The organism is Carboxylicivirga mesophila (assembly GCF_018271975.1).
GTDB lineage: Bacteria > Bacteroidota > Bacteroidia > Bacteroidales > Marinilabiliaceae > Carboxylicivirga > Carboxylicivirga mesophila.
In genome coordinates this window covers 1-115,343 of sequence record NZ_JAGUCN010000017.1, presented here as the reverse complement: position 1 = coordinate 115,343, position 115,343 = coordinate 1, and the positions used below count along the sequence as shown (strand labels likewise).

74 protein-coding genes and 2 pseudogenes (1 of these 76 running past the window's edge) are annotated in these 115,343 nt (G+C 39.5%); 57 read left to right on the top strand and 19 right to left on the bottom strand.

Annotated elements, in window-relative coordinates; all coding sequences use genetic code 11:
* The 20 genes from KEM09_RS14860 to KEM09_RS14765 form a co-directional block, all read left to right on the top strand.
* Positions 1–538: the final stretch of a hypothetical protein gene (locus KEM09_RS14860; protein ID WP_212229478.1), read on the top strand. The gene continues 2,330 nt to the left of window position 1, outside the view; the window shows 538 of its 2,868 coding nt (coding positions 2,331–2,868); the start codon falls outside the window, past its left edge; its stop codon occupies positions 536–538.
* A 402-nt stretch (positions 539–940) separates the two neighbouring features.
* Positions 941–1,951 carry a hypothetical protein gene (locus KEM09_RS14855; protein WP_212229477.1) on the top strand — a complete coding sequence of 337 codons (1,011 nt, stop codon included), beginning with the start codon at positions 941–943 and terminating at the stop codon, positions 1,949–1,951.
* Positions 1,948–4,248, top strand: coding sequence for a glycosyl hydrolase family 95 catalytic domain-containing protein (locus KEM09_RS14850; protein ID WP_212229475.1), 2,301 nt, complete (start codon positions 1,948–1,950; stop codon positions 4,246–4,248). Before KEM09_RS14855 ends, KEM09_RS14850 begins: the two co-directional genes overlap by 4 nt.
* Before the next feature lie 251 nt (positions 4,249–4,499).
* A complete protein-coding gene (locus KEM09_RS14845) occupies positions 4,500–6,578 on the top strand; it encodes a glycoside hydrolase family 5 protein (RefSeq protein WP_212229473.1) in 2,079 nt (692 codons plus the stop codon).
* Positions 6,579–6,612: 34 nt separating this feature from the next.
* Complete coding sequence (locus KEM09_RS14840; protein ID WP_212229471.1) at positions 6,613–8,787, top strand: alpha-N-acetylglucosaminidase; 2,175 nt, start codon at positions 6,613–6,615, stop codon at positions 8,785–8,787.
* Positions 8,788–8,842: 55 nt separating this feature from the next.
* Complete coding sequence (locus KEM09_RS14835; protein WP_212229469.1) at positions 8,843–10,411, top strand: beta-N-acetylhexosaminidase; 1,569 nt, start codon at positions 8,843–8,845, stop codon at positions 10,409–10,411.
* A gap of 102 nt (positions 10,412–10,513) precedes the next feature.
* Entirely contained in the window at positions 10,514–13,672 is a 3,159-nt protein-coding gene (locus KEM09_RS14830; RefSeq protein ID WP_212229467.1) for a glycoside hydrolase family 2 TIM barrel-domain containing protein, read from the top strand.
* Positions 13,673–13,738: 66 nt separating this feature from the next.
* The gene (locus tag KEM09_RS14825) at positions 13,739–15,400 is read left to right on the top strand and encodes a glycoside hydrolase family protein (protein ID WP_212229466.1); all 1,662 of its coding nucleotides are present in this window, start codon (positions 13,739–13,741) and stop codon (positions 15,398–15,400) included.
* A 112-nt stretch (positions 15,401–15,512) separates the two neighbouring features.
* Positions 15,513–18,479 carry a glycoside hydrolase domain-containing protein gene (locus KEM09_RS14820; protein WP_212229465.1) on the top strand — a complete coding sequence of 989 codons (2,967 nt, stop codon included), beginning with the start codon at positions 15,513–15,515 and terminating at the stop codon, positions 18,477–18,479.
* 27 nt (positions 18,480–18,506) lie between these two features.
* The gene (locus KEM09_RS14815; RefSeq protein ID WP_212229464.1) at positions 18,507–20,849 is read left to right on the top strand and encodes a glycoside hydrolase family 95 protein; all 2,343 of its coding nucleotides are present in this window, start codon (positions 18,507–18,509) and stop codon (positions 20,847–20,849) included.
* A 273-nt stretch (positions 20,850–21,122) separates the two neighbouring features.
* A complete protein-coding gene (locus KEM09_RS14810; protein WP_212229463.1) occupies positions 21,123–21,941 on the top strand; it encodes a LytR/AlgR family response regulator transcription factor in 819 nt (272 codons plus the stop codon).
* Between the two features lie 159 nt (positions 21,942–22,100).
* Complete coding sequence (locus KEM09_RS14805) at positions 22,101–22,466, top strand: hypothetical protein (RefSeq protein WP_212229462.1); 366 nt, start codon at positions 22,101–22,103, stop codon at positions 22,464–22,466.
* 272 nt (positions 22,467–22,738) lie between these two features.
* Positions 22,739–23,605 (top strand): alkaline phosphatase family protein, encoded by an 867-nt coding sequence (locus KEM09_RS14800; protein ID WP_212229461.1) that lies wholly within the window; start codon positions 22,739–22,741, stop codon positions 23,603–23,605.
* A 129-nt stretch (positions 23,606–23,734) separates the two neighbouring features.
* Positions 23,735–24,949, top strand: a complete 1,215-nt coding sequence (locus KEM09_RS14795) for an ROK family transcriptional regulator (protein ID WP_212229460.1) — start codon at positions 23,735–23,737, stop codon at positions 24,947–24,949.
* Between the two features lie 50 nt (positions 24,950–24,999).
* The gene (gene fucU / locus KEM09_RS14790) at positions 25,000–25,431 is read left to right on the top strand and encodes an L-fucose mutarotase (protein WP_212229459.1); all 432 of its coding nucleotides are present in this window, start codon (positions 25,000–25,002) and stop codon (positions 25,429–25,431) included.
* Positions 25,432–25,548: 117 nt separating this feature from the next.
* On the top strand, positions 25,549–26,610 hold the full coding sequence (locus KEM09_RS14785) for a zinc-dependent alcohol dehydrogenase family protein (protein ID WP_212229458.1): 1,062 nt from the start codon (positions 25,549–25,551) through the stop codon (positions 26,608–26,610).
* 32 nt (positions 26,611–26,642) lie between these two features.
* Complete coding sequence (locus tag KEM09_RS14780; protein ID WP_212229457.1) at positions 26,643–27,173, top strand: DUF4867 family protein; 531 nt, start codon at positions 26,643–26,645, stop codon at positions 27,171–27,173.
* A 26-nt stretch (positions 27,174–27,199) separates the two neighbouring features.
* Positions 27,200–28,225, top strand: a complete 1,026-nt coding sequence (locus tag KEM09_RS14775; RefSeq protein WP_244825039.1) for an aldo/keto reductase family protein — start codon at positions 27,200–27,202, stop codon at positions 28,223–28,225.
* Positions 28,226–28,384: 159 nt separating this feature from the next.
* A complete protein-coding gene (locus KEM09_RS14770; RefSeq protein WP_212229456.1) occupies positions 28,385–30,004 on the top strand; it encodes a cellulase family glycosylhydrolase in 1,620 nt (539 codons plus the stop codon).
* Positions 30,005–30,219: 215 nt separating this feature from the next.
* Complete coding sequence (locus KEM09_RS14765; RefSeq protein ID WP_212229454.1) at positions 30,220–32,646, top strand: outer membrane protein assembly factor BamB family protein; 2,427 nt, start codon at positions 30,220–30,222, stop codon at positions 32,644–32,646.
* A 1-nt stretch (position 32,647) separates the two neighbouring features.
* Here the strand turns inward: KEM09_RS14765 and KEM09_RS14760 are convergent, their stop codons facing one another.
* Positions 32,648–33,538: an AraC family transcriptional regulator gene (locus tag KEM09_RS14760; protein ID WP_212229453.1), complete on the bottom strand. Its 891-nt coding sequence runs from the start codon at positions 33,536–33,538 to the stop codon at positions 32,648–32,650.
* A 90-nt stretch (positions 33,539–33,628) separates the two neighbouring features.
* Between KEM09_RS14760 and KEM09_RS14755 the strand changes: the two genes are divergently transcribed.
* The 27 genes and pseudogenes from KEM09_RS14755 to KEM09_RS14625 all read left to right on the top strand — a co-directional run bounded on the left by KEM09_RS14755 (position 33,629) and on the right by KEM09_RS14625 (position 71,799).
* A complete protein-coding gene (locus KEM09_RS14755) occupies positions 33,629–34,387 on the top strand; it encodes a sugar isomerase domain-containing protein (RefSeq protein ID WP_212229452.1) in 759 nt (252 codons plus the stop codon).
* Positions 34,388–34,397: 10 nt separating this feature from the next.
* On the top strand, positions 34,398–35,426 hold the full coding sequence (locus tag KEM09_RS14750; protein ID WP_212229451.1) for a hypothetical protein: 1,029 nt from the start codon (positions 34,398–34,400) through the stop codon (positions 35,424–35,426).
* A gap of 119 nt (positions 35,427–35,545) precedes the next feature.
* Positions 35,546–36,889, top strand: a pseudogene (locus tag KEM09_RS14745) (sugar porter family MFS transporter); the annotation flags it as partial.
* Positions 36,890–36,926: 37 nt separating this feature from the next.
* Positions 36,927–38,330, top strand: coding sequence for a Gfo/Idh/MocA family protein (locus KEM09_RS14740; RefSeq protein ID WP_212229449.1), 1,404 nt, complete (start codon positions 36,927–36,929; stop codon positions 38,328–38,330).
* Positions 38,331–38,473: 143 nt separating this feature from the next.
* Positions 38,474–39,061, top strand: a complete 588-nt coding sequence (locus KEM09_RS14735; RefSeq protein ID WP_212229448.1) for an RNA polymerase sigma factor — start codon at positions 38,474–38,476, stop codon at positions 39,059–39,061.
* A 67-nt stretch (positions 39,062–39,128) separates the two neighbouring features.
* Positions 39,129–40,103 (top strand): FecR family protein, encoded by a 975-nt coding sequence (locus KEM09_RS14730; protein WP_212229446.1) that lies wholly within the window; start codon positions 39,129–39,131, stop codon positions 40,101–40,103.
* Positions 40,104–40,381: 278 nt separating this feature from the next.
* Positions 40,382–43,525 carry a TonB-dependent receptor gene (locus KEM09_RS14725; protein ID WP_212229444.1) on the top strand — a complete coding sequence of 1,048 codons (3,144 nt, stop codon included), beginning with the start codon at positions 40,382–40,384 and terminating at the stop codon, positions 43,523–43,525.
* A gap of 11 nt (positions 43,526–43,536) precedes the next feature.
* Entirely contained in the window at positions 43,537–45,078 is a 1,542-nt protein-coding gene (locus KEM09_RS14720) for a RagB/SusD family nutrient uptake outer membrane protein (protein WP_212229442.1), read from the top strand.
* A gap of 177 nt (positions 45,079–45,255) precedes the next feature.
* Positions 45,256–47,406, top strand: a complete 2,151-nt coding sequence (locus KEM09_RS14715) for an alpha-N-acetylglucosaminidase (RefSeq protein ID WP_212229441.1) — start codon at positions 45,256–45,258, stop codon at positions 47,404–47,406.
* A 224-nt stretch (positions 47,407–47,630) separates the two neighbouring features.
* Complete coding sequence (locus KEM09_RS14710; protein ID WP_212229440.1) at positions 47,631–49,889, top strand: alpha-N-acetylglucosaminidase; 2,259 nt, start codon at positions 47,631–47,633, stop codon at positions 49,887–49,889.
* Positions 49,890–49,913: 24 nt separating this feature from the next.
* Positions 49,914–51,587, top strand: a complete 1,674-nt coding sequence (locus KEM09_RS14705; protein ID WP_212229439.1) for an alpha-L-fucosidase — start codon at positions 49,914–49,916, stop codon at positions 51,585–51,587.
* Positions 51,588–51,743: 156 nt separating this feature from the next.
* Positions 51,744–53,279 (top strand): beta-N-acetylhexosaminidase, encoded by a 1,536-nt coding sequence (locus KEM09_RS14700; RefSeq protein ID WP_212229438.1) that lies wholly within the window; start codon positions 51,744–51,746, stop codon positions 53,277–53,279.
* A gap of 232 nt (positions 53,280–53,511) precedes the next feature.
* Positions 53,512–55,917 (top strand): glycosyl hydrolase family 95 catalytic domain-containing protein, encoded by a 2,406-nt coding sequence (locus KEM09_RS14695; RefSeq protein ID WP_212229437.1) that lies wholly within the window; start codon positions 53,512–53,514, stop codon positions 55,915–55,917.
* Between the two features lie 126 nt (positions 55,918–56,043).
* A complete protein-coding gene (locus KEM09_RS14690) occupies positions 56,044–58,557 on the top strand; it encodes a glycosyl hydrolase family 95 catalytic domain-containing protein (RefSeq protein WP_212229436.1) in 2,514 nt (837 codons plus the stop codon).
* A 152-nt stretch (positions 58,558–58,709) separates the two neighbouring features.
* Positions 58,710–59,090: an HYC_CC_PP family protein gene (locus KEM09_RS14685; protein WP_212229434.1), complete on the top strand. Its 381-nt coding sequence runs from the start codon at positions 58,710–58,712 to the stop codon at positions 59,088–59,090.
* A 99-nt stretch (positions 59,091–59,189) separates the two neighbouring features.
* Entirely contained in the window at positions 59,190–62,993 is a 3,804-nt protein-coding gene (locus tag KEM09_RS14680; RefSeq protein ID WP_212229432.1) for an efflux RND transporter permease subunit, read from the top strand.
* A 3-nt stretch (positions 62,994–62,996) separates the two neighbouring features.
* Positions 62,997–64,229, top strand: coding sequence for a TolC family protein (locus tag KEM09_RS14675; protein ID WP_212229431.1), 1,233 nt, complete (start codon positions 62,997–62,999; stop codon positions 64,227–64,229).
* 92 nt (positions 64,230–64,321) lie between these two features.
* Positions 64,322–66,154, top strand: coding sequence for an efflux RND transporter periplasmic adaptor subunit (locus KEM09_RS14670; RefSeq protein ID WP_212229430.1), 1,833 nt, complete (start codon positions 64,322–64,324; stop codon positions 66,152–66,154).
* A gap of 49 nt (positions 66,155–66,203) precedes the next feature.
* On the top strand, positions 66,204–67,007 hold the full coding sequence (locus KEM09_RS14665; RefSeq protein ID WP_212229429.1) for an AlbA family DNA-binding domain-containing protein: 804 nt from the start codon (positions 66,204–66,206) through the stop codon (positions 67,005–67,007).
* Positions 67,008–67,018: 11 nt separating this feature from the next.
* Positions 67,019–67,543: a hypothetical protein gene (locus tag KEM09_RS14660; RefSeq protein WP_212229428.1), complete on the top strand. Its 525-nt coding sequence runs from the start codon at positions 67,019–67,021 to the stop codon at positions 67,541–67,543.
* A 35-nt stretch (positions 67,544–67,578) separates the two neighbouring features.
* Positions 67,579–68,097 (top strand): hypothetical protein, encoded by a 519-nt coding sequence (locus tag KEM09_RS14655; protein WP_212229427.1) that lies wholly within the window; start codon positions 67,579–67,581, stop codon positions 68,095–68,097.
* Between the two features lie 463 nt (positions 68,098–68,560).
* A complete protein-coding gene (locus tag KEM09_RS14650) occupies positions 68,561–68,887 on the top strand; it encodes a hypothetical protein (protein WP_212229426.1) in 327 nt (108 codons plus the stop codon).
* Positions 68,884–69,348, top strand: coding sequence for a hypothetical protein (locus KEM09_RS14645; protein WP_212229424.1), 465 nt, complete (start codon positions 68,884–68,886; stop codon positions 69,346–69,348). Before KEM09_RS14650 ends, KEM09_RS14645 begins: the two co-directional genes overlap by 4 nt.
* Positions 69,349–69,350: 2 nt before the next feature.
* Positions 69,351–69,785 (top strand): heavy-metal-associated domain-containing protein, encoded by a 435-nt coding sequence (locus tag KEM09_RS14640; protein ID WP_212229422.1) that lies wholly within the window; start codon positions 69,351–69,353, stop codon positions 69,783–69,785.
* Positions 69,786–69,787: 2 nt separating this feature from the next.
* Positions 69,788–70,222, top strand: coding sequence for a heavy-metal-associated domain-containing protein (locus KEM09_RS14635; protein WP_212229420.1), 435 nt, complete (start codon positions 69,788–69,790; stop codon positions 70,220–70,222).
* Positions 70,223–70,264: 42 nt separating this feature from the next.
* Positions 70,265–70,636 carry a heavy-metal-associated domain-containing protein gene (locus KEM09_RS14630; protein ID WP_212229418.1) on the top strand — a complete coding sequence of 124 codons (372 nt, stop codon included), beginning with the start codon at positions 70,265–70,267 and terminating at the stop codon, positions 70,634–70,636.
* Positions 70,637–71,037: 401 nt separating this feature from the next.
* Positions 71,038–71,799: a cyclase family protein gene (locus KEM09_RS14625; RefSeq protein ID WP_212229416.1), complete on the top strand. Its 762-nt coding sequence runs from the start codon at positions 71,038–71,040 to the stop codon at positions 71,797–71,799.
* Between the two features lie 419 nt (positions 71,800–72,218).
* Here the strand turns inward: KEM09_RS14625 and lacZ are convergent, their stop codons facing one another.
* Entirely contained in the window at positions 72,219–75,329 is a 3,111-nt protein-coding gene (lacZ, locus tag KEM09_RS14620) for a beta-galactosidase, LacZ type (protein ID WP_212229414.1), read from the bottom strand.
* A gap of 369 nt (positions 75,330–75,698) precedes the next feature.
* Between lacZ and KEM09_RS14615 the strand changes: the two genes are divergently transcribed.
* The 10 genes from KEM09_RS14615 (at position 75,699) to KEM09_RS14570 (ending at position 95,033) form a co-directional block, all read left to right on the top strand.
* Positions 75,699–79,793: a hybrid sensor histidine kinase/response regulator transcription factor gene (locus KEM09_RS14615; RefSeq protein ID WP_212229412.1), complete on the top strand. Its 4,095-nt coding sequence runs from the start codon at positions 75,699–75,701 to the stop codon at positions 79,791–79,793.
* Positions 79,794–79,856: 63 nt separating this feature from the next.
* Positions 79,857–80,408, top strand: a complete 552-nt coding sequence (locus KEM09_RS14610; RefSeq protein WP_212229410.1) for an RNA polymerase sigma-70 factor — start codon at positions 79,857–79,859, stop codon at positions 80,406–80,408.
* A gap of 680 nt (positions 80,409–81,088) precedes the next feature.
* Positions 81,089–82,240, top strand: coding sequence for a FecR family protein (locus KEM09_RS14605; protein ID WP_212229408.1), 1,152 nt, complete (start codon positions 81,089–81,091; stop codon positions 82,238–82,240).
* 122 nt (positions 82,241–82,362) lie between these two features.
* Entirely contained in the window at positions 82,363–85,944 is a 3,582-nt protein-coding gene (locus KEM09_RS14600) for a SusC/RagA family TonB-linked outer membrane protein (RefSeq protein ID WP_212229406.1), read from the top strand.
* Between the two features lie 14 nt (positions 85,945–85,958).
* Positions 85,959–87,410, top strand: coding sequence for a RagB/SusD family nutrient uptake outer membrane protein (locus KEM09_RS14595; RefSeq protein ID WP_212229404.1), 1,452 nt, complete (start codon positions 85,959–85,961; stop codon positions 87,408–87,410).
* Between the two features lie 112 nt (positions 87,411–87,522).
* Complete coding sequence (locus KEM09_RS14590) at positions 87,523–88,488, top strand: hypothetical protein (protein ID WP_212229403.1); 966 nt, start codon at positions 87,523–87,525, stop codon at positions 88,486–88,488.
* 157 nt (positions 88,489–88,645) lie between these two features.
* Complete coding sequence (locus KEM09_RS14585) at positions 88,646–89,803, top strand: TlpA family protein disulfide reductase (protein ID WP_212229402.1); 1,158 nt, start codon at positions 88,646–88,648, stop codon at positions 89,801–89,803.
* An 18-nt stretch (positions 89,804–89,821) separates the two neighbouring features.
* A complete protein-coding gene (locus KEM09_RS14580; RefSeq protein WP_212229401.1) occupies positions 89,822–91,198 on the top strand; it encodes a TlpA family protein disulfide reductase in 1,377 nt (458 codons plus the stop codon).
* Positions 91,199–92,344: 1,146 nt separating this feature from the next.
* A complete protein-coding gene (locus KEM09_RS14575; protein ID WP_212229400.1) occupies positions 92,345–94,114 on the top strand; it encodes a T9SS type A sorting domain-containing protein in 1,770 nt (589 codons plus the stop codon).
* A gap of 208 nt (positions 94,115–94,322) precedes the next feature.
* A complete protein-coding gene (locus tag KEM09_RS14570; protein WP_212229399.1) occupies positions 94,323–95,033 on the top strand; it encodes a DUF4397 domain-containing protein in 711 nt (236 codons plus the stop codon).
* Positions 95,034–95,127: 94 nt separating this feature from the next.
* Here KEM09_RS14570 and KEM09_RS14565 read toward each other — a convergent pair whose 3' ends face one another.
* From KEM09_RS14565 to KEM09_RS22145, 17 genes and pseudogenes are all read right to left on the bottom strand, one after another.
* Entirely contained in the window at positions 95,128–96,639 is a 1,512-nt protein-coding gene (locus KEM09_RS14565; protein ID WP_212229398.1) for an alpha-L-fucosidase, read from the bottom strand.
* A 448-nt stretch (positions 96,640–97,087) separates the two neighbouring features.
* On the bottom strand, positions 97,088–98,023 hold the full coding sequence (locus KEM09_RS14560) for a PKD domain-containing protein (RefSeq protein ID WP_212229397.1): 936 nt from the start codon (positions 98,021–98,023) through the stop codon (positions 97,088–97,090).
* Positions 98,024–98,069: 46 nt separating this feature from the next.
* Positions 98,070–99,551: a SusD/RagB family nutrient-binding outer membrane lipoprotein gene (locus KEM09_RS14555; protein WP_212229396.1), complete on the bottom strand. Its 1,482-nt coding sequence runs from the start codon at positions 99,549–99,551 to the stop codon at positions 98,070–98,072.
* 19 nt (positions 99,552–99,570) lie between these two features.
* The gene (locus KEM09_RS14550) at positions 99,571–102,984 is read right to left on the bottom strand and encodes a SusC/RagA family TonB-linked outer membrane protein (protein ID WP_212229395.1); all 3,414 of its coding nucleotides are present in this window, start codon (positions 102,982–102,984) and stop codon (positions 99,571–99,573) included.
* 10 nt (positions 102,985–102,994) lie between these two features.
* Positions 102,995–104,053, bottom strand: a complete 1,059-nt coding sequence (locus KEM09_RS14545; protein WP_212229394.1) for a FecR family protein — start codon at positions 104,051–104,053, stop codon at positions 102,995–102,997.
* Positions 104,054–104,097: 44 nt separating this feature from the next.
* Complete coding sequence (locus KEM09_RS14540) at positions 104,098–104,628, bottom strand: RNA polymerase sigma-70 factor (RefSeq protein WP_212229393.1); 531 nt, start codon at positions 104,626–104,628, stop codon at positions 104,098–104,100.
* Positions 104,629–105,053: 425 nt separating this feature from the next.
* The gene (locus KEM09_RS14535) at positions 105,054–105,497 is read right to left on the bottom strand and encodes a phosphatase PAP2 family protein (protein ID WP_212229392.1); all 444 of its coding nucleotides are present in this window, start codon (positions 105,495–105,497) and stop codon (positions 105,054–105,056) included.
* Positions 105,498–105,781: 284 nt separating this feature from the next.
* Entirely contained in the window at positions 105,782–106,666 is an 885-nt protein-coding gene (locus tag KEM09_RS14530; protein ID WP_212229391.1) for a cation diffusion facilitator family transporter, read from the bottom strand.
* 11 nt (positions 106,667–106,677) lie between these two features.
* Complete coding sequence (locus KEM09_RS14525) at positions 106,678–107,037, bottom strand: alkaline phosphatase family protein (RefSeq protein WP_212229390.1); 360 nt, start codon at positions 107,035–107,037, stop codon at positions 106,678–106,680.
* A gap of 20 nt (positions 107,038–107,057) precedes the next feature.
* Positions 107,058–107,492 (bottom strand): annotated as a pseudogene (locus KEM09_RS14520) (AlbA family DNA-binding domain-containing protein); the annotation flags it as partial.
* Between the two features lie 15 nt (positions 107,493–107,507).
* Complete coding sequence (locus tag KEM09_RS14515; protein WP_212229389.1) at positions 107,508–107,813, bottom strand: hypothetical protein; 306 nt, start codon at positions 107,811–107,813, stop codon at positions 107,508–107,510.
* A 132-nt stretch (positions 107,814–107,945) separates the two neighbouring features.
* On the bottom strand, positions 107,946–109,253 hold the full coding sequence (locus tag KEM09_RS14510; RefSeq protein WP_212229388.1) for an efflux RND transporter periplasmic adaptor subunit: 1,308 nt from the start codon (positions 109,251–109,253) through the stop codon (positions 107,946–107,948).
* Between the two features lie 66 nt (positions 109,254–109,319).
* Complete coding sequence (locus KEM09_RS14505) at positions 109,320–113,660, bottom strand: CusA/CzcA family heavy metal efflux RND transporter (RefSeq protein WP_212229387.1); 4,341 nt, start codon at positions 113,658–113,660, stop codon at positions 109,320–109,322.
* 5 nt (positions 113,661–113,665) lie between these two features.
* Entirely contained in the window at positions 113,666–114,142 is a 477-nt protein-coding gene (locus tag KEM09_RS14500; protein WP_212229385.1) for a hypothetical protein, read from the bottom strand.
* A gap of 73 nt (positions 114,143–114,215) precedes the next feature.
* Positions 114,216–114,617, bottom strand: coding sequence for a hypothetical protein (locus KEM09_RS14495; RefSeq protein ID WP_212229383.1), 402 nt, complete (start codon positions 114,615–114,617; stop codon positions 114,216–114,218).
* 56 nt (positions 114,618–114,673) lie between these two features.
* Positions 114,674–115,087 carry a Fur family transcriptional regulator gene (locus KEM09_RS14490; RefSeq protein ID WP_212229381.1) on the bottom strand — a complete coding sequence of 138 codons (414 nt, stop codon included), beginning with the start codon at positions 115,085–115,087 and terminating at the stop codon, positions 114,674–114,676.
* Between the two features lie 91 nt (positions 115,088–115,178).
* Entirely contained in the window at positions 115,179–115,340 is a 162-nt protein-coding gene (locus KEM09_RS22145) for a T9SS type A sorting domain-containing protein (protein ID WP_212229506.1), read from the bottom strand.
* Positions 115,341–115,343 lie beyond the last annotated feature (3 nt).

Sequence of the window (115,343 nt, the reverse complement as noted above, 5' to 3'; positions counted from 1 at the left end):
TTCCGAAGCAATTAAGAATGAGTTGCTTGGTAATGCTCAACTAGCACTTGAATATGAATCGGGCTTTAAAGTATTTGTGAATTTTGCAGATACAGATTGGACTCTTGAAGCTGAAGGCAAACAATACATATTACCAAAATTTGGTTTTATGGCCTATCAGCCACAAAACAATGTAATTTCAGTCTTTGGAAAGGTAAGTGATTGGAAGTCAAATGGAAATGCTGAGTTTAATATGACTGACAACCAAATCTATATAGATTCTCATGGAACCGAATTCGAGACTGATGATTTTAAATGCAATGGCAGGGTGTATTTTAAAAACGAGAATTTTGGTTGGGAAATCATTCCAGCGAACGACTTCGAATACATAGCTTTTAATCCGGCTGTTATTGGTTGCACAACAAAGGTATTAATTCAAGGGCTTGATATTAATGACAGGCCAATGGGGAATGTACCTTTTCAAATAGTACATGGCAAGATTCAATTGGAGCATCATAATAAATCAATCCTTAAGTATAGAATTGTACAAGTACAGTAGGAAGTAACTTGGAAGGTTTATTATAACTGATATGAATCAGTTCCGGGGTACTTCCTATTGTCACTTACTTTCAGATGATTAAAAAGTTTTACCGCCTAAACCTAGGGTTTTTCTTATTTTTTGTGTCTTTAAAGTTATACAAAGTCATTTCCTAACGGGGCATTAGCTAAAACTTTTGTTGCACAGGCAGTTCATGATACATATTGAATATTTATAAGTTGACAGGTGTTGGTGCTAAAATTAATTGCCAGGGTATTTGGATGAATTGCAGTAGTGCTTATCCGGGTCGTAAATGGATTTAATCTGAAAGGAACGTGTTACCCCATTAGGATTTTATAAGCATAAGATTGTGATATGCTGATGATAAGTGAATGGTAAGTTGTGGTGACTAAAGTTTTAATAATGCATCGAATTGTATCAATAGTATTCATAGTAGTTTGTGTGATTTCAGGTTTTTTGTTGCTTGCTTCTGAGCAAGTCGTAAAGCACGATTACCCCGTTTCTGTTATTCAAAATGATTCAATACGTGTTACCGTACTCATGCCCGACGAACTTAATGGCTATTACAGAAGTACACGTTTTGATTGGTCAGGTATGATTGCACAAATCAATTATGGGGACCATGAATTTCTACAGGCTTGGGAGATGTATGATGGAACGGTGCATGGAGGGGTGCATGACCCGTTGACGCCAGGGACAGGAACAGGAACAGCCGAAGAATTTCGTAATCCTCTGGGGTATGAGGAAGCAAATGTGGGGGAGCCTTTTGTGAAGATTGGTGTAGGTGTTTTACAAAGAGCAAGTCAAGACCCGTATTTCTGGGATTATCCATATAAAATCATTCAATCTGGTAAATGGGATATACAAATTAATAAGAGTTCAATTGTATTTAAGCAAAGTATGGTAACCGATTTTGGGTATGCATATGACTATGAAAAACAAATCAGACTAATTGATAATAAAGCAGAATTGGAAATTATACATATGCTGAAAAATTGTGGCGCTAAACCGATTTTTGCCAACCCATATTGTCATAATTTCTTCAGTTTCGATAACTACCCCGGTGGGCAGAATTATAAAATGGTTTTTCCAAATGATGTATGCCCTGTTGATCAATTTGATTCAAGAATAACCTTCGAAGGCAATGAAATTAAAATTAATGAGGATGATTTACGTAACGATTGGATAGGAGGCCATATCAATGCCGGAACCTCCAAAGAGTACACAGTGATTAACTCCAAAACCAGAACCTCAATTAAAGTTATTGAAGATAAGGATTTAGGTCCGTTTTACATTTATATGTCCAGGACATCTGTGTGTGCAGAACCAATGGTCGAGTTTAGTATCGACAATGGACAATCTTTTACATGGAAACGAACATATCAGTTTAATAAAAATCTAAGAATAAAATGAAAAGATTAAGAAGTATTGTTTTAATGTTACTGATACCCATTGGTGTGCTTATCTCATGCCGTGTAACGGATAAATCAGCACCTAATAGTTATACGAAGCACGGACTTGAGTTTGATGAGCTGGCCACTGTTTGGGATGAAGCAATCCCTTTGGGCAATGCTACTGTTGGTAACCTGGTTTGGCAAAAAAAAGGACGATTAAGATTTTCATTGGATAGGGCTGATCTTTGGGATTTGCGACCAATGGAAAATATTGATTTTAATAAATGGACGTTTAAAGATGTCTATGATCACTGGAAAGCGGGTACCTATAAAAAAGTTCAGGAAGCATTTGATGTGCCGTATGATCAGTTACCAGCACCATCAAAAATTCCGGCAGGGGCTTTAGAGTTTAACATCGACGCTTTGGGTGAAGTTAAAAAGGTGGATCTGGATGTAGCGACTGCTATTTGTACTGTTGAGTGGATAAACGGAGCTAAATTAACAACTTTTGTACATGCCAGTGAGCCTGTAGGGTGGTATCGCTTTGAAAATGTACCTCAGGAACTACCTATCGAACTGATTGCACCTTCGTACGATCGCCCTAATGAAGAAGGATATACCAGTCAGGCAAAAACGGATCTTAACCAATTGGGTTATGGACAAGGAACCATTACAAAAGGAGATGAGAATATTTGTTATAACCAAAATGGCTGGAAAGATTTCAAATATCAGATTTTTACACAATGGTATCGAGAAGAGCAGTCCCTTACTGGATGCTGGTCTGTCTCATCGGAGAAAGTTGCCTCCGATAACAGCGTAAAGGCCGAAGCCTTTGTATCGAATGCATTGGCTAATGGATATCAGACAGCTATCGAAGGCCATCTGCAATGGTGGCACAACCACTGGATGCAGTCTTCCATCAGTATTCCGGATAAACTGCTGGAAAGGCAGTATTATTTAGAAATGTACAAATTTGGTTCAGCTGCACGTGCCGATGCGCCTCCAATTTCGTTGCAGGCAGTATGGACGGCTGACCACGGCAAGCTACCGCCCTGGAAAGGTGATTTTCACCATGATTTAAATACACAATTGAGTTACTGGCCGGCTTATACGGGTAACTATCTAAACCTGGAAGAAGGTTTTATTAACTGGTTGTGGAAGAACCGTGAAGTATTCAAAAAGTACACTCAAGATTATTTTAATGTGAATGGCATGAATGTGCCTGGTGTTAGCACATTGGATGGAGAGCCCATGGGTGGTTGGATTCAATATTCATTTGGACAGACTGTTGCAGCATGGCTTGGGCATCATTTTTATTTACATTGGAAGTATTCAATGGACCGTAATTTTCTGGAGGAAAAAGCATATCCCTGGTTGAAGGATGTATCTGTTTATCTGGACGAAATTTCAGTGAAGGATGAAACAGGTAAAAGGAAGTTGTTAATTAGTTCTAGTCCTGAAATATATAATAACTCTGCAAAAGCCTGGTTTTCGCAAACAACAAACTTTGAACTGGCTCTGATTCGCTGGAATTATGAGAAAGCTGCAGAACTGGCCACAGAGCTTGGGTTGAAAGAAGATGCATTAAAATGGACACAGATTCTATCAGAATGGCCAGAATTGGCTATAGACGGAGAGACAGGGCTGATGTTTGCTCCTGAAATGCCTTATAATGAATCGCATCGACATTTTTCACATTTACTGGGCTTTCACCCGCTTGGCTTGCTTGATGTGTCGAACGGCCTTGAAGAACAGCAGGTGATAAAGAATACGCTTAGTAACCTGGAGGCACAAGGCACTGGTGGTTGGACGGGCTATTCATTTAGCTGGCAGGGAAATTTGTATGCGCGTGCATTTGATGGCGATAATGCTGCCCGTGTACTTCGCATTTTTGCAGAATGTTTCTGTTTGAAGAACTCATTTCATGTCAATGGCGATCAGTGTAAAGCAGGACACTCAAATATGACGTATCGTCCATTTACCTTGGAAGGAAATTTTGCATTTGCGTCTGCCATTCAGGATATGCTTATACAAAGCCATACAGGTATTGTAAAACTTTTTCCAGCCTTGCCCGCCGATTGGACCGATGCCAGTTTTAATAAGTTAAGAACCTATGGCGCATTTTTAGTTTCGGCAAGAATGGAGATGGGAAATGTGACAACTGTTGAGGTATTGGCCAATGCTGATGGTGTTATTCAATTGGAAAATCCTTTTGGTGGTACTGGTTTTAAATGCAACCATGAATTCACTACCCAGGATGGCATCTTAAGCTTTAAGATGAACAAAGGGGATGTTATTTTACTAACAAATAATTAATGTATTCTAACGCTCAAATTCGAATTTTATCTACTGCTTGTTTAAGGAGGAAAACTTACAAAATAGGTTTAGTGACTTTTATTGGTATGGTAAAAATTGAATTTGAGCGTTCGTTGTCTCTTCAAGCTAAAAATGGTGTTTCGTTAAGATGCCATTCATCCCATTATATGGCTATATATACCGGACACAATATACAGTAACTGACAAACAATATTTTTGAACAACGAAAACAATAATAAATCAAGTGAAAAATGAAGGTTCGATTGAGTATTAAGTTATTTGTTGGTATTGTGATGTTAGCCACAGGTATTTTGTATTGGTACATATTTACGGGCGGAGATAACAAAAAGGCAAAAGATGTTTCGGGTTTACTCTTAACAGCATCTGATAATATACCTGAATATTTAGCAGCAGATACGGTAGATGTTGCAGGTAAAAATATTCTAGTCAAAAATGGTAATTTTTGTTCCAACGATGGAAGAAGCCTTTTTTTAAGGGGCATCAATTTAGGTGGAAGCAGTAAGGTGCCATTTACGCCCAATATGGGCAGCCATGTTAAAGATGGTTTTTATAATGGTAAAGATATCTCTTTTGTAGGAAGGCCTTTCCCACTTTCTGAAGCTGATATGCATTTTGAGAGGTTGAAAAAATGGGGATTTCATTTTATTCGATTCATAGTTACTTGGGAGGCCATTGAGCATGATGGACCGGGGATGTATGATAAGGAATACGTTCAATATGTAAGAGATATCATTAAAAAGGCAGCTGAGTATGATATCAATGTGTTTATTGATCCGCACCAGGATCTATGGAGTAGGTTTAGTGGTGGAGATGGTGCTCCTTTATGGACATTTGAAGCAGCTGGTTTTAATGTGGAGAATTTTTTAGAAACTGACGCTGCCTTTGTTCATAATGCATTTGGCGATCCGTATCCTCAGATGGTTTGGTTTTCAAACTATTATAAATTGGCTTCCTGTACAATGTTCACGTTATTTTTTGCAGGTAATGATTTTGCACCTCAGGTAATGGTGAATGATTCCATTCCTATTCAGGACTTTTTACAAAGCCATTATATCCAGTCCATGGTGTACCTGGCCAATGAGCTTAAGGATTTGCCTAACGTTGTTGGTTTTGAATTAATGAATGAACCATCTTCTGGTTATGTGGGCATTGCAGATTTATCATCTCCCTTTCCGACCAGTATTGTTGGTCTGGCACCAACACCTTATCAGGGCATGTTATTGGGACAAGGAATACCTCAGGAGGTGCAGAAGAATGAACTGGGTAAAGCATCGTTAAAGGATGCAGGCGTGGTATTGGTTAACGGCGAAGGTAAATCAGCCTGGAGTAGAGCAGAAGGCTGTGTCTGGAAGGAGGCTGGTGTCTGGGAGCGAAACGACATGGGACAGTCTCGGTTGTTGAAACCCGATTATTTTAATAAGGTTAAAGGTAAAACCGTTGATTTTAATGAAGATTATTATATCCCTTTTATCAAGGCTTACCACCAGGCGATACAAGCTGTTGATTCGGCTTGGTTTTTATGCGTTGATAATGTATTGTTTCCGGTGCCACATAAGCTGCCTGATTTACGGGGACTGGGCATTGATTATTTAGTCGATGGCTCGCATTGGTATGATGATGCAACATTGGTAACTAAAAGATATTGGCCATGGATTGGTTTGCTGGATGATGAAATTATACTAGGTAAACGGCAAGTGTACAAAGCATTTGTTGAATTCTTACGGGAGATGCAAGAAGGTACCAAAGAACGCTATGGAAAAGAAGCTGTAACCTTGCTGGGTGAGTTTGGGATACCTTTTGACATGAATGATCGGAAAGCTTTTGAAACGGGTGATTTTACTATTCAGAACCGTGCGCTGGAACGTTGCTTTTCGGCTATTGAAGAAAACCTGTTACACTATACCTTATGGAACTACACTGCTGACAATACAAACGAGAGGGGCGATCAATGGAATGGAGAGGATTTATCGGTATTTAGCCTGTCTCAGGTAAATAATAGCCATGATCTTAATTCAGGAGGTCGTGCGCTTGATGCTGCAGTACGTCCTTATCCATATCGCGTCAGCGGTCAGATTACCAAATACTCCTTTTCGAGTGAAATTGGTGAAATGGAGCTTGAGTTTATTCCTGATAGCACCAATGTATTGCCTACAGAAGTGTTTTTACCGGAGTGGCATTATCAAAATGGATTTGAAGTATACGCTACGGGGGGAACACTCATGTTTAATGACAATGCTGATATGTTGTACTATACCCCAAATAATAAATCACAAGCACAACGTATTGTGATTCGAAAAAATCAGGAATGAGATTATTTAATAATGACATAACAATGATAGTATCATGAAAAAATTATTCATAGCTGTTTTAATGACGCTGAGCATTCATCCTGTTTTATCAAGTGAAGTAGATGCCGCATATGCTTTATTAAAGCGATTAATGCCGGAACGGACAGAGGAGTTCGAATTTCAAATAATTCCGGATGATAATGGGAAAGATGTTTTTGAATTGCAAACAGTAAATGAGAAGCTGGTTGTAAGAGGGAATTCAGCCCTTGTAATGGCCTATGGCTTGCATTATTATTTAAGACATTTCTGTAACTCAAGCTTTTCGTGGAACGGGCATCAGTTGCAGCAGTCTGGTGAACCATTGCCTGTTATTGAGCAAAAGGTTAGGAAGATAGCAACCTTTGATCAGCGTTATTATTTAAACTATTGTACATTTAATTACTCGATGTCTTTTTGGGATTGGCAGCGTTGGGAAAAGGAAATTGACTGGATGGCGTTGCATGGTATTAATCTGCCACTGGCATTAGTTGGTCAGGAGGCAGTGTGGCAGAATACGTTAAGGCGTTTGAATTATACAGAAGACGAAATCACCGCTTTTTTACCAGGACCATCGTACACCGGTTGGTGGTTATTAGGTAATCTGGAAAGCTGGGGTGGCCCGGTATCACAAGAATGGATTGATAAGCAATGTGAGTTGCAAAAGAAGATTGTAAGTAGAATGAAAGAGTTGGGTATGCAGCCTGTTTTTCAAGGTTTTTATGGAATGGTACCTAACTCGTTAAAGATAAAACACCCTACGGCTAAAATTCATAATCCTGGTAAATGGTTAAACTTCAATCGTCCTGGTTTTTTATTGCCGGAGGATCCTCTATTTAATGAGGTAGCAGCCATTTATTACGAAGAACAAAGGTTACTGTATGGTATCTCTGATTATTATCAGGGTGACCCTTTTCATGAAGGGGGAACCTCAGAGGGAGTTAATGTAACAAATGCCGCTAAAGGGATTTATGAAGCAATGAAAGCTAATAACCCTAAAAGCACGTGGGTGTTGCAGGCCTGGGGTGAAAATCCAACCAGGAAGTTGCTTAAAGGAATACCTAAGGGTAAAGCGCTAGTGGTTGATTTGTACGCTGAAGCACTGCCTCAATGGGGAGGCAAAGCATCGGAATGGGCTCGCGAAAGCAGTTTTGAAGGCCATAACTGGGTTTGGAGTGAGATTCCAAATTTTGGTGGACAAACCGGGATGACAGCAAAGTTAGATCAGACAAACTCAGATGTGATGCAGGCACTAAAGCACCCCAAGGGCATTAAGATGAAGGGTTTGGGTGCCACGCCAGAGGGGATTGAGCAGGATGCTGTTATCTATGATCTGTTATTTGATCTGGTATGGGAAAACGATACTGTTGATATGGATGATTGGCTAGAGATGTATGTAAGCAGCCGCTATGGAAAAGCCAATAGTGATGTATTAGAGGCATGGCAAATCATGAGAAAGACAGTGTACAACTCAAAATACAGGCATGCCAGTGGTGATCATGGTAGCCCACCATTCGAGTCGGTATTATGTGCTCGTCCGGCATGGAATGTAACAAAGGTATCAACCTGGGGGTATGGCGACCTCGATTATTCTCCAGAGAAATTGTTGCTTGCCTGGAAAATGTTTTTCAAAAACAGGCATGAGTTTGCTGAATCTGATTGTTTTCGTTTTGATCTGGTTAATCTAACCCGTCAGGTTATGGCAAATCATGGAAGGGAAGTGTACCAGAACCTTCAGTCTGCATTCGAAAATAAGGACGTTGATCAATTCAATATATTGGCTAACAATATGCTCGACTTAATTTCTGATATGGACTTATTGATGAGCTCAAGAAAAGAATTTTTACTTGGTACGTGGTTGAATGAAGCCAAGAAAAGAGCACCCTCCCAGAGTGAGATGAAGAATTTCGAAGAAAATGCACGTCGATTGATAACTGTTTGGACCAACGAAAAACATGTTGTTAATGACTATGCTTACAGAGAATATTCGGGTCTGCTGAACGATTATTACAAAGAGCGTTGGCACATGTTTATTGAATATGCACGGGGCATTCTTGAAGGTAAGGAACCGAATGCTCCTGATTTTTATAGTTTCGAGGAGCAGTGGGTGTTGAGTAACGATGAATACCCTAATGAAACACAGGAATGTGAACTTGATGTTGTGTACTATTTAGGTATGAAATACTTTAATTAATGCGTGATAATCTAATGGTTGCCATTATATTAACTATATTCTTAATACAAGGTCTATGAAAAAATTATCATTGCTTACCTTCATTCTTATTTCGGTTAGCATTTTTGCACAGCAGCATAAAATTATCCCTGAACCTTCTGAGGTTCGTGCAATGAATGATGTTTTTGATATCTCATCTCCAACCATCTCATTTGCGCCTCAGGATAGTGTGGATTTTGAAGCTGCTTATTTGTTAGCGATGCTTAATAATGATTTTGGTTTATCGGCAGCCATTGTACCAAATGCGATGACTGAACATACCATCGACCTGGTACTGGATAGTAAACTACCTGATGCAGAAGCTTATGCTCTGACCATCACTGGTCAAAAGGTTGAAATAAAAGGGGGGAGTGCTGCTGGCATTTTTTATGGAATTCAAAGTCTGCAGCAATGGATGTGGGAACATTTTGATGCGCACAAAGGTGTAGTACAAGCTGTTGCCATTGATGATAGTCCACAGTATGAATACCGGGCTCTGATGCTTGACCCTGCACGTCACTTTTTGCCCATCGAAGGCTTAAAGCAATATGTGGATGTAATGGCAAAATATAAGTTTAACAGGTTACACTTGCATTTAAGCGATGATCAGGGATGGCGGATTGAGATTCAGAAATATCCCTTATTAACAGAAGTGGGTTCAGTTAGAAAAGAAACGAAAGGAGACGGGCAACCTCATTCTGGCTTTTATTCCCAGCAGCAGATGAAAGACCTGGTTGTCTATGCTGCACAAAGACACGTATCCATCATACCAGAGATTGACGTGCCAGGACATAGTGTAGCCGCCATTGTGGCTTACCCTGAGTTGACATGTTTCAATGAGGCATTGGAAGTTAGGACTACACCAGGTGTTTCTAAAAATCTGTTGTGTGCTGGTAACGATGATGTTTTTACCTTTCTGGATGATGTTATTGGTGAAATGGCTGAAGTGTTTCCAGGGAATGAATTTCACATTGGTGGGGATGAAGCGCCGCTTGACCATTGGATAGAATGTCCGAAGTGTCAGGGAAGGCTAAAAGAACTTAAAAAGGATACGCCTCAGGATTTAATGAGTTATTTTTTTAAGCGGGTAAACCAATCACTTCAAAAGCATAATAAGCAACCATTGATATGGTATGAACTGGATGTGCCGCAATATCCCCAAAATAGTACCATGTATACATGGCGAATGGGTTTATCATCAAAAGTGATTAAAAAATCTGCCCAATTAGGCTATAAGTTAATTTCTTGTCCCGGTGAGCACGCCTATTTTGACTATCCACAGTTTAAAGGAGAAGAGACCTGTGACTGGATGCCTGTTCTTACATTGGAACAGGTGTATAAGTTTGATCCGGCAATGGGAGAAAAAAAGAGGGAACACATTATTGGTGTGGAGGCTACCTTATGGGGTGAATATATCAAAGATATTGATCGGGCATTTTATATGACATGGCCAAGAGGAATGGCTTTGTCCGAGGCAGGTTGGGCAGGAGAGAATAAGAAGAATTGGGGAACTTTTACGAACAAATTGGATGTGCACTTTAACTACTTCGATAGTAAGAGTGTAGCATACCGTCTACCGGTTGAACTTCATCAATTTAAAAAGTAAGGATGTTTTAAAAAATGCCAATGCATTTACTTCTTTAGGTGAAAAGACAAAATAATCAGAGGTTGTCCAGTATTAGTTTTATGAATGAAAGCACATAAAAAAATGAGAATTATTGTCATTATACTATCATTAGTCATTACGAATTATTATTTGTTAGCTCAGGTGCCCGACTGGGAGAATCCTCAGGTTATTGATATAAATAAAGAAGCAGTTTACGCAACTTATTTGCCTTATGGTACTATCGAAGCAGCGCTTCAGAATAGTGAATGTACCAATGAGTTAATGCTCAATGGGCGGTGGTTGTTTAACTGGTCACCAGATCCTCAGAGCCGTCCTGAAGATTTTTATAAATCCGATGAATGTACAAAAGACTGGAACAAGATTGAAGTGCCAGGTAATTGGCAAACGCAGGGATACGGCATCCCCATATACACCAATATTGTTTATCCGTTTAAAAGGAATTTGCCAAAGGTAACGGAGGCACCTGATGAGAAGTTTAGTGCATTTAAAATGAGAAATCCGGTTGGTTCCTACAAGCATTTTTTTGAATACCAGGAGGCCTGGGATGATAAGCGATTATTGCTGAATTTTGAAGGAGTTAAATCGGCTTTCTACGTATGGATTAATGGACAACGGGTAGGTTATAGTCAGGGTAGTTTTACTCCCGCTGTTTTTGATATAACAGAATATGTACATACAGGTCGTAACAGTATTGCTGTTGAAGTGTACAGATGGTCCGACGGTAGTTACCTCGAAGACCAGGATATGTGGCGCCTGAGTGGGATTTTCAGAGATGTTAAAATAATTGCGCGCTCAAAAGTCCATGTGCGGGATGTTAAGGTAACCAGCAAATTGGTCGATAATTACTCAAAAGCTATACTTGAGGTAGGTGCTGAACTCATTAATAAAGGTGAATATACCGCAAAGAAGGGCTCTCTGAACGTCTCGGTTTACAATACAGAAGGCAATTTGGTTGGTAGTTGTGCAGGCCAGCAAATAAACGCAATTCAAAAGGACAAGGTGAGCCGTGAAACATTGACGTTAGCCATTGAATCGCCCAATTTATGGAGTGCCGAATCACCCTATTTGTATACTCTTTTAATTGAATATGTGAATGCAAATGGGCAAATCGAAGAAGTAATTCCTTTCAAAGTTGGGGTGCGCGAAGTAAAGATTGTGGATGGTATTTTTAAAATTAATGGCAAGGCAGTGAAGCTTAAAGGTGTCAATCGCCATGAGCACCATCCTCGCACAGGTCGTTATGTGGATGAGGCAACTATGCGCCGTGATATTGAATTAATCAAGCAATGTAATATCAATATGGTTCGCACCAGTCACTATCCAAATGCTCCTTTGTATCATCAGTTGTGCGATGAGTATGGCCTTTATCTGATGAATGAAGCCAATCAGGAATCACATGGTTTTAATATAGGCAATTTGGAACTAGGCAATAGTCCTGATTGGACCAAGGCACATGTCAATAGAGCCGCAGCAATGGTCCAGCGCGATAAAAATCACCCTTCAGTAATAATCTGGTCATTGGGCAATGAAGGCGGGAAAGGACAAAACCTGAAGGCCATGGCAGATACGATACATAAGGTGTTGCCTGATGCCATTGTCTTTTGCGATAGTGATTTGGATGTGTCTGATATGTTGGATGTTTCCTATGTGCATCCCGATAAGGTGAGAAGTATAGCCATGAAAAAGAAGGATCGCCCGATATTTATGAGAGAATATGCCCACGCAATGGGCAACTCATTGGGCAACTTTTCAAAATATTGGCAGGTAATAGACGACTTTGAGCATATGACAGGTGGGGCAATCTGGGATTGGGTTGATCAGGGAATTGCCCGAAAGCAGGACGGGAGTGCGCTTAGATACTTACCGGTACCTTCTCAACTGTCGCTTAATGAGGATGAATATTGGGCCATTGGAGGTGATTTTGGAGATTACCCGAACGATAAGGAGTTTTGTATAAACGGGCTGGTTGGCCCGGACAGGGTGCCCAATCCGCATTACTTCGAGGCTCAGAAAGTGCATCAATATATTAGGTTTGATCTCAACGCTATTCGGGAGAAAACCATTACCATAATCAATAATTATCACTTTACCAATCTTGAAGATCTTAGTTTTTATCAGCTGCTGTTCCGCAATGGCCAATTGGCAGATAAAAGGTTGCTTGAGAATGTTACGGCTTCGCCTGGTACACAATGGGAAGGTGCTTTTGAATGGCCCGATATTGAGGACGATAAGGCTGAATATACGGTGGTATTTCAGGCCGCATTAAAGGCCGATAATGCCTGGGCACCAAAGGGGTTTGTGGTTGCTAAAGAACAGTATGTCTTGCATCCATATCCGTTTGCAGATGAACTGAATGAAGGGAGCGAAGGACAGTTGAAATTGCACCAGGAAGCAGGGCGAATTGTTATTGCAGGATCACATTTCAATTGTGTGATAAGTAGGCTAAATGGCTCGGTTAATAGTTTAGTTGTTGATAATCAGCAATTATTAGTGCGGCCACTGGAACCATATTTTTGGAAACCTCCCAATGATAATCAGCAACGCAATAATTATGAACGGCGGATGGCCGAATGGAAAGAGTTGATGGAGGGTGCTGAAGTAGTAAATGAACAAATACTGACGGATAGTGATAAGCGAAAAGTGACCATTAATTATACCCTTGATCCCCATAAAGTCGATGTGCGAATTAAACTTTCATATGTGCTTAATTCACATGGTGATTTGCAAGTCAATATGCATTACCTGCCAAAGGGGAAACAAAGTAGCATGCCAAAAATTGGCTTCCGCATGGCGATTCCCAGAACATACAAACAAATGGAATGGTATGGCTGTGGGCCACACGAGAATTATCCCGATAGGAAAGAAAGCGCTTTCATTGGCTTATACGAAATGGATGTAAAGGACTATTGGGTTTCTTACATTTCGCCACAGGATAACAGCAACCGGTGTGATGTGAGGTGGATGTGTTTTAATGATGATGTTAAAGGTTCAGCATTGAAAATTAGTGGTTTGCAACCCTTGAATGTTAGAGCATGGACCTGCCTGGAAGAAGATATTGAAGGCGTTGAGCATCATTTTGAAGTAAAGGAACGGGATTTTATTAATGTTAATATCGATTATAAGATACATGGAGTAGGTGGAGATGACTCGTGGGGAGCAAGAACTCATAAAGAATTTTGGGTCGATGGAAATCAGGAATATCAATTTGGGTTTATCATTAAATCCGGTGCAAATGATTGATTGTAAATAGTTAAACTGATGTTGAGCTATTTGTATGATAATAAAAATATTAAACAGAGAGATAAAATGATGGCATTTAAAAGAAATTGGTGGATACCGCTATTGTTTACTTTGGTTGGATTAGCCGTTGATGCACAGATAATTGAACGAACACGACCTGTTGAATGGAACGGGCTGGTAAAAGGAGGTCGTTTTATGGATCGGTTCTTGCCTATCCCTGTAAATGGGCCACTGACATCCGATACCTGGGGAGCTAAAGAAGTTATCCCCCGCTATATAGATAATGGATTGGAGGATAATGAATGGTCCTATTGGGGGGGGAATGCGATAAAAGATAATAAGGGCATCTACCATTTATTTGTTTGCCGTTGGCCCGAAAGTGCCGAAAAAGGTCATATGGCATGGCCTGATTCGGAAGTGGTTCATGCTACAGCCACCAACTCATTAGGCCCCTACACTGTGCAGCAAACAATTGGGAAAGGTCATAATCCTGAATTGTTTAAGCTAAATGATGGACGTTACGTTATATATGTCTATAAAGGGTATTACATCTCTGATTCCATAAACGGACCATGGGTATTTAGCCGGTTTAAGTTTGACCGTCGCGGCAGGAATGTACATGACGGATTATCTAATTTAACATTCGCGAAGCGGGAAAATGGCTCTTACCTGATGATTTGCAGAGGAGGAGGTGTTTGGGTAAGTCAAACGGGTCTATCTCCGTGGTACCAAATCACTCAAAATAGTGCTTATCCTCCTGTCGAAGGGCGATTTGAAGACCCTGTTGTATGGAAAACAAATGTGCAATACCATATGATTGTTAATGACTGGTATGGCAGGATTGCCTACTACCTTCGTTCAAAGGATGGGATTAATTGGAAGGTAGAACCAGGAGAAGCTTATATGCCAGGTATTGTGAAGTACACCGATGGAACTAAAGAGGATTGGTTTAAATATGAACGCATCAAAATGCTACAGGATGAGTACGGGAGAGCTACGCAGGCACATTTTGCGGTGATAGATACCATCAAATGGAATGATTTGGCCAATGATAACCATAGTTCAAAGCATATTTGTATCCCTTTAACCGTAGGTCGTTTGATGACGGTCGTGGATAACAGTAAGATTAATGATTATACCAAAACAATACAGGTAAAGATCAAAGGCGAGGATGGGTTTAATCCTCATACTGACATAAAATTGGAAAGCCTGCGTTTAGGGGCTGCAGAAAAAGTTAATTATGGGGGCGGGAGCCAGTTAATCGACTCTCGCATCGATGGTGATGATTTGATCCTAACTTTTGATGCTCAGGATAATGGAATTACAGAAGATAATTTTGCGATTAAGCTTTTGGGTGAGACCACCCGGGGGGATCTGTTATTTGCCTATGCTCGGTTACCTTGGGTTAATTATCTGCCATCTGCTTTGTCAGCCCGCATGCCCCAGGTAAATATGAATAATGGTAAAGTAAGTTTATCGGTAGAAGTGCAAAATTTTGGACAACAAAGGTCATGTGAAGCAAAACTGGTAGTTCTTGAAGACAGCAAGAGTGGATCCGTGGAACTTGCTTCAGGAATAATTAACCCTATGGAACCTTATGAGAAAATTGTCATTGATCTCCCGGTAGATAATAAAATAGACAATGGGATAAGACACCTAACGGTACAGATTAAAAACGGTAATGAAACGGTAGAAGTAATTAAAGGAGAGGTACTGGTAAGTAAATAGGGTGAACTATCTGAGTTCGACCTGAAATTTTGAACGCCTCAAGCTTACAAATAGTAAGTTTCAAGTGTATATCGACAAAGAATGAAGTTATAGTAAATATAAAATAAACAAAATGAGACAACTAATTTTATTGATATCATTGATTGTACTGACACAATGTACAATCTCTAGTCAGGTGGATGAGCTTACGTATTCTGTGCCTGAAACTCCCTGGCCCGATTTTTATGGGCATCATCGTGCTGTTATACAAGTGGATGCCCCGGCTGATGTTGTAAAGCTCGATTTATTATGGCGTCGGCATGATACTGCTCCTGAGAAGAAACTGTTTGTGATTGTGAACGCTGAAACAGGCGATACTATTAAAAATATTCACAGAATAGAGGTTAATAATGAGCATTGTAAGCTAGCATTCGGGCCCGTTCAAACCGGCACCTACTATTTTTACTATGCTCCATTTAAGATTCAAGAGGAATACGGGTTTTATAACAAGGGCTACCTGAGACCTGAGAAAGCTTCTTCGGACTGGGTACAAAACTATAAGCTTACGGATGAGAGCGTGCTTCAACAGCTGCCGCATGCCAAAGCAAAAGCCATTCAATCTCGCACTCAGTTTGATAGTTTCTATCCGATGGAACTTATCCCTACTCAAGAAGAGAAATCAAAATTTCTGGCGGAAAAGAGTGGTGACTTTCTTATTTTTTCTGAAGACCGAAAAGATCCGATCAGAATGCGGGATGAGATACCTGTAAAATGGATCATTGAAGATAAAGGGAAAGACTTTGAAGGAAAAGCGATGCGCAATGAGTATTATGCTTTTCAACTTGGTGTATATGCATCGGCTAAGGATGTACAAAACATACAGGTACAATTCTCTGATCTGAAAAATGGTAAGTATAGTTTGAGTAAAGAGCAGTTAACCTGTTTTAATACCGGAGGTATTGATCCTTTTGGAAAACCATTTACCAAAAAGGTAGATGTTGAAGCAGGAAAGGTTCAACCCTTATGGATTGGTGTTGATATACCCGAAAGCGCAAAAGCTGGTGTTTACAAAGGTGAAGTGATTATTACTGCCGACAATTCTGCACCTCAGGTAGCAAAGGTTAAACTAAAGGTTGAGGATAAAGTAATTGCCGATAGAGGTGATAGTGAGCCATGGAGACATTCAAGGTTAAGATGGCTTAATTCAACTTTAGGTATCGATGATGAGCCTACTGCTGGTTACGATCCGATTAAGGCTATTAATGATTATACATACGACTGTACAGGTAAAGTTGTGCGCCTGAATGCGAATGGGATGCCTGAGAGTATGAAGGCGTTCGGAACCGAAATTCTAGCTGGTCCTATTGCTTTCACTATCAAAACAAAAGGGCAGGAAGCAGGCTTGAGTGGCATGTCCGATATAGAGTTGCTTAATAATAGTGCAGGTGTCATGACTGGCAGATGGGAAGATAGAGTGGGAACCATTAATGTGTTGGCCGAAGGGTCATTGGAGTCAGATGGGTATATGCATTATAAAATAAACCTGTCAGCCTCTGAAGACATCAAGGTGGATGACATTCGATTGGAGATTCCTCTTGAAAAGTCTGTTGCACGCTATATGATGGGCATGGGATTAGAAGGCTGTAAGGTGCCTCAAAATCATAATGCTAAATGGAAAGGGCCGCACGATAGTTTCTGGGTGGGTGATACCAATGGAGGCATCTGGTGCGAATTGCGTGGAAGTGATTACAATGGACCTCTATTAAATCTTTATCAGCCCGACTATCCGGTAAGCTGGCATAATGATGGCAAAGGTGGCTTTAAAATCGACACGCAATCAACGCAGGTGAAAGCTATCTGTTACAGTGGTAAAAGAACTCTGAAAAAAGGAGAACAAATTGACTTTGAATGGGCCATGCTAATAACGCCAGTTAAGCATATAAATTATGAAAGTCAGTTTGTAGACCGTTATTATCACAATGGTGGTGCACCAATGCCTACGCAGGAGGATTTTGATGCAGGCGTTAAAATTATTAATGTTCATCATGCCAATGAATATAATCCACACATTAACTATCCTTTTATCGCGGTAGATGAGATGAAGGGATTTATCAACGACATGCATGAAAAAGGTCAGAAAGTAAAGATTTACAATACAGTAAGAGAACTGACAAACTATACAACGGAGTTATGGGCCTTACGTAGTTTGGGAAATGAGATACTTGGAGATGGAAAAGGTGGGGGCTACCCGTGGTTGCGCGAGCACCTGATTGATGGGTATCACCCTCAGTGGTATCAATATTTTCCTGAAAAGAGTGCAGACGCGTCTATCGTAAACACGCCGTCTGACTCACGCTGGTACAATTACTACATAGAAGGATTGGCCTGGCTGGTGCGTAATATTGATATCGACGGATTATATTTGGATGATGTGTCCTATGACCGTCGTATTGTAAAACGTATGCGCAAAGTGCTTGATAAAGAAAAACCAGGATGCATTCTTGATTTACATTCTAATACAGGTTTCTCCAAAGGACCGGCAACACAGTATACTGAGTATTTTCCTTACCTTGACAAGTTATGGTTTGGCGAGAGTTTTCATTACGATAAAATGTCGCCTGAAAATTGGTTGGTAGAGGTTTCTGGTATCCCATTCGGATTGATGGGTGATATGCTGCATAGAGGCGGTAACAGATGGCTGGGTATGCTGTATGGCATGACCGTGCGACACCCTTGGGTAACGGATGGGGTGCTGTGTGATCCTCGTCCGATATGGAAAGTATGGGATGATTTTGGTATTCATACGGCACAGATGGTAGGTTTTTGGGAAAGTAAACCATATGTAACCACTACTAATCCCAATGTGAAAGCCACAGTATATAAAAAGGACGGCAAAACATTAGTGGCTTTAGGTAATTTCTCAGAGAAGACTGAGCAATGTCAGCTGATTATTGATTGGAATAGTCTGGGCTTGTCTAAGGAAAAAGTCAGTCTGCAGGCTCCTTTAGTAAAAGATTTTCAGGCAGCTAAATCATTTAGTGCTAATGAAACCATATCCGTGGAAGCCAAAAAAGGCTGGATGATCATTATTGCTGAGTAATATTGTATTTAGATTAAAAGTTAAATAATGAAGCAACTGGTATTTATAGGTCTTTTTCTGCTTTTACCAATATTAAGCGGAGGGTGTAAAAATAAAAAAGTTGATGCTCTGATGCTTTGGTATTCACAACCGGCACAGAACTGGATGACGGAGGCCTTACCATTTGGTAATGGATATATGGGAGCCATGTTTTTTGGTGGGCTTGCTACCGAGCAGATTCAATTCACTGAAGAGTCATTGTGGTCGGGTGGACCCGGTTCTCATCCCGATTACAATTATGGGAACCAAACTGGTGCATCAGCCTATTTGTCAGAGATACGTGATTTACTTAAACAAGGTAAGAACAGAGAAGCTCATCGTTTGGCCTCAAAGCATTTAACCGGGGTTATCCACGAAAAAAAAGGAGCTGATTTTGGTGATTACGGTGCCCAGCAAACAATGGGTGATGTTTTTGTACAGGTGCAACAGAGCGAAGAGGTGAGTAACTACAGGCGGGAACTGGATTTATCAACCGGTTTGGCACATGTTAATTATAAAGCAGGTGATGTCAGGCACCAACGAACCTTTTTTGGCTCTTATGTCGATAAGGCCCTGGTTTATCACTTCAGTAATAATGCTGCCACAGATTATTCCATTGAGTATATAAATCCACATAAAAAAGTTAAGGAAACATTTGATGGAAACCTGTTTCGCTACCAGGGTGTTGTTGAGGATAACCAGATGGGGTTTGAAACATGCATGGTAATTAAAACGGATGGTGTAACGGCATATATTGATGGTCAGATTAAAGTGGCCAATGCAAGCGAACTAACTATTTATCACATCGCTGTAACCGACTATCAGATGGTGTATCCGCTTTATAAGGGTAAGCAATTCACAGAGCAAAATACAGCTGTTGTTAAAAGCATACAAGATAAGTCCTTTGAAGATGTCCGTCAGGCACATATCAAGGATTACCAGTCCTTATTTAACCGAGTGACGATTGAACTTGGTAAGGATGAACGCAGTAGCCTGCCAACAGATAAAAGGCTGTTGGAATACAGTGAGGGAGTGAACGATCCTGGTTTTGAATCTTTGTATTTTCAATACAGCCGTTATTTAATGATTAACGCTTCTCGCCCTGGAACCATGCCTTTGAATCTTCAGGGTAAGTGGAATAATAGCACAAACCCACCATGGGCATGCGATTATCATATGAATATTAACCAGCAGATGTTGTATTGGCCTGCCGAAATTACCAATCTTAATGAGTGCCATTTGCCTCTGTTTTCTTATATGGAAAGCCTGGTTGAACCAGGTCAGGTAACTGCCAGAAGTTATTTTGATGCCAGAGGATGGGTTGTCAACACAATGAACAATCCTTTTGGTTATACAGCCCAGGGATGGGGGCTGCCATGGGGCTTTTTTCCTGCCGGAGCGGCCTGGTTGTGTCAGCATATTTGGGAGCACTATGAATTCACACAAGATGAGGTGTTCTTAAAGGAGCTTGGTTATCCAATTATGAAAGAAGCCGCTTTGTTTTGGATGGATTATCTGGTAGAGGATGAAAATAAGGAGCTGGTATCAATGCCATCGTATTCGCCCGAGCATGGTGGCATTTCAACAGGAGCATCAATGGACCATCAAATTGCATGGGACTTACTAAATAATTGCATAGCAGCCTGTGAAGTACTTAATATTGATGATGAATTTAAGAATGAGGCAATAACCGCTCGGAAGCGAATCTGTTCACCAAAAATAGGCAGATGGAATCAACTACAGGAGTGGAAGGAGGATGTTGATGATCCGGATAGTAAGCATCGGCATGTATCGCATCTCTATGCCCTCTACCCAGGTAAGCAAATCACAATTGAAGAAACCCCCGAATTAGCAGAGGCAGCTAAAGTTAGTCTAAATGCAAGGGGTGATAACGGCACTGGTTGGTCATTGGCCTGGAAGGTCAATTTTTGGGCACGACTAAAAGATGGTAACAGGGCCTATCAATTGTTTCGTCGCTTATTGAAGCCAACCCAAAATGAAGGGTATGATATGTTGCTTGGTGGTGGCAGCTATTCAAATCTTTTATGTGCACACCCGCCATTTCAGCTGGATGGCAATATGGGAGGCTGCGCAGGTATGGCTGAAATGTTACTGCAATCTCATACAGGGGTTATTGAGTTGCTGCCTGCCTTGCCTGATAAGTGGTTAAGTGGTTCTGTAAAAGGACTTAAAGCACGGGGTAATTATGAGGTTGCTATAAAATGGGAGGATGGTAAAGTTGTTAACGCAACTATTAAGGGTAGACCTGGCCAAAAAGGCAAGTACATGGTAGATGGCCAAATCTATGCTTTTGAAGTGCCAAAGGTTGGTAGTTTTAGTATTAAACGATAGATTTTATAAAAGGGCCTGTTAAAGAGTAACCTGCAGAAATCGTGCTGTGGGTTACTTTTTTGTTTTTATTTAAATGCGTATGTAGTTGTTTGAGTGGTGTGCTGTGATGGGTTTATTGCAGATAGAACTTTTATGGAAAAAAAGAAATGTTCGTCAAAATACCAATTTAAACTTGACGTTAAACAGGGAGACCAGGTGCGTAAATAAAAAATCTTAAAATGACGCTTGATTTTCGATGACCTTAAATATTTTTGTAAGAATAAAATTATTCAAATGAATAAAGGCAATCTGATACATACGGAACTCCCATTCTTTAATCAATTATCATATAGATTAGTACATGTGTTGGTCACCCTTGGCCTATGCATATTTATTTTGCTTGGTCTCAAGGCATTTAATATGTCAGAATGGATTGTCTTTCCTTATTGGATATCCTTTTTAGGTGTTAATGGCTTTATATTGATAGGTGCCATTGTAATGAGTCTTTCGCAAATTGGGATGTATTTCTTTGTCAGGTCGCACACATTCAAAATCTGGAGTCTGTCTGCCTGGCTTTTTCTTGAGATGATTATAATCACTTTTGCGTTATCAATAATTTACGGCGAAGCCGAATATTCGTACCTTACTGAATGGATAAACAGTTTTAAGTACGTTTTTTTAGTTGTTATTTTTCCTTATGTATTTTCTTTACTCATATTATTTGCATTAACCCAAAAACATGTAGAAAATTTCACAGAAGTTCCGCGTGTTGATTTGTTTAATTTTAAAGACGAGAGGGGGCAGGTAAAAGTGAGTATACGCCGGGATAAAGTGTTGTATTTAGAATCAACAGATAATTATATAACCATATTTTATTTTGAGAAGGGAGTTGTAAAATCAGAGATGGTTAGAGGTTCATTAAAAACTATTCAAACCGATTTCCAATCTCAGGGACTGTTACGCTGCCATCGCTCATTTGTGATTAATATTGAGAATGTGGATTGGATAAGAAAAGTCGGGCGTGGTTATAAAATAAAAGTTAAGGAGGTTGATACCTTACTTCCCGTATCTCGTAGTTACACCCCACAGTTTATTGACATCTTAGATAAGTAGTACCATTCATCCCTGTTATGTTCCGTTTATCCCTTTAGTTTTTTTCATTCTTCTCAGCCATTTACATTTGTCATCAAAGTACGGCGCGAATATGGATATATTATACAAGGTTGTCATGTACTTAAAAAGAATTGTATTAATAATTTAAAGCTTAGTAGAATGAAAAGAGCGATGTTTATCTTTATTTCGCTGGTATTAATGAGTGCAGCGAATTTAAAGGCGGAAGAAATCAAAAAGGAAGTGATAGGTAGCTGGGAGTTTGACGTTGAGCATGCCCCTTATGAATACCAAGTGGGAAAAGCAATTTTTTTCAATGATAATAACGAACTCAAAGTTAAGCTGGAGTTTGAATACGAAGATGTGAATGGTGTTGCACTGACTTGTGAAGAAAAAAAGCTGAGCTTTAAAGTTGAAGTGCAATACGAAGAGATTGAAATTCAATTAGAGTTAAAGGATGGTAAGTTGGTGGGCAAAGCAATAACACCCGAAGGTGATATTCCTCTAGCAATGACAAAAGCTAAATAGGCAGCTTCTTCATATTATTAACATACATAAGCGAGCAATAGATGGAATACCTTGTTCGCTTTTGTTGTTTTGTCCTACACCTAAATGGTGTTTATATTAGAAGTAACAAGCTCAGGAGTTTTTGTAGTGTTATTGTTGTAATATGCTATATTAGAACGTGTTTTTGAATGCAGGTGAGATAATGACCTTACTATAATTATAATCTGAATCGTTATATTTAAACCGGATTCAGGGTATTACATTGTAGGGATTATAATTTAAAATATTAAAGTATGAATGGTAAACTTTTATATGTACTTTCTTTACTTATCACTCTTAGCTGGTATAACGCTTATGCCGGAAATAAGAAAGTATTAATCATCGGAATCGATGGCTGCAGGCCGGATGCATTACAGAAGGCCAATACCCCAAATATTGATAAATTATGGAAAGAAGGCGCTTATACATTTTCAGCCCAAACAGATCCGATAAGTAGTAGTGGTATATGCTGGACAGGTATGCTAACCGGTGTATGGCATGAGAAGCACAAGGTCGTAACCAATGAATATAAACAGCCTAATATTGAGGAGTATCCGCATTTTTTCAGGCGATTAAAAGAACATGATTCGATGGCCAGTACATATTCAGTTGTCAACTGGAAGCCCATACACAAAATTCTTCAATCCGGCGATTCTGATCTTGAAATTTCAAGGTTATTTGATGGCGCAGTGGCAAGAGCTGCTAAGCGAATGGTCAAACGTAATGACGCTGATGCTATTTTTATTCAACTCGATGAAGTCGATCACTCCGGCCATGTAAATGGGTTTTCACCTGATTCGATAAAATACCTTAAAACTATTGAAAAGGCTGATAAACATGTGGGGAAGATTATTAAAGCCCTTAAGCAACGAAAGCATTATGATACTGAAGACTGGTTGGTTATCATTACAACCGATCATGGTGGTAGTGGATATGAACATGGTAAAAACATCATGGAGCATACAACTATATTCTATATTGCGAACGGCAACAGTGTTAATGAAGGCCACATTGAAGCAGATGTTTATGTTGTTGACGTGGCTGTAACAGCATTACATCATTTAGGTGTAAAAATTAAAGAAGACTGGAATCTAGACGGTAAGGTGACAGGCATTAAATAAGTTAGGTCTTGCATTACTATGTATTTTTTCAAGCCAGACTATAAAATAGTTCGGATGAATACCATACAGTTTGGACATTATTGCCGGACTAGTTATTTTCGTAGCTAAAGAAAGCTTACTTTTACATCTATGAAATCTGATCATCCCAAAGGCAGTGCAGAGTACATTAATCGATTAAATAAGATTAAGGTGCTAAATCTTATCCGTGAAAGCGGCGAAATTTCACGTGCCGAAATTGTTAAAAAAACAGGTCTTAGTGCTCCTACAATCACCCGTATTGTTGATAGTTTGATCAAAACGGAACAATTGGCCGAACAGATCGGTATAGGTGAATCGAAGGGGGGAAGACCGCCAATGATTGTTCGATTCAAAGGTGAGGATAGCTATGTTATTGGGATAGATTGGGGGCGCACCCATATTTATGGTATTCTATCCGACTTAAATGGCAATACTTTGTTCGCTCAGGATATCAAAACAAATCAGACCGATGGATTTGAATCCGACTTAAAACTAGTTTCAAAAATTACAGAGAAACTCATATTCAAATCAGGGATTGATAAACGAAAGTTACGAGGGATAGGCGTTGCTGCTGCAGGTTTTGTCAACAACAAAACCGATGTTATTGAATATTCGCCTAATTTTAACTGGGAAAATGTAGATATCAGAAAGCCACTTGCTGAGCTGTTTCAAGTACCTGTGATTGTTGATAATGTATCACGAGTGATGGCGCGAGGAGAATTAATGTATGGTGTGGGGGATAAGTTTAAGGATTTTGTCTTTATCAACATTGGCTACGGTATTGGGTCTGGTATTATTCATAAGGGACAGGCTTTCTTTGGTTTTGAAGGGATTGCCGGTGAGATCGGCCATACCCGAATTCACTCTGATGCAGCAGCTGGATTGATATGTGCCTGTGGAAAGCTGGATTGCCTGGAGTGTTATGCTTCGGGCAGGGGGATTTCGAGTTTAGCTGAAAATAAACTAAAATACTACCCTCATTCAAGCCTGAATGGATTGAGTGAATTATCCACTCAACATATTGCTGAAGAGGCTAAAAAAGGCGATGAACTGGCATTGTATTTATTTAATCAGGCTGCTGATTATTTAGGGATGTCAATTGCTGCTGTTGCTAATTTATTAAATCCGCAAGTTATTGTTCTGGGTGGGAAAGTTTCGAATGCCGGCTCTTTTTTTACTGAACGTGTCCGTTCGGTATTTCAACGTGAGGTGATTCAACAGTCATCTCGTCGTATTGAAATAGTTCAGAGTAAACTAAGTAATGAAGCAGCCGTGATAGGAGCGGTTTCTTTAATCTTAAATGAAGTATTAAACCTGAGAGAATAATCAGGTGTTTATCGATATAGTTTCTAAACATTAAAAAGTAAAAATAAGCTATGCTAAAAGGAATATCACCATTAATCAGTCCCCAGCTATTAGAGATTATAGCCCGAATGGGGCATGGAGATGAAATCGTTCTTGCTGATGCTCACTTCCCGGGAGAGAGTTTTAATAACCGGGTTATCAGGGCTGACGGTTTAGCCATTAAAGATCTGTTGGAAGCCATTTTGCCGCTCTTTGAATTGGATTCATACGCGGTTTCACCATTGATAATGATGGCCGCAGTGGAAGGTGATGTGCTCGATCCTTCTGTGGAAAGCAGATACCTGTCCGCTATTCATAAAACGAATCCTGAGGTGGCACCAGTTGAACGGATTGGGAGATTTGATTTTTACGAAAGGGCTAAAAATGCCTTTGCTGTTGTTATGACTGGTGAAGTGGCAAAGTATGGTAATATTATATTAAAAAAAGGGGTCACCCCTTGTTAAACCTTAATTGCCATGTGGAGCTATAATGCAATCCAATCAGGTCGTGTGTGATAATTCAGCAGTTCATGGCATCAATTAATGTGAATTGGTAATACAAACTTTCTAAAGGATAGAAATATGAAAACAATGTTAGCAGCTTACCTGCCTGGTAATAGCAGTGTTGAAATGAAGCAAGTGCCCGTGCCTACGCCTGGTCCCGGGCAGGTTTTGGTAAAAACCAAGGCGTCAACAATCTGTGGCAGTGATATAAGAGCTATTTACCGCGAGCATCTTGGTAAAGGGCCTGAAGCCTATCAAAATAAAATTGCCGGACATGAACCCTGTGGTCAGATTGTGAAATGTGGTGAAGGAATGAAACGGTTTAAAGAGGGCGATAGAGTGATTCTTTACCATATTTCAGGGTGCGGTGTGTGTAACGATTGCCGGCGGGGTTATATGATTTCATGTACCAGTTCGCAACGGGCTGCCTATGGGTGGCAACGCGATGGTGGTATGGCTGAATATATTCTGGCAGAGGAAAAGGACTGTGTTTTCTTGCCGGATGAATTAAGTTACGTAGATGGAGCTCAGGTTGCTTGCGGATTTGGTACTGTATATGAAGGTCTTGAAAAAATAGGTATTTCAGGTAAAGATGCAGTGCTGGTGGTAGGACTTGGTCCTGTTGGTCTGGCGGCATTGATGCTGGCTAAAGCCTTAGGAGCTAATAAAGTGGTAGGTGTCGATACTGTTCAGGAACGTTGCGATATAGCAAAAGAGTTAGGATTAGCCGATGCGGTGTACGTAGCTGGTAGTGATATCTTGCAAAAGGTTTTATCGGAAACGCACACTGGCGAAGGCTTCGAGAAAACAGTTGATTGCTCAGGTAATACTCATGGCAGACAGTTAGCCATTAGGGCTACCCGGAAGTGGGGAAAAAATGTGATGATAGGTGAAGGAGGTACTGTTGAGTTTAATCCATCACCTGATATTATCCATGATCAGATTTCAATTCATGGTTCATGGGTCACCAATTCATGGAGAATGGAAGAATTAATAGAGTTGTTGGTTCGTTGGAATTTGCATCCCGAGAATCTGGTACAGCATCGATTTGAATTAAAGGATGTTGATAAAGCTTATCAATTAATGGATGGTGGCCGATGTGGAAAAGTGGCCGTTGTATACGATGAGGAAGTAAAGTAGTTTATCATTTAATTGATAAACTATTACTGATAATGTATTTGTTTATTAAGGTATTAATTACAATGAAAACCATTCAAGTAGAGTCACTTTCACAGGAAGCATTTAAATCATTTGGTACATATGCTAACCTGATAAATCCAGCAGGGGAAAGACTAGGTGCAAAACCGGTGGAGTTTTTTAGAGATCAACTTCAACTTGATGTAAATGGAGCGTTACCTTTAAGTTATTCTTGTTGTCGTGTAGAAAAACGTGAATATGTGATAAATATTCTTGAGTATCATACTTCATGTTGTGAAGCAGTTCTTCCTCTGGATAACGATATTTTACTGCAAGTTGGACCTGCAACTGTAAATGGTGATGAAATACCTTATGACAGAATAAGAGTTTTTTATGTTCCTCAAGGTACTGTTGTTACCCTTAGACCCGATGTATGGCACTGGGGTCCTTTTACAGTAAATGATAAACCGGCTAATATTCTTATTAACCTGCCTGAAAGGACATATGCAAATGATTGTGTAGTTAAAGAGTTAAGTGAAAAGGATTGGATGCGGATTGAATTATAAATCAAATAAGCAAGAATTTAAATGCTATGTTAGAAATAGAGAAGGATTATTCACCAATAAATACCAATAGTGTACCGGTAAAGAGGCTGAAAACAGGAGATGAAATACCTGTAATAGGATTAGGTACATTCGGTTCAGATCGTTTTACCAGTGAACAAATTGCTAATGCTGTAAAAGAGGCAATAAGTATAGGCTATAGGCACATTGACTGTGCTGAGGTTTATGGTAATGAAAAGGAGATAGGAAAAGCATTAAAAGAAGTTTTTGATGAAGGAATATGTAAACGAGAAGAACTGTTTATAACTGGAAAAGTGTGGAATAATCGTCATGGTGAAGTGGTGCTGGCGTGTCAGGAAAGTCTTGATAATCTTCAGCTTGATTATTTAGATATGTATCTGGTTCATTGGCCATTTCCCAATTATCATGCCCCAGGTTGTGATGGGGATTCAAGAAATCCAGATTCAAAACCTTTTTCTGTTCAGGAATTCTTAGATACTTGGAAACAAATGGAAAGTCTTGTTGCAACGCAGAAGGTGAAAAATATTGGAACTTCCAATATGACTGTGGCTAAATTTGAGAAAGTACTTCCATTAATGAAGATATTGCCTGCCGTAAATGAAATGGAGATTCATCCATGCTTTCAACAGAGAGAACTTTTTGAGTACTGTTTGAAGAAGGGAATACAACCCATCGGTTATATGCCTATTGGCTCACCAAATCGTCCTTTGAGGGATAAAGCAGAAGGAGATTCGATCGATATTGAAATGCCCCAAATAAAAGCCGTTGCTGAAAAACACGGAGTACATCCGGCCGTTATTTGTATCAAATGGGCCATTAAAAACGGACACATTACTATACCATTTTCGACTAATAAGGATAAGTTTTATAACAACCTTAAGGCTTCATTTGATAATCCACTTACTGATGATGAATATGCCTCAATAAATACATGTGAATGTGGTTCGCGCCTGGTGAAGGGGCAAGTGTTTTTATGGGAGGGAGCCAATGATTGGAAAGACCTGTGGGATGAGAATGGAGTGATTGTCAGCTAACCACAGGCAGAGCATCTTTGAGTCCTTTATTGATTGTTATCAGGTATAGCACATTTATCCCACAATGGTTGTAAATATCCCTAAAATCAGCTAAGTGTACTCTTAAAGGTTATGTTTGTGCCGATTGTTGAATCAATAATAAACGTAATACAAATAGTTATGGAACGAATTTATCTATTAATTTTTATTGCTCTCGGATTCATTATAGGCGCTTGTCAGAAAACAGAAAAGGACAACGCCATTGATGTTAATGCAACAAGCCTGCGCATTGAAGGTAGGATATTTGTTGATGAGCATGGAAGACAAGTACTTTTGAATGGTGTTAATCTTGTCAATAAAGAGCCAGAGAAAGGTTATATCGGACCTGAGGGAGTTGAAGAGTTCAGAAACTTTAGGAAGTGGGGCTTCAATGTGATTCGTTTGGGTGTTATATGGGACGGGCTGGAACCACAACCTGGAGTGTATGATGAGGCTTACCTGAAAAAAATAGATGAGCAGATTGAATGGGCAAAGGATAACAATCTGTTTGTCTTTCTGGATATGCATCAGGATTTATTCAGTGTTAAATTTAGTGACGGTGCTCCTGAGTGGGCTACATTAGATGAAGGCCAAGAACATATCACAGGTGCAGTTTGGAGTGATTCTTACCTGATAAGTCCTGCGGTACAGAAATCATGGGATAATTTTTGGGCCAATAAACCAGTAGATGGAGGCATGGGGGTACAAGATTATTATGCAAATGCAGTGCAACATTTGGCCAGTCGATATGCAGATAATCAGACAGTGATAGGCTTCGATATTATGAATGAGCCATTCGCAGGTACAGATGCTAAGATGTTTATGCCTGTTTTATTTAGTGCCTACGCAAAAGTAGTTTCTGAAAAAACAAATAAAGAAGTAACAGCGATGGATGTTGCAAAAATGTGGGAAAATACCGGCAACCGGTATGAAGCCCTGCAAATGGTTAATGATAAGGAAAGCTTCGCAAAAGTTATGGATGCAGTGTATGAGCTAAATAGTACCTTTGAAAAAGGAGCCCTTCAAAGCTTTTATCAAAAAGTTGCTGATGCGGTTCGTGAGGTTACGCTCGATAAAATGCTGTTTTTTAACCATAGCTACTTTTGTAATAGCGGGGTTTATACAGCTCTTGAACCCTTTAAGTTGTCAAACGGAGAAGTTGACAAAAATGTGGTATATGCAGCGCATGGATACGACCTCTTGGTCGATACTGATAACTTGTCGGATTCAAGTGATGAACGTCTCGAATTAATTTTTGGACGTATTAATGAGAGTGGACAGCGTATGAATGTGCCTGTTCTGATAGGTGAGTGGGGAGCATTAGGGCATGAAACGCCCGGAAGAACAGAGCTGGCACATCGTAACTTACATCTGTTTGAAAAGTTTTTATTTAATAACACCTACTGGGCTTATCATAAGGGGACTGATCGGTATTCTTACTTTAAATATGGGGTGATTCGTCCTTTCCCTTCTGAAATTGCTGGTACACTATTATCCTATGAATATAATATAGAAGCGAATTCATTCTCATGTAAATGGCACGAGAAAGCAGAGGTTAAAGCACCTACGCGCATCTATGTACCTGTGTTTAATAATGTATCTGCCAATACGGTGAAGATTTTGCCTGCCTCTGATGATTTTAAGTTTGTTAAGAATGCCACGGGAAAAGGAGGATATCTGGTAATTAAACCTCAAGGTCTTGAGCAGGTTCGCGAGGTGCAGTTTGTAATTACTGCCAATCAAGAAGACGAAATGCATTAAGCATAACTTGGAAATCACAACAGGAATGTCTGCTATAGGCAAGTCTTGTTAATTTTAATCATGCAGGAATTCGTACTCAATATGGATTCCTGCATGTTGATTAAAGTTAGTACTGATGCATGCCTTAATCAATTATGAAGAGTAGTAGTTTTGACAGTATATAAATAATTAATTCAGTGCATTAGATATAAACGATAATCAAAAACGCCACATATATGAATATTACCCCTATACATATTAGCGATGTGAAAAGAATACTATTGGTGCTTAAGATGCTATTTGTTAAGAAACTATTTGTGCTGGTCGTATTGGTGTTGTCTGCCATAACGTCAGAGGCTTCCTATACCGGGCGTGTGCTTTTGGATATTAGTGAGGATGCACACATCGATAAAATGCACACAGGTCTTGAGGGCGTTTGCGTATCGGATGGCTTACATGTAGTTAAATCCGATGCAGATGGTTACTATACTTTACCAGGTGCTAAAATATCCAGATTTATTTATATCACTGTGCCATCGGGCTACAAGGTTGTGGGAACACATTATATCCTGGTAGCAGAGGAGAAAAGGACCTATGATTTTACCTTACAACCTTATAAGAGAACTCTGCATAACGCCAGGTTTATTCAATTGGCAGATACTGAAACAGGGAAATATAGCGAATGGATAACGGACGTAAAGGCGTATGCTGCCAATTACGATGTGGGTTTCATTGTGCATACCGGTGATGTTTGTTACGAAGATGGGTTAAACTTTCATGCTGAAAACGTTAACTCGGATAGCATGGGAGTGCCTGTTTATTATTGTGTTGGCAATCATGACCTTGTAAAAGGCGATTATGGTGAGCAATTATTCGAAAATCTGTTTGGGCCCCCTTATTATTCCTTCGATGCTGGCAATACTCATTTTATTGTTACGCCTATGGCAGGCGGAGATGCGAAGCCTTCATATACTGCACATCAGATATTTGAGTGGATGAAAAATGATTTGGCGCAGGCGGCTCCTGATAAAAACCTGGTGGTATTTAATCACGACCTGCTTACCTTTGGAAATGAGTTCATCTTAAAAGGTAAAAATAAGCAAAGAATAAATTTAAGCGAGCATCACCTGAAAGCCTGGATATATGGGCACTGGCATATAAACTTTATGAAAAAACATGGAGAGGCCGGGCCGGTGAGCGTTTGTGCATCTACGCCCGATAAAGGCGGAATTGATCACTCTCCATCAAATTTTCTGGTTTACGATATTAATCATGTTGGAGATATAAATGTAACACCGAGGTATACCTTTGTTAATCAGCAATTTTCGGTTGTCATGTCAAATGCATTATTAGCTTCTGAAGGTTTATCTCGTAATGTATCTGTAAATTCCTATTGTTCAAAAGCTCACGTGCGTTCGGTTGAAGGCGTAATTACGGATAGCCAGGGTAATCGTTCAACAATTAGCTTTCAGCAAAATACCGACTGGAATTGGAGCGCTGTTGTCTCGGATAGCATTCGTTTAGGTAAGGAGCACTCATTGTATGTGGCAGCTACTTTTGATGATACTACATGTATTGGAACAGATGTGGTAACTGCTCACACTAATCAGGGATTATCCATTAAATGGTTATCCAACCTACAGTCCAATACCTGGATGGCCAGGCCATTAATGGTGGATAATAAAGTGTATGTTACTACCATCGATGACTTTGGGATGGAAAAGAGTGGTGTTCATGCCTTGGATGCGAACTCTGGAAAGAAATTGTGGAGTTTTAAAAGCCACGGTTCTGTTAAAAACAGTATTTGTTATTCAAAGGGTATGATACTTTGCACCGACCATTTTGGAACAGCTTATGCATTGGATGCATCTGATGGTCAGTTGGTATGGGAAAAACAGTTAGGTCAAAGAGGGTTAGGTGCCTTTGTGTCAGGCAGTGTAGTTAAGGATGGTATATACTATACGGGTTTTGGCAACTACCTGAAAGCCATAGATGTGGAATCAGGAGACATAATCTGGGAGAACAATGCATGGTCTGGTGGAGAAGGAAATACGGCAACAATGTCGGTAGTTAAGGATGTGCTTGTTACAGGTTCCAACTGGAAAGGTTTATTTGTGCACCATGCTGCAGCTGGAGAAGTCTTATGGCAAATGAGCGAATTAGGCTTTCGATTTAGAAGCAGTTCTGCCACCTGCCAGAATGATACACTTTTTGTCGCATCTGAAAAAGGTATTGGTTTATTTAACTTATATACCGGAAACCTATACCAATACATTGAAACGCCGTATGATTTACAGGTGGCCACAAAACCAATAATCTATAAAGGACTCATAATAGTTGGTACATCAAAGGATGGATTAGTGGCATTCGATATGAAGAACGGTCAGGAGGTTTGGAAAGTTAAGTGCAGCGAGGCATTGTTTTATACAGCACCGTATTCTTCACTATCAAGTGCTACAGTCGAGTCGGCTCCGGAACTTATTAACGAGGAAATTTACTTTGGAGCTTCAGACGGCTATTTATACCGGATTCAGCCCCATAATGGAACGGTTATTCAAAAGATAAATATAGGAGCGCCGATTCTTTCGCCGGTTGCACCTTGCAATAAGGGTTTTATATTATCTGATTTTGGCGGCAGCGTGTATCGGTTTCATATTAATTGAATTAAAAAGTGTTGGCGTGTGATGTGTTTTTTATTATAAATTCACTTGGTTTTAGCCTGGTAAATCGCTTAAAAACGGTTGCAAAGTAGGACGAGGATGTAAAGCCAAGTGAGTAGGCCGTTTCATTGACCGGGGCAGAATCAGCCAATAATATTTGCTTTGCTTTTTCAATTTTCTGGCGTAGCACGAATTCTTTCGGTGGAATACCTGTTTCCTCTTTAAACCGGTGTTTAAATCGCGACACAGAAAGGTGTATCATTGAAGCAAGTGTTTCAAGGTCAAAATCATCTTCGATATGGCTCTTAATATGATTGCATATGAACTCAATTTCTCCTGACATTTGCTTAATGCCGTCATCTTCACCCGAATGAATGACATTGATTAAAAAGGTAAGTATGTAACTGTTTATTTCCACCAGTCTTAATGGATCATTAATTTTATTATAGGCTTGAAAGATATTGGTTAATATATTCTTAATGCCAGGAATGGCTTTAAAATGCCTTGATTTTAAACTAAGTAAGCGGTTGATTAATATTTGAGAATTCTTGGGCGATAAATTGAGTAATCTGTCATTTTTACCAGGCTTATTGATGAGCATCCAGTATAAACTGCCTTTTTCTTCAGGGTAACTGCTGGTCCCATGGGGCTCGTCAGGGTAGGTAACTAATAGATCACCACCTTTAAGCAGATAGTTTTGATGATTGATCATATAGTTTTGGGAGCCTTTTTCAAAAAAGCATATTTCTATGATGCCAGGATGTGAGTGTGTTTCTAAATTTTCTTTTGCACTCTTGTAGTTATAATGGCCTAAAACTAAAACGTTCTTAAAACCAAGTTCACGAAAATTTATAATTTTCCTGTCGTTGGTTGATTTTATATCAAGTGTTACCATGTTTGATTTTGTGCTATGGTATTTTATAGAATAACATTTAATCAAAGTAACTATAAATTTACCGTAATCAAATTCAAAAAATTATAAAAAATGGAAGCACAAACTGATTTGAGATTGCTGGAGACGTTTAACTCGCTGGCAAATAAATTTGAGAAGGAACAGAAAGAACCTTTGCAAAAGGCCGCATCGGCCATGGCAGATGCCATTGAAAATGATCGCCTGATTTATATTTATGGAGGTGGAGGACACACGGCATTAGTGATGCAGGAATTATTTTGGAGAGCTGGAGGACTGGCCAATATTTGTCCAATGATTGATTTCGCGATTCATCCGGTAACACCAGCTTATATGTATCTAAATCACGAAAGAATGCATGGCATTGGTGATGGAACGGTTGATTATTATGGCGTAAAAGAAAATGATTTAGTTATTGTATTTCATAGTTATGGATTCAATCCGCCAACAATAGATTGTGCCATGGAGGCAAAAAGAAGAGGTGCTACAGTTATTGGTGTTTCCTCCAAAGATTGGGATAATAACATACCAAAGGACTTTCCAATCCGACATAAAAGCGGAAATCACCTTTCTGATGTGGTTGATATTTACATCGAAAACTATGTGCCTTTTGGCGATACTGTTATTCAAGTAGAAGGCTTTGAGCAACCTATAACAGGGATTTCTAGTACTATTGATTTTTATATTGCTCATCGATTAGAGATGGAGTGTGTTAAAACCTGCGTGGCACGAGGGATTGAACCGCCTGTTTGGTCGAGTGCCAATATTCCTGGTGGCGATGAAAAGAATAAAGCCATGCGTGAGCGTTACAACTCAAGAGTGAAATTTCTTTAATTCTAAAGCAATGGTAACAGAAACCGGAGTAAGCTATTACGGCATTTCCTATCCCGAACATGCCAGAAAGGATTTTCAGGAGATGAAGGCGCATAACTGTACAGCTGTCCTTCTTGCATTGACTGAGTTCGATTTGTTTTTTTGGAAGCCAACAATTCCTTTAATTGTTGATGAGGCTAAGAAAATTGGATTAAAAGTTTATTTAAACACATGGGGAATTGGTAAGTTTTTTGGTGGTGAACCACCATCTGTGTTTTTACAGGAATGTCATGTGCATGATCGACAATGGTCTGCTTTAACCGGGGAGCCCTTAGCAGCAGCTTCGCCCAGTTCACCTGCATTTCGTGAATATTTTTGGAATATTTTAGCAGATTTGGCCAGAACATGTGATGCCGATGGTTTCTTTTGGGATGAGCCTCACTATGTTATGCCTGTGTATCCTGTTAGTTATCAGAGTACAACTGATTTTTCGTGCAGAAATCCCATTACTCAGCGTATTTTCAAGGACAAATATGGGTATGAGATGCCAAAAACGTTAACCAAAACTGTTTTGAAGTTTAGATTTGATCAGGCAAATGAAATTCTGACAGAGGGTAGTCGAATCGTCAAATCCATTAACCCGGCACTTAAGGTGACTCAGTGCTCTCTGCCGGCAGATAATCATTTTTACAGCACACATGCCAGAGGTTTTGACGATTGGGAAAGGATAGCGTTTAATCCGGCCTACGATGTGTTTTCAACATCAATTCTTGTCGATGGAAACGATCCTTTAATTGCGCACAGGAATATTGCCCAAAAGACGGTGTCCTTAGCCAAGCAAAACAATAAGCCTTCGCAACGATGGATACAATCCTTCTTTCGTTCACCCGAAAATTTGAATACAATAAAAGATATTGTGAAAATTTATGCAGAAGAAGGAGTCGACTCTATCTTTTCGTGGACATATAGAGCCGGTCAGGGTACCCTGCTATCGGCGCCAGAACCAAGTAAGGTGTGGGATATCCTGGGTGAGGCTTATGGTGAAGTACTAAATAGTTAAGTGGTTTCTACTGATTAGAGAACGATGTTAATCCAGGCTGTTGATAACCTTTATGGGGTAAGCATAAGTCCTGGTTTAACTATTTAGCGACATTTGTAAATTATGCAGTAACATGCACGACTAATTTTGATATGAAGGGAAAACTTATTCTTTATACTTTAGTTGCAGCCATAGGAGGGTTACTATATGGCTTCGATACAGCAGTCATTAATGGTGCATTGCCATTTTTTAAAGCTCATTTTCAACTTAATGACATCATGACTGGCTGGGCTGTCAGCTCAGCTCTGGTTGGTTGTATAATTGGTGCCATCGGAGTTGGTAAACCCGGCGACAGGTATGGAAGGCGGCAGATGCTTAAGCTTTCAGCTTTTCTGTTTCTTATCTCTGCCTTGGGAACCGGATTGGCCCCCGAAATAACCAGTTTTATCGTTTTTCGTTTTATAGGTGGTTTGGCAGTTGGTGCTGCATCCGTCCTTTCACCCATGTATATTTCAGAAATTGCCCCGCCAACTCATCGGGGGCGGCTGATTGTCACATTTCAGCTGGCATTGGTGATTGGTATTCTTCTGGCATTCTTTGTTGATTATTTGCTGATAGATTGTGGTCAAAATAACTGGCGGTATATGTTTATGTCTGAGGCTATCCCATCTTTGATTTTTATGATACTGCTATTCAGGGTGGGTAAAAGTCCGCGCTGGCTGGTTCAGAAAGGGAACTATGAGCAGGCGCAACTTGTCATTCAGCAAGTGAACCCTTTGGATGAATCAGAAAATATTATTAGGGAAATCAGAGAGACAATTGCTGAGGAGAAGAAACAACAACAAGAGAAACTGTTTAAAAAACCCAACCTGAAGTTTACTTTAATAGGTATTTGTATTGGGTTGTATAGTCAGCTAACCGGGGTAGCAATTGTATTTTACTATGCAACAGATATATTCAGAGCTGCCGGGTTTTCTACAGATTCGGCCATTGGCCAAACCGTGATACTGGGTCTTACTAATTTAACTTTTACCTTACTGGCGATGAAGTTTATCGACCGTATCGGCAGAAAGACTTTACTTTATTATGGCACTTTAGGAATGGCTATTGCTTTAGGTGTTTTTTCATGGGCCTTTTACATGGGGCAAACCAGTAGTTGGATTTTAATCATTGTACTAATTGTTTACGTCGCGTTCTTTGCATCATCAATGGGAGCTGTTGTATTTGTGTTATTGGCCGAAGTCTTTCCAAATAATATACGCTCAAGAGGTGTTGCTGTTGGATCGTTCTCTAATTGGATGGTTAGCGGGGTTATTACTTTTCTGTTTCCTGTTGTGACAGGCATGTTTGATCAGGGAAAAGGTGTGGCGTATAGTTTTGCCTTTTTCTCAGTGATGACATTTAGCGGATTTTTCTTTTTTAAGAAATATTTGTTTGAAACTACCAATAAATCGCTCGAGGAAATAGAGCGTGAAAATAAATGAAAGCAGGTTATTGACGTGTAACTTAAAACAGTACGATATGACAAAATGGGATAGACGTAATATGATTAAGGCTTTGGGAATGGCCGCGGCATTACCGTTAATGCCAACAAATGCCAAAGCTGGCAATGACATGTCTTTGCAACTCCCTGATACGCAAAAATCAGATAAACTTAAAAAACCTATATCTGCCATCATTATTGGAGCTGGAAGCCGGGGGTGGTTAGCATATGGACAGTATGCTGCTTCACATCAAGATGAAATAAAAATTGTTGGTGTGGCAGAACCAATACCTTATCGTCGCGAAAGGGTGGCAAAGACTTTTAATATTCCAAAAGACAGGCAATTTACAACCTGGGAGCATGTTTTTGAGCAAGCCAAATTTGCGGATGCTTTAATTATTGCAACGCCTGATCATTTGCATTATGGACCGGCCATGGCTGGATTGAATCAAGGCTATGATATGCTTTTGGAGAAGGCTATTGCTCAAACTTGGGAAGAATGTAATGACATACTGGAATTGGCAGTTGAAAAGAATGCTATTGTAGCCATCTGCCATGTTTTAAGATATACGCCTTACTTCAGAAAGATGAAACAAATTATCGATTCTGGCGAAATAGGAGATGTTGTAAGTGTGCAGCACCTTGAGCCCGTCGCACGGATTCATATGTCGCATTCTTTTGTCCGGGGTAATTGGGGAAACTCTCAAAAATCAACACCAATGATTCTCTCCAAGTCCTGCCATGATACGGATATACTACGTTGGTTAATTGGTAAGTCTTGTAAAAGAGTGTCATCATTCGGTTCGTTATCTCTTTTCAAGGAAAGAAATGCGCCCAAAGGATCAACATCACGGTGTACCGATGGTTGTGCTGTTGAACGCAATTGTCCGTTTTCAGCAATTAAAATATATAAAGAATGGCGAAATTGGGGGCAGCATTTTAATTTTGACTTACGAAGTGCGAGTGACGAGACTATATTAAATGAACTTCGAACAGGACCATACGGTCGATGTGTTTATCGATGTGATAATAATGTAGTTGATCATCAGGTAAGTAATTTTGAATTTGAAGATGATGTGACACTTTCATTTTCAATGGAAGCACATACGCATTATGGACATCGAAGAACACGCATATTTGGCACTATGGGTGATGTATATGGTGATATGAATGAACTCGTCCATTATAACGCTATTACAAGAAAAAAACGGACATGGGATGCATCTAAGTTAAGTGTTGATGAGAATGCGGCCTTTCATGGTCATGGCGGTGGTGATTATTGGTTGATGTATGATTTTGTCAGGGCAGTGGCTTATCAAGATCCTAAACGATTAACCTCTACTATTCAGGCATCGATGGAAAGTCATTTAATGGGATTTATGGCTGAAGAATCACGCTTGAAAAATGGACAGGTGATGGACGTAAATCTAAAGGTACGTTAGAGTATTTGCAGGTGCTTTTCATCTGGTTGAATGATAATGACTTTATTAGTTAATGTTAAAAAGATATAATAAAACTTGGGCAAATCATTGATTAAAAACATATATTTGAACTGTACTTGTACTTACGAATTGAAAGTTTAATCATGGGACACCCCTCAAAAACACTTATAAGCCAAGGTGATGAATTAGAATTCGCTCATTTTATGAGCAAATACAGTTCAGGTTTATATAGTTTTGCAAGAGGCTTCCTGCGAAGTAAGGAGACAGCAGAAGAAGTTGTTAGTGACGTATTTTTAAAGTTGTGGAAGAACAGGAATAAAATTTCCGATATAGAGGATATTAAGAGCTATTTGTTTATTTCAGTCAGAAATAGTTGTCTTACAGCAATAAAGCGTAACAGATTAAACGAAGTGAGTTTGGATGAGCTTTCCTCCTATAACATTGAAAGAATTGAAGTGCCAGAAGAAGAGGGTTTCAACACAGAATTGATAGATAGTCTCAATGAGGCCATTGAGAGTTTGCCACCTAAATGTAAATTGGTGTTCTCAATGGCTAAACTTCAAGGTTTTAAACGTAAAGAGATTGCTGAAATACTTGATATTTCCCAAAAAACTGTAGAGTATCATTTAAAGACTGCGGTTACAAAATTAATCGATCAAGTAGGTAATAATAAGAGACATTCAGCAAAAGAAGGGGTGCGGTTGCTGACCTTACTTTTTAATTTTTTTTAGTTTTTATTAAAGTATCCTAGGCTTTTTCCCAATTCATAGAGTCTTTAATAATGAAGACTAATAATTGATGAAACAGGAAGAAGAAATTTTGCAACTTATAAGTCAGGAATTACTCAACGAAAATACTGTTGAAGAAAGCTTGCGGTTGAAGGCGTTGATGTCAGACTCAAAGCAGAAGCGTCAGTATGATGTTGTAAAGCGTTTCTGGAGCAAGGGACATGTCAGGCATGATTCGGTGGCAGTGAACCGTATATACAATAGGGTGGTGTCAGGAATGCGCGATGAACGCATTATTTGGAAAAAAAGACAAAACCTATTTTTGAAAATTGCGGCGTCCGTACTCTTATTATTGTCAGGCTCGTTGTTGTATCTGTTGCAAAAAGATACTCAGCAGGTAAGCATGGAACGTTACTCAACAGCTTTTGGTGAAACAAAGGAAATAATATTGCCTGATAGCAGCAGAGTAGTACTTAATGCGGCATCCACCATATTATACCCAGGGAAATTTTCGAAAGACAGCCGGGATGTAGTGTTGGTTGGAGAAGCGTCCTTTGATATTAGTAAAGACAGAAATAAGCCCTTTAGAGTTGAAACTTCACACTTGCAGGTTGAGGTACTCGGGACCGAGTTTATATTGTCGGCCTACCAGGAGGATGAAACAATAACGACTTATCTTAAAGAAGGTAGTGTTCGGTTAAATGGGGAGTTTGCTGATTATCAAAGCTTGGAGATGAGGCCGAGTCAAAAAGCAATTTTGCGCAAAGAAGATATGCATATGGAGGTTATTAATAGTCTTAAGCAAAGCAAATCGTGGGAGGATGGTTATATGGTTTTTGAGCAAACATCTCTAAAGGAAATTGCTGCCAGATTAGAACGACGATTCGGTGTTGAGATTATAATAGAGGACGAGGCATTAAACAATTATAAATATTCCGGGAGTTTCAGAAATGAGAATTTGTTCGAAATTCTTGGGTTTTTGTCGATTACAAAGCCATTTAAATTTGTTTTAAAAAATAATACAATCGTAATGAGTAAAGAATAAGAAATGAGGGGAAATGCTACCAACATTTTTCACCCCCTCACCCTTAAGTTTAATTAAAACAGTTCAAATGTATGAAAAAAAAGACTAAAATGAGAACGCTGCTATATGCCAGTGGTTTTCAAAAAACATGGACAATTATGCGGATAACAATTTGGTTATTATTTGCCATGCTGTTGCCCTTGCAAGCCAATACAAGTGCACAGAGTCAGAAGGTTAGCCTAAAGGCAAATGGCGTAACACTCAAGCAGGTTTTAAAGGAAATCGAATCGCAAACGGATGTGAATTTTATTTACAACCATGATGTGGTTGATGAAAATGAGTCTGTTTCGGTACAGGTTAACAATACCGATGTAGAAGATGTGTTGAAGCAAATTTTATCAGAACAACATCTGGACTTTAAAATTATCGATGATAAGATTTTATTATTTGCGCAGACGCATACTAAAAATGTTAATTCAGCTCAGCAAAGTGAAATCACCGTAAGAGGTACTGTAACTGATCCTAATGGCGATCCAATACCTGGTGTTAATGTGTTTGAGGCAGCTAACCCTACAAATGGTGTTATCACAGGTATCGATGGTTCATACACTATAGAATTAAGTTCGGGCGAGTCGGTTATCACATTTTCTTTTATTGGTTATGATACCCAAACTGTACAAGTTGCTAACCGCAGCAGTATTGATGTGGTTTTGGTTGAAGAGGCAACAGGGCTCGATGAGGTGATTGTAGTAGGTTATGGTACGCAAAAAAAGGTTAATGTGACTGCTGCCGTAACACAAATAAATTCTAAAGAATTAGGTAATATTACAACTACTAGTATCGGTTCTGCACTGCAAGGACAATTACCCGGATTGTATGTGCGCGATGCAGGTTATAACCAAGGATTAAGTTATCAGGTAAGAGGTGCAACTACAATAGGGAATAATACTCCACTCTTTATTGTAGATGGTATTCCTCAAAACTCTGATAATATTGATCCAAATGATATTGAAAGTATTTCTGTATTAAAAGACGGTGCAGCATCTTCAATATATGGAGCACGTGCGGCGGCTGGTGTCGTATTGATTACTACCAAATCAGGGAAAAGTAAAGATGGAAAAGCTGTTTTTAATTACGAGACCTATACTAGTTGGGGGAAGTTAACTTCAACTCAAGAGTCTATGAATTCCGTTAATTCGGCAAAAGTAATGAATCAGGCTTCATTAAATTCAGGGGGAACCGAGATGTTTACTCCAGACGAAATTCAATTGTTTGAAAATGGAACAGACCACTATTATGCAAATACTAATTGGAAAGATGAGGTGCTTAAAACGGAACGCTCAAATCGTCATTATTTAAGTGTGTCAGGTAACAATGACAAAACTTCTTATTTGTTTTCATTAGGCTATAAGAATGATGATGGTATTATGAATGGTATTGAGAGAAATAAGTATACTCTGCGTTCAAATCTTTCAACGCAAGTAACTAAGAGTTTAAATATTTCGGCCAATTTAAATTATACGATAATTGACAATACATCTCCAAGTGTTAATAATGGGATTGATAACATTTATCAGCATATGAATTCAACAGCACCCTTTCTGCCTGTTTACCAATCTGAAGAAGATGGCGGAGGATTTGCCTATCTGAATCAGGCTGGGGCTTATCCTAGAGGATTCTGGAATGCCGTGTGGGAATTACAGGCGGGTTCTTCAAACTATCAAGGGAGCGAATTTACTGCTAATACAGCTATTAAATGGGATATTATTGATGGCTTAAGCTTTACCGGTAGGTATTCAGGTGTATTTGGGAATTCTAACAACACTTCATACATATATAGTAGATCGTATAGTCAAGGACCTGCCTGGTTCTCCGATGTGAATTCACTTTCAAAAGAATATGTGACAAGTAGACAATTGAATTTTCAAAACTTCTTAAATTATGATAAGAGCTTTGGTGCTCACTCAATCAGTGCTCTTGCTGGATGGGATGTGCAGTTTTACAAGAGGTCCTTTTTAAGAGGTGGTAGACGCGCTTTTCAGTTTGATGAATTATTAACTGAATTAGATGCCCCTAACTCTGGTGATAATGATGATATTACAGCTCTTTCGAGTAATGTTGGTGAAAGTGCTTTGCAATCAGGTGTTGGTAGGATTAGCTATAATTATGCCTCGAAGTATTTTATTGAAATTAGTGGCAGATATGATGGTTCCTCTACATTTGCTCCTGAAACGCGATATGGTTTTTTTCCAGCTGTTTCAGGTAAGTGGGCTCTATCGGAAGAAAACTTCTTTAATAGTGAGTTTTTCGATTATCTAAGAATTAGGGCCTCATACGGAACAAGCGGTAATAATTCGGTTAATGGCAGTTATTTTTCTGCTATTGCATTTAATACTTACTATTTTGGAATGGGCGATATTGTTGCTCCAACAGCTTCTGAAGGTAGCATTCCGTTTAGGGATCTGAAATGGGAAACTACTAGTACATCAAACTTAGGATTGGAATTTTCGTTAAAAAAAGGATTATTAAGTGGTGAAATTGATGTGTATAAGAAAGTAACTGATGATATTCTTTTAGCAAGTCCTGTTCAAGGTGTTGTTGGAACTAACCGAAGTGGACCTGCAATTAATGCAGGAAGTGTACAGAATACAGGTGTGGAGATGATTCTTTCACATCAAGGACATGTAAATGACTTTAATTACCGCGTTTCATTAAACGGAACGTACAATAAAAATGAAATCCTTGAGTTAACGGATGCATTTAGTGAGTGGGGAGATACACGAGTTGGCGATCCTTTAGGGTCTGTATATGGTTATGTAAGTGAGGGTATAATTTCAACAGATGCAGAAGCACAGGAGTATAAGTCATCCGTTACTTCGGGCATACATCCGAATACCTCTGCTGGAGATATTAAGTACAAGGATATTAATAATGATGGTATATTAGACTTTAATGACAAGGTAAAAATAGGTGAGACTTTACCTAAAATCACATGGGGTCTAAGGTTGCAAGCTGATTGGAAGAATATTGATTTTTTAGCATTTTTTCAAGGTATTGCTGGTGCAGATCAGTATAAGGCAAATGATTTATTTGGAAATAACGCCTGGATCCCTGAAGAGGCAAATGATGCATGGAGCGAAAATAATACTAATGGTTCTTATCCAAGACCACTTCTTTTTGCCCAGCAAACCTATTTTCAGAACTTTTATACAAATTCAGATTATTGGGTATTTAACGCCAGTTATTTAAGGTTGAAAAACATACAGATAGGTTATACATTACCAATTCCTGATAACAATATATTGAGTAGTGTAAGAATCTATGCTACAGGAACTAATTTATTAACAATATCCAATTTCCGACCAGGGCATGATCCTGAAACGGGGGGCTTAGGCATTCCACCGCTTAAAACATATGTAATTGGATTAAATGTTAAATTCTAATATTAGTAGTTATGAGAAAGAATTTTAATATATATTTTAAGGTATTTCTTTTCAGTATTATACTGATAGGCTGTTCAGAGGAAGATATTACCAAGCTTCCGGTAACAGCAATATTCGATGATCAGTTTTGGACATCGGAAGAGCAAGTTATACAAGCAGCAAATGCTGCACATTTCGACTTGGATAATGTTGGTCAATTACAATGGGATGCTTTAACGGAGGTAATGTTTAGTCAGTCAGGTCCTAATGCTGAAATATCAACAGGTGCATTAAACCCAGGGGCATCAATGGTAAATAGTTTATGGACAAGTGCATATAGCTCTATCAGAAATGCCAACTGGTTTTTAGATAATGTTGGTAAGGCAGGACTTGATGAATCTAAATTAGATAAATATAATGGCCAATGGCGCTTTATAAGAGCTTGGGCACATTATAAGCTGATGTACCAATATGGAAATGTGCCTATTGTTGACAAGGTTTTATCTATTACAGAAGGTAAGGTAAGCCAAAAACCCAGGGCTGAGGTGTTGCAATTTGTATTAACTGAGTTAGATAAGACTATCTCAGAATTATCGGCTTCAGATTATACACCTGAGCGTGGTAGAATTAACAAATGGGCTGCTATGGCATTAAAATCAAGAATCTTGTTGTATGAAGGTACACTTGCCAATGACAACACGATGCTAGATGAAAGTGCCAAGATGGCAAAACAGATAATAGATCAAGGGGGATTCTCTCTTCATGGTAATTATACAGAACTGTTCAGACCTGAAGGAGAAGACAGTGAAGAAATTATCTTGGCTAGGATTAATGCAGACCTGGAAGGTCAGTATCATTCTCTAGGCCAATGGTTAGGGCCAATTAGCTTTCATGCATCATGGAATATTTTCTCACCAACAATGGCACTGGTTGAAAGATATCCTGATATTAATGGAGTACCTATAGCTTCTAGTCCGATTTATGATGCTGATAAACCATTTGAGAACAGAGATCCTCGTTTAAACCAATCTATTTTTGATTGGACTAAGGATGTTGAATATGAAGGGGCTATGTTTATTAATGGCGGTACATGGTTAAACTTTAGAAAGTTTATAGACCCAAGTGAAGAGGCGGAGCAGCGTAGTCATGTTGATCATATCATTTTCAGGTTAGGAGAGGTTTATTTAAACTATGTTGAAGCAAGTAATGAACTAAGCGGTCCATCTCAGGATTTGGTTGACATTATTAATGAACTTAGAGAACGTGGAGGTAAAGGTGCTGCTGTAGATGGTTCAGATATTGTTGTTCCACCAATTGCTTTGGCAGGTTTAACTAAAGATAACTTTAGAGATATTATTAGAAATGAAAGGATTATTGAACTTGTTGGAGAAGGTATTTTATACTATGATTATCATAGATGGAAATTACTGGAAACAACGATGAACCAACCTGCAGTAGGAGTTGTGCCTCTCGAGAATCGTGTGTTTACTGCACCTCGCGATTATTTATGGCCAATACCTGAATGGGAGTTAATAAATAATGAAAACTTAGATCAAAACCCTGGTTGGAACTAAAATTTTTTTTTCGATTGTTCTAATGGATTTTAACTGAAAGCTTTTCATATAGGTGTATTTAAAGAGATGGCCATGTAGTAATGAGGTCATCTCTTTTTATTAGTTACTAGTGGTTAATAATTGCATTGCTTGGATAAATAACAAATAGATATAGGATAAACTTTAAAATTAATGAAAATGCATTTTAAAATTTTGACAGTAGCATTATTGTTGCTGGTTATGAATGGCTGCAAGGCCAAAAACAGTGTGGAAGAGCCTGTGGAAGTCGTGGCAAAACAGGTGCTTAGTCGTGTGGTTGGTAAAGCTAATGCCGACGTTTTTGCATTTAAATATGTTGAAGGACAAGGTAATGATGCTTATTCAATTAATGTAGCTGATGGAAAAGTTGTGGTAACGGGCAGTTCACCCACAGCTCTTTGTCGTGGTGCCTATGATTACCTGCGTAACAATTGTCATTCAATTGTTAGCTGGTCGGGTAACCATATTAATATTCCCGAAACCTTACCGCTTGTTGACAAAACGGTGCAGTCGCCGTTTAAATACCGGTATTATTTAAATACGGTTACCCATGGGTATACCACACCCTACTGGGATTGGGAACGATGGGAGAAAGAGCTGGATTGGATGGCAATGCATGGCATGAACATGCCATTAATTGCGGGTGCCCATGAAGCTATTCTTTATCGTGTATTCGAAAATCTTGGCTTGAATAATAATGAAATTCTCGATTACTTCTCAGGGCCTGCTCATTTTCCATGGAACCGAATGGGTAATATCGGAGCTTGGGATGGCCCTCCGCCTGCATCTTTCTTTGATAAACAAATTGAATTAAACCACAAGATGCTAACGCGCATGAAGGAGTTGCAGATGGAGCCAATCGTGCATGCTTTTGCGGGTTTTGTACCCAAAGGCATCAGCCGGTTATACCCCGATGAGAAGGTACGTGAACTCGGATGGGGTGGTTTTGATGAGAAGGTGCATATTCTCTCTCCTGAAAGTGATCTGTTTGTAAAAATTGGCAAGATGTACATTGAGGAATGGGAAAAGGAGTTTGGCAAAGGAAAATATTATTTGGCTGATAGTTTTAATGAAATGGATGTGCCATTGAGCGATGATCCTGTAATAGCCAATAATGAACTTGCGGCCTATGGCGAAGTAGTGTATAAACCAATTAAGGAAGCAAACCCGGATGCTGTTTGGGTGATGCAAGGCTGGACATTTCCTTACCACCGTGATAAGGATGGTAAGCTGTTCTGGACGCCTGAACGCTTGAACGCCATGATGTCAAAAATACCTGACGATAAGCTGATGATTCTTGATATGGCTAACGAATACAATGCCTTATTCTGGAAAATTGATTATTCATGGGAAATGTATAAAGGCTTTTTTGGTAAGCAGTGGATTTACTCATTTATCCCTAATATGGGGGGCAAAGTACCATTGAATGGTGTGCTGGATTTCTATGCCTCAGCACCAAAGCAAGCATTACAGTATGAAAATAAAGGACAGTTAATAGGTTTTGGATTTGCACCTGAAGGTATAGAAAATAATGAGGTTATCTACGAACTGCTTTCTGACTGGGGGTGGCGTACTGATGAAATAAACCTTGATGAGTGGCTGGAAATGTACTCCAAAGCTCGCTATGGTGCCTATCCTGATAAAATGAAACAATCGTGGGATTTACTAAGGAAATCATGTTTCGGTACTTTTACAGATCATCCGCGTTTTCGCTATCAATTTCGTCCGGGACCAGGAGGGAGTGGAAGTGTACATCAGTCTGATACCTTTGAGCAAGCCGTTCAACTTTTTTTACAATGTGCCGAAGAACTTGGAGGCAGCGAACTGTATAAATACGATGCAATTGAACTGGGGGCACAATTGATGGGGCTTAGGGTTGATGAAAAACTTCATAGCGCTGGCACTCTTAAAAAGGAGAAACGCTATGCTGCCTATGAAGAAGCTATTGCCGATATGCTCTTTATTGATCGCTTACTGGCTTCACATCCGAACCATAAACTTCAAAATTGGGTTGATTTGGCAAGGGGCTTTGGAAGCACAACTGCCGAGAAACAATACTACGAAAGTAATGCCAAGCGTTTAAATACGACGTGGGGAGGAGGTGTAAATGAATATGCTGCACGAACCTGGAACGGATTAATCGGCTCCTACTACGCCAAACGCTGGGAGTTATGGTTAGAAGCTGAGAAGGAAAACAGAAAATTTAATGTCCTGGAATGGGAGGAGCAGTGGATTCAATCTGAATATGAAAATGAGACTATTCCATTTGATAACCCTATTCAGGAGTTGCTTAGGTCTTTGTCTGAATAAGCGATAATCATTGCAGGTACTATAGATAGTCTTAATCGTTGAGTGTTTAACTATTAAAGTTTTAAATGGTAAGAAAGAAAGTTTGCTAGCTTTGTAAAGCTGAGCAAACCTTTTTCTTACTGTTTGTATAATGCGTTAGTGACTCTTTGTTTTATTGTGTTAATAGAAAGATGTTTTTATTGACTTTGTAGGGTGTTTGCTTCAAAAAAGTAATATCAATGGGGATGAAATGTATAAGTTTTATTAATGTGTCAGGTGCTTTTATTAAAGCAGGCTTTAGGAGGTTTAAGTATATACCGGTTTTAGGTTTATTGTTTATTTTTCTTTGCTCGTTTAGTAGCCCCAATGAACCAAATTCGGTATTAGCTGCGGCGAATAATCTCATCGAGCGGGTCATTCCAGGTTATGCCACTCAATTTCACTTAGAAGTGATCGATAGTGAAAATGGCAAGGATGTTTTTGAAATTGATACAGTGAACAACACGATCGTTTTAAGAGGGAATAATCAGGTTGCCATCGCCTCTGCTTTACATTGGTATCTGAAATATACCTGTAATGTGCATGTCTCATGGTGTGGTACTCAAATGAACCTGGCCCAAAAGCTGCCTCTTCCAACTCATAAACAGCGTAAAATAATAGATGCGGAATACCGGGTGCATTTCAATTATTGCACCTTTAACTATTCTGCATCGTGGTGGGACTGGGAGCGCTGGCAATGGGAAATTGACTATTTAGCCATGAATGGTGTTAATATGCCGCTTGCTATAGTAGGCCTTGAAGGTGTGTGGTACAACACCTTGCTGAAGTTTGGATTTGATGATGAGGAGGTGAGAAGTTTTCTGGCTGGACCGGCCTATCTGGCATGGCAGTGGATGACTAATATACAAAGCCATGGAGGCCCCCTGCCTAATAGCTGGATTGAAGCGCATATAGAGCTTGGGAAAAAGATAATTGACAGATACCATGAACTGGGGATGAAACCTGTTCAGCAAGGGTTTACAGGGTATGTTCCACGGGCTTTTATGGATAAATATCCTGATGCAAAAATTCTCCAGGAATATGAATGGTGTGGTATTGAAGGAACAGCACAGCTGGATCCTCTTGATCCTCTTTTTAAAGAGTTTGGTAAGGCCTTTATGCAAGAGCAGAAGAAGCTGTTTGGTGCTTATGGCGTGTATGCGGCAGACCCTTTCCATGAAGGTCACCCACCAAAGAATACAAAAAAATATATGAATGAAGTAGGGCGGGCCATTAACGATTTAATGACAGAATGTGATCCTGATGCTTTATGGGTCATGCAGGCTTGGACAATACGTGAAGATATTGCTACAGTGCTGCCTAAGGACCGGTTGCTGATTCTGGATTTGAATGGTGAGCGATGGTCTGAACTAAATAATTTCTGGGGGTATAACTTTGTGGTGGGAAACCTGCACAACTTTGGCGGGCGTATTAATATGCATGGCGATCTTAAATTACTGGTATCTAACCAGTATCAGCAGTCGAAAACAGCAGCACCAAATGCCGTTGGGAGTGGATTGTTTATGGAAGCGATATTTCAAAATCCTGTGTATTACGATTTGGCATTTGAAATGAGTTTTCATGATGGCGCTATTGATTTAAACGACTGGCTCTTGAATTATACCACTCGGCGGTATGGTGCATCATCCATAAATGCCGCCAAAGCATGGCAATTATTGTTGGATGGACCCTATAAACCGGGTACAAACGGGGTCGAGAATAGTTCTATTATAGCAGCAAGGCCATCGTTAACACACAAAAAATCAGGACCCAATGCCGGTCTGGACATTCCTTATAACCCTAAAAATGTTATTCAAGCTTTAGAGTTGCTTTTAAGTGAATCGGGCAATATTAAACAATCCGACGGGTACCGGTTCGACCTTGTAGACTTGCAACGTCAGGTGCTTTCCAACCTGGCACAAGAAATAGACAAAAAGATTACAGAAGCCTATTTCAATAAAGATCTGCAGGCATTCAGAAAACATTCGGCTTGTTTTCTGGAGTTACTTGTGGATGTAGATAGAGTGGTAAGCACAAGGGACGAGTACAACTTTGGCAAATGGGTGGCCGATGCCAGAAAGTGGGGACGCACTGCTGAAGAAGGCGATTTGTATGAGTATAATGCTTCGCTGTTGGTTACTCAGTGGGGAGGCACTATTTTCGATTACTCCTGGCGCGAATGGGGTGGCCTCATAAAGGGGTATTACATGCCCCGGTGGTTGAAATATTTCGAAATGCTGGAACAGCACCTTGAACAAGGTGATGAATACAATGAAAAAGACCTGCCAACAACCCATGGTCGGATTGCCTTGCGGGCCAACGGGTTTTATGCAGCTTTAGACGATTGGGAGAAAGCATGGATTAAAAGTAGAAAAGAGATGCCTTTAGGGCATCAGGAGGACGAGATTGAAATAGTGGAAAGCATTTTTAATAAATACAGGTTACTTCTGGAGGAGTACTATTAACCAGTTGTTTAATACAAGAAACATATGAAAAAGCATCTGTTTATAATTGTACTGATAGTGTTTTTGTGCTTGGACTTAGTTTACTCTCAGCAAATACCAATGCCTACCAAAGCTCAATACCAATGGCACGAGCAAGAGCGCATCATGTTTCTACATTTTGCGCCTACCACCTGGAGTGAGGTGGAGCAAAATGACCATACGGTTTCTTTAGAAAGGGTTAATCCTCAAATGCTGAATACTGATCAGTGGTGCGAAGCTGCACTGGCCTTTGGAGCTAAAGAGATTATTTTTGTTGCCAAGCATAGTGGTGGTTTTTGCTGGTGGCAAACAACTACTACCGAGTATGGCGTACGCAACACTCCTTATAAAAATGGGAAGGGAGATGTGTTAAAAGAGCTGTCAGTATCCTGTAAAAAATACGGGCTTAACCTTGGGGTCTATGTCTATCCAGGTGACAGAACATGGGGTGCCATGATTGGAAGTGGGGGCAAAACAAAAGATCCCACCAAACAGGAAGCCTACAATAAAGTGTTTCGGAAGCAACTAACCGAGGTGCTATCCAATTATGGTCCTATCACAGAGGTTTGGTTCGATGGAAGTTGTATTATAGATGTTTCAGATATTCTAGAAACGTATGCCAAGGATGCTGTTGTTTTTCAGGGGCCACAGGCTTCATTACGATGGCCGGGAACAGAATCCGGAAAGCTGTATTATCCGGCCTGGAATACGGTTATGCGTGAGGATCTGCAAACAGGTGTGGCAACTCAGTTGCATGGCAATCCTAATGGGGATACCTGGGCGCCTCTCGAAACCAATACTACCTTATATGATCATTATTGGTTCTGGTCGCCAAAGAAAGTTAAAACAAGAAAATCCCTTCAAGAATTAATGGATTGTTATTACCAATCAGTTGGGTATGGAAGTGTTTTCTTGTTAAATGCCTCACCCGACACAACCGGATTAATACCTGAAGGTGATATGGCAAGGTATCGTGAGTTAGGTCATGAGATTTCAAGCAGGTTTGAGCGCCCAATCGCTAAGCTCGAGGCAGTAAGAGGTCATGAGATTGTGTTAGACCTGAAGGGGATGAAACGGGTCAACCATATAGTCACTATGGAGGCATACCAATATGGCGAGCGCATTCGCGAATACATTGTAGAAGGCTTAACCCCTAATGGCTGGAAAAATCTATGCGAAGGAATTTCGGTAGGAAGAAAAAAGATTGACTATTTCGAACCCATTGAAATTTCTAAAATCAGGTGGCGAATTACAAAATCCGTTGGTGAACCAATAATACGCTCGGTATCTGCATATATGATACAGGATTTTGTTGCTCCTGTAAAAAAATCGATGAACGTATATTCGAGACCTAAAGTGGTGGCTGACTGGAGAGAGGATGACATCCACAACAAAACAGGTCGCTTAAGCATCAATCTAAAAGATAAAATCAATGTTCCGGGGCAATATATGCTAACGCTTGTGCCCGATAGTAAGAAGTCGGTTAATTTGATAGGAGCAGAAATGTATTACGATGGTGAAAAAGCAATAGAACAGCTAATTCGAATGAAAGGTGATGAAGTGTACATCAATCAAACTGCTCAAATAACTGATAATCGGGATATAGTTATTCAGCTTAAATTTAAAATGAATAAACCTTCTGGTGGTCTTGTTAGTTTTAAGCCAATCCTGATTCATTAGTTCATTTTTGAAGGACTAAGACAATCAATTTGTTACGTAGGAGAATATGCATAAAAGTATGCCTTATTCCAGGAAATAATTTCTCTAACTTATTAGTGTGATATGTTACTAAAAAAAATACTCTTAGCGGGGCTTATTATGCTGCCCTTTATAACAATGGCTCAACATGAGGACATGGGTCTTATTCCGCAGCCTTATCAATTAAAAACGGAATCGGGCCATTTCAAAATAACTGGCGAAACTGGGCTTGTTATTGGAGTACATCCGGACTTGGCTTTCGAGACCAATTACCTGGCACAACAGATAGAGATGAAAGCAGGATTTAAATCAAAGGTGGTGGATAGCAACCTGCAGCAAAAGAATTGCATTTATTTGGGATATGATGATAAGTTAGCAGATCCAGAAGAGTATACTATCAGAATTGATTCTGACAGAATTGAAATAGCAGGCAGCGGCCAGCGTGGGATTTTTTACGGGATTCAAACCTTGGTTCAGCTAATATGGAACACGGAAACAGAACAAGGTGATATAACGTTACCAGGATTGTTTATTCATGATCGTCCCCGCTTTGCCTACAGGGCTTTGATGCTGGACCCGGCAAGGCATTTTTTATCAGTAGACGATATTAAGCGGTATATCGATGTTATGGCCATGTATAAGTTTAATCACCTACACCTGCATTTGTCTGATGATCAGGGCTGGAGAGTTGAAATAGAAAAATACCCCTTGTTGGTTCAAAAAGGGTCTTTCAGAGAAGAGACCGACGGTGATGGAAAACCACACTCCGGGTATTACAAAAAGGATGAACTAAAAGAGTTAGTTGCTTATGCTCAGGAGCGCTACATAACCATAGTACCAGAGCTGGATGTGCCAGGACATAGTGTAGCGGCACTATCTGCTTATCCGGAATTCACCTGTTTCCCAAAAGCATTAAAAGTAAGAACTACACCCGGAGTTTCAAAAGATCTGTTTTGTGCAGGAAATGATAAAACCTTCACATTTTTGAGAGATGTAATTTCAGAAATGGCCGAAGTATTTCCGTCTGATAAGTTTCACCTGGGAGGTGACGAGGCTCCGCTCGATCATTGGAAAGAATGTTCCAGGTGCCAGGAAAAAATAAAGGAAAAAGGATTAATTGATGAGCATGGCCTTATGAGCTACTTTTTTAGCGAGATGAACCAAATCTTAAAGGAGCATAATAAACGCCCGCTATTCTGGTATGAGTTGGATGTGCCACAATACCCCGTAGGAAGCACAATGTATGCCTGGAGGGGAGGCCTAACCCCCGAAGTCATCACTAAAACACGTAATGAAGGTTTTCCCCTTATTTGTAGTCCGGGCGAGCATGCCTATTTTGATTATCCTCAGGCCAGGGGTGAAGAAACATGCGATTGGATGGCTTACTTGCCTTTACGTCAGGTTTATAAGTTTGATCCTGGCTATGGCTTACCAGCCAATGAGCAGGCGCATATCATTGGTGTTGAGGCCACGTTGTGGGGAGAATACATAAAGGATATCGACAGGGCTTTTTATATGACCTGGCCGCGCGGAATGGCACTGGCCGAGGCCGGATGGTCGGAGATGAATAATAGAGATTGGCAATCGTTTATGAAAAGACTGGAACCCAATTTAAACCGACTACATCAGCAAGGTGTTAATTTTAGGATGCCTGATAAGTTGAATAAAAAATGAAAGTAGGAATGCATTTGATATTCCCACAGGAGCATCCGGTTTAAGGGGTGAGGGGTATTAATGGAAGCTTTGCAGCTTAGATTTTTATTGGAGTAGTTATATTGGAGAGCTTAATGATTTGGCAGATTCTCTGCCGGATATTACATATAACATGAAGGCTAAATATATGGAGTGGCATACAGAAATGGACCTTCCTGAGTTAAAAGAATAATACATAAACTAATATTTTATTATGAATCTTAATGTACGTATGGCTATAGTTTTAGTCATGTTTAATGTCATAGTTTTCGGACAAAATCACAGAGATTTCAACGGGGCAATAACGTCTCAGCCAGCCCAGCGATGGGAAGAAGCCATGTTAACCGGTAATGGGAATATGGGAGCAATGATGTATGGAAACCCTGTAAACGAGACCATTGTTATCAACCATTGTCAGTTGTTTTTAACCCTTGGTACAAAAGAGTTTGTACAGGATTTATCGGGCGCCATGCCTGAAATAAAAAAGGCGGCCTTGGATGCCGGGAGAGATGGCCCTGCCGTAGTGCATGAAATGATGAGAGAAATGTCAGGGCAAAAAATCAAATGGACCGACCCGTTTCATCCGGCATTTACTTTTCATATCGATGCCGACAATCAGAACGGAGCAATAACGGATTATCAGCTCAGTGAGGATTTTACGAACGGCGAATTGTGCGCCTCGTGGAAGAATGAGGAAGGTAAGTGGCTGCGCAAGATGTTTATTTCTCGTACCGATAACGTGGTTGTAATGGAAATAAGTGGCCCCAAAGGAAAAGTTGGCGGAAGCTTTTCGATGAAAATGGGTCATGAGCTGATTGATGTGGACATGCATACATCCAATGGTGAAATTGCATCACATGTGACGTATGTGAATGGCAAAGGTGGTTACGATAACCTGGTGCGCATAATTCCTGCGGGAGGAATCATGAGTTCCGATGGCAATGCAATTAAGGTTAAAGGTGCCGATAAACTCACAATTTTAATGCAGGTCGAGCCATGGCGGGCACCACTTCCGGAAACACAGAGTGAAGTGTGGGCTTTCTCCCCCAAGCATCCCGATTTTATAAATGGTTATTCAAAAAATAAACTTGAGGCAATAGCAAAGAACCTGGATAAACTGGCTGTAGATTACAATTCGTTGTTTGCAAGCCATGCTCTGGTTCATAACGATTTGTTTTCAAGGGTTAGACTAAAACTTGACAATGGATCAGAGAAGCAAATTACCACTCAGGAGATGCTGAAAAAAGCGGCTCAAGATGGCAGCTTGTCGCCCGCTTTGGTTGAAAAATTATACGATGCCTGCCGTTACCTGATTATTTGCAGTACCGGTACAAATCCGGCAAACCTGCAGGGAATATGGACTGGTACCTGGCAGCCAGAGTGGAGTGGTGATTATACGCTTGATTCAAATATTCAGCTTGAGATACAGTCGTTGATGAGTTGCAATATGACCGAATTGATGGAAAGCTATTTCCGGCTCATTGAATCGTGGTTAGTTGATAGCCGTTTAAATGCCCAAAAACTATTTGGCTGTCGTGGAATTGTGTCTAACCCGAGGGCATCAAACACAAACCTGTTCATACATTGGGGAAGATGGCCCGGCGAACAGTCTATTGGCACGATGGGCTGGATGCTTCACTTTTTCTACGATTATTACCGCTTCACCGGCGATAAGGATTTTCTGAAAAACAGAGTGGTGCCAATACTTAAAGAAAACGTATTGTTCTACGAGGATTTGCTGAAAGATACAGAAGACGAGAATGGAAAATATACTTTCTGGATTTCATATTCACCCGAGCAGGATCATTTACTGTATGCCAACTCCACCTTCGATATATCTGTGTTAAAATCAGTTTTGAGCAACCTGATTCAAGCCTGCGAAATACTCGACATTGAAGCGGAAAATATACCTGAGTGGACAGCAATGTTGAATAAACTGCCAGATTATCAGATTAATGATAAAGGCGAGTTGAAAGAATGGGCGTATGAAGGAACACAGGAAAACTACAACCAGCGACATCATTCGCATCTGCTGCCCTTGTACCAGTTTTGTGAATTCGACAAAGAGAGTGATCCGGTGTTATGGGCAGCTTCTGAAAAGGCTTTTGAAGGCAAAGAAAAAGGATTCCTTAACAATTGGAAAAATCCTGATAGTAATCACATCACTCATGGTTTAATGAACCAGGCTCAATGCGCAGCACGTTTGCGCAGAGCCGATGTGGTTAACGAGGTTTTGTCGCGTTTGGTTTGTAAAAAATATGTCTACCCGAGTTTTATGATTTCCTATTGGCCCGATAACAAAGGCTATGGTTTTGACCCGGTTGGTACGATCCCTGATGTAATCAATAATTCGTTAATTTTTGCATGGGATGGGAAGCTCGATATATTACCGGCACTCCCCGAAGGATGGGAAAAAGGTTCCCTGGAAAAAGTGCTTTTGCGCGGACAGTTGCAGGTTGAAGAGCTAAAGTGGGATGTGAAAAAAGAGCAGGTTAATTTAAAAATTACCTCAAAAGTAGAACAGGCAATCGAAGTTCATCTACCCAAAAGGTTTAAGAAGATAGTGATTAATGGCAAAACATACAGCCATAGTTCAGAAAAGCTAATGTTAAAACTGTAGCTAGTTACTTAGATGCACCAATTTATTTTGGGTTTAAATGTGAAGTGATTTAAACAATAGATAAACAAATTGGTGGAAATCATTTTTGGAGAAAAGATGCTTCATTCACATAAAATATTAATTCCTATGAGATTAAGTTTTTTAGTAGTTAGTCTTTTAATCAGTACAATTGCTTGTACGCAAGAGACTGATTTGATATTCAAAGTCGACAGTAAAACCTACCTTGATAAACACGATATAGTTTATAAAACACCCGCCTATGAGGGCTTTGAGGGCCTTCCGATAGGAAATGGCGATTTAGGAGGCATGGTTTGGTCCAGCAAAAATGGGTTGGAGATCCAAATAAACAAAAATGACTTATTTGATCAGGCCAATGAAGAGGCCGGAGCTACGTTGCGGGGTGGTGCCAGGTTAAGTATCGACTTTGGGGCGCCTGTATTTGATTGGCTGTATCTCGATGATTATGATGGACGCTTATCGCTTAAAAATGCTGAAGTAACAATGCGGTCGTTAACTCCTTTTGGCCAAAGTGATGTCACTACATGGGTGTCGGCCGATAAAAATGTATGGTTTGTTGAGCTTAAGTCAGTTAATAAGAACCATAAACAAACAAAAATAAAAGCAGCACTGGAACGTATTGGCAGTCGGGCTTTTCCTGGATGGTATGGCGGATACACCAAAAATACAGACATAGGTATTGGTAATACAGAATCCATGATAATTGGTAAAGACATTGTGCTGGAAGAGCATCTTGATGGATTGGATTTTACGGTAGCTTGCCGGTTGCTTGGCACCCCGGCCCAGGCAGAATTGATAAGCTCCAATAAAGCGGAACTAGGTACCGGACTTAATGAAGCGCATACGATAACATTAATGGTTGCACTGGTGACATCAAACGAATCAGATGCCCCTACAAAAGAGGCTGTCAGGCTGTTAGATGAAGTGGAGAAAGTAGGTGTTGATCAAGATAAACAGGCACATCAGAACTGGTGGAAATCTTTTTGGGATAAATCTTTTGTACATATTGATGAGGATTATTTCGAAAACATATATTACTTGCGTCGTTATTTGATGGGCAGTAGCTCAAGAGGAAAATATCCCGTGGTTTTTAATGGGGGTTTATGGACATGGAACCATGACGTTCGTAATTGGGTAACCCCGCACCACTGGAACACTCAGCAACAATATTGGGGATTGGCTGCGCAAAATGATTGTGAGCTGATGTTACCATATGTAGATACTTATTTCCGGTTGATGCCTCAAGCTGAGAAACATGCAAAAAGGCGTGGTGCCGATAATGCAGTTTTATGGAGTGAAGCCCATGATTTTTTTGGTAATATGGCTTTTTGGAATCGTGGTGATATGATCAATAATTTCACACCAGCCAGCCAGATTGCCGGTTTCTTCTGGCAATATTTTCAATATACCTGTGATACGACATTTTTAGAACAGAAAGCCTACCCATTTCTTAAAAAAACGGCTGAATTCTATGTTGAAACGTTACAATGGGATGCGTCAAAACAAGAGTTTTTTATCTTCCCATCTCAACCATACGAGAGTCCGCGTACTAATGAGGTTAAAAATTCCATAACAGATCGAAATATGATGCTGTCTGTCATGTCAGCTTGCATTGAATCGGCCGGAATATTAAAGGTAGATGCCGACAAGGTGAAAGGTTGGGAGCATATCATTAATCACCTTTGGCCGATACCTTTCAGAGAAGAGCCAGGCGTTGGTGAGGTGATGCAATTAGGTTATAACCCGGATGGGTCGATTTATCCGGCTCAGGAGGAATATGGCAGCTGGACTAACCATTTCAGTGCTAATACATCATTGGTTTTTCCTGCTAACCAAATAGGCATTGAGGATAAAGGTTCGAGGGAATATAATGCAGCTGTTAATGTGGTTAAGCATCACGCACCATTTGTTAACGCCATTTCACCTGATCCCATTGTGTCAGCCAGGCTTGGATTAGGAGATGTGGCTGTTGAACGATTAACCAATCAGGTTAGGAGGTTGCAACATTTCCCGCAAGGACTTTTTTATAACATTGACCATTGGTATTATCTATCGTTATACGCTGATTCTGTGACGACACCTGATATCACGGTGCAACGCGACTATATATATGATAAGAGGTGCAAGTATGAAAAGGGCCATCCAACTGAACCATTCATTCAGTGTGGGTTAGAGCCAATGAGTATTTTTGCGTCTACCATTAATGAAATGTTGCTTCAAAGTAACGAAGGAGCAATCAGGGTGTTTCCTGCCGTTCCGGAGGGATGGAGCCCTGCCTTTAAGCTGTTGGCTCAGGGAGGATTTTTAGTTGCTTCTGAACTTAATAAAAGTGGTGTGGTTTCGGGTATTGAAATTGAAAGTCAGAAGGGGAATAGATGTAGAGTTGTCAACCCGTGGAGCAACAAAGTAGTAACTGTTACAAGATTGAGACATGATGGTCGAAAAATAAAGTCTGAAAAACTGAAAGGTGGAGTGATTGAATTTGAAACTCAGAAAGGAGCAACCTACCTTCTGTTACCTCAGGGTGAGAAGTTGACAAATATAACCACCTATATGTCAGAGTCAAATAGTGGATTGAAGGTGTTTAAGGAAGCCAGTATTGGAAAGGAACGTAATTATTAATGATTCTATCGTTTAGTTAGAGTGCAGCCTTGTCTGAAATCAGACAAGGCTACACTTTTAGTATCATAAGAACAAAAAAATATAAATTTAGACCAATATTATATAAATAATTTCAGTTTTTTTTCGTTTACTTTGTCACAGAATTAATTAAAATGCTAAAAAAGGTCAGTCATATTGTAATGGTTCTGTTGTTGTTAGTTGCAACAACGGGATTGACTGTATCCAAGCATTTTTGTCAAGGGAGTTTAGTAGATGTCAATATTTTTGGCGGAACAAAGACCTGTTGTGATGATAACGAAACTTCAGAGTGTTGTGATAATGAATTTAGTCACTTTGAGCTCGATGAAAATTTTGTAATCGCAGCCAATGATATCGAACTTCAGGAGGTAACATTAGAACTACTGTTCCCTTTTATTCATAGTATCGTCATCAATGAAGTTGAAAGACTTGATATTAAATTGGTGAGTTTTAATCCACCACCTCCTCAAGAGGTACTTGATTTTCTTTCTGATATACAAGTGTATCGTTTGTGATTTTTCGATCTAATTATTAATTGACCCGACTGACATAATCTGCTGTTAGTTGTGTGAAATCAATAACTATTTACGAATTATAATCATAAATGAATTGATATGCTTAATTCTATCATTCGCTTTTTTCTTGAGAATAAGCTGGTTACATTTTTAGTATTGCTTGTTTTCATAAGCTGGGGGATAATAACATCCCCATTTGGTTGGGACACTGGTATTTTGCCAACAGATCCGGTGCCTGTTGATGCCATACCTGATATTGGTGAGAATCAACAAATTGTATATACAGAATGGCCAGGTCGTTCACCTCAGGATATTGAGGATCAAATTTCATATCCTCTAACTACGTCACTATTAGGAATTCCTGGGGTAAAAACTATTCGTAGTAACTCCATTTTCGGACTATCTAGTATTTATATCATCTTTGAAGATGATGTTGAATTTTACTGGAGCAGAACACGTATTCTTGAAAAGCTCAATTCATTACCAGCTGGCACATTACCATCTGACGTAGCCCCGGCTTTAGGACCTGATGCTACTGCTTTAGGACAAATCTATTGGTACACACTTGAAGGGCGTGATGAAAAAGGAAATCCGGCAGGAGGATGGGATCCTCATGAGCTTCGGACTTTACAGGATTTTTATGTGCGGTATTCATTAACTTCAGCAGAAGGTGTTGCAGAGGTAGCTTCCATTGGCGGTTTTGTTAAAGAATATCAGGTTGATATTGATCCCAATGCTATGAAGGCTCACAATGTGACCATTGCCCAAATCATGTCGGCAGTAAAGAATAGCAACCTTGATATTGGAGCAAGAACCATTGAGTTTAACCGCGCCGAATATTTAGTAAGGGCTCTTGGTTACATAAAAAATCTGGAAGATCTCGAAAAGAGTGTTGTAACAGTTCGTGATAATGTACCAATTCGTTTGAAAGATGTAGCTAAGATTAATTTTGGTCCGGCTACAAGGCGAGGAGGGTTAGATAAAGGTGGTACTGAAGCAGTAGGAGGTGTTGTTGTGGCTCGCTATGGTGCCAACCCGCTTAAAACCATTGAAAATATGAAGGCTAAAATAGCCGAGATTGAACCTGGGTTACCATCCAAAACACTCGCTGATGGTACTGTATCAAAGGTGACTATTGTACCTTTTTATGACCGCACAGGATTGATCAAAGAGACCTTGGGTACATTAGAGGAGGCTATTACACTGGAATTACTAATTAGTATTCTGGTAGTTATTGTATTGGTATTTAATTTAAGAGCCTCATTTCTTATTTCCAGTTTGTTGCCCATAGGTGTGTTAATCACATTTATTACTATGCGTCAGTTCGGAGTGGATGCTAATATTGTAGCTCTTTCAGGTATCGCTATCGCTATTGGTGTGATGGTGGATGTAGGGGTCGTTTTTGTTGAAAATATTATAAGACACATAGAATTGCCTGAAAACAAAGGGGCAAAAGGAAAGCAATTGTTAAACGTAGTTTATCAGGCAACTACAGAGGTGGCGGGTGCTGTTATTACGGCCTTGTCAACTACTATTATTAGTTTCTTGCCAGTGTTCGCCATGGAGGCTGCCGAAGGTAAATTGTTTAAGCCACTGGCTTTCACAAAAACCTTCACAATGATTTCGGCATTATTGATTGGTTTGATAATTATACCAACTTTGGCACATCTGGTATTTTCAATAAAAATTGATAAGCAACGCTATCAACGTATGGGTAACTTTATTATGGTTGCCATGGGTGTAGTCTTATCAATTGTTTCAGGTAATTATATAGCCTTGGCTATTTCTGCATATGGTATTAATGGTTTATTAGCCTACCGCTGGAGAGAGCATCAGAAGAAATGGATAAACCTGATTAATATTGCCATTACGATTGTCGTTGTTGTTTTCTTTCTGACAAAGGCGTGGATGCCGCTAGGGGCACAAAACAGTATGTTTGCTAACTTCTTGTTTGTCATAGTTGTTGTCACCGCTGTTTTAGGTAGTATGTCATTGGTAGTGGTCTTTTATCACCGCATCCTGCACTGGTGTTTAAACAATAAATTGACTTTTTTATCAGTGCCTATCTTTATTGTTTTGTTTGGTGTCACAAGTTGGCAAGGGTTTAATTCGTTATTTGGTTTTTTACCACAGTTTATAAAAAACACAGATACATATGTATACTTAGACAATAAACTACCTGGAATTGGTAAAGAGTTTATGCCCTCGTTGGATGAAGGTACATTTTTATTGATGCCAACCACTATGCCACACTCTGGTATTGAAGAAAATTTAGAAGTGATTCAAATTCTGGACAAACAGCTTACATCTATACCCGAAGTGGAGTCTGTTGTTGGTAAATGGGGACGTGTTAATTCGGCCTTAGATCCTGCGCCTACTTCAATGTATGAGAATGTTATAAACTATAAACCGGAATATATTCTGAATGAAAAAGGACATAGGTTACGATTTAAAACCAATAAAAAGGGTGAATTTATTCTGAAGGATGAAACTACGTATAATCCTAAAACGGAAGAATACCGCTTAATTGTTGCTGATGATTTAATCATAGATAAGAATGGTGAGTATTACAGGCAGTGGCGTGATGAAATCAAAACGCCTGATGATATCTGGAATGAAATAATCAGTAGAAGTACTATTCCTGGGCTAACATCGGCCCCTAAACTTCAACCCATTGCTACACGTTTGGTAATGTTACAGACAGGTATGCGTGCTCCTATGGGCATCAAGGTTTATGGTCCGGATCTAGAAAGTATTGAGGTGGTTGGTTTCGAGCTTGAAAAGCAGTTAAGAAATGTTGAAGGGGTGCAGGGCATGTCTGTTTTTGCTGATCGGGTAGTTGGTAAGCCCTATCTTGAAATGGAGATTGAAAGGGATGCCATTTCAAGATATGGACTAACAGTTAAGAATTTACAAGATGTTATTGGTAGTGCTGTTGGTGGTATGCCACTCACAACAACGGTTGAAGGTCGTGAGCGATTTCCTGTTCGTTTAAGATACGCCCGTGAGTTCAGAGATAATCCGGAAGACTTACAACGCATATTAATCCCTACTCCATCAGGGGCTCAGGTGCCATTAGGTGAATTGGTTACACTGCATTACGTAAGAGGGCCACAGATTATAAAAAGTGAGGATACCTTCCTGGTTGGATATGTGATTTTCGATAAGAAAGAAGGTTATGCTGAAGTAGATGTGGTGGAGAATGCACAGGCTTACCTGAAAGAAAAAATGGAAAAAGGGGAGTTTAATCTGCCTGCCGGAGTAAGCTACAAATTCACAGGTAATTATGAAAATCAATTGCGTGCCACAAAACGCTTAATGATTGTGATACCAATTTCACTGATAATCATCTTTCTGATACTGTATTTTCAATTCAGGTCGGTTGTTTCAACAAGCCTGATATTTTCAGGTATTATTGTGGCATTATCGGGAGGTTTCATTATGCTCTGGTTATATGGTCAACCATGGTTTATGGATGGTTCAATAGCCGGAATACATTTACGCAACTTATTTCAGGTGAGCACCATCAACCTGAGTGTTGCGGTTTGGGTTGGGTTTATTGCCCTGTTTGGTGTAGCTACTGATGATGGTGTATTAATCAGTACTTACATCAAACAACTTCAGGATGAGCGAATGCCTAAAACCGTAAAACAGGTGAGGGCCTTGGTTTTGGAAGCAGGCACCAAGCGGGTACGTCCGGCAGTGATGACAACTGCAACAACTGTTATTGCGCTATTACCAGTATTAACTTCTACAGGTAAGGGATCTGATATAATGGTGCCTATGGCCATTCCACTATTTGGAGGTATGACCATTGAAGTACTGACGATGTTTGTGGTGCCTGTATTGTACAGTATGTGGCAGGAAGCAAAAGTAAAAAAGATTAACCCTGAAAAAGCGTAAGACATGAGGAGCATTAAGATTTATATACTATTTGTGCTATTAGGTTTGTCAGGTATGACACAGGCACAAGATGAGCTCAACCACTATCTGGTGGAGGCCGCGGAGAATAATCCTGCTTTAAAAGCGTCTTTCAATAAATACCTTGCGGCTCTTGAAAAAGGGCCACAAGTGGGTACACTACCCGACCCGCAATTAGCTTTCGCTTATTTTATTCAACCTGTTGAAACCAGAAATGGGCCGCAAGAATTTAAGTTGTCAGCGACACAAATGTTTCCTTGGTTTGGCACATTAAAAGCTAAGGAAAGTGCTGCCATAGAAGAAGCTAAAGCTTTATATGAGGTTTTTGAAGAAACTAAATCTAAATTATTTAATGAGGTTAAAGCCAATTGGTATAACCTGTATTTCAACAGTAAGGCAACTAATATTACGTTGGAAAACATTGATATACTGAATACTTTTAAAAAATTAGCCATAGTTAAGGTTGAGGCAGGATTGGTATCGGCAGTCGACCAATACAGGATTGAAATGGAGATTCATGATTTGGAAAACCAACTGGCATTATTGAGGGATAAACAAGATGTGTTGGAGGTTACCTTCAATAATCTACTGAATTCAAAAGATAAAAAGACCATTACTTTTCCTTCAGAATTGTGGACAACAGACATTCTGTATACGAAGGAAGCTATACTGGATTCTATTCAAATGAAGAATCACCAGCTTTTAAGCATTGATTTACAAAAAAGTGCATTGGCATTTAAAAAGCAGGTAGCTAGAAAACAAGGTGCACCATCTTTCAGTCTTGGAATTGACTATGTTTCTATTGGGAAAGGTGAGAATAACCTATCAGGCAAGGATGCAGTGGCATTTCCTATGGTAGGATTAACTATTCCTCTGTATAGAAACAAATATAAGAGCATGGTGCAGGAAGTTATTTACCTTGAAGCAGCGAAGGATTATGAACGTGTTGATAAGGTTAATGTTCTCGAAACAATTTTTGAAAATTCCTGGAAAGACTATCGGGATGCTCATCGCCGAATTGACTTGTTTGAAAGGCAATTGAGGATTGCACGTATATCGCTGAAATTATTAGAAACAGAATATGCTTACGCCAACAAAAATTTTGAGGAAATATTGCGTATGGAAAGACGCTTGCTGAAATATAATCTTGAATTAGAAAAAGCTAGAGCCGACAAGCAAGCTGCGATTGCGTTTATCCATTATTTAATGGGAAAGTAAAAGCGATAATTTTAAGATCAGATGGCAAGACTTAAGACCTTAAGGTTAATGTAATAAAAGGTGTTTGATGTATTGACTATAAAACAATAATGATGAAAACAATAATTCAAAATATAAAAAGCAATTACAAGCTAATTCTAAGTGTATTAATAATAGGTATAGTAATTGGATGGATAATCGCACCATCAGGTGATGGTAATAAAGCTGGTGATGCAAAGATAAGTGATGTAGAAGAGGCAACAGTATGGACATGTTCTATGCATCCACAGATTAAGCAGGATAAACCTGGATTATGCCCTATTTGCGCTATGGATTTAATCCCATTATCATCGATGGGAGGAGGTGGTGAGAATGCTGATCCTAACGAAATTGTGATGAGCGAATCGGCAGCTAAATTAGCAGAAATTCAAACTTCCATTGTAACTGTTGGTGAACCGGAAAAATCTATTTTTCTTCAGGGGAAACTACACATTGATGAAAGGCGGATTGCGCAATTAACAGCCCGCTTTGGTGGACGTATTGAGGAACTGTTTGTCAATTTTACAGGACAAGAAGTACGAAAAGGACAGAAATTAGCCACCATATACTCTCCGGAGTTAGTTAGTGCGCAAAGAGAGTTAATTGAGGCCTTCGAATTTAAAAAGGACAATCCATCTTTATATAAGGCGGCGAGAGCTAAACTGGAAGCTTGGGATTTATCCGAGAATCAGATTAATAAAATTGAAGCTTCGCGTGAGCCTGAAGTATATTTTGAGGTATTGTCTCCCATCACAGGAACTGTTACTATGCGACAGATTGCTTTAGGAGACTATGTAAAAGAGGGTACTATCTTATTTAAAGTGGCTGATTTAACCAATTTATGGGCAATGTTTGATGCTTATGAAACTGATTTACCATGGATAAAACTTGGTGATAAGGTAAGTTTTACTTTACAAGCTTTACCAGGTGAACATTTTGAAACCAAAGTCAGTTATGTTGACCCTGTTATTAATGGTAAAACGAGAGTAGCGAAGGTGCGGGCTAATGTTGAAAATAAAAATTTGCGGTTAAAACCTGAAATGTTTACTAATGGAGTTCTTGAGTCTGTGGTTGGTGATGCTCAGGAGGTTGTAATGATACCTAAAACGGCTGTTTTATGGACTGGCAAAAGAGCGGTGGTATACACCAAAGTTCTAGAACGTGAATCTCCGACATTCTTATACCGTGAAATTGTACTGGGACCTGAAGCCGGTGCTTATTATGTGGTAAAAGAGGGGCTAAAACCCGGCGAGGAGATTGCAACGAATGGCGTATTTAAGATTGATGCTGCAGCTCAGTTGGTTGGATTGCCAAGTATGATGAATGTTATAAACACAGAGAGTTTAAAGGGTGAAGAATTCATCGTTGCCGGGAATTGTGAAATGTGTCAGTCTAGAATAGAGAAAGCGGCTAAGTCTGTGTATGGAGTAAGTTCTGCTAGTTGGGACGTGAATACAAAAAAGATTAATATTCAGTTTGATCCTGAAAAAACTAGCCTTCACAATGTACATCAAGCTATTGCCAAAGCTGGCCATGATACAGAAATGATTAGCGCAGATGATGACGTATACAAAAAATTGCCAGGGTGTTGTTTGTACGAAAGATTGGATAAAAGTATAAATGAATCATCCAATAATACTGATCACGCCATGATACAAGTGGCTGGAGTCTGTGATATGTGCAAAGAACGCATCGAAACGGCGGCTTTATCGGTTACTGGGGTAACCAGTGCTAATTGGAATGCTGATAAACAAGAGTTGCATGTCAATTATCAATCGAAAAAAGCCACTACAGAAAAAATACAGGAGGCTATAGCAAAGGTTGGTCATAATACAGAAAAGTACAAAGCAGAAGATGCTGTTTATAGTGCATTGCCAGGATGTTGCCGGTATGTACGTAATAAGTAATTAATCATCTCATCCGGGCATTAGTCCGGATGGTTAAAGACATAAGGTTATGCAGATTGCTAATTTATTGAAGAGTAACAGGCATTCCACATTGTTAATCCATGCTGCTATAGGAGTACTTATCGGATATTTTGTTCTTCATCCAATTAGTATGACAATTTATTGGTATGAGATGAATCAGGAGCCATTTAATTGGACTGAACTTGGGACTGTCATAAAAACAAGTTTTGCACATTCATTCCGAGGCCATATGATGCCTATGGCAATTGCTTTTGCAGTGCTTGGATTAATTGGTGGATATGTATCTGGAGAGTATTACAGTTCTATTAGAAAAAGAGAAGTAAAGATATATAGCAAACGAATGCTACTAAAACAAAGCATTCCGACAATGATATCAAAAGGTGAAAATGAATTTGTTGAGTTTATTCCATCGTTACGTTATGACTATCGGCAAGTTAAAACGAACAAAAACATTGAATTTGAAGTGTTGAAATCGATTGCTGGCTCTCTTAATGCGAAAGGAGGAACTATAATATTAGGAGTAAGTAAAGATGGTCAGGTTTTAGGTTTGGCCAATGATTATTGGACCTTGAAGAAGAAAGACAAGGATGGATATCACAAAAAGCTGATGACTTTAATTGCTAATGCATTTGGTAAAAATATTTGCACTAACATTCATGTAGCTTTTCATTCGATTGGAGATAAAGAGATTTGCACTGTTCTAATAGAACCCTCTAAACAGCCTGTTTATCTTTTAGAGAATAATACAACCGTATTCTTTTTAAGAACAGGGAATTTGACATCAACTCTCTCTACAAGCGAGACGGTGGAGTATTTAAACACAAGACCTTAAAGTATTGAGTTATGAAACTAACAATAATGGTTTTTGGACTGATTCAAGTATTAATGATTGAATCATATGGACAATTGAAATATGAAGGAACGATTGACTCTGATTACAAAACAGTGACATTGGAAGATGGCAGTGTGAAGTATGTAATTTATAATAAAAGGGAACAAACAGTTAATCTTCACAATGTAGATAAAACGTTATGGAAATCAATAAACCTTTCATTACCTCGTCACCATTTTCTGGATGAGATTAAGCATATCTCCTTACACACTCTAAATAAAGATGATTTATTGGAAATCATTTATTCATGCACAGTTTTGGCATCACATGATGATATTGACACGCCTGAGGATGAATTTAGAAAGATTGACTCTACTATTAACGTCATCAATGAGCAAGGTGCTGTATTGTTAAAAGTGCCTAACAGCAATGATATCAAGCTTATAGATACAGGAGGTAAGAAGAAGTTATTGGTATATAGACATTCTTCTGAGCGAATCGGACATGGGGATGAAACACTCGTATACTCTTTCTAATAAGCAGGTAGGAAATTTTAAAAAAACAGGAAAAGATGAAATATTCTAGATTATTATTAATAGCGGTTATCGCATTCTCGTTTTATGCATGTGATAAAAATGATGAATTGGAAATTGATGATATTACCGGCACTTACATTGGTAGCTTAACTAACTCTAACTTAAAATCTGCTTTGGATGAGGGGCAAGGTAGTGATGATGCTACTACTGATGTTAAGCTTATGGGTGATGGACAAATCCAGGTTCATTGTTACAGTACTGATTTTGATACGACCATTGTGCTTGATTACTATCATAACAATGATAGTATTATGGTTTGTCTGACAGGCGATGATTTCACTAATATGTATGGCCATATGAAAGGAGAAGGACACATGAGCGGCGGTATGATGGGGGATATGCACGATGATGAAACTGAGTGGATGTATCATATGGATGATGAACACCAGGATAGTGATGAGCATTATGGGGGATTCCATCTAGATTCTCAGTCATTTGAGTACACTTTCCTTATGCCGGATGGGAAAATAAAGTTTAAAGGACAAAAGGACTAATTTAAGTTGACCTTTTTATTCGGTTATATAGATGATGTACGATTGGTTATGCAATGGTAGGAACTGGTTTTAATGAAACCATCAATGCTGTATAAGAGGTGCTTGTCGTTTGGGGGAGATAAATAATCAAGATAAGTCAGTGTGAGAAACTAGATGTCAGTTTTCATAGATAATTGACTTTAGAAGCTTTGAAACTCTTATAAGCCTAAAGACTATATGAGCTCAAGATAATGTAGGTCTTATATAACTCTCAGTATTGTGATTGAGGGAATAGACAGAGAAATATTATAGTGATATAATATTAAGTCAAATACATTCTGTCAATTTTTCTACAACAATACCCTTTTATCTTTAAATAGGGTATCAGAATTTGAGGTAGACTACATAAGTCACAAAATTAAATATTATGTTATCAATACATTCTTTAATAAAAGTCTCAGCTGCAATTATTCTTGCAAGCTCTATGTTATTTGCCATTCTGGCTTTCAGTATAAGAACAATTGGTGGTAAGCTAAAGGAAGTGTTTAAATGGAATCTTTATCTGGGTACATTACTTTTACTGGCTTCATTTATAAGCAACTATTACTGTGTTCAATGGTCAGAAAATGAGTTGGAATTGATGAATGGAAAAGCTGATGTACTAATATCTGTTTTATTTCTGGGACTTTCATTGCTGTACATATTCAGGAATAGTAGAATGTCTCCTAAAGAGGTTGTAGTTAGTGTGCTACTTGTCTCATCAGGTACTATTGTGTATTTCTTTAATTGTATTTTTAAGGTGTGCATATGAAAAGAAGTTTAATGGCAAAAAGCGGGAAGGAAGTCCAAGTGCTATGGTCAAGGAAGGAGAAGCGCATTCTATTTGTTTTCTGGGGGATATGCCTATTAATTATCGCTATCGCTTATTTTTTATTTATTAATCGTTCAATTAAATATCAGAATGCTAGTGCAGCTTATGAGGGACTACAAGTGCCAGACAGTGTAGTTTGTATGGTTAGTAACCAGGTGAAGCCGATTGCATTGAATTCAATAATGGTACAAAATGGCGTTTATTGGGGGTGTTGCGATAGATGCCTTAATCGATTGCATTATAACATTGGTAATGTTCAGTATGCTAAAGATCCCTATAATGGAAAGACGATAAAAAAATGTGATGCAATCATTCACATTAGTCCGTTTAATAAACGAACTGTTTTGTATTTCGAATCAAATGAAACCTACAATGAATTTCTAAAAATAGATAAAAGTTAGATATGAAAACAAGCATTTTAGCATTTAGCATGTTGTTTAGCGCTGGTTTATTAATGGCCGCAGAGATGATTTATACATCTAATGTTTATGGTAATTGTGGAATGTGTAAAGAGCGCATTGAAAATGCCATAAAAGCAGTGAAAGGCGTAAACAATGCTGATTGGAATCCAAAAAATAGAGTGGTGACATTGTCTTTTGATAATGAGCTGACCAATATTTACAAAATTCATAAGGCTATTGCCAAAGCAGGGCATGATACCGATATGTACCAGGCTAGTGATAATGCCTATGCTAGACTTCAAGAATGTTGTCAGTATGTAAGGGCCAAGCAATCAGAACACAGAATGCAGACCTATCCAGACGAAAAACGTATTGTGATGTATTTTAATTCGAAAGAGGCGTATGATAATTTTTTAAATCAACAAATAAACAATTAGTTATGAAGACAAAAATTTTAGTATTAGCCATGGTGTTTAGTACTGTGCTGACAATGGCTGGAGAAAAAAGTGAAACATTTAAAGTTTATGGCAATTGCGGTATGTGTGAAAAGCGCATTGAAGGTGCAGCAAAAGAATTGAAAGGAGTTAGTGCTGCGGATTGGGATCAAAAGAACAAGATGATGAGAGTAGTCTATGATGATCAGCAAGTAGAAATCACTAATATCCATTTGGCAATTGCCAATGCAGGACATGATACTGGTATGCAAATGGCTAAAGACGATACCTACTCAAAACTCCCTGGATGTTGCAAGTATGAACGTGCAGCAATTTCTTCTCAGAAGGAGGGAATGCATATGAAACATAACAAAGGTGAAGGTGAATCAGGTTGTACAATGCCCAAAAAAGCTAATGCCAGTGGGTGTTGTGGTAAGTAAAATGAAAGATGTTTATATATTAATTTTTAAAAAGTAGTAATTATGAAAGGAAAAGTAATTGTATTAGTAGCATTGATATCAATGTTAAGTGCTGTCAAAGTATTAGCTCATAATGAGACTAAGGAGTTTAAAGTATACGGCAAATGCGGTATGTGTGAAAAGCGTATTGAGAGTGCAGCTCAATCAATTAAAGGGGTTGTTGCTGCTGATTGGGATAAAAAGACAAAACAGATAAAAGTTGTTTATGATCCACATTTAATCGATATTAAATTAGTTCATAAGGCTATTGCTGGAGCAGGCCATGATACAGACATGATTAGAGCTAAAGATGAAGATTATAAAAAGTTACCAGGGTGTTGCAAGTATGACAGAGCTCCCCTTAAAAAAAATGAACATAGTGGACACTCGCATTAAGAAATAGCTATACTTTACGTAGTTTTTTATAGTGATATGAATTCGTAGATGTTGATAGATTTTCATTCTGAATGAAAAAATGAATGGTTAGGCTTCTAAATTTTATAGTAAGGTGAGCATAATTCAAATAGCCTAATTTAATGTCATTACATCGTATTGAATTCAGGTGTAATTTATAAACAATTGCCCAAGGATATCTAAAGAATAGTTCTTGGGCATTTTTACTGCTGTTCATATTCAGTGTTTCTAATTTAACTGTTTGAATAGGTTACGGATAAAGTTTAATTTTGGGATGCACAGATAAGTCTGCTAGGGTGGATTATTTCTTGGCTTATCAATAGTTATAATGTGACACTTCTAAATCATTAAATATCCAAGGATACTAGTAAAAATGTAAATAAATGAGAATCGTAGATTTATCCAAGCCAATTAGATACAATAAAGAAGACCCTTGGTTTATGAGGGTGATAATCAAGCATAAGCCACATCGGAAGTCGAAATGGTTAATAAGGTTTTTAGGCTTGCCATTTAAACTATTTCCAAAAGACTTTATTGGCTGGGCTGATGATACAATAAAAAAAATGGGGGTTCATTCCACTACACATATTGATGCCCCATGGCACTATGCTCCAAGTGCAAATGGAAAAAAATCAATGACAGTTGATGAAATTCCTCTGGAATGGTGCTATGGCGAAGGTTTAATGATCGATATGAGTTATAAAGAGGATTTTGATCCTATTACTGTTTCTGATATTGAGAGTTTTTTAGCCCAAGAGCATCTGAATATAAGACCTGGGATGATTGTTCTTATTAAAACAGGGCGAGATAAGTATAATGGTACAAAGAATTTTCACAAGATAGGAACAGGAATGAGTGCAGAGGCTACAGAATGGTTGATAGACAAAGGTATAAAGGTGATGGGGATTGATGCTTGGGGATGGGATTTACCTTTGCCGTATATGCTTAAGAAAGCCAGAGAGACGAAGGATTCAGAGCTGTTTTGGGAGGGACATCTAGTTGGCAGGAATAAGGCTTATTGCCACATGGAACAATTGGTTAATCTTGGTAACTTACCATACTGTGGGTTTAAAATCGCCGTTTTCCCTTTAAAAATTGTGGGAGCATCGGCAGCCCCTGCAAGAGTAGTTGCCATATTTGAATAATTGGTTATTGCAAGAGTCTTTGACATGATGCTAATATTGAATATTATCAATGCAATGGATTACAGTGGATAAAGTCACCTGATATAACATATTGGCATAAGGCAGAACTAGTCATTTTTATCAAGTAATATAGTGGCAAATACAACCCCACATGCAAAACAGAACGGCAGCTCAAAAGGCTGCCGTTCTTCATATTATATGTACTTGCCACTACTTGACCTGATAAGCGTGACTTATCTGACAGATGTTGAAGTTGTCAGATGATTTTTCCTATCAATACACTCTAATCCTTTGTGGAGAGCGATATTGATAGAAAAAATGAAAGAAAAATAAATGTAAGATGGAGTTCTAACCTAATCACACTGTCTGTAAAGTCAAGTCCTGCCTTTTACATATTATAAGACTGTTTAATTATCAGATTACTGATTAATAGGCTGAGATGAGCTGAACGGTTTTAATACATAAGAGTATTTGTAATTGTCTGCCTTAATCTGGTATTGTTCATGAGGTGTAGCACCCCACGAGTTGTCACCCCCAACACCCATTATTTTGTGGTCAATATTCAGGATGGTCTCCTTACGAGGTTGCATATCTGACATATGCTTTGAACCTCTCTGGTTCTGACTCAGATCCTCTGGTGTAAAGTGCAGGGCAGAGAAACCAAAATGCATATCGCTTTTTATCAATAAGCCACGACCTTGTTTATCAGTTAACGTAACCCATCTGGTGTCAGTTTTGTAACCTGTTTCCTGAGGGCTGGCGTAATGGAAGTACTGATTGGTTACTGTACTTTTATAATGGTCAATAAATGCAGCTGTTTTTCGATCGGGGTAATTTTCCCAAGGGCCACGTCCATACCATTCGAGATATTCGAAGTTTTCAGGCAGCACCATCATCATTCCAACACGCGGAATTAAAGAAAGATCCTTTTTGCCTTTTTCAAAAGAGTAATCTACTACGATTTCGCCATTGCCATAAACAGTGTAAACCGTGGTTAATTGGCTATTAACATCAGGTAATTCAAATGCTAATGTGACAACAATACTATTCTCTCCTTTATGTGTGGTTGCCTTTTTAACGATCTTGTTGGATCCAGCCTCGCGCCAGGCTTCATATTTCTTAGGCATGTTATAGCCAAGATCATTATCATTGGGTGCTTTCCAGAAATTAGGTTGAGGCCCGTCAATAAGGTAATCAATCCCTTCAAACTGATATTTAGTCAACTCACCTTTCTTCAGGTCAAATTCTGCCTGCAGCTGCTCTGACATAATAGAGGCCTTCTCGGCAGTCAGTTTGAGGCTAACTTTGGGATATGAAGGAGTGGATGTTGTAGCAATTGGGGTGGCTACAGGCAGTGCCAGCTGTTCTGTAGCCAGCTCAAAGCCAGCCGGTATCAAAGGCTGATCGTTCATTGTGACTACCGAAAAATGTACGAAATATTCTTTCCCGGGTAATTTATCAATCGCCTGCAAGCCAAGGTCGTATGATTTTGTTTCGCCAGGCTGTATATCCCTTGGAAAGAATTCGCCTTCCATTACTTTCTCTCCGTTAGCCTTAACCATCCAATTAATTTTATAGTTATTCAGAGATATAAAGTCATGGTAGTTGGTAACATCTACTTTGCTGCATGCTTCGTCGGCTGGTCGAATCTTTATATATTGATACACCTTTTTAACTTCATACAATGATGGATGAGGCGTTCGGTCGGTATTCACAACACCATTCATGCAAAAATTCTGATCGTGTGCATGTTTTTCAGCACCCAAATCTCCACCAAAAGCCCAGTATTTTTTTCCATCATTATCATAAGCAGCAATACCCTGGTCAACCCAATCCCAGATAAAGCCTCCCTGAAGGTGGTCATATTTCTCTATCGCATCCCAGTAATCCTGGAAGTTACCAACGCTATTTCCCATTGCATGGGCATATTCGCATTGTATCAATGGACGTTCCTGTGGTTTGGATGCATATTTAACCATGGCATCAATACCCATGTACATCGGGCAAAATATGTCGGTGTGAGGCTTAAGACCGGCTCGTTCGTAGTGTACAGGGCGAGAGCTATCCCGCTCATGAATCCATTTAGAGGTTGCCTCAAAGTTAGGGCCATCGCCTGCTTCATTACCAAGCGACCAGATAATAACACTGGCGTGGTTTTTATCTCGTTCAACCATTCGGATTGTACGATCCATATGGGCATCTAACCAAGATGGAACTTTGGCAATGGTTTTAGCTCCGTAGCCCATCCCATGAGATTCAATATTAGCTTCATCAATGATGTAAAGACCGTATTCATCGCATAGTTCATACCATTTAGGGTCGTTAGGATAGTGGCAGGTACGCACCGCATTGATGTTATTTTCTTTCATCAGTTTTATGTCAAGCAGCATCGATTCAACACCAACCACGTGACCTTCAAATTCATCGTGTTCATGCCGGTTAACGCCTTTGAATAACACGGCCTTTCCATTAACCAGGAGCTGCCCGTTTTTGATTTCCACTTTGCGAAATCCTACCTTATTGGAGGTGGTTTGAATTATCTTACCATCCTTATCCTTAAGCGTAAGCAATAGGGTGTACAAATTTGGTGTTTCAGCACTCCACTTTTTAGGTTCTTTAATCAGGCCTGTCAGCGATGTAGTTGTTGATTCCGAAACCTTAAGGTTTTTTGTGGAGGTCCATACTCTTTGTTTTCCGTCATAGAGATTAGCTTCAAGTGTATAAGTGCCGGTTGTTTTCTTATGTGCCTTTAGTTCAACTTCAACTGCAGGCATTGCATTTTTGAACTGGTCATCTAAATTGCACTTAAAGAAAAAGTCGCGTATTCTGACTTGTGGAGTTGAATAAAGGTAGACATCACGTTCAATTCCACTTAATCTCCAAAAATCCTGACATTCAAGGTAAGAACCGTCACTAAAACGATACACTTCTACAGCAACCGTGTTATTACCCTTTTTGATATAGGGTGTGATGTCAAATTCGGCCGGTGTTTTGGAGCCTTGCGAATAGCCAACCTTTTGACCATTGATCCAAAGGTACATGGCCGACTTAACAGCTCCAAAGTGAATAAAAACTTGTCGCCCAGACCAATTATCAGGCAATAGAAATTCCCGCTTGTATGAGCCTACAGGGTTCCAGTCGGTTGGTACAGTGGGCGGTTCTGGATTTTTAGGTGCAAACTCATACCGCGTATTGATGTAGATCGGCACACCATAGCCATTTAGTTCCCAGTTGGCAGGTACTTTAATGTTATCCCAGTTTGACACATCATAATCTGTTTGGAAAAAATTCTGTGGACGATCAGCTGGTTTAGTAACCCAGTTGAACTTCCAGATGCCGTTCAATGATTGGTAAAATGGTGATTCTAAGGGTACATTATTGATAGCTGCAGCTTCGCAATCGTAAGTGTAAAATGTCGAATAAGGGATCTCCCGGTTGATTGCAAAAATTCTTTCATTTTCCCAGTCTTCCTGAGCATAGCATGATATACTGCTAAAGATTATCAGCAATAAATAGCAAATGTGTTTCATTTGATTTTTTATTTAAAACATTAAAGAAAAGTATTTACAGTGTTTTTTGATTATTAATGTCATGGGTGGATTGTATTTAATTGTTTGTAAGCAAATATATTCTTAGCGCAGCGTCTTAGGGTTTAAATTTCTTCTGTTTTGGTTGATGAATCTTTTTGTTGCTGAAAAATAAGGTGTTACAATTTTATTTATAACATGCCGCTATGTTCCTTGTTGATTAAAGTTGCTCATAAATCAGGAATAATTCAATGGAATGTTATCTTTGTTTCAAAAGGTTAAAAAGTGTTGGTTCTGATAATGTTTGTTGCTAATAAAATAAAGCTGGTGCAACGGTTCATTTTATTTATTATTATCTTATTTGGAAGCCATATGCAGAATAGCTATGCTGGCTTTCGCACGTACTCATTTAGGCATCTGACTGAAAATATTGCTTTAAAGCAAAGTACGGTTAATTGTATATATCAGGATAGTATTGGCTTGATGTATTTCGGAACCAATGAAGGGTTGTTCCTGTATGATGGGTATAGCTCTGAACTCCGTTGGAATACAATTGATTCAGAACTTATGTTGAAGGCCAATAATATTTATTCAATTGCTCATTTTGCCCATTCATTGGTTCTTTTAAGTACTGAGGCAGGAATATATCTATATAACCCGGTCACGCATCGTTTTTCGCTGGTCGAACTACCTTTTGATGACTTTGGCAAGATTTCATTTATATCATCAGGTGATAAATTGTATGTCTATTCTAATAAGGGGCTTGGTTGTCTTTCAGTTAATTTAACTGACAATCATTATGAGGCGACATATCTATCACTGAATAGTTTAATGAATGACTGGAATTCTTCGGGATTGGTTAGGTTCAGCTCTTATACTCAAAGTCAATCGGGAAAGGTTCTTTTGGCACAAAGAGATGGTCAGGTGTTTTGTTTTACGCCCGAAGAGGAACGCATAGAACGGTTGTGGGTTCAGCAGCAAAGTATTACCTGCATTTTTGAAGATAGTAATGGGGTGGTATGGCTTGGTTCTGACAATAATCGAGTGACAAGCTGGCAACCGGATATGCCTTGGAGTCGTTCATTTCAGCTCCAGATTAATCAGAACTCCTATGAAGTAGCCAAATACATCACAGCGATATGTGAGGATGAGGAAGGAAACATTATTATTGGTACCAATAATAATGGGATAGCCCTTATACCTTCAGCGGGTAAATACGAGTATAAGCCCGACATAGAGTATTATACAGTTGAATCAGGTAACTCTAACAGTATTTGCGACAACAATGTATCGTATTTGTTTTGTGAACGTTCCAATGCCATTTTTATTGGCACCAAGGGGAATGGCATAAATCAGTTATCCCTGGGGAAGGGGTGTTTTACACAATATGTTGTGAATAATAATGACGCCAATAGTCTGGATCATTTCAGGGTTAATGCTATTTATGAAGATAAGGAAGGGTTCATATGGTTTGGCACTCGGCTGGGGCTTAACCGGTATCATAAAGCAAGTGGACGTTACGAGCGGTTTAGCAATAAAGTACCCCGGGCAAATGAGACACGTCCTAATGGGGTAGAGTATATTGGTGAGACTACCTGCTTTTGCAAAGATAGTGACGGAAACTTGTGGATAGGCACCTACGGGAGTGGATTGTACCGGTATGATTATGACAAGAAGCAGTTTTTTCATTATGAGGATGAGCAGGGCAATGATGTGCCTGCCGACCGTATAACGGATATCACTCTTGATTCGGATAATAATTTATGGTTGGCTACACATTCTGCGGGTATTGCCCGAATACTAGGGGTAGATAGTGTGAGAAACAGACTGAATATTAGATATTACAAGTGTGATAATACTGAACCCAACGTATCATCCTCCCAAAACGTTGATATCGTTTTTATAGACAGTAAGGATAACCTCTGGTTTTCACATCGTGATAATGGGTTATTCAGGTTAGGAAAGGAGAGTAAGACCATGCAAAATTTCAGGTATATTGCAGGTGATTCTACATCGTTGTCTAATAATACCATTATTTCGGTTTGTGACGATAACAATGGAGATATATGGTTTGGGACAGCTCGCGGACTCAATAAGTTTGACATAGAAACAGAACTTTTCACTAGTTACACCATGGAGAGCGGATTGCCCCACAACTCTATTTGTGGAGTTTTAAGTGACGATCGGGGAAAAATATGGCTGTATACCCAACGGGGCATCTATCGCTTTGATCCTTCGACCAAAATGTTTGTAAGCTTTATTGAGAATAGCCGCATCTTTCATGAGGACTACACCATTGATGCCTCCTTTAAAAATTCTTCGGGCAAGCTTTATTTAGGAACCATTAATAACGGATGTTTTGCCTTTCATCCGGATAGTATAAGCGATAATTTATTCGTCCCATCGGTTTCATTCACTAATTTTCATATGTCTGAATGTGCTGCGCCGGATCAGGATAGAGCGGTGTTTTCATGCCCCGATATTAATGTAGATACCCTTAACCTTGAATTGACTTACAAACAAAACAACTTTTCGATAGAGTATACGGCTTTTGCTTACCATGAAAGCCTTAATCTGCAGTTTTCTTATCATATGCAGGGAGTTGACAGAGGCTGGAACAAGACAAACGAAAAGAAAATGCTCATTCCATATACCAATCTGAGCCCTGGTAAATATGTGTTTAAGGTTAGGGTAGCCAATCAGCTGAATCCTGGTGATTACGCCGAGAAAAGGATGAATATTGTTATTAAACCCCCTTTTTATGAAACACCTTTGGCCTATTCAATCTATGCGATATTACTACTACTCATTGTTTTTGTCTTATACCGGTATACTTTATCAAGGATAAAACTAAAGAATGACCTTCATATCGAGAGGATGAAACTGGGCTTTTTTACCAATGTGTCGCACGAATTCAGAACCCCATTAACCTTGATTGTTGGACCATTAAAAAAGTTGATGGCAGCTGATGAAGGTATGTCAGAACAAGAGCGCAGGGCACATTATTCACTTATCAACCGGAATACTGAAAAAATGATGAAGCTGGTCAATCAGATTCTGGATATCCGGAAAATAGATAATCAGAAGATGGTGCTAAAGACCGAACAAACTGATATCATACCCTTCACAAAAGATATATTCGATTGTTTCAATTTGCTTGCACAGGAGAAGCAGATTGCGTATTCATTTGATGCACCATCAGTACAGATTAATATGGCGTGCGATCAGGATAAAATGGAAAAAATTCTGTACAATCTGATATCTAATGCCTTCAAGTATACACCTGTTAAAGGCTCAATAAGTGTGAATATTGAATCAGATGCAGGTAAGCAGCTGTGTATATATGTCAGAGATACGGGTAAGGGGATACCCGAAGATAAGATGAATTGTATTTTTGAATGGTTCTATCAGGTTGAACAAGGGAAGGAAGCGAACATAAACGGGACAGGCCTTGGTTTATCAATTGTTAAATCGTTTGTTGAGATGCACCATGGAAAAGTTACTGTCCACAATAATGAAGTTGGATGTACTTTTGTTGTCAACCTGCCGTTACAAGATTGTCGCGTTGATGAGTCAGGCATTAAAAAAGAAGCAGGCGCATTCCGCAATAAGTTGGTTATGGAGAGGAGTGCGGACTTAAGTGCACATCATTACCCTGATCATAAAGGAACGGAGCTGAATAACAGAAGTGATGCACCACTCATTTTAGTCGTTGAAGATAATGATGAGGTCAGGGAGTTTATAATTAATCAGCTCTGGCAAAACTATAGAATTAAATCAGCTACAAACGGAACAGAAGGATTAGAGCAGGCAATTGATAGTGTTCCCGATTTGATTGTGTCTGATATTATGATGCCTCACATGGATGGATTCGAGCTTTGTAAACAACTTAAAACAGATATCAGGACCAGCCATATACCTGTGATTTTATTAAGCGCCCGCTCTTCGGTTGAGCAACAGATACAAGGGATCGATATTGGTGCTGATGCATATATAACAAAACCTTTTGAGCCTTTCTACCTGGAGGCCAGAATTAAAAATTTAATTGCATCGCGTCAGAAGCTAAGACAAGTGTTTAAGGCTGATACCGACAGCTGTTCCGATATGGCTGGTGAGATGACCAATGCATTGGATACAGATTTTCTGAACAAAGTAACGTCAATCGTGTCTGATCATTTAGATGATCCGGATTTCTCAGTGCCTGATCTGACTAAACAAGTTGGTATGAGTAATACTGTTTTTTATCTGAAGTTAAAGGCATTAACAGGTTTTTCTGCCATTGAGTTTATCAGGCACATTCGCATGAAAAAGGCTAAAGAACTACTGAATTATAATTCACATACCATATCTGAAGTGTCTAATATAGTTGGCTTTAATGATCCTAAGTATTTTAGTACCTGTTTTAAAAGGATGTATGGTGTATCTCCGAGTCAATATGTTTATAAAAAAACTAAAATTAATGATTGATCTGGTTTTGTTTAGCTCTGAAATATCATTTCTTTGTAGAGATAGTGTTTAAAGTACGCGTTTATGCCATTAAGTGACAAAATAATTCTCAAAGAGCTTAGTAACGGAAATGAGCAGGTATACCATTCGTTGTTTGATAGTTATTATCCCACCTTGATGCAGTTTGCCTATCGCTTTCTATTTGATAAAGACGCCTGTAAAGATATTGTGCAGGAAGTGTTTATTACCCTTTGGGAGAAAAGGGAAGTCCAGGAAATAAAATCGCTGAAGTGGTATTTGCATACGGCCGTTAAGAATAAATGTCTGAGTTACTTGCGTAATATCGGAATTAAGGATAAGCATCAGGTGTATTTAATAGACTCTTACCTGTTGGAGCATTCTGAAGAAGAAGTGCTGGAACCACAATTAGTTAAAGAGGTTAATGAGGCGCTTAACCAACTGCCCAGAGAAATGAAGCGCATCTTCAGGCTTAAATATCTACACGGGCTTACGATGAATGAGATTGCTGAGGATTTGGATATTTCGGTTAGTACCGTTAAAACTCAGCTGGGCCGGGCCAGAATTAAACTGCGTAACCTTCTGTTTGATCGCACGCTGCTCGTTTTTTTTCTCTAACAAACACATCAGGGTTCGGGCGGTTGGTATGCCTGCTTCGCATAGGTATGGATAGTTCTTCATACCTGCTTCGTATGTTGTTCGATTCATCCTCACTCCACCTTCGCCACGCGCATACCGAACATGGATTGAAGCAGTATCGAACATGGATCGATGCTAGGACGAATAACCTTCGGTAAACGTTAAAAATAGTTCGAAAATTGGTAGTTTGAAGGAAAAAACGGCAAAAAAGATGGGGGTAGGGCAATTTCAGCTAAAAACCATGCAAATATGTTAAATGAAATATTCGAAGCATCTCATAATTAGCAGGTAAATAGGATTGTGAGATAATTGATGTTACGGTAATATTACTGTTGTATTCTTTAATGGAGAAATCGCTTAGGTTTGTGTAAGTGTAATAATATGATTCTGGGGTGGGAATTCAGGGCGTGAAAGTGCTTAACGACCCATTGGCAGCACTAAAGTCGATGGTAATGATTTACTTTTCGCGTATATGGTAACTTGTTAATTAAATTTGGTAGTGTTGTCTGCATCCCAAATTTTTACGTTGAACCGGAGTTTATAGCATGCTCACAAAGAAACACACCATGACAGTGATAAGTTTTTTGAAAAAAAATGAATTAGTTGTCAACCAGTTTTCCTGTGAGTGAGTCTTAATAATTGAATGAACACATAAAACCATGCGCATTAAAAAAGAAATAGACTATTTAATCATTTGGAAAAAGCTTCATGGATTAGCTAGCCATGAGGAACTTGCCAGTTTTCAAGCATGGTTGCAAAGCAGCAGCAAAAACAAGGAGTACTTTTCAAAACTGCAACGCAACTATGACAATGATTCAATAAAAATTACTCAACAGGATATAGAACAATCGTGGCAACAAATTGATCCGTCAGTACAAAAAAGAAGGAGAAGCGTGTATAAGAAGTGGCTGCAGGTAGCTGCCGCTGTGATGTTACCATTAGGTCTTGCCCTCAGTGTACTCCATTTCTCAGGAAGAGACTGGCATACCGTTGAAACGGCTCATCAGATTGTGCCAGGCCACCCAATGGCGGTGCTTAAACTGGCTAATGGTGAATTCATAGAGTTGGATGCCAATGACGAGTTAACCATTATGAATGATAAAGGAATCGTAATCGGAGTGGATTCCATGGATGTGTTAACTTATGATGCAAGTAGCAATGAAACAGCATTTAATACCATCAGTGTACCACGTGGAGGTGAGTATCAGCTGGTATTGTCTGATGGCACTAAAGTGTGGCTTAACTCAGAATCATCCTTAACCTATCCGATAAGTTTTAGCAATCATCAGAGAGAGGTTTTCTTAACGGGCGAAGCTTATTTCGATGTAACAACTGATAAGGAAAAACCATTTGTTGTGAAAACTACCACATCCGATGTTAAGGTATATGGAACACAGTTCAATGTGATGAGCTACGACAGCGATAAGTTAGTCGAAACAACCTTGGTAGAAGGCAGTGTAGCCGTGATTATTGACGGGATGGAAACGCTCATTCATCCGGGCCAGCAGGCACAAATAAACAAAGTTAATAATCAGGTGTTTATCAATGAGGTAAACGTTGAACTTTACACCGCCTGGAAAGATGGCATCTTCCGGTTTGAAGAGATGAGCTTACAGCAAATGGCTGACAAGCTGGGGCGATGGTACGATGTTGATTTCTTTTTTGCCAACGAAGATGTTAAAAACAAACGCTTTACAGGTGCTGTTAAGCGTGAAACGGATTTCGGGTTTTTTATTAACCTGATTGAGGAAACAACAAAAGTTAAAGTGGAAGTAAATAATAAGGCGGTACTGGTAAAAACCTTGTATTAAAGCGTTATTATATAAATAGAAAAAGGAGAGTGTTTGAGCACCCTCCTCTATACTAAAATCAATAACCGGAAAGTCTCGCCAAAGTCAATTCCGGTAATTATTAACATTAGATCTACAAATCTATGAAAAGTTTACAAAAAAGGAGGGCTTGTTGTACCTTTATTCAAGTGCCTCGTAAAATGCTGTTAGCTATGCGGATTAGCGTTGTTTTATTGTTTGGGGTTTTCCTACAGGTATCGGCCGCTGGATGGGCGCAAAAAGTCGATATGAAGGAAACTAAAACAACTTACAGAGAACTCTTCCAGGAGGTGGAGCGACAAACAGGTTTGATCACCATCCTGAGTAATGATGAGATGGACATTAACCAGGAGGTGAATGTGCAGGAAGGGACTTTTGAGCTGAAAGAGTTGTATCAGCAGGTATTGACAGATGCCGGGATGGAGTTTCGCCTGGTGGACGGGTATATTGTAATCAAACCGGCACAGAAAACCATATTTATTGAAGAAGTGACTCAACAGGAAAGTAAAACCGTGTTACAGGGTTTTATTGTTGATGCTGAAACCAACCAACCTCTTTTAGGCGTTAATGTGGCTATTAAGGGGACTGCACAGGGAACCATTACTGATGAAAGCGGTGCATTCAGGCTGGATATTGAGGAGCAGAGTGGCACGCTTGCTTTTTCATACATTGGCTATGAAGATCAGGAGCGCCCTTTTAGCGAATCATCTTCTTTTGCCATTGTGATGGTGCCGGCCGTTAGTTCGGTGGATGAGGTAATTGTGTATGCCACCGGTTTAACCAAGATATCTAAAGAACGTGCTACTGGTTCATACAGTGTTATGACACGTGCAGATATTGAGTCGAGCCCCAATGAAGAGATTGCGCGTTCACTGGAGGGTAATGTTACTGGCTTGCAGGAAAGCTATAACCCACAAACAGGTCAAAATGAGATTACCATTCGTGGAGTTGGCACCATCAACAGTGAACGGGCTCCACTAATTGTTGTGGACGGGTTCCCGGTGGAAGGCGACTTCTCAACCATTAACCCTAACGATATTGATAATGTAACGGTACTGAAAGATGCCGCAGCAGCTTCAATATGGGGAGCACGGGCCGGTAACGGTGTGATTGTTATTACTACGCGTAAGGGTAAAAACTCAGGTAAATTTAATGTGGAGTTGGGCTCCTACCTTAAGATGGGAGAAGAGCTGGATATGGACTACAACCTGGCGCGTGCATCAATAGACAATCAGCTGGCCTACGAAAAGTATCTGGTTGATAATAATTATGGTTCATTCTGGGGGGTGCCAGATAATCTGGCGGACGGCCGTGATGTATACTCTAAAGGAGTGCAGGCCTACTGGGATCATCAGCGTGGAGTCATCAGTGCTTCTGACCTGAATGCGACTATTGCACGATTGAAGGCAACGGACTATACAGATGATGTGAAGAAATACCTGCTGCGGAAGCCGGTTACACAACAACACAATGTGTCTATCAGCGGAAGCACTGATAGAGCTTCTTATTACCTGTCGGTACTGTATAACGATGTGAAAGGTCACTACCAGGAGTCGCGTGATCAGAAAGTGTTGATTAATTTCCGTAACACGTACCAGCTGAAAGATTGGTTAGGCTTGCGCTTTGGCATTACTTCTGAAATTAAAAAGGCTAACGATAGCGGAAGTAATCTGAGTACTATTAGAGGCATTTCACCGTATGAAAATCTGGTTAATGCGGATGGGACCTATGCTCAGGTGGATCATGGATTAAACTTCAACTATATGAATCCAATTGCCAAAACGGCTGATGGATTACCATACAATAATTGGGCCTATAACCCGATTGAAGAAATGTTGAACAGAGACCTCATTACCAACTACAATAATTCTCGTATTCAGACAGGGCTGGATTTCAAAATAATGGATGGTTTGCATTTCTCGCCAAGTTTTCAGTACGAAAGGTTTACCAGCGAAACAAAGAATTACAATGGGGAAGATACCTACTATGTTCGTAATATGGCTAATGATAATGTGAAGTACGATGAAAACACAAATACGGTATCGGAAGCGTATATGCCAAAGGGTGGTGTGTTGAATCAGCGCAACTCTGAAACGGTAACTTACGACTTAAGAAACCAAATCAATTTCGATAGGAAGTTTAGTACTGATCATGAGGTAAATCTGGTAGTAGCAACCGAACATATTTGGAAGCAGACTGAAGGACATGGTAATATGTTGTATGGCTACAATCCTGATAGTCATACACATGCCCACCCGGCATATGGTTATGGCTCAAGTGCTTTCAACTGGAATACTTTAATTCCAAGTTATTATGGTGGTGGACTGTCTACGGGGCACTTTTTGAGTTATAGTAACACCCGCTTGTTCTCATTTTTTGCCAATGCGGCGTATACCTACCGTCAGAAATACACCATCACAGGAAGTTATCGTACCGATGCCTCTAACATGATTGTGGACGATCCAAAATTCAGATATTCGCCATTCTGGTCGATTGGAGGTAGCTGGAATGCCAAAAGAGAATCATTCCTGAATGATGTGGATATTCTGGACCAGTTAACGGTACGCGCCACTTATGGTATCTCGGGTAACACCGTTACAACGGCCTCTACAGTACCTGTGATCAGCTTATCTGCCGAACCATCTAATCGTACCGGCGAGCGCTCGGGCCGTGTAAGTGATTATGGTAACCCAACCTTGCGTTGGGAGCGTATCAACCAATTGAATGTAGCCGTTGACTTCTCGATGTTTAACCGCATGCTTTACGGATCGTTTGAAGTATATGATAAGCAAAGTGAGGATCTGCTGGCCAGTGTGGCAGTTGCTCCAACTTATGGCTCAACACAGCAAACATTTAATGTGGCAGAGGTTAGCAATAAGGGATTTGAAATGAGCTTGAATGGTAACCTGAAATTTGGCGGCCTAACCTGGAATCCAGGTCTTAACTATTCATACAATACAAGTAAAGTACTATCGCTGCAGGTATCACATATCTATCCTAGAACCATATCTACATACCGGTTTGTTGAGGGACAACCTGTTGCACCTGCCTATTCTTGGGTATATGGAGGCATGAATGAGGATAACCTGCCTACCATTATCGGTGAAAATGGTGTGACTTACACCATGAATGAGAACATTGGTAGCAATGGTGAAGAAGGACAGGATGTACTAAGAAATATGGGAACATTTATCGCACCAACCGTGATAGGTTTTTCCAATACCTTCCAGTTTAAGGATTTCACATTCAGAGCATTGATCACTGGTAAGTTTGGCCATGTGTTCCGTCGTCCAACCTTCTCGTACAGCATGTTGTCGCGTACCAAAGAGTTTTACCACGAAGACCTGAACGGACTGGTGGAAGGTAAAGCCAATGAAATGGGTATTCCTGCCCTGCCTGTGGGTTATGAATTTAACAGCTACCGTTGGGGATGGTACGCACCAGATTTGAATACCCTGGTGGAAGATGCCAGCCATATCAGGGTGCGTGAGCTATACTTAGGCTATAAACTGCCTGAACGTATTGCCGCTTCTATTGGTTTAGACAAGCTGACAGTATTTGCCCATGCACGTGACCTGGGTACCATCTGGACCGCCAATGATAAGGGCATCGATCCGGAATACATCAAAGGAAGCCGTTTTAACCCGGGTGCTTCATATACCATTGGTTTTAATCTAGGATTTTAAAAAAGGACTGTACTATGAAAAAGATATTATTATTACTATTAGTAGGAGCAAGCTTTGTTGCCTGTGATAGCTTTCTGGACGAGGCGCCTGAAAAGTCAAGTGCAAAAACACTTGAAACAGCTGAGGAGTTGGATATATTGCTGAATGGTGTGACTTATTCGTACTATTCGGATCCTGACTTCTTCTGTACCGATAACTTTGATATTCCTTTAGAGGTATATGATGAATTGCCCGGAGCTTTTTCGTTTAATATTATTGAGCAGTACCTATTTAACACTCAGTTAGATAATGCGCTGGACTATTGCTGGAACATGAGGTACCGCACCATCTGGTTATGTAACTATGCCATTAAAGTGCTGGATGAAAATAGTATCACCGGTTCCGAAGGGCAGAAGATGGAACTGAAAGCAGAGGCCCATTTCTTAAGAGCGACTGAATATTTTGCTCTGGCACTTAACTATTGTTTGCACCCAACTGAGGCTAATGCCTCTGAACCAGGTTTGCCTTTGAGAACATCAACCGATTTTGAAGAGAATCTGTCGCGTGCTTCATTGGCAGATACTTATCGTTTTATTGAGGAAGACCTGCAGGAAGCTTTAAAAATGGATGTGGATATTAAACGCAACTGGCGTGCCAGCAAAGCTGCCGTCGAAGCATTTGCTGCCCGTTATTATCTCTATTTGGGTGATTTTGCCAAGGCTGAACAGTACGCTGCAAGTGCACTGGCTAAGCATTCAGAAATGATTGATTACGATGCCGAGTTTTATACGGTAACTGATGCATTGGGAATTGCTTACCCAATGACAAATACGTATTATTCGTTCCGTCCGGAGTGGTTAAACTTCTGGAAAGGACAATATATGAACCGTTCTTTAACAAACGCTCACTGGAAATCGTTGCCAAGCGAGGAATTGATGAGCTTGTATGACCCACTTGATAAACGTTACGAGATGTTTATGGTTGAGAATTACCTAAAACGATTTGGCTTTGTTACTAATCAGCACGTGGGTTACATCCAGGGTGGTAACTTTGGTGAGTATATTGCAGGACCTTCAACTTCTGAAATGTATCTGATTGCTGCTGAAACAAAAGCGCGTAAGGGCGATATAGCCGGAGCTATGAATGACATTGAAACTGTTAGAGTTAACCGTTTTGCGGCTGCTGATTATGCACCGCTGGCCTTGCCGGCCAACAAAAAAGATGCCATTCAAACGGTTATTGACGAGCGTCGTCGTGAGATGCCATTTACCAGCCGTTGGTACGATATTCGTCGTATTAATGTGGATCCTGAAATTGATAATATTACCATCCGCCGTAAGTTCTACCCGCTTGATGGTAACCAGGTAAATATGGAGGCGACACCAATTGATTATGTGATCGAGCCGGGTTCACGCTTGTTTGCACGTCCGTTAAATGAGGCTGTTATTAATTTAAGTAATGGGCAAACCAAGCAAAATGAGTATTAATTGTGTGTTATTTAAATAGTTAAAGAGACTTTCCTGACATATGCATTGTGCTTAAGATGTAAGATAGTGTTGGGGAAGCTCTTTTATAAGCAACAATAAAAAAAATTAAAAGATGAAATATACTAGATATATAACCATACTGATGGCGTTCATCCTGCTTATTTCAGGTTTTACTTCCTGTGATGAGGAGTCATTCTCAAAAGGTGATTTTGAGTGGAGACAGGAGCCTATGACCTTTGTGACACCTGGAGAAAGCAAGAATTATGTTTTCCTGAATAATGCACAAGTGTTCTTAAATAATGAGATCAATTTTACAGCATCCGTGCTGCCTGCTTCAGATACTGATGCAGACAAGGTAATAAAGCTGGAAGTGTTTGCCTATTTTTATGAAATAGATGGGGATGAAACCATTGTTCATGGCGGTGATACTGGTAAGTTGTTTGACTCATTTACCGATATTCCTGACTATAGCGACCTGCAGGTGACAGTTTCCATTGATGATATTTATTCATTGTTTGAGTCAGATTTGGTGAATACCAACAGACCTGACAAACTTGTGGCTACCGACTTAATACAGTTTAAATGGGTAGTAACTGATGCCAGCGGAAGGGTAACTGATACCCGAATCGATTGCTCTGGTACGCATTGCCATTACATGTTTGGGGTTGAAGCAGGAGATGACTGTCCAAATGACTTGTCAGGTGTATTAAACTACGAAATTATCGATAAAGGTAGCGGTGCAACAGGGGCGATTGGCCAAACAGGTACAGTCACTATCACGCGTGTTTCTTATTTTGGTGAATATACCATCGATGATTGTCAGTTTGGCACTTCCTGGAATGGTAGTAAATTTCCAGCAGGATTGTTCGATCAGGATTGCGCAAACCTAATTATCCTGGAAGAATCTAATAGCACTATGTGGGAAATAACCAATATCAATGGACCAACCTGTGATATTACTTATACTTATTATTACACAGCTGGTTACGATGAGTGGGCAACAGCCCGCGTAACACGTGCTGATGGTAAAGATTGGCCTGCAGACCTGAGGGGTGAAGGACCATACCCAGGTAACTAATTATAGCTTAAAATGCCATGGCTGTTCCTTGCCATGGCATTTTTCCTACCATCAGTCTAAGCTGATGCAGAAGATACAATTTTTAATTCTCACCTTAGCTTATGAACGTTGATTGCGGGATAAGCCCAATTGACGTATAGGTTCAAAAAAAAATGATATGAGTAAATCTGTAAATCTGTTAATTTGTGCTTTAATGCTTTTTGCAACAAGTATTTATGCACAGGAAAGTAGTTTCAGAATTCATGGCACCATACAAGGGCTTGATTCTGAAGAAATGACCGTCTTTATTGACGATGCTGAAGCTCCCAACGGCTATCGCCGAGAGGAAATTAAGGTCGAAAATAATGTTTTTGACTTTACCTCAACGATTAAGGAAGTAACGCATATCACTATTTCTACCGGCGTTGATCGCGTTGTTAAATGGGCCGACAAAGGCTATATTCCTGTTAAGTCATCGTTGCTGGCCGTGTTCGTTTATCCGGGTGCCGATATTAAAGTCAGTGGTGAAGTCAGTGATTTTGTGAACGCCTATCCCGAAAGTGCGGAATATAATGCCGGGCTGACCAAATTGAATACGGCCATATATCCGGTCATGAACGAGTCAGTGAATCATACCATCAAAGCCCTTAAAGAGGAAGGCGATGAAAAGGTGGCCAGCGAAAAGAAAGCCGACGAGCTATCGAAAAAATCTCTGGCTATGAAGGAGCAGTTTATCACCGATAACCCGGACGAGCTGGCATCGGTATGGATGCTGTCGGATATGGCTTTGCGTAATCAACTGCCGATGGAACGCATTGAGGTGTTGTTTAATAACTTCACTGAAACGCATCAGCAAACCCGCTATTACCACGAAGTTAACGAACGACTGAATGGATTCAGATCCACCAAAGTAGGCGAAATTGCTCCTGATTTGGTGAGCTCTAATACTCCCGATGGAGAGCCGTTTGACTTAAAGAGCCTGAGAGGTAAGTATGTGGTGATCGATTTCTGGGGTACCTGGTGTGGGCCCTGCATGAGCGGCATGCCACACCTGAGAGAATACTACCTGAAATACAAAGACCAGCTGGAAATTGTTGGGATTGCTCAGGATAGAAACGTGAATAAATGGAAAGAAGCCATTGAAACTCATCAGATGGACTGGCACAACGTGATTAATAACGACCAGAAAAATGTGGACTGGGTGCTGAAGTTCAATGTGAGTGGATTCCCTACAAAGCTTTTATTGGATAAAGACGGTAAGATCATTGGCCGTTGGGTTGGTGAAGGCAAAGAAGGCCAAGGCCTTTATAACATGATTGATGAACTATTACAATAATTCTAAGAAGTAAACGAGATGAGATTAATTTTATTGAGCTTCGTGGGCTTGCTCCTGCTGACACAATGCCAACAACAGGGAGCTACCATAAGTTTTGAGATAAAGGCCAATGCCGAAGCACCTTTGCTGATGGGTAAATTGGTTGAGGAGTCCTATAAGGTAGATACCTTTTTTGCAGACGCCAACAACATAATTAAGATTGAGCTGGCTTCCAATGAGCTGAAAGATGTGCGATTCAACTACGAGAAGAATACGCTCAGTCCATTTATCAATGATGGCGACCGCTTGCAAGTAACCATTACACAGGGTGAAAACGGTCTGGATATTGTTTATGCTGGGGATAATGCAATGGCTAATAATTACAAGCTTGAGAGAGAACGGAGCATTAACTATGAGCTGATTCAAAAAATTTATGCCAACGATAAGGAGATTAAATCTTTTGTGGATATGGCCGCAGAGATTGACCAAATACAAGCTGTATGGATGGATCGTTTGCACAACCTGAAGGGGGTGTCGGAGAAATTTATGTCTGACGAAGAGAACTATCTGAAATACTATTTTTACTACATCAAAGGGGTATATCCATGGTATATGAATCGTCATACAGGCAAAGCCATTGACGCCGATAGTGATTATAATGCCTTTATTGCCGGTCTTGAGGAAGATACGGCTCATGAGGCAGTGGAAATGTATTACCAGGTGTTTGATCAAAAGGTAAGGTTCGCACTCAATGTCGAGAAGTCTAAAAAAGATCTAGGTGATACAGCCTACATCGTTGAATTAAATACAATTGCACAACAGATAAAGAGCAAAACACTTAAAAATAAGATGCTGTCGAATAGCATTAGTGGATACTTGTCGTGGAGCATTAATGGATTATTAGATGAAACGTATGTTACCTATCAGAACCTGTGTACCGATGAGGCCATGAAAAAGCGCGTGGAGGTATTATATACCAATGCCATTAAACTCATGCCTGGTCAGCCAGCTCCCGATTTTGATATGTACACCGCTGATGGCGAAAAAGTGATGCTGAGTGATTTTAAAGGGAAGTATGTGTATTTTGATGTGTGGGCTACCTGGTGTGGACCATGTAAGATGGAGATTCCTTACCTGGCTAAAGTTGTGGAGGCTTTGGAAGGAAATACCAATGTAGAGGTGATCAGTATTTCTGTTGATTCGGACCATGAAGCCTGGAAAAAAATGATTGAGGAAGACCAGCCGCAATGGAAACAGTTCATTGTTAATGATGCTTTTAATTCATCATTGGCAAAACAATATAATATCTCGGGCATACCGCAGTTTACGCTGATTGATCCTGAAGGGAAGATAATTGATGTGCAGGCCTTGCGACCTTCGCATCCCGATTTACTTACTTTGCTGAAAAGTTATTAGTGGGAATCTGTAATAGTTGCAAAAGTCTTTGTAATTAATTGTTTTTAAAGATTTTTTAAACTGTGCTTTTTAAGCCGTTTTATAGGGGGAAGGCTGTTCTGTATGGGACAGCCTTTTATTATGACTTAATCATAACGAATACAATTCTTTATAGCTAAAAGAGGTGTCAGGTCTGGTCCATAATAGCTTTTAAATGTTGACTCCAGGTAACATTGCATTTGGGATTTAAATGGGATAAGTTTACACCAATGGCTCTCTAAAATTCTACATATACAAGCCAATGTTCTCCTCAATATAGTTATTAAGAGGTATTTCTTATTTAATGTATAGCCATATGTTAGTAAGATAAAATTCTATTAAGAAGCTTTCTCTTTCGAGACTTACTTTTTCTTAAACAAGCCTATTGCCGTAAGTAAAATAAAAACCCAAGCTATTAGTAATAAACCTAATACTATCATGAATTTGGCTCCCGGAAGATGGAGTATTTTCCAAATTATCCCTATTGTTGTAACGATTATTGCGGAGATCAGGCTTACAGAGAAAACGATTCGTTTCATAAAGGTCTATTAATAGAATTATTTAAGTAAAATTACTGTTCAGTTCCACGAAATTAAACCATAATAAAAGTACTAATACAATGTGATAATAAATTGCTTATGGTTTTATAAAATAATGTTTGCAGTACTTATAGAGCTTATATGGATATTGTCACTTGACGTCGTTAAGTTTTGAGAATGCATTTTCAGGTAAGGCTAAAAGCCCGTTATCAATATTTACAGTGCATTTGAATGCACTATACCAAAGGAAGTTGTTATTTCTGAATAATTAAGCCGGTTGACTTAGTAGTGCCAACGCTGTGCTTGAATTGAATAATACAAATACCTTCAGGCAATTCATTTTCAACAATCATAAATATTAATGTGCCTTCTTTGGTTATCAGACTATCGTACAATAACTTAATTGCTCGATCGAATATATCTTAACTACAATGATAACGTATTTGTTTGATCTTATAATGGATACAGCTTCATGGTTATTTACATTTACACCTATTTGCAATAGCTTTGATATTACGATGCTCCTCTATATGTATGGCCATCTAAATCTAATAATATTCTGGTTGTGTATGAATAAAAAAATTCTACTATGAAAAAGTTAAATGTATTGAAAAGAGTAGTTCTGTATTATGTGCTCCTCTTGTGGCCATTTATGCTGGTGGCTCAAAATGGGAGTTTATACAAGGTATCCCTGTCAGAGCAGCTGCAAGCATCTGCTCTGGTGATTGAGGGACGGATACTTGACCAAATGGCTCTTTGGGATGATGCAGGGCAGCATATTTATACCTTGCATGAGATAGAGGTGTTTAAATCATTTAAAGGTTTACTAACGTCGAAGGTGTATGTGTTAACAGCAGGTGGACTTGTGGGCGACCAATTTGAACAGGTGAGTGATCAACCAGTGCTGCGAAAGGGCGACTGCGGCGTGTTGATGCTCAATACTTCCACTATTCAATTACCCGATGGAGTAACAAACAATAATAGCATTTTTGAGGTGGTAAGTGCAGCCCAGGGCTTTTACCGGTATGATTTTAAGGCTAATGTGGCAGCCAATGTGCTTTCATCGCACGAAAACATTGTTGATGCGTTTTACCCGGCCATTCAATCGCTTACAAAGTTGAGTTATAGAATTGTTGCCCCTTTTGTTGTTGAAGCACAAGTTCATGCAAAGGGCTTAAAGGCTACAGCAGCGGTTACCATCAGTTCCATCAGTCCGGCGCAAGCCTCGGCAGGGACGCAAACGGTGATGGTCATCAACGGCTCTGGCTTTGGTAGCGAAACAGGGCAAGTTGGATTTAAAAATGCTAACGATGGCGGTGCCACCTATTTTAATGTACAGGCCTCGGAGATAAGAAGCTGGAGTGACACCCGGATAGAAGTGTTTATTCCCTCCCATGCCGGAACCGGTAACGTCCGTGTAACCAATGCTGCTGCTGAAGTGGGCGAATCAACTGAAATTATCACGGTTACCTTTGCGCATACTAATCTGCTCTTCAGTGATCAGGCTATTATGACTCAGCTGATTGATGTGGATGGACAAGGTGGATACCTGTGGCACATGTTTACTGATTTTGATGAGAATAACAATGCTAAGGAGGCATTTACCAGGGCTTTTAATACCTGGGTGTGCGCCTCAAAAGTGAATTGGCGCCTGGGCTTGCCTACTTCAACGGATGTTACCACACAGGATGGCGAAAATGTGATTCGCTTTGATAACGGAGAAGAGCTGCCCCTGGGTGTTTTAGGCCGTTGTATAAGTTATGGTTTTCAGTGCGGTGATCCGTTGATTAATGCTGTGGTGGAGATGGATATGATTGTTAACGACACCGAAAACTGGAACTATGGGCCTGATGCCCCTTCCAGCACCGAATATGATTTTGAAACAGTAGTGTTGCACGAGTTAGGCCATGGCCATCAACTGGGGCACGTTCTTGAAAGTAATGACGTGATGTTCTATGGCTTAGGAGAGGGAAGCTCTAAAAGGCAATTGAGCAGTAACGATTTGTCAGGAGCCAATTACGTGCAAGCCAAGAGCAAAGCTACTCCGGTATGCTTTTTTAGTGTGGTTACCGATGGTGAATGTTTGTCCAACAATATTGACGAACAAACCTTATTGGATGGATTGAAGATATATCCCAACCCGGCATCCACTGTGTTACATGTGGAAAACACAGCAGCCGTTAAGCTTCACCATATGACTATTATAGATGTGAACGGGCGAAAACTAGCAACCATACCAGCTGATAATGGTGAAGGGCCGCATTCAATTGATATAAGGCGCTTAACAAGGGGCATTTATTTTCTGAATATTGTGTCAGACAAAGCCAGTGTTAGCCAGCGATTTGTGGTTAGTTATTAAAATTACATATAAAGAGAATGCCACAACTCAAGAAAAGTATTCTTAATGTTGGAATCACCTGTTGAGATACAGAAATAATGAGTCAGTAAGGGCTTAATGCAATAGATAATTGTATTTAGAGGTGCAAATTAAAGTGCTGTTACTCAACAAAAGTTACAAAAGCGTTGTTTATAGTATTATTCTAATTTTTCACTTTAATACTTTAATTATGAAAAAGATTCTCACAATATTAATAATCGGACTATTTATAGCTTCTTGCGGAAGTGATAAAACCTCAGATCCAAAACCTGAGCCAGTGATGGAGCAGGCTGAGCTGACTGCATTTAATTTTCTGCCGGTGGCCTATGGCCTCGACTGGCATGTTAATAATGAAACATTTAAAAGTAACCAGGCCTATGGCAATGGCAGTGGAGCTACTGTGGAGTGGGAAAAGGGCAGTAATAGTTTGAAGTTGGAAGTGAAGAATACCGAGAATAAAACTACTGTTATAACTGATAACCATTCGTTTGTTGACCAAAAGGAATATATCGGTGTAGTTTTTGGCACCAGTGGCGAACCTGAGTTGGAAGTACTTGAAAAAGATATGACGCCTCCGGCCTCAGGTAAAGTGCGGGTGCGCTTTTTTAATGCCTTAGATAGTGCCGGAGCAATTGATATATATCTGGGTGGTGAAACGGCCGATTATAAGAAGGTGAGCAACCTGGCTTATAAAGCAAGTACCGCCTATATGGATGTTGAGGTAAGCGCATTATCAGGTTTGGTGGTATACACTTCTACTGGTGTATTGCCGGATGATCAGACAGATATACTACGTTATTCTGGCAATCAAAGTAGTGCTGCGGATAAAATATACACTCACCTGTTGGCGCCTAAATTGGATGATTTTAGTAAGGCTGGTATTTTTATACTAAATCATTGATTATTTGGCACATCGCCGGAGGTGATTGGGTCATAATCCAATAAGAGTTATTAAGAGGCTGTCTGTTGCAGGGCAGCCTCTTGAAGTTAACATTTTAGTACAACTCGGCTTCCTGCATTTTGTAATCAGTATGCTGCACACTATGCTGTTTTACAACCTTGAATACCAATGCGTACTTCGCAGTTTTTGATTTAAAGAATTCTGCCTCAGGTACCTGAATTTGAATAGTACCTCTTTTTTTAGTCCAGTTCAATTTTCCATTAAAGCCCAGAAGCCGAATTGTATCACCTTTTCTTACTTTTAATTGATTAAAAATAATTGTTTTGGGTAGATGAGTCTCGTTTTCGTCAATTAAATAAAATGCATTTACAGTGCCGTCTTTATTGACTGTGTATCGCTCTTGGTCTTCACCAAATTCCTTTCGTCCTGTTGTATTGTAAATGGCTTCACCGTTTATGGACATCCACTCACCAATTTCATCGAATCGCTGATAGACCTCTGGTGCCCACTGGCCTTCAGGATCAGGACCAACATTCAGTAACAGGGAGCCATTTTTTGAAACAACATCACATAGCATATGGATGACTTCCCGCGATGATTTATAGACGTCGTTTGGCATATATGCCCACGAACCACTTAAAGTGATACACGACTCCCATGGGTCTTCAATGTAGCGGTCTGGAATAAACTGCTCAGGGGTCAGGTAGTTTTCGTCAGGCCCTTCAATATGTCGGTCAACCACAATTAAGCCAGGTTGTTTTTGGCGTGCCTTTTTTGACATCTCGGCAATTCTTAAATCTTGGTTTTGTGGTACATGTAGTTGGGTATATCCACTTTTCAAAAATAGACCATTAATAAAATTGATTAGTCGCTGCTGGCCTTTAGTCAGTGGTCTTACCCAGCCACCATCCATCCACAAAATGTCAATTTGGCCATAGTTAGTCATTAGTTCATCTACCTGCCCATGAAAGAAGTCAACAAAGGCCTGCCAGCGTTCGGGATACCGCTCTATATTGTAATTCACATTGCGGTCAGGCGTTGCAAAATTGGGCCACCAAAAGTTTTCATTATGCCAATCTGGTTTTGAGAGATAAGCACCAATCATGAAGTCCATTTTTCTGAATTCGTCAAAAATAGCCTTCGTAACATCTGCTTTCGGATGAGTATGAAACGGACATTCGGCAGAGGTTATTTTATAGTTTGATAGTTGGGTATCAAACATGTTAAAACCATCATGATGTTTGGTGGTAAAAACCATGTATCGCATGCCAGCCTTACTGGCAGCGTTTGCCCATTTCTCAGGATTAAATTGCGTGGGATTAAATGTTTTCTTTAAAGCAACGTAATCGCGTTTAAAATTTTCATAATCTGGGTTTTCGCGTTTGCACCAACTTTCATCTTCGGCACACAAGGCCCAGGATTCAACAATCCCCCACTGACTATATGTTCCCCAATGCATAAATAATCCGAACTTAAGCGTTCGCCAGTCATTCAGTTTTTTCTGGACGGCCACATCTTCGACTGGATAGTATTTGTTAAGCTTTGTTTGCCCGTGAGTAACGGAGGCTGTGATACAAAAAAGCAGTGTGAATAGAAAGTTTTTCATGTTTCTAATTTTGAGATATTTATAGTTGACAAGTTTTCCATCCCTATTGTGGCTTTGGAATGACAAATAATATTTTCCTGTTGAAACTCTTTATATGCCTAGCCAGGTCATTTGTTGTTATTATTGGTCAAAAATAATTCTGCCATTGAGAAAGAAAACAGATTGGGGATAAATAGTCCTATTAAGGTACCAATGACATAAAATAGTTGAGAATAGCTATCTGACAGAAGTCTTAATGCATGGATTTGTAAAGCTGTTATTTTGATTTATGAGGCTTTCAAATGGAAAATATGCAGGAATTCATTCAATTGTGGAAGTCAGTCTGTGAGCAATTGTCAATAAAAGTCTTTGAAAGGAGCTGAAGTTATTGAAAGTAGGGTGGAGGTAACAGCAAATTGGTTGCTATAAAAAAAGAGGCTGTCGTAAACTGACAGCCTCGTATTATTAGTTATTGAGCATCAAAAGTAATTGTAATTAAGTTAGATGGTTTAGTTGGGTGGTCAAGTACCCCATGTAAAAATAAAGTCAGACTTAACCTGGTTGATGATATTTCACGAATTATGGCTTTAGGTGTATAATCCAATAAACCAATGAAACCCCCATTATTGAATGTAATCACGTCTACATTCTCGAAATTAACAGTTACTTGCTCAATGCCACCATCTACCTCGTTAGCAGCTTCAATGCTCAGGTTAACTCCTTTTTCAAGAGTCCATGAAGCATTTGTTGGTTCAGTGTGATTGATAGTAGCTAATCCATTTCCTGGAGATGAAGCCTCATCGAGTCCATTCAAGGCTGTATACATATAACCTCCAATACAAATACCATTAACAAAGTCAATTGAATAGTTGCCATCGTGTTTAAAAGTGTAAAGGTTATCATACTCATCCCCAAGTCCAATAAGGGCTAATAGGTTGTCTGTAGGCGGAAATGCAATGTCGGCAGAGGTAAGTGGTTCAGCTACTTTATTAGATACGCCATCTGTACCCGTATTGGCGGTAGTACTCATTACCCATGTTTTCCCATTTGGCATAGCGGCTCCTCCTGATAATAACTCTTCAATAGAGGCCAAAATTTCTATTTGTTTGGTTGCTACAGTTTCTCCACCATCACCTTTTACTGTTACAGATACATTATACTCACCCGATTGCTCATAGGTATGGGTCGGAGATTTTTCTATACTGGTATTACCATCGCCAAAATCCCAATGATACTCTTTCACATATTTGTCGATTGTTGAAAATGTAAAAGAATAAGGGTTTTCTGTACTTGCTTCTGCATAAACTTCTACAATAGGAGCTGGTGTTGCATCGTCACTACCACACGATACCAATGCCACAGCAATTGAAAATAACATTGCGGAGGCTAATAATAAATTTTTCATAAAACTTTAGTTTAAATTTCTAATATGGATTATTTAACATTGAATGTCAGTCTTTTACATCCCACCAAAGCGGTGTTGTTACTTCGTCGGGACCTTGTAGTTTAATGGCTGCCTGATAGTTGGAGCTATTCAGGTTAGTTTCGTTTGCCGCATACCTGAAGCGTTTGGGCAGTACCCCATTGGTAACGCCTAAATCATAAACCGGGGCTCTGCGTTGTTCAATAACCGGATAACCCGTTCTTCTGATATTTGTCCAACCTTCAAAGGCATCAGGCAAGAAGCCGATCCACATCTGGGTGGCTATTTGCTCAAACTGTTCTTCTTGTGAGCCACTTAAGGATGCTTCACTGCTCGTCAGGTAGGTTTCAATAAGCTCTGGGTCGACTTCCCATTGTTTTAATGCCTGTTCAATGCCTTTTTGATACCAGGCCTCAGAATTTTCATCACTCAGATTAAATAATGCGGCTTCGGCTCTCAGAAAACAAACTTCAGAAGCCGTGAGCATATAGGCGGTTGCACCTTTACCTACTAAAGTATCGGTAGGTATACACATTTTATCCATATTCCAGTTGGGGAGAGCTTCATCGCTTAGTCCGTTGGGTAAACCTATAAATTCACCATCATCATTCGGACGAATGAAGATGTTCAAACGAGGGTCATTTTTACTTTTTAAGGTCTCTACAAGTTTGTCGCTCACTTTTACGGTGTAATAAACTCGGAGCATATGATTTAGCGGGTTGTAAAATTCGGCACGATCATTTTCTTCATATAGTCGTTTGGCATTATCTGCATTTTCCACTATTAAAGGCTCTTTCAAGCACTCATTAACAATGGTTTTTGATAACGCGGGCTCGACAAACCGAACACGCATAGCCATTCTTAATCGCAATGAGTTGGCAAAGCGAATCCATTGTTCCAGATCGTTTTCATACAGTGGGTCTGCCCCAGGAAATGCCTCTTCAGGATTGGCCTCTTTTAAAACCGCAATGGCTAGCTGAAGTTCATTAAAGATGGTTTTATAAATATCCTCTACCTGGTCGTATACGGGGTACAGTATTTCTTCCTGGCCATAACCTCCTTGGGTATACGGTACAGCTCCATAAGCATCTGCAACCCGGATGTAATTATAGGATTCTACTATTTTGGCTAGGGAGTAGCGAACATGGTTTTCATATTCTCCTCCTTTTCTGGTCATGCGTATTACTTCTTTGATATGCCGGATTTGTTCTTTAAAGAAATAATTAAAGGGATCACTGTAAAAAGTTTCAGTGTAGTTGTCGTAGTAATTATCAATGAATCGTGGAATATTATTACCTACGTAGTAATGTCCATACTGAAGCCCGAAAGGCCACTCAAAACCAATGTAAGCTAATCCGCCGTTAGTATATAATACCGCACTGGAAAACAAGTATTCCGGATCGATAGTGTTTTGAGCATTGGGGTTCGTGTTTATTTTTTCCAATCGATCATCACAAGCCCCCAGTATTATATAGCTGCTTAAAATCAAGATGATATATATCGTTCTCATAGTCAATAATTTTATATAATTAAAAATTAACCTTTAAATTGGCACCATATGATCGGGTCGATGGCAAAGAGGAATGCTCGAACCCAGTAGATACATTACCACTTCCGAAAGCCGATTCAGGATCAACATGCTCCATGGCCTTATAGAAGAAAAATAGGTTTCTGCCAACAAGAGAGATGCTCACATTTGTAAAGGGAGTTTTGGACATCCATTTATTAGGAAGAGTATAGTTAACAACCACTTCTCTCAAGCGAATATTGGTGCCATCTTGTATCCATTCAGCACCAATTTCTTTATTGTAGACATGATACCACCTGTAAGTTGGAGAAATAGCGGTTGTGTTGGGCTTACCTGTATTTTCATTGATGCCATTTTCAACGTAACCACCTGTGCCTGCATACCATTCATCTCTTCCCTCAAGGGTCTCGACGCTGGTGCCAAACAGACCACGGTAAGCTTTACTCCATGAGTAGATATCTCCACCCTTTTGCATATCGATTAAAAAGTTTAGTGAGAGAGTTTTATAAGACAACCTGTTGCTTAAGCCTGCCATCCAGTCGGGGTTAATATTGCCCATTACTTTTTTATCCCCTTTAAACGGAAAGCCATTATCATCAATGAGTTTGTTGCCAAACTGATCTCTTTTAAAGTCGGTAGTATATATTTGACCATATGGTTGTCCGGGGTAAGCTCTAATTTCGGCATGAAAATCAGACCCTAGCGGCAGATAAGGTATATCTCCGTATAGCTGTTTGACCTCATTCTTATTAGTCGACCAGGTTAATGAAACATCCCAATTGAGTCCGTTGTGTGTTTGTATAGGCTGGCCACTCAGTTGTAATTCTATTCCTCTATTCTCTATTTCACCGGCATTCATTTTTTTGGCACCATAGCCTGATGTAGGGGCAAGGTCCACCGACATTATTTGCTTATCTGATAAGCTGTAGTAATAGGTTGCATCAATGCCTAAACGGTTGTTAAGCAGTTTTAAGTCGGTACCCACTTCATATGATTGTGTTTCCTCGGGCATCAAATTATAAAATGGGAGTACATCACCTATGTAGGCCATCGGGTATGGATGCTGACTTTGTACAATTCCATAATATTGATCGATTTGGTAGGCACCGGTATCATTACCTACTTTGGCATACGAAGCACGCAGTTTTCCACTCGATAAAATATGGTTTTTTATATTGAATGCTTCAGAAAATAAAAAGCTAAGATTCTCGGAATGATAGCCGTATGAGTTGTTGTCCAATGGGAGGGTGGATGACCAGTCGTTGCGGTAGGTTAAGTCCAGATAAACATAGTTTTTATAGGCAATCTGTGTCATACCATATAGTGAGTATACCTCTTTCTGTCCAAACCACTCCGATGAATTGATATCGCTATAGTTACTTAAATGAAAGAAATCAGGTTCTTTCATTTTGATGCCACTTTGGCTTAATCCACGTCCTTCGTAATACATGTAATTACCACCAATGCTTAAATTAGCTGTCCATGTGTCATTAAATGCTTTATGATAGGCAAGCAAGAAGTCTGAGTTCCATTCAATATTGTTGTTTGTACTCTGCACTTTATACCCAAGCCCATTGTATGAATCAGCCCGTCCGGTATTTTCATAAGCCATATACCGCTTATTAATGAAGTCGAAACCCGAACGCAAGGATAAATTAAGGTCTTTTATCATTTCCCATTTAACCGACAACATGGTTTGCAGCCTGTTTTTTTCATCTTCGTTATGTATGTTTTCTAGTATCCAATATGGATTGTTAAATGTTTGATCAGAGGTCCACTTGAACTCATTACCGTTTTCATCATATATGTTGTTCCTTAACGACTGCAGGCCGATATTACGGGGTAAAACATCTAAAGACATCACAATATTGGCACCATCTTCAGCTAAAGCCGGACGGTTTTCGACCTCACTGTGTATGTAAGTTATTTTTCCATCAAATTCTACTTTACTGCCAAGTTTAGAGAAGCCTCTCAGTGCTAGTGTTTGTCTGTTTAGGTTATTATTAGGCACAATGCCTTTAGATCTTTGATCGGTTATAGAGGCTCTGAATGAACTGTTCTCATCACCTCCTTCAAAGGACAAGCTGTTGGTTATGTTGCTTCCTGTTCTGAAAAACTCATCGTACGGATTCTGTTGGGGCAACATCGCTTCTTCCTCTCCATACCAGTTAACTACAGTTTGGCCGTCCATTTTAGGCCCATAGCTCCATATCCAGGGGTGGTCATTATTGGGGCCGTTGGGGCCATTCAAAGGGGGGTAGCTTCCAAATGCACCTTGTCCATATTTATTCTGAAAGTTGGGTGTTGTCATGGGTGTTTCCATGCTGTAGCTTGAATTGACTGTCACGCCAATTCCTTTGCGTTTAAGTCCTTTTTTAGTAGTAATTAGTACCACCCCGTTGGCACCGCGCGAACCATATAAGGCTGAAGCTCCAGCCCCTTTTAGCACACTCATTGATTCAATGTCATTCGGATTAAGATCTGACAGGGCATCACCACCGTCGGTGCCTCCCCAACGATTTGCCCCTCCGGAACTGGCATCCATTGGTATACCATCTATAACAAACAATGGCCTGTTGTTACCATATATTGAAGAGATACCCCTTAACACAACCCGCGTTGAACCATCAACTCCGGTAGGTGCTTTTGTAATCTGTAAGCCAGATACTTTTCCTGCTAAAGAGTTGATAGGGTTATTTTCTTTGGCTTCATTAACCTCATCACTATTAATTTGTGTAACGGAGTAGCCCAGTGAGCTTTTATCCCGCGCGATATTCAAAGCTGTTACAACTACCTCACCCAATGCAGCATTATCTTCGCTTAGCTTTATGTTTATTTTCTCACGACCATTGATTGGTTCTTCAACTAATTCGTAACCAATAAACGAAAACACAATTACTTCATAGGGATTATCGACTTTAAGTTCATACTTACCTTCCGTATCGGATATAGTTCCATATGTTGTACCTTTAATATAAACATTAACACCAGGAAGAGGGCTATTGTCGTGCTTTGATCTAATTGTACCCGTTACAGTTATTGATTCCTGCACATTGTCATTCGGAGCAACTACAATTAAATTGTTTTCTAATCTTCTGAATTGCAGGTTAGTTTGTGTTTTTAGTTCATTAAGAATTTCTTCTATTTCTTTCTTTTTGATATTAATCCTTACCATCTTCTCAAGGCCTTCTATTTCAACGTTATAAAAGAACCTGTAACCTGTTTCTTTCTGGATGGTTTTAAATAATTCTTTGACTGATATAGCTTCCGTTTTATCATCTAGTTTGATATTTTGAGCAATGGCACGCGTACCTGAAAAAAGTAGAAATGTTATAGTGAAAAGGACGTATAGTGCCCTAATCAACCCGAGGGATGTTTTTCTGCATGTTGCAGAACAAGAGGAATATTTTTTCATATTATTTTGTTTAGTTATTGCTGTCTAGAGTGGCATTTCTGTTAGTTATCCATATATCTCTGTTCTTTATTTCGAAGTCTACAGGTGCTGTTAGTTGTATGGCTTTCATCACCTGTTCGATGGTTTCATTTTCTAATTCTCCTGAGAAACGAAGGCTTCCCAATGCTTTTTCGTCGTAATGAATTTTTACGTTGTACTTACGCTGTAACCTGACAACCAAATCACTTAATAGTTCACTTTTAAGATAGATACGATCGCTAACCCAGGCGGTACATAAATCAATATCTACGTTGGACGTGATAGCTATTTTCTCCTCTAATTGTAACGCATCAGTACTAGATAACTTGTGGTATATTACTTGTTCTTTTGGTCTGACAAAAATTTCTTTGGATGATTCATTTTGTACATTAATATTCTCCTGAACACTTATTTTGCCTTCAACCAAGGTTGTTCTTACTTCATCATCATCAGCGTATGACTCAACATTGAAAACGGTACCATAAGCTCTTACTACCAGATGAGATGTTACCACATTAAAGGGTTTTGTTTGGTTCTTGCTCACATGAAAATAGGCTTCTCCTTCCAAAAAAACAGTCCTGTCATTTAGTCCATATTGATTCGTATAGCTGAGATTACTTCCTGCATTTAAAACAACTTTAGTTCCGTCAGGAAGGTAAATGTGTGATTTACTGCCATAGGGAACTTCGATGCTATGCTGTGATACTTGTTGTTTACCAGTATGCTGGTATGTATACATTGACAGGCCTGCAATGATAATTCCCATTACAAAAACGGCTGCAAAGCGACTGTATTGTCTCCAAATGGTCAGTATCCTATTCCTGTTGCTTGCAGTTTCCTGTAATTTTGCCCACTGTTGTTCGATAATTTCCTCATTAATATACTTATACGAGTCGAGGTAAGTCCAAATTAAATTCAGTTGGCTTAATTCGAGTTTATTCTCCGGACTCCTATTCAACCAGTTCACAAGCTCCTTGTGTTCTTGTTCACTTAATTCATCATTCTTTAAAATCCGAACAATCAGTGTTGATATGTAATTATCTTTATTCATTTTGGTGCTTTCAATATAATAGGCAGCTGAGCACGTAAATTCACTTACAACATTTCCAAAAAAATGTAAATAAAAATTAAAATATCAGTTTTAAGGACCTTTTTGAATGTTTTTAAAGCACGGTATATCTGAGTTTCCACTGTTTTAGGGGAGATGTCAAGTATGTCTGCAATCTCTTTGTGCTTCATGCCTTTTAGGCGGCTCAGTTCAAATATTAGCCTACATTGTTTAGGTAGTTCACTTAAAATTGTTTCAATTTTATTTCTTAATTCTTGTTCGAAAACAGTATCATATCCATTAACAAAATTTGAATCCTCATCCAGTATTTCACTCACATAGCGTTGCCTTACTTTTTGCTTTTTAATGTAGTTGAGGCATGTATTATGGCAAGCAGATAAAAGATAAGATTTGGCAGATTTATTAAACTGCAATGTTTCCTTGTTTTCAATTATGTATGTGAAAACATCGTGTACAATATCCAAACGTGAAGAATGATCATTCACAAAATGAGCTGCATAACTGTAAACAGTTCTATAATGTAATTTGTAGAGTTCTTCTAAATGTTTGATATTCATGTACGCCTCTAATTGTTTGCTTGTTTCGCTGTCAAATACATTTCTGCTCAATCTGTTTTAGGGAAATTCCTTAATCTTCCGTGCGATTTATTTGAGCGAGTAGAAATATACAGGTTTATTTAGACTAATCAATGATACTTTTGAACATTATGAAATAAAGTATGCAAAATTAACTTTTATCTGCGGTTAATGACGGTCTTAAACAAGAGCTTATGGCATTGAATCCTCGCGAAGCATGAATACCAGAAGTAAATATGGATAAGTAGCTGGTGCTCAATAATTTTTTATAACTGTTGAATGGACTTAAGTGGAGGATGAAGAAGCGCGTTGTCTATATGAAAGAGCACAAATTATAGTTTACAGGAGATTGAAATACCCATTTGTTGCCCGTTGTAATAGGGGAGGCATACTGAGTTTTTTTTAGATCAGCTAATCTGAGGATAAAGCCAGTAAGCAAATTTAGCAGATAGCATACCAATGCCTGCTCCAGCTATTACATCACCAAACCAATGCCGGTCGTTGTATATTCTAAAGAGGCCAGTTGCGGATGCAACTGAATAACCTCCAATGCCATACCAGATTGAATGGTGTTTATATTCCTGCCAGAGAAATTCAGCACCCATAAATGCGATTGCTGTATGTCCGGATGGGAAAGAGTTATAGGAGGTTCCATCTGGGCGCAATACCTTAGTTGAGTATTTTAAACTGTTAACGGTAAGCGCTGTAATGCCTGATGCTATCGATAGGAGAATTGTTTGTTCAAGAAGCTTATGTCGCCCTTCTATTCCCATCAGGTTTAATGCATAAACAGAAGCGATAGGGGCATATTGACTGAAATCATCGATACTGATACTGTTATCTATATGCACTTTTACTTCGTGACCAATACTTTAATTTAACAGCTTCTTTCCACCGACCATTGTTTCTATTGCTCCATAGCTAATTAAAGTAGCAGGAATTAATAACGATTGGTTCTTAAATCGATGGGTATGTACTTGTACTGTATCTGAATTAGACGCATATAATGGTAAACTAAGAGTTAAAACGCCTAGTAATAATAATTTCATAAATAGTAATTGTAATGTTGTAATATTGATTGTATTGTCCTATCGGAAATCATGGTTTTAAAACTTTAGGCCAGGAATGGCCTGGTTTAACAAGGATTACAAGTCATGTTGGTCTCTTCATTTTCAATCTGAATAGTTACATGATGAAGGTTATAGTTATCAGACAGGATGGTTTTGATCTTATTTAATAGCAATTCGTTATTCGTTTGATTGCTTACTATATGAGCAGATAAGACGTTTTCGTTGGTGCTTAATGCCCAGATGTGTAGATCATGTATGGATATCACCTGTTCAATTTCCAGAATGCTTTGTTTAACCTTGTTGTAGTCAACATTTCTCGGAACACCATCTAATGCAAGGTTTATTGATTCGATAAATAAGCTCCATGTGCCCCATAAAATGACGAGTATAATGATGAAACTCATAATAGGATCAAACCATAACGCACCGGTTATTTTTATAAGCAAGCCGGCAATAACAACTCCTAACGAAACACCTGCATCAGCAGCCATGTGCAGGAAAGCACCCTTTATATTTAAGTCGTCTTTTTGTCCTCTTATAAAAAGCAGAGCTGTGAAAGTATTTATGATAACTCCGATGGCTGCCACCACCATCACCTGCGTACCTCCAATGGGTTCGGGGTTGGTAAATTTGCCAATTGCATCCCAGGCTATGAAAATTACAGCTGCAAATAGGAGCAAGGCATTTAGTAATGATATCAGAATAGTACTCTTCTTAAACCCGTAGCTGTATCTGCTGTTTGGTTTTTTTGATGCCATCCAAATGGCAAACCACGCAAAAATAAGTCCTAAAACATCACTGGCGTTATGCCCTGCATCGGCAATTAATGCTGATGAGTTAGCTACAAAACCATAAAATAACTCAACCGCAATAAAGGTGACATTTAGTATGATGCCAATAGCAAATGGCTTATTATAATTTGTTTCATTGTGATGATGTTTGTGTTCCATAACTTGAAATGTTAGTTGTTATGATGGTGTTGATTGACATGACCATTAGGATGCCCTTTGCAAAATATACTATTATTAATTAACAGTAACGAGTCGTTTCTTATTTCAAATTCCTGAATGAAGTTATCAGGTAGGTATAGTGTACCTCTTTTAGTATCTGATGAATACTTATAGCAGCCTGTAATAGCACTTAATGACTGATTGTTCTTATAGGTTACAACCACCGAACCATCTTCTCCTAATGTATAAGTAACCTGATTTTCCAGTCTTCCCTCCGAAAAAAAGAGCGCCTTAAAGGAAGTTGAATCCGTAGATTTATTACAGGCTTGTATTGTAAGCAGTAGGGCAATAGTCGAATATAAAAGCCTCATAATTAAGTTTGATTTGTTCATTAGTTACTCTGTAAATATTCTACAGCCTCTTTTGTTGTTAACGGATTGGTGAGGTTGCCGGTTCTGAGGTAAAAAATGGTTCTGCTGTTCTCTTTTAGAAAGGCTGGTTGTTTTGATTTTTCAATATGTATGATACATATTTCTTTACCATCTAACTGGGCAAATGTAATATGAACCTGTTTGCAAAACTTTTTGCCTATCATGTTAGAGATAATCAGAATGAGTCTTTGTTCGAAACCATCTTTACTCATCTTTTTTAAAGTCCAGTAATCATTCGATAAGCCTAATATTTCTCCATAATCGCTTACACCGATAAGTAGTTTACCACCTTCAGCATTCAGAAATCCGCAGACTGCTTTTAATACTTCATGCTCCAGATTTTTATTGTTTTTTACCTGGTGGTAGTCATATCTCAGAGATGATTTAAACTCAACTTCTTCATTTTCACCTTAGGATATTAATCTATGAATTTCTTCAACATCAAGTTTACAAATGCCTTTTCGAAGCTGCCTTCTGGCAATCAACAGACCATTGGTAATACCTAAGAAAATAGTTAAAGACAAAAGAACAACACCTTCTATATCATTAGGAATAAATATGGTGGTATAAGTTGATTGTAATGTTCGAAAAAATGATGTACTATGGGCACTAAACTCATATTGAAATAACGCACTTAAAAAGGGGAAGGTAAGCAAGCTGATGGCTGATATACAAATAAGCTGCCACTTAATTATCTCTTTCGTTTTCTTTTTCATAATGGCTTTGTATTTAACAGGAAGATTATTGTTGGAATGGGATTTTGTAGAAGTGTGTAAAAAATAGGAATGGTAATGATTAAGGCACCCGGATTGGGAAGATCCAGGTGCCATCATCCAAATTAAAGGGTATTAGTGACTATGTGCGGCTTCGCTCTTTTTCAAATCTGATAACAGATAAAAAGCACCTTCCATTACTACCTGTGCATCATCACTAATTGCTTCCGGAATTGTAATCGCTACATAGCCATTATCAATCAGTCCGGGAATGACTTCAACCATACGAAACGCGATATTGTCTCCATCATGATCGGCTGTATGATCTCCATCTTCATGTCCATCATTTTGATGGTGGTCATCATCGGTTTCATCATGTCCATGATCCTCATGCTCATCATGGTGTGCGGCCTCGTTAGTAGCCATTGGGTTAACAATAAATATATAGCTTTTCCCTTCATCTTCTACTATTGCAGATTCGGGCACGGCCATCATAAGCTCTTTGTCGTTAAAAATTTCGCCGCTTACATAGCTTTCTGCAATTAAATTGACTGGTGAGTCATCAAAGGTGGCGTGTACAACAATTGCTTTTATGTCTTTTTGAAATTTCTTGGCAATGGCAAATATTGTAGCTGGATGTTCTTTGTCCTGATTGGCTATCCGTAAGCGGGCTTTCTGGCCAACTCGAACATGTGGCATATCTTTTTCATATACCAAAAGGTCGGCATGTATCTTATCATTATTTACAACTGAGAATAGTTTGGTTTGCGCATCAACATAAGCTCCAATACTGATATCCACCTGGCTTACATAGCCTTCCACCGGTGAAAGGATATTGACACTCTGGCTGATAACTCCTTTTTTTATCGTAGTTGTATTTAAGTTGAGCATCTGTAAACGAATACCTAAGCCCTCGTAGGATGATTTGGCAGCGTTATAGTCTGCTTCTACTTTTTGAAAATTCTTGCCCGAGCCTACATTGTTGTCATACAGGGCTTTTTGTCGATCATACTCTTTTGCTAAGAAGGTAAAGTTGTTAAAGCTTTCGATGTACTCCTGTTGCAGACTGATATAATCAGGGTGTTCAAGGGTAGCCAGTATCTGTCCTTTACGAACTTTGTCACCTTCAAATACACTGATCGATTTGACATTTCCACCCATAAAGGCTGTAATTTCTGCTTTATCGGCAGGTGAAACTTCCAGTTGACCGTTGGTTTTTATAAAACCTGCCATCGTACGTTCCTGAATAACTCCCAATTTGAGATTAAGTGCAGAGCGTTGCTTTTCGTTTAAGACCACCATGCCCTCAAGAGCCTCATCATCATGTTCATCCTGTGCGCTGTGTCCGTGTTCATCTTTTTTACTTGGTGATGAATTGCAGCTGGTGATAAGCAAGCCGCTGATAAGTAAAATAAATAGACTAATATATCTTATTGATTCCATAATTGTATTATTTGTTAATTATTCGAATGTTCCTGTTTGTGCTTTTATTGCTACTTATGCAGGTGATTAATTAGAGCCTGTCAGGTAGATTAATTCAGCCTTTAAATTCCTGTAATTCAGGTTGGCATCAATGTACATTTGTTTGGTGTTAAGTATTGTTTCCATGTTCTGAATTAACTCGGTATAGTCAATTTCACCAAGCTGATAGGCCAATGTTGTAGCTTTCATTTGCTCGTCGGCCAATGGCAGTGCTTCTGACTGGTAATAATTTTGCACCTTTGCAGCGCTCTCGTACTGTGCCATTCGCTGTGCCAGTAATGATTTAATTTCCAGCTGCGCAGATAATTGTTTTTGTTCTTCAATAAGTACACCGGTACGGGCAGCTTTGGTTTTTGCATTTTGCCCGTTAAATAATGGAATTGATATACCTGCAGAATAGCCATAGTATCCTGAAACTCCATCAACAGACTGATTGCTGTAGGCCAGATTGAATTTGGGCAGCATGGCTGCTTTTTCTTGTTTCCAGATTCTTTCAGCACGTTCGAGTTGTTCGCGAGCCAGCAGTAACTGTGCGTTACTTTCCGTGTTTAAGATATCAATATTCAGAGGCTCGTTATTGGCATCTGCAACTTCAAATTCGTTGGGCAGGAGCAAAAACTGATTGAGTTTTCGATGAGCAGCCATGAGCTCCCCTTCAATTTGTTGAATTTTAACCTGTAGCTCATTGTATTTGGTTGTGGCTGCCAAATATTCCAGCTTTGAGCTTTGCTCTGTTTTGTAACGTAATTCTGCCGCTTTAACAAAGTCCCGGTATATCTTATCAATTTGTTGATATAATCCTCTTGTATGTACAAAGTAGAGTAAGGTGTTAAAGGCATTGCTGACCTGCAGCTCCAGATTGTCTTCAGTGAGGTTTACCTCTGCAACTGCAACATTTACATTTGCTTGTTGAAGCTTACGTTTAGCGGCAATACCCAAAATATCAATATCCGTTTGCTCAACAACAAGACGATTTGCTACGCCCGGGGCGTTACTGCCTACTTCCTCTTTTCCCATTGAAAAACTGGTATTGCCTAAATTGAAAGCGCTTCCTTTTAATGATTTGTTTTGTTTAACCTGCAATTCGGCTGCTTTTAGCGTTGGATAGTTCTCCTTGGCAATAGTAATTGCTTCAGAAAGCGACAGGGATGTGTTACCACCATCTTGTGCTATTGCAGGGCTAAAGCCAAATGTTAATAGGCATAATCCAATGCCCAGGGAGATGGGAGTCTTCAGATTTTTAGTTGTTTGTTTTTTTTCTTTTCTGCCTTCAAGCCATTGGTATAAAAGGGGCACAATAAACAAGGTCAGCAAGGTTTCGGTAAATAAACCTCCAATAACCACGGTTGCCAATGGGCGTTGTACCTCGGCGCCTGCTGAAGTTGATAAGGCCATAGGTATAAAACCAAGAATATCGGTACTGGCAAGCAGGAAAACCGGACGAACCCGCCTTGTGGCACCTTTAACTATTATGTCACGTAGACTGGTAATGCCATTTTCCTTTTGTTCCTTAAAAGAGCCTATCAGCACCAGGCCATCCATCACGCCAACTCCAAATATTACAATGAAGCCGACACCAGCAGATATACTAAAAGGCATATCGCGAATATAAAGGCTGATGATACCACCCATTGCCGAAAGAGGAATGGCCATATAAACCAGCAAGGTGTGTGGGATTGACTTAAGGGCCATAAAGAGCATTACAAAAATAAGCGCCAGTGCGATTGGCACAACAATCATTAACCGCTTGCTGGCACGTTCCAGGTTTTCAAAGGCACCACCATAGCGTATGTAATAGCCAGCCGGTAAATCCAATTGAGCATCCAGTTTTTCTTCTATTTCCTGCACCAGGGTCTTTACATCACGTCCTCGGACATTGATGCCAACATAGGTGCTTCGGTTGGTATTGTCGCGACTTATTTGCATGGGACCTGGCTGATAGTCCACATCTGCCAATTCCTGCAGCGGAATCTGCTGCCCGTTTGGAAGCGGGATAAACAGGGTTTTAACATCTTCTATGTCACGTCTGTTATCCTGGTTTAACCTCACAACTAAATCAAAGCGTTTTTCACCTTCATACACCACTCCGGCGGCACTGCCATTAAAAGCCGTTTTAATAATGGTATTAAGATCACTGATGTTGGCCCCATAGTAAGCTAATTGCTCCCGGTTGTAATTCACGGTTATTTGGGGCAACCCTTTAGTTGCTTCGGTGCGTATGTCACCAACACCATTGATGTTTGCTACCAGTTTCTCTATCTCAGCAGCCTTTTGGGCCAGTATCTCCAAATCTTCGCCGTATAGTTTAATAGCCAGATCTTCTCGGATGCCTGTGAGCAACTCATTAAAGCGCATCTCTACAGGTTGCGAAAATTCATAATTAATACCAGGTATCACGCTCACGGTTTCTTTAAATAATTCAAGCAGTTCTTCTTTACTGCCGGCAGCTGTCCAATTGTCTTTATCTTTGAGGATAATAAAGCAGTCGCCAATATCAATGGGCATTGGATCGGTAGGAATGTCTGCCACACCAATGCGTGTTTGAATGGATTCTATTTCATCAGGGAATTGGTCGACCAATAGTTTCTCAACAGCAGTTGATTTCTCCACCACATTTGTTAGGTCTGTGCCTGGTTTTAAAAGGATGTGCATGGCCAGGTTGCCTTCATCGAGCTGAGGAACGAATTCTCCTCCCATATTACTGAACAGAATGGCTGAGACAATAAACAGACCACTTACTCCGAGCATGACCTTCTTTGTGTTGTTCAGAGTCCACTCAAGCATTGGCTGGTAAGTGTTTTCAAGGCGCCTGATGAACTTGTCACCAAAAGTCTGTTTTTCCTTTTTGGGAGGTTTAAGGAATAAGGCCATCATCATTGGCACATATGTAAGGCAAAGGAAGGTGACGCCAATAACAGCAAATCCAAACGTGAGAGCCATGGGCTTAAACATTTTACCTTCGATGCCCTGCAGGGCTAACAATGGAATGAACACTATCATGATGATGATTTGGCCAAAGAATACCGAGTTCATCATACCACTTGAAATCTTAAACGCTATTTTGTCTTTATCCAGCTGTGTCAGTTTCCTGCCAATATAGGTCTTGTCGCCCAGGTAAAATATCATGCCTTCTATTAGTATAACAGCACCATCGATGAGTATGCCAAAGTCGATGGCACCCAGGCTCATGAGGTTGGCCCAAACATCAAAGATATGCATCATGATAAATGCAAACAGAAGCGATAAGGGGATGACTGTAGCCACAATAAGTCCTCCTCGCATATTGCCAAGTATGAGTACCAATACAAATATGACGATTAAAGCTCCCAGTGACAGGTTCTCAGCGACTGTTGATGTGGTGCTTTTAATCATCTCACTTCTATCAAGGAAAGGAACAATTCTGACACCTTCAGGGAGTGACTTTTGAATCTGTTCAATGCGTTCTTTCACGTTGGCAATAACTTTGTTGGAGTTTTCACCTTTCAGCATCATTACAATGCCACCAACAGCTTCCCCTTTTCCATTGCGGGTGAAGGCACCATAACGAACGGCGCTGCCAAACTGTACTTTGGCTACATCACGAATATAAACAGGGCGATTATTAACACTCTTAATCACCATGTTTTCAATGTCCTTAACTGATCGGGCCAGTCCCTCACCCCGGATGTAGTTTATCTGGTTATTTTTTTCGATGTAGGCTCCCCCGGTATTTTGGTTGTTATCCTGCAGGGCTTTGAACACCTCTGTCATTGTAACATTCATGCTCTTAAGCTGATTGGGCTCAATGGCTACTTCGTACTGTTTGGTTTCACCACCAAATGAATTAATTTCTACCACCCCCGATAGCATGGCCATCTGGCGTTTGACTATCCAGTCTTGTATAGAACGTAGCTCCATATTGTTGTACTGGTCTTCATAGCCAGGCTCAACCTCTAACGCATATTGGTAAATTTCACCCAGGCCGGTACTTATAGGTGACATTGCAGGCGTGCCAAAGCCGGCCGGTATTTTTTCCTGCACTTCATCTAAAGCCTCACCAACCAGCTGGCGAGGGAGGTAAGTGCCCATTTCATCTTCAAATACGATGGTGACCACTGATAGCCCAAAACGTGAAACCGAACGGATTTCTGTAACACTGGGTAAGTTCGACATTGACAGCTCTACCTGATAGGTCACAAACTGTTCTATGTCTTCGGTGCTAAGATTAGGAGCCACTGTAATAACCTGAACCTGGTTGTTGGTAATATCAGGGGTGGCATCCAATGGTATCTGCGTCATTGAATACAGACCTCCAAATATCAGTGCTATCGTCATCAAACCGATGAGCAGCTTATTCTTTATGGAGAATGATAATATACTGTTTATCATGATTGTTATTTGTTTGTTGCCAATGAGTTGTAATAGGCTTTTAAGTGTTGTTGGCTTTTAAAAAACAGCACATGGGTTGAGCCTTGTTTCTGCAGTCCTATTACCGCATTAGCTTTGTTTATGGTTTCCTGAGTCAACGGATCTTTTGTCTGACTAAATTCCCGAAAATGATTCTTCAGCAGATTCAGGCAGCGTTCGCTGCACACATAGAATGTTTGCTGGTGAATTTGAACTTTTTTCGTTTCATGCGGACTGAGTTGTTCACCTGTGAAACATACCTGACCAGGAGGCAGTGTATTGCCATAGCTGGTGTATGTTTTTATCCACAGACGAGTATTGCAGCCATAGGTATAAAACAAAAGCGTGCATACTACTATTGTTAGCAAGCCTGAAAAAGTGATCAATAAGTATTTTCGAAATTTTTTGTCTTGTTGGCGTTGAATCTCAAGAAGCTCTACTTTTGTTAGCTTCTTTTTCTTCATGTTGTCTTCTTTTTTCCTTTATAGTACTGTCAGGTACCAATAATCATAGGATGAAAAAGGTATGAGGATCAATTTAACACGCAACCGCAGGCTGCGGAGGGCCCCTGAAAGTTAATTTAGTTGCAAGATGATTGAGCAATATATGCTTAATAACAGGCGGTTCATAAAGTGGAGTGCCTTGTCTGTTGACATCTTGTTCAGATGCAGGAATTAAGCAGTTATTGATGAAAAATGAAATGTCGGGTAAAACTGTTTCGGAAAAATTGTAGTTATTAAAACTAAGTTCTTCCAACAGGTGACAGGTTTCTGATTCTTCACTCGAGTGGTTACTGTGTTCAAAATCATCATAGTCATCTGCCATGTGGCAGGTCGGATCATTAAATGCATGATGACTATGAGGCATTCCAAAGTGCACCAGTATCAGCAAACCAGCTAATACCATCATTAGTTTATATGTGTTGGGAATGCGCTTCACAGTTTAATAATTTTGTGGTAAAAGTAGAAATTCTTTCGTGCAACCGGGTTGCAAAGTTAGCTGTTGCACTTGTCGCATATGCCTTTTGCAATGATTTGCAGGTCGTTAAGTTTAAAATTATTAGGCAGATTGATAGAAGGTATTTTAATGTTATTCAGGCAGATGGTGTTTTTACATACTGTACACACAAAATGAATATGCTCATCTTCGTGCATGTCATCGCAGTCATCAGCGCATAGCGCATACTTTACACTACCTGTTCCATCATCAATGCGATGAATGATTTTTTTTTCTTCAAAAGTTTTCAGCGTTCGGAACAACGTTGATTTCTCAGCACGTTCAAATTTTGAAACCAAATCAGAAAGGCTTACCGCATTTCGGTCTTTGTAAAGAATCTCTAGCACCAACAGGCGCATGGCTGTAGGTTTAACTTTTTTATTGATGAGTTGTAGCTCGATAGATGGTAGCATTTTCATTATGATAAAAGATAAGTAACCGGTTTTTTGACCAGGAGCCCTTTTGTAACCTTACAAAGAGGCACCTGGTCAAATTATAATTGGGTTATTTTTTTATAAAATTGATGGTTCTGTTGTTGTCCAACTTAATGACATAGAGTCCTTTGTTTAAATCGGAGACATTGATTTTTTCGCCTTGTGAAATGATTCCGTTTTTCAATTCCTTGCCTAGAATATCATACAGTTTGTAAGCTAATTTGTTGTTAATGCC

Coding starts and splice junctions, on each gene's coding strand:
- KEM09_RS14855 (WP_212229477.1), top strand. CDS start 941: ATGCATCGAATTGTATCAATAGTATTCATAGTAGTTTGTGTGATTTCA.
- KEM09_RS14850 (WP_212229475.1), top strand. CDS start 1,948: ATGAAAAGATTAAGAAGTATTGTTTTAATGTTACTGATACCCATTGGT.
- KEM09_RS14845 (WP_212229473.1), top strand. CDS start 4,500: ATGAAGGTTCGATTGAGTATTAAGTTATTTGTTGGTATTGTGATGTTA.
- KEM09_RS14840 (WP_212229471.1), top strand. CDS start 6,613: ATGAAAAAATTATTCATAGCTGTTTTAATGACGCTGAGCATTCATCCT.
- KEM09_RS14835 (WP_212229469.1), top strand. CDS start 8,843: ATGAAAAAATTATCATTGCTTACCTTCATTCTTATTTCGGTTAGCATT.
- KEM09_RS14830 (WP_212229467.1), top strand. CDS start 10,514: ATGAGAATTATTGTCATTATACTATCATTAGTCATTACGAATTATTAT.
- KEM09_RS14825 (WP_212229466.1), top strand. CDS start 13,739: ATGATGGCATTTAAAAGAAATTGGTGGATACCGCTATTGTTTACTTTG.
- KEM09_RS14820 (WP_212229465.1), top strand. CDS start 15,513: ATGAGACAACTAATTTTATTGATATCATTGATTGTACTGACACAATGT.
- KEM09_RS14815 (WP_212229464.1), top strand. CDS start 18,507: ATGAAGCAACTGGTATTTATAGGTCTTTTTCTGCTTTTACCAATATTA.
- KEM09_RS14810 (WP_212229463.1), top strand. CDS start 21,123: ATGAATAAAGGCAATCTGATACATACGGAACTCCCATTCTTTAATCAA.
- KEM09_RS14805 (WP_212229462.1), top strand. CDS start 22,101: ATGAAAAGAGCGATGTTTATCTTTATTTCGCTGGTATTAATGAGTGCA.
- KEM09_RS14800 (WP_212229461.1), top strand. CDS start 22,739: ATGAATGGTAAACTTTTATATGTACTTTCTTTACTTATCACTCTTAGC.
- KEM09_RS14795 (WP_212229460.1), top strand. CDS start 23,735: ATGAAATCTGATCATCCCAAAGGCAGTGCAGAGTACATTAATCGATTA.
- fucU (WP_212229459.1), top strand. CDS start 25,000: ATGCTAAAAGGAATATCACCATTAATCAGTCCCCAGCTATTAGAGATT.
- KEM09_RS14785 (WP_212229458.1), top strand. CDS start 25,549: ATGAAAACAATGTTAGCAGCTTACCTGCCTGGTAATAGCAGTGTTGAA.
- KEM09_RS14780 (WP_212229457.1), top strand. CDS start 26,643: ATGTATTTGTTTATTAAGGTATTAATTACAATGAAAACCATTCAAGTA.
- KEM09_RS14775 (WP_244825039.1), top strand. CDS start 27,200: ATGTTAGAAATAGAGAAGGATTATTCACCAATAAATACCAATAGTGTA.
- KEM09_RS14770 (WP_212229456.1), top strand. CDS start 28,385: ATGGAACGAATTTATCTATTAATTTTTATTGCTCTCGGATTCATTATA.
- KEM09_RS14765 (WP_212229454.1), top strand. CDS start 30,220: ATGAATATTACCCCTATACATATTAGCGATGTGAAAAGAATACTATTG.
- KEM09_RS14760 (WP_212229453.1), bottom strand. CDS start 33,538: ATGGTAACACTTGATATAAAATCAACCAACGACAGGAAAATTATAAAT.
- KEM09_RS14755 (WP_212229452.1), top strand. CDS start 33,629: ATGGAAGCACAAACTGATTTGAGATTGCTGGAGACGTTTAACTCGCTG.
- KEM09_RS14750 (WP_212229451.1), top strand. CDS start 34,398: ATGGTAACAGAAACCGGAGTAAGCTATTACGGCATTTCCTATCCCGAA.
- KEM09_RS14740 (WP_212229449.1), top strand. CDS start 36,927: ATGACAAAATGGGATAGACGTAATATGATTAAGGCTTTGGGAATGGCC.
- KEM09_RS14735 (WP_212229448.1), top strand. CDS start 38,474: ATGGGACACCCCTCAAAAACACTTATAAGCCAAGGTGATGAATTAGAA.
- KEM09_RS14730 (WP_212229446.1), top strand. CDS start 39,129: ATGAAACAGGAAGAAGAAATTTTGCAACTTATAAGTCAGGAATTACTC.
- KEM09_RS14720 (WP_212229442.1), top strand. CDS start 43,537: ATGAGAAAGAATTTTAATATATATTTTAAGGTATTTCTTTTCAGTATT.
- KEM09_RS14715 (WP_212229441.1), top strand. CDS start 45,256: ATGCATTTTAAAATTTTGACAGTAGCATTATTGTTGCTGGTTATGAAT.
- KEM09_RS14710 (WP_212229440.1), top strand. CDS start 47,631: ATGAAATGTATAAGTTTTATTAATGTGTCAGGTGCTTTTATTAAAGCA.
- KEM09_RS14705 (WP_212229439.1), top strand. CDS start 49,914: ATGAAAAAGCATCTGTTTATAATTGTACTGATAGTGTTTTTGTGCTTG.
- KEM09_RS14700 (WP_212229438.1), top strand. CDS start 51,744: ATGGCTCAACATGAGGACATGGGTCTTATTCCGCAGCCTTATCAATTA.
- KEM09_RS14695 (WP_212229437.1), top strand. CDS start 53,512: ATGAATCTTAATGTACGTATGGCTATAGTTTTAGTCATGTTTAATGTC.
- KEM09_RS14690 (WP_212229436.1), top strand. CDS start 56,044: ATGAGATTAAGTTTTTTAGTAGTTAGTCTTTTAATCAGTACAATTGCT.
- KEM09_RS14685 (WP_212229434.1), top strand. CDS start 58,710: ATGCTAAAAAAGGTCAGTCATATTGTAATGGTTCTGTTGTTGTTAGTT.
- KEM09_RS14680 (WP_212229432.1), top strand. CDS start 59,190: ATGCTTAATTCTATCATTCGCTTTTTTCTTGAGAATAAGCTGGTTACA.
- KEM09_RS14675 (WP_212229431.1), top strand. CDS start 62,997: ATGAGGAGCATTAAGATTTATATACTATTTGTGCTATTAGGTTTGTCA.
- KEM09_RS14670 (WP_212229430.1), top strand. CDS start 64,322: ATGAAAACAATAATTCAAAATATAAAAAGCAATTACAAGCTAATTCTA.
- KEM09_RS14665 (WP_212229429.1), top strand. CDS start 66,204: ATGCAGATTGCTAATTTATTGAAGAGTAACAGGCATTCCACATTGTTA.
- KEM09_RS14660 (WP_212229428.1), top strand. CDS start 67,019: ATGAAACTAACAATAATGGTTTTTGGACTGATTCAAGTATTAATGATT.
- KEM09_RS14655 (WP_212229427.1), top strand. CDS start 67,579: ATGAAATATTCTAGATTATTATTAATAGCGGTTATCGCATTCTCGTTT.
- KEM09_RS14650 (WP_212229426.1), top strand. CDS start 68,561: ATGTTATTTGCCATTCTGGCTTTCAGTATAAGAACAATTGGTGGTAAG.
- KEM09_RS14645 (WP_212229424.1), top strand. CDS start 68,884: ATGAAAAGAAGTTTAATGGCAAAAAGCGGGAAGGAAGTCCAAGTGCTA.
- KEM09_RS14640 (WP_212229422.1), top strand. CDS start 69,351: ATGAAAACAAGCATTTTAGCATTTAGCATGTTGTTTAGCGCTGGTTTA.
- KEM09_RS14635 (WP_212229420.1), top strand. CDS start 69,788: ATGAAGACAAAAATTTTAGTATTAGCCATGGTGTTTAGTACTGTGCTG.
- KEM09_RS14630 (WP_212229418.1), top strand. CDS start 70,265: ATGAAAGGAAAAGTAATTGTATTAGTAGCATTGATATCAATGTTAAGT.
- KEM09_RS14625 (WP_212229416.1), top strand. CDS start 71,038: ATGAGAATCGTAGATTTATCCAAGCCAATTAGATACAATAAAGAAGAC.
- lacZ (WP_212229414.1), bottom strand. CDS start 75,329: ATGAAACACATTTGCTATTTATTGCTGATAATCTTTAGCAGTATATCA.
- KEM09_RS14615 (WP_212229412.1), top strand. CDS start 75,699: ATGCAGAATAGCTATGCTGGCTTTCGCACGTACTCATTTAGGCATCTG.
- KEM09_RS14610 (WP_212229410.1), top strand. CDS start 79,857: ATGCCATTAAGTGACAAAATAATTCTCAAAGAGCTTAGTAACGGAAAT.
- KEM09_RS14605 (WP_212229408.1), top strand. CDS start 81,089: ATGCGCATTAAAAAAGAAATAGACTATTTAATCATTTGGAAAAAGCTT.
- KEM09_RS14600 (WP_212229406.1), top strand. CDS start 82,363: ATGAAAAGTTTACAAAAAAGGAGGGCTTGTTGTACCTTTATTCAAGTG.
- KEM09_RS14595 (WP_212229404.1), top strand. CDS start 85,959: ATGAAAAAGATATTATTATTACTATTAGTAGGAGCAAGCTTTGTTGCC.
- KEM09_RS14590 (WP_212229403.1), top strand. CDS start 87,523: ATGAAATATACTAGATATATAACCATACTGATGGCGTTCATCCTGCTT.
- KEM09_RS14585 (WP_212229402.1), top strand. CDS start 88,646: ATGAGTAAATCTGTAAATCTGTTAATTTGTGCTTTAATGCTTTTTGCA.
- KEM09_RS14580 (WP_212229401.1), top strand. CDS start 89,822: ATGAGATTAATTTTATTGAGCTTCGTGGGCTTGCTCCTGCTGACACAA.
- KEM09_RS14575 (WP_212229400.1), top strand. CDS start 92,345: ATGAAAAAGTTAAATGTATTGAAAAGAGTAGTTCTGTATTATGTGCTC.
- KEM09_RS14570 (WP_212229399.1), top strand. CDS start 94,323: ATGAAAAAGATTCTCACAATATTAATAATCGGACTATTTATAGCTTCT.
- KEM09_RS14565 (WP_212229398.1), bottom strand. CDS start 96,639: ATGAAAAACTTTCTATTCACACTGCTTTTTTGTATCACAGCCTCCGTT.
- KEM09_RS14560 (WP_212229397.1), bottom strand. CDS start 98,023: ATGAAAAATTTATTATTAGCCTCCGCAATGTTATTTTCAATTGCTGTG.
- KEM09_RS14555 (WP_212229396.1), bottom strand. CDS start 99,551: ATGAGAACGATATATATCATCTTGATTTTAAGCAGCTATATAATACTG.
- KEM09_RS14550 (WP_212229395.1), bottom strand. CDS start 102,984: ATGAAAAAATATTCCTCTTGTTCTGCAACATGCAGAAAAACATCCCTC.
- KEM09_RS14545 (WP_212229394.1), bottom strand. CDS start 104,053: ATGAATAAAGATAATTACATATCAACACTGATTGTTCGGATTTTAAAG.
- KEM09_RS14540 (WP_212229393.1), bottom strand. CDS start 104,628: ATGAATATCAAACATTTAGAAGAACTCTACAAATTACATTATAGAACT.
- KEM09_RS14530 (WP_212229391.1), bottom strand. CDS start 106,666: ATGGAACACAAACATCATCACAATGAAACAAATTATAATAAGCCATTT.
- KEM09_RS14525 (WP_212229390.1), bottom strand. CDS start 107,037: ATGAGGCTTTTATATTCGACTATTGCCCTACTGCTTACAATACAAGCC.
- KEM09_RS14515 (WP_212229389.1), bottom strand. CDS start 107,813: ATGAAAAAGAAAACGAAAGAGATAATTAAGTGGCAGCTTATTTGTATA.
- KEM09_RS14510 (WP_212229388.1), bottom strand. CDS start 109,253: ATGGAATCAATAAGATATATTAGTCTATTTATTTTACTTATCAGCGGC.
- KEM09_RS14505 (WP_212229387.1), bottom strand. CDS start 113,660: ATGATAAACAGTATATTATCATTCTCCATAAAGAATAAGCTGCTCATC.
- KEM09_RS14500 (WP_212229385.1), bottom strand. CDS start 114,142: ATGAAGAAAAAGAAGCTAACAAAAGTAGAGCTTCTTGAGATTCAACGC.
- KEM09_RS14490 (WP_212229381.1), bottom strand. CDS start 115,087: ATGCTACCATCTATCGAGCTACAACTCATCAATAAAAAAGTTAAACCT.